The 81,934-nt window shown below is 72.6% G+C and carries 68 protein-coding genes and 1 tRNA gene (1 of these 69 running past the window's edge); 31 read left to right on the forward strand and 38 right to left on the reverse strand.

The window, feature by feature from the left end; genetic code table 11:
- Positions 1–42, reverse strand: the 5' portion of a protein-coding gene (locus ACFWRV_RS12165) for an amidohydrolase (RefSeq protein ID WP_384332228.1). Its footprint begins 1,260 nt before the window's first position; 42 of the gene's 1,302 nt are visible here — the first part of the coding sequence; the start codon lies at positions 40–42; its stop codon lies beyond the left edge, outside the window.
- Positions 43–544: 502 nt separating this feature from the next.
- On the opposite strand from ACFWRV_RS12165, the gene ACFWRV_RS12170 reads away from it, so the two are divergent.
- On the forward strand, positions 545–721 hold the full coding sequence (locus tag ACFWRV_RS12170; protein WP_003968635.1) for a thiazolylpeptide-type bacteriocin: 177 nt from the start codon (positions 545–547) through the stop codon (positions 719–721).
- Positions 722–807: 86 nt separating this feature from the next.
- Here the strand turns inward: ACFWRV_RS12170 and ACFWRV_RS12175 are convergent, their stop codons facing one another.
- The 13 genes from ACFWRV_RS12175 to ACFWRV_RS12235 all read right to left on the reverse strand — a co-directional run bounded on the left by ACFWRV_RS12175 (position 808) and on the right by ACFWRV_RS12235 (position 21,946).
- Positions 808–2,943: a TOMM precursor leader peptide-binding protein gene (locus tag ACFWRV_RS12175; protein WP_384332231.1), complete on the reverse strand. Its 2,136-nt coding sequence runs from the start codon at positions 2,941–2,943 to the stop codon at positions 808–810.
- The gene (locus ACFWRV_RS12180) at positions 2,940–3,695 is read right to left on the reverse strand and encodes an ABC transporter permease (RefSeq protein WP_384332234.1); all 756 of its coding nucleotides are present in this window, start codon (positions 3,693–3,695) and stop codon (positions 2,940–2,942) included. Before ACFWRV_RS12180 ends, ACFWRV_RS12175 begins: the two co-directional genes overlap by 4 nt.
- 240 nt (positions 3,696–3,935) lie before the next feature.
- On the reverse strand, positions 3,936–4,892 hold the full coding sequence (locus tag ACFWRV_RS12185; protein ID WP_384332237.1) for an ABC transporter ATP-binding protein: 957 nt from the start codon (positions 4,890–4,892) through the stop codon (positions 3,936–3,938).
- Positions 4,893–4,915: 23 nt separating this feature from the next.
- A complete protein-coding gene (locus ACFWRV_RS12190; protein WP_384332240.1) occupies positions 4,916–6,019 on the reverse strand; it encodes a peptidase M50 in 1,104 nt (367 codons plus the stop codon).
- Positions 6,016–7,110, reverse strand: a complete 1,095-nt coding sequence (locus tag ACFWRV_RS12195) for a lantibiotic dehydratase C-terminal domain-containing protein (protein WP_384332243.1) — start codon at positions 7,108–7,110, stop codon at positions 6,016–6,018. The genes ACFWRV_RS12190 and ACFWRV_RS12195 overlap by 4 nt, the downstream gene beginning before the upstream one ends.
- Complete coding sequence (locus tag ACFWRV_RS12200) at positions 7,107–9,845, reverse strand: lantibiotic dehydratase (RefSeq protein ID WP_384332246.1); 2,739 nt, start codon at positions 9,843–9,845, stop codon at positions 7,107–7,109. Before ACFWRV_RS12200 ends, ACFWRV_RS12195 begins: the two co-directional genes overlap by 4 nt.
- Before the next feature lie 12 nt (positions 9,846–9,857).
- Positions 9,858–11,444, reverse strand: coding sequence for a nitroreductase family protein (locus tag ACFWRV_RS12205; RefSeq protein WP_384332249.1), 1,587 nt, complete (start codon positions 11,442–11,444; stop codon positions 9,858–9,860).
- Positions 11,445–11,509: 65 nt separating this feature from the next.
- Positions 11,510–13,720, reverse strand: a complete 2,211-nt coding sequence (locus ACFWRV_RS12210) for a TOMM precursor leader peptide-binding protein (protein WP_384332252.1) — start codon at positions 13,718–13,720, stop codon at positions 11,510–11,512.
- Positions 13,710–15,950: a TOMM precursor leader peptide-binding protein gene (locus ACFWRV_RS12215; RefSeq protein ID WP_384332255.1), complete on the reverse strand. Its 2,241-nt coding sequence runs from the start codon at positions 15,948–15,950 to the stop codon at positions 13,710–13,712. The genes ACFWRV_RS12210 and ACFWRV_RS12215 overlap by 11 nt, the downstream gene beginning before the upstream one ends.
- A gap of 5 nt (positions 15,951–15,955) precedes the next feature.
- Complete coding sequence (locus ACFWRV_RS12220; RefSeq protein ID WP_384332258.1) at positions 15,956–17,974, reverse strand: BTAD domain-containing putative transcriptional regulator; 2,019 nt, start codon at positions 17,972–17,974, stop codon at positions 15,956–15,958.
- 80 nt (positions 17,975–18,054) lie between these two features.
- Positions 18,055–18,303: a hypothetical protein gene (locus ACFWRV_RS12225; RefSeq protein WP_384332261.1), complete on the reverse strand. Its 249-nt coding sequence runs from the start codon at positions 18,301–18,303 to the stop codon at positions 18,055–18,057.
- Between the two features lie 272 nt (positions 18,304–18,575).
- Positions 18,576–21,161 (reverse strand): ABC transporter permease, encoded by a 2,586-nt coding sequence (locus ACFWRV_RS12230; protein WP_384332265.1) that lies wholly within the window; start codon positions 21,159–21,161, stop codon positions 18,576–18,578.
- Positions 21,158–21,946 (reverse strand): ABC transporter ATP-binding protein, encoded by a 789-nt coding sequence (locus ACFWRV_RS12235; RefSeq protein ID WP_384332268.1) that lies wholly within the window; start codon positions 21,944–21,946, stop codon positions 21,158–21,160. The genes ACFWRV_RS12230 and ACFWRV_RS12235 overlap by 4 nt, the downstream gene beginning before the upstream one ends.
- 589 nt (positions 21,947–22,535) lie before the next feature.
- Here ACFWRV_RS12235 and ACFWRV_RS12240 point away from each other — a divergent pair.
- From ACFWRV_RS12240 to ACFWRV_RS12275, 8 genes are all read left to right on the forward strand, one after another.
- Positions 22,536–24,035: an MFS transporter gene (locus ACFWRV_RS12240; protein WP_384332408.1), complete on the forward strand. Its 1,500-nt coding sequence runs from the start codon at positions 22,536–22,538 to the stop codon at positions 24,033–24,035.
- Positions 24,036–24,067: 32 nt separating this feature from the next.
- Entirely contained in the window at positions 24,068–24,361 is a 294-nt protein-coding gene (locus ACFWRV_RS12245; RefSeq protein WP_384332271.1) for an ArsR/SmtB family transcription factor, read from the forward strand.
- Positions 24,358–24,747, forward strand: a complete 390-nt coding sequence (locus tag ACFWRV_RS12250) for a VOC family protein (RefSeq protein ID WP_384332274.1) — start codon at positions 24,358–24,360, stop codon at positions 24,745–24,747. Before ACFWRV_RS12245 ends, ACFWRV_RS12250 begins: the two co-directional genes overlap by 4 nt.
- Before the next feature lie 520 nt (positions 24,748–25,267).
- Positions 25,268–27,202 carry an ATP-binding protein gene (locus ACFWRV_RS12255; RefSeq protein ID WP_384332277.1) on the forward strand — a complete coding sequence of 645 codons (1,935 nt, stop codon included), beginning with the start codon at positions 25,268–25,270 and terminating at the stop codon, positions 27,200–27,202.
- A gap of 114 nt (positions 27,203–27,316) precedes the next feature.
- Positions 27,317–27,763: a roadblock/LC7 domain-containing protein gene (locus ACFWRV_RS12260; RefSeq protein WP_384332280.1), complete on the forward strand. Its 447-nt coding sequence runs from the start codon at positions 27,317–27,319 to the stop codon at positions 27,761–27,763.
- On the forward strand, positions 27,760–28,116 hold the full coding sequence (locus ACFWRV_RS12265; RefSeq protein ID WP_384332283.1) for a DUF742 domain-containing protein: 357 nt from the start codon (positions 27,760–27,762) through the stop codon (positions 28,114–28,116). The genes ACFWRV_RS12260 and ACFWRV_RS12265 overlap by 4 nt, the downstream gene beginning before the upstream one ends.
- The gene (locus ACFWRV_RS12270) at positions 28,097–28,714 is read left to right on the forward strand and encodes an ATP/GTP-binding protein (protein ID WP_384332286.1); all 618 of its coding nucleotides are present in this window, start codon (positions 28,097–28,099) and stop codon (positions 28,712–28,714) included. The genes ACFWRV_RS12265 and ACFWRV_RS12270 overlap by 20 nt, the downstream gene beginning before the upstream one ends.
- Positions 28,711–30,006 (forward strand): cytochrome P450, encoded by a 1,296-nt coding sequence (locus ACFWRV_RS12275; protein WP_384332289.1) that lies wholly within the window; start codon positions 28,711–28,713, stop codon positions 30,004–30,006. Before ACFWRV_RS12270 ends, ACFWRV_RS12275 begins: the two co-directional genes overlap by 4 nt.
- Before the next feature lie 143 nt (positions 30,007–30,149).
- Here the strand turns inward: ACFWRV_RS12275 and ACFWRV_RS12280 are convergent, their stop codons facing one another.
- The 4 genes from ACFWRV_RS12280 to ACFWRV_RS12295 all read right to left on the reverse strand — a co-directional run bounded on the left by ACFWRV_RS12280 (position 30,150) and on the right by ACFWRV_RS12295 (position 36,369).
- Entirely contained in the window at positions 30,150–31,301 is a 1,152-nt protein-coding gene (locus tag ACFWRV_RS12280; RefSeq protein WP_384332292.1) for a cytochrome P450, read from the reverse strand.
- Positions 31,302–31,638: 337 nt separating this feature from the next.
- Positions 31,639–32,580 carry a cellulose-binding protein gene (locus ACFWRV_RS12285; RefSeq protein ID WP_384332295.1) on the reverse strand — a complete coding sequence of 314 codons (942 nt, stop codon included), beginning with the start codon at positions 32,578–32,580 and terminating at the stop codon, positions 31,639–31,641.
- Between the two features lie 217 nt (positions 32,581–32,797).
- Positions 32,798–35,386: an SUKH-4 family immunity protein gene (locus tag ACFWRV_RS12290; RefSeq protein ID WP_384332296.1), complete on the reverse strand. Its 2,589-nt coding sequence runs from the start codon at positions 35,384–35,386 to the stop codon at positions 32,798–32,800.
- 5 nt (positions 35,387–35,391) lie between these two features.
- The gene (locus tag ACFWRV_RS12295; protein ID WP_384332299.1) at positions 35,392–36,369 is read right to left on the reverse strand and encodes an SMI1/KNR4 family protein; all 978 of its coding nucleotides are present in this window, start codon (positions 36,367–36,369) and stop codon (positions 35,392–35,394) included.
- A gap of 235 nt (positions 36,370–36,604) precedes the next feature.
- On the opposite strand from ACFWRV_RS12295, the gene ACFWRV_RS12300 reads away from it, so the two are divergent.
- Complete coding sequence (locus ACFWRV_RS12300; RefSeq protein ID WP_384332302.1) at positions 36,605–37,129, forward strand: YwqJ-related putative deaminase; 525 nt, start codon at positions 36,605–36,607, stop codon at positions 37,127–37,129.
- Positions 37,130–37,139: 10 nt separating this feature from the next.
- Positions 37,140–37,652, forward strand: coding sequence for an SUKH-3 domain-containing protein (locus ACFWRV_RS12305; protein WP_384332305.1), 513 nt, complete (start codon positions 37,140–37,142; stop codon positions 37,650–37,652).
- A 384-nt stretch (positions 37,653–38,036) separates the two neighbouring features.
- On the opposite strand, the gene ACFWRV_RS12310 is transcribed toward ACFWRV_RS12305, so the two are convergent.
- Complete coding sequence (locus tag ACFWRV_RS12310) at positions 38,037–39,362, reverse strand: sensor histidine kinase (protein ID WP_384332308.1); 1,326 nt, start codon at positions 39,360–39,362, stop codon at positions 38,037–38,039.
- A 394-nt stretch (positions 39,363–39,756) separates the two neighbouring features.
- On the opposite strand from ACFWRV_RS12310, the gene ACFWRV_RS12315 reads away from it, so the two are divergent.
- The 6 genes from ACFWRV_RS12315 (at position 39,757) to ACFWRV_RS12340 (ending at position 44,671) form a co-directional block, all read left to right on the forward strand.
- Positions 39,757–39,829: transfer RNA gene (locus tag ACFWRV_RS12315), tRNA-Gln, on the forward strand.
- A gap of 109 nt (positions 39,830–39,938) precedes the next feature.
- Positions 39,939–41,387: a bifunctional UDP-N-acetylglucosamine diphosphorylase/glucosamine-1-phosphate N-acetyltransferase GlmU gene (gene glmU, locus ACFWRV_RS12320; RefSeq protein ID WP_384332311.1), complete on the forward strand. Its 1,449-nt coding sequence runs from the start codon at positions 39,939–39,941 to the stop codon at positions 41,385–41,387.
- 120 nt (positions 41,388–41,507) lie between these two features.
- Positions 41,508–42,485 (forward strand): ribose-phosphate diphosphokinase, encoded by a 978-nt coding sequence (locus ACFWRV_RS12325; protein ID WP_015609053.1) that lies wholly within the window; start codon positions 41,508–41,510, stop codon positions 42,483–42,485.
- A gap of 219 nt (positions 42,486–42,704) precedes the next feature.
- Positions 42,705–43,295, forward strand: a complete 591-nt coding sequence (locus ACFWRV_RS12330; RefSeq protein ID WP_384332314.1) for a 50S ribosomal protein L25/general stress protein Ctc — start codon at positions 42,705–42,707, stop codon at positions 43,293–43,295.
- 139 nt (positions 43,296–43,434) lie between these two features.
- Entirely contained in the window at positions 43,435–44,028 is a 594-nt protein-coding gene (gene pth / locus ACFWRV_RS12335) for an aminoacyl-tRNA hydrolase (protein ID WP_384332317.1), read from the forward strand.
- A gap of 172 nt (positions 44,029–44,200) precedes the next feature.
- Positions 44,201–44,671, forward strand: a complete 471-nt coding sequence (locus tag ACFWRV_RS12340) for a hypothetical protein (RefSeq protein WP_384332320.1) — start codon at positions 44,201–44,203, stop codon at positions 44,669–44,671.
- 28 nt (positions 44,672–44,699) lie between these two features.
- Here ACFWRV_RS12340 and ppc read toward each other — a convergent pair whose 3' ends face one another.
- Positions 44,700–47,429, reverse strand: coding sequence for a phosphoenolpyruvate carboxylase (gene ppc / locus ACFWRV_RS12345; protein WP_384332323.1), 2,730 nt, complete (start codon positions 47,427–47,429; stop codon positions 44,700–44,702).
- Positions 47,430–47,828: 399 nt separating this feature from the next.
- Between ppc and ACFWRV_RS12350 the strand changes: the two genes are divergently transcribed.
- The 3 genes from ACFWRV_RS12350 to ACFWRV_RS12360 all read left to right on the forward strand — a co-directional run bounded on the left by ACFWRV_RS12350 (position 47,829) and on the right by ACFWRV_RS12360 (position 50,200).
- Complete coding sequence (locus ACFWRV_RS12350; RefSeq protein WP_384332326.1) at positions 47,829–48,812, forward strand: acyl-CoA desaturase; 984 nt, start codon at positions 47,829–47,831, stop codon at positions 48,810–48,812.
- On the forward strand, positions 48,809–49,495 hold the full coding sequence (locus ACFWRV_RS12355; RefSeq protein WP_024263574.1) for a TetR/AcrR family transcriptional regulator: 687 nt from the start codon (positions 48,809–48,811) through the stop codon (positions 49,493–49,495). The genes ACFWRV_RS12350 and ACFWRV_RS12355 overlap by 4 nt, the downstream gene beginning before the upstream one ends.
- Positions 49,496–49,597: 102 nt before the next feature.
- On the forward strand, positions 49,598–50,200 hold the full coding sequence (locus ACFWRV_RS12360) for a Uma2 family endonuclease (protein ID WP_384332411.1): 603 nt from the start codon (positions 49,598–49,600) through the stop codon (positions 50,198–50,200).
- Between the two features lie 3 nt (positions 50,201–50,203).
- On the opposite strand, the gene ACFWRV_RS12365 is transcribed toward ACFWRV_RS12360, so the two are convergent.
- Together ACFWRV_RS12365 and ACFWRV_RS12370 are read right to left on the reverse strand one after the other, a co-directional pair.
- The gene (locus ACFWRV_RS12365) at positions 50,204–50,584 is read right to left on the reverse strand and encodes a VOC family protein (protein WP_384332329.1); all 381 of its coding nucleotides are present in this window, start codon (positions 50,582–50,584) and stop codon (positions 50,204–50,206) included.
- Positions 50,584–51,393 (reverse strand): trans-aconitate 2-methyltransferase, encoded by an 810-nt coding sequence (locus ACFWRV_RS12370; RefSeq protein ID WP_384332332.1) that lies wholly within the window; start codon positions 51,391–51,393, stop codon positions 50,584–50,586. Before ACFWRV_RS12370 ends, ACFWRV_RS12365 begins: the two co-directional genes overlap by 1 nt.
- A gap of 88 nt (positions 51,394–51,481) precedes the next feature.
- Between ACFWRV_RS12370 and ACFWRV_RS12375 the strand changes: the two genes are divergently transcribed.
- Positions 51,482–51,979, forward strand: a complete 498-nt coding sequence (locus ACFWRV_RS12375; protein WP_047177062.1) for a MarR family winged helix-turn-helix transcriptional regulator — start codon at positions 51,482–51,484, stop codon at positions 51,977–51,979.
- Here ACFWRV_RS12375 and ACFWRV_RS12380 read toward each other — a convergent pair.
- Positions 51,935–52,720 (reverse strand): LuxR C-terminal-related transcriptional regulator, encoded by a 786-nt coding sequence (locus ACFWRV_RS12380; RefSeq protein ID WP_384332335.1) that lies wholly within the window; start codon positions 52,718–52,720, stop codon positions 51,935–51,937. The two genes, ACFWRV_RS12375 and ACFWRV_RS12380, sit on opposite strands and share 45 nt — an antisense overlap.
- A gap of 245 nt (positions 52,721–52,965) precedes the next feature.
- Here ACFWRV_RS12380 and ACFWRV_RS12385 point away from each other — a divergent pair, with 245 nt between their 5' ends.
- A complete protein-coding gene (locus ACFWRV_RS12385; protein WP_384332338.1) occupies positions 52,966–53,406 on the forward strand; it encodes a GNAT family N-acetyltransferase in 441 nt (146 codons plus the stop codon).
- Between the two features lie 33 nt (positions 53,407–53,439).
- Here the strand turns inward: ACFWRV_RS12385 and galK are convergent, their stop codons facing one another.
- Genes galK through galT form a run of 3 tightly spaced genes read right to left on the reverse strand, consistent with a single transcriptional unit; the run spans position 53,440 to position 56,716 of the window.
- Positions 53,440–54,681, reverse strand: a complete 1,242-nt coding sequence (gene galK / locus ACFWRV_RS12390) for a galactokinase (protein WP_384332341.1) — start codon at positions 54,679–54,681, stop codon at positions 53,440–53,442.
- The gene (gene galE, locus ACFWRV_RS12395; protein WP_384332344.1) at positions 54,678–55,676 is read right to left on the reverse strand and encodes a UDP-glucose 4-epimerase GalE; all 999 of its coding nucleotides are present in this window, start codon (positions 55,674–55,676) and stop codon (positions 54,678–54,680) included. The genes galK and galE overlap by 4 nt, the downstream gene beginning before the upstream one ends.
- Positions 55,673–56,716: a galactose-1-phosphate uridylyltransferase gene (gene galT / locus ACFWRV_RS12400; RefSeq protein ID WP_384332347.1), complete on the reverse strand. Its 1,044-nt coding sequence runs from the start codon at positions 56,714–56,716 to the stop codon at positions 55,673–55,675. The genes galE and galT overlap by 4 nt, the downstream gene beginning before the upstream one ends.
- A gap of 215 nt (positions 56,717–56,931) precedes the next feature.
- On the opposite strand from galT, the gene ACFWRV_RS12405 reads away from it, so the two are divergent.
- Both ACFWRV_RS12405 and ACFWRV_RS12410 read left to right on the forward strand, forming a co-directional pair.
- Positions 56,932–58,602 carry a sodium:solute symporter family protein gene (locus ACFWRV_RS12405; RefSeq protein WP_384332350.1) on the forward strand — a complete coding sequence of 557 codons (1,671 nt, stop codon included), beginning with the start codon at positions 56,932–56,934 and terminating at the stop codon, positions 58,600–58,602.
- 15 nt (positions 58,603–58,617) lie between these two features.
- Entirely contained in the window at positions 58,618–58,920 is a 303-nt protein-coding gene (locus tag ACFWRV_RS12410) for a hypothetical protein (protein ID WP_384332352.1), read from the forward strand.
- Positions 58,921–58,983: 63 nt separating this feature from the next.
- Here the strand turns inward: ACFWRV_RS12410 and ACFWRV_RS12415 are convergent, their stop codons facing one another.
- From ACFWRV_RS12415 to ACFWRV_RS12435, 5 genes are all read right to left on the reverse strand, one after another.
- Entirely contained in the window at positions 58,984–59,694 is a 711-nt protein-coding gene (locus ACFWRV_RS12415) for a response regulator transcription factor (protein ID WP_384332354.1), read from the reverse strand.
- A 253-nt stretch (positions 59,695–59,947) separates the two neighbouring features.
- Positions 59,948–61,858: a PQQ-binding-like beta-propeller repeat protein gene (locus tag ACFWRV_RS12420; protein ID WP_384332357.1), complete on the reverse strand. Its 1,911-nt coding sequence runs from the start codon at positions 61,856–61,858 to the stop codon at positions 59,948–59,950.
- A 97-nt stretch (positions 61,859–61,955) separates the two neighbouring features.
- Complete coding sequence (locus ACFWRV_RS12425) at positions 61,956–63,890, reverse strand: PQQ-binding-like beta-propeller repeat protein (RefSeq protein WP_384332360.1); 1,935 nt, start codon at positions 63,888–63,890, stop codon at positions 61,956–61,958.
- A gap of 235 nt (positions 63,891–64,125) precedes the next feature.
- Positions 64,126–65,796 (reverse strand): PQQ-binding-like beta-propeller repeat protein, encoded by a 1,671-nt coding sequence (locus ACFWRV_RS12430; RefSeq protein ID WP_384332363.1) that lies wholly within the window; start codon positions 65,794–65,796, stop codon positions 64,126–64,128.
- Positions 65,797–65,872: 76 nt separating this feature from the next.
- A complete protein-coding gene (locus tag ACFWRV_RS12435; RefSeq protein ID WP_384332366.1) occupies positions 65,873–67,687 on the reverse strand; it encodes an ABC-F family ATP-binding cassette domain-containing protein in 1,815 nt (604 codons plus the stop codon).
- A gap of 153 nt (positions 67,688–67,840) precedes the next feature.
- Between ACFWRV_RS12435 and ACFWRV_RS12440 the strand changes: the two genes are divergently transcribed.
- Entirely contained in the window at positions 67,841–68,572 is a 732-nt protein-coding gene (locus tag ACFWRV_RS12440; RefSeq protein ID WP_384332414.1) for a lipoprotein, read from the forward strand.
- A gap of 150 nt (positions 68,573–68,722) precedes the next feature.
- Here the strand turns inward: ACFWRV_RS12440 and ACFWRV_RS12445 are convergent, their stop codons facing one another.
- The 6 genes from ACFWRV_RS12445 to ACFWRV_RS12470 all read right to left on the reverse strand — a co-directional run bounded on the left by ACFWRV_RS12445 (position 68,723) and on the right by ACFWRV_RS12470 (position 74,702).
- On the reverse strand, positions 68,723–70,051 hold the full coding sequence (locus ACFWRV_RS12445; RefSeq protein WP_384332369.1) for an acyltransferase: 1,329 nt from the start codon (positions 70,049–70,051) through the stop codon (positions 68,723–68,725).
- Positions 70,052–70,140: 89 nt separating this feature from the next.
- Entirely contained in the window at positions 70,141–71,058 is a 918-nt protein-coding gene (locus ACFWRV_RS12450) for a 4-(cytidine 5'-diphospho)-2-C-methyl-D-erythritol kinase (protein WP_384332372.1), read from the reverse strand.
- Positions 71,055–71,927, reverse strand: a complete 873-nt coding sequence (gene rsmA / locus ACFWRV_RS12455) for a 16S rRNA (adenine(1518)-N(6)/adenine(1519)-N(6))-dimethyltransferase RsmA (protein WP_384332375.1) — start codon at positions 71,925–71,927, stop codon at positions 71,055–71,057. The genes ACFWRV_RS12450 and rsmA overlap by 4 nt, the downstream gene beginning before the upstream one ends.
- On the reverse strand, positions 71,924–73,288 hold the full coding sequence (locus ACFWRV_RS12460; RefSeq protein ID WP_384332378.1) for a ubiquitin-like domain-containing protein: 1,365 nt from the start codon (positions 73,286–73,288) through the stop codon (positions 71,924–71,926). The genes rsmA and ACFWRV_RS12460 overlap by 4 nt, the downstream gene beginning before the upstream one ends.
- Before the next feature lie 107 nt (positions 73,289–73,395).
- Positions 73,396–74,271, reverse strand: coding sequence for a TatD family hydrolase (locus tag ACFWRV_RS12465; RefSeq protein WP_384332381.1), 876 nt, complete (start codon positions 74,269–74,271; stop codon positions 73,396–73,398).
- A gap of 59 nt (positions 74,272–74,330) precedes the next feature.
- Positions 74,331–74,702: a hypothetical protein gene (locus ACFWRV_RS12470; protein WP_384332384.1), complete on the reverse strand. Its 372-nt coding sequence runs from the start codon at positions 74,700–74,702 to the stop codon at positions 74,331–74,333.
- Between the two features lie 451 nt (positions 74,703–75,153).
- Here ACFWRV_RS12470 and ACFWRV_RS12475 point away from each other — a divergent pair, with 451 nt between their 5' ends.
- Genes ACFWRV_RS12475 through ACFWRV_RS12495 form a run of 5 tightly spaced genes read left to right on the forward strand, consistent with a single transcriptional unit; the run spans position 75,154 to position 79,131 of the window.
- Complete coding sequence (locus ACFWRV_RS12475; protein WP_007455151.1) at positions 75,154–75,330, forward strand: hypothetical protein; 177 nt, start codon at positions 75,154–75,156, stop codon at positions 75,328–75,330.
- Between the two features lie 10 nt (positions 75,331–75,340).
- Positions 75,341–76,048, forward strand: coding sequence for a hypothetical protein (locus tag ACFWRV_RS12480; protein ID WP_384332387.1), 708 nt, complete (start codon positions 75,341–75,343; stop codon positions 76,046–76,048).
- Between the two features lie 7 nt (positions 76,049–76,055).
- The gene (locus ACFWRV_RS12485; RefSeq protein ID WP_384332390.1) at positions 76,056–77,147 is read left to right on the forward strand and encodes a DUF6895 family protein; all 1,092 of its coding nucleotides are present in this window, start codon (positions 76,056–76,058) and stop codon (positions 77,145–77,147) included.
- On the forward strand, positions 77,144–78,079 hold the full coding sequence (locus tag ACFWRV_RS12490) for a DUF6895 family protein (protein WP_384332393.1): 936 nt from the start codon (positions 77,144–77,146) through the stop codon (positions 78,077–78,079). The genes ACFWRV_RS12485 and ACFWRV_RS12490 overlap by 4 nt, the downstream gene beginning before the upstream one ends.
- Complete coding sequence (locus ACFWRV_RS12495) at positions 78,076–79,131, forward strand: serine hydrolase domain-containing protein (protein WP_384332396.1); 1,056 nt, start codon at positions 78,076–78,078, stop codon at positions 79,129–79,131. The genes ACFWRV_RS12490 and ACFWRV_RS12495 overlap by 4 nt, the downstream gene beginning before the upstream one ends.
- A gap of 23 nt (positions 79,132–79,154) precedes the next feature.
- Here ACFWRV_RS12495 and rsmI read toward each other — a convergent pair whose 3' ends face one another.
- Entirely contained in the window at positions 79,155–80,075 is a 921-nt protein-coding gene (rsmI, locus tag ACFWRV_RS12500; RefSeq protein WP_384332399.1) for a 16S rRNA (cytidine(1402)-2'-O)-methyltransferase, read from the reverse strand.
- 53 nt (positions 80,076–80,128) lie between these two features.
- Between rsmI and ACFWRV_RS12505 the strand changes: the two genes are divergently transcribed.
- Positions 80,129–81,898, forward strand: coding sequence for a dolichyl-phosphate-mannose--protein mannosyltransferase (locus tag ACFWRV_RS12505; protein WP_384332402.1), 1,770 nt, complete (start codon positions 80,129–80,131; stop codon positions 81,896–81,898).
- Positions 81,899–81,934: the final 36 nt, after the last annotated feature.

The following is an 81,934-nucleotide window of genomic DNA, read 5'->3' on the forward strand; positions in this document are numbered from 1 at the left end:
CGGCGGGGGCACGTGCCCGGGTGCCGCGTGCGTCGGAGCCACGCCTTCCGGTGTTCCGCCGTCGGCGGGCCGGCCACCCGCTCGGCCACCGTTGCCGGTCGCTCGGCCGCCGTCGGCCGGGTGTGCTGTGTCGGCCGTACCTCCCTGGTCGGGCGCGTGCCCGCCATCGGCCGCGTGCCCGCCGTCGGCCGCGTGCCCGCCATCGGTCGTGTGTGATGTGTCGGCCGTACGTCCGTCGTCGGCCGCGTGCCAGCCATCGGGCACGTGCCCGCCGTCGGCCGTGTGTCCGTCCTCGGCCCCGCGCCCGTCGTCGCCCGCGTTCTTCGTCGTCCTCGCCGCTGTGACCACCGCGCACCTCATCTCTGCTGAACGAGCCTGCTCCGTACGGCTGTCACGTGCCGCTCCGGCGCCCTGCCACCGGGTGCCAGCGATGTGACAGCGAAAACGCGGCCGATCTGACAGCGGCCACCCCTGCAATGGGTCCAGCACCCGGGCACCGGGCCGGAGCAGCCGGCCGGACCCCCACGAGACCAGGGAGATCACCATGGCCCCCAAGACCGAACTCGCCACCCTCGCCGACGAGATCCTGGAGCTGGAGTCGGAGACCTTCGAGATCTCGGACTACTCCGACGCGTCCGAGGTCGTCCTCGCCGGTTCCACGTCGTGTTCCTCGACGTCGACCTGCTCCAGCACCACCAGCACCACCTCCTGCAGCGCCTGACACCGCTGCTCGGCCCGCTCGCGCGCCGGCCCCCTCCGTCGGTCGGAGGGGGCTGTCGCACGTACCGGACGTGCCGCGCGGGCCGGTCACGGAAACGGGTGCGGAACGGCCTTGATCTCCGTCTCGGGCAGGTCGTCGGCCCGTCGGCCCGCCGCCCGCAGCGCGGTCCGCAGCCGGGGCATGCGCAGTGCCCGCTGTCTGCTCCAGCCGAAGTCCAGCGGCAGCAGTCCGGGGACGATCGTGGAGACGGTGTGCAGGCCCATCCGGTGCTGTTCCGGCGTCGTCTGGTCGACGGCGAGGACGTCGTACCCCGCTCCCGTCAACCGGTCCCGCAGCAGCCGCAGATCGTCCAGCAGGTCTCCGGTGCGGGGGCGCAGCGGCTGCCAGTCGGCGAACGCCTCCGCCGTCGGGAGGACGGCGGCCGGCTCCAGGTACTCGGCGGCGTGCCGGGCCATGGACGGCAGACCGTAGAGCTGGGCGTGGTCCTTGAGATGCAGGACCCTGCCGAAGTCCCGCTCCATCGACTCCAGTTCGGTCCGACGCTCGGCGACCTGGTAGGGCAGGTGCGGGATGTAGGTGAGGACTTCGGACAGGGCCGCCTCCACCGTCTCCGCCGGATCGAAGCCGGCCGCCGCGCTGAAGGAGAGCGTGCCGGGGCCGCCGTCCCGGCGCACCGCGAGGGCGGTGACGACGGGGACCGCCAGATCCATCCGCGTATCGAAGGCGTGCACGTCGTAGCCGTGCAGGGCCGCCCGGTCGAGCATCGAGCGGACGGCGGGGGCGGTCGCGGTGGTGAGGTCGAGCGCGGTGAGGCGGGCGCGGCCGTACCAGGCGAGGAGGAAGGCGTCCCGCTCGACGAGTTCGAGGAGCCCGAAGAGGATCGCCTCCTCCAGACTGCTCCCGGTGGCACAGCCGTTGGAGCATTCGAAGACGAAGTTGTCCGCGTCGACGCCCGCGCTGTAGTGGGCGAGCCGGGCCGGGATCAGGATCGGCGCGTCGTCGCGCAGGGAGTGACCCCAGACCCAGGGGATCGCCCGGTCCGGGTCGAAGGGGCTGACCAGGGGGTCGGTGGCGTACGTCTCGGGGGCGTAGAAGCCGCAGTCGGCGGGGTTCAGGGCCTGGCCGGCGAGGTTGCGGTAGCGGTCGACGACCGGGGTGGTGCCGCGTCGGCGGTGGGTGCCCGCGTACCGCTCCAGGCCTTCCAGGTGGGCGAGGGTGCGGCTGGTGGCGTAGCGGTTGGCCTGGCCGCTCCAGGTGACGTCGTTGAGACCGGCGTAGCCGCGGACGAAGTGGGTTCCGGCGACCGGGGCGGTGGTGGTGGACGTGGGGTTGATCCAGATGTCGGAGCCGAGCGCGCCGCAGACCGGGTTGGCGAGGGCGGCGGTCGGCAGCGGGTAGGAGTCCAGGGTGCGGAGGCGGTAGCCGTCGGGGTCCGGTTTGGGAGTGGGCCCCAGGTCCATACGGGCGGCCTCCGCCGTGTCCGGGACCTCGTGGACGCAGGCGGGGCACAGGGGTTCGGGCAGCAGCGGAAAGGTGGCCGTGGCGAGGGTGACCAGGTCGACCCGGGTGACCTGGGGCAGCGCCCGGTCGGCGGGGGTCGCGGCGGAGTCCGCAGGGGGCGCGGCGGAGTCCATCGGGGTGGCGGCGGAGTCCGCCCTGGGCGCGGCGGAGTCCGTCGGAGTGGCGGCGGAGTCCGCCGGGGGCGCGGCGGAGCTCACCGGCGCGGCGGCAGAGTCCGCAGGGGGCGCGGCGGAGTTCACCGGCTCGGTCTCCGGGGCGGCGGGGACCGGACCGGGGTGGTCCCGTTCGCCGGTCATCACCGCGCTGTACGTGGCCCAGACGGCGTCCACCGCGTACTCCGTGAGCACCGGCCAGTGCACGGCCCCTCGCGGCTCGTGCCCCAGCTCCAGCGCCTCCCGCTCCGACCGGCTGCGCAGCCGCTGCCAGCGCATCGCGAGGCACTGGCCGCAGGCGGTGGCATCGGGCCCGCCGCCCCAGGGGCCGATGAGGACGGCCCGCGAGGTCAGCTGCACGTCGGCGGCGGGCCGGGTGTGGGCGTACGGGTCGGGGTGGCCGAAGCCGAGGACGTCGGCGGCCCCGAGCGGGACCACGTACGGCACGGGCAGGCCGCCGCCGGAGACGGCCGCGTGGCGTGCCGACAACGCGGACTGGAGCCGGGCGCGCGCCGCGTCCAGCGGGGTCGAGGCGGTGGCCGTCGTCATGACTTGTCGCTCCAGCGGAAGGTCTTCAGCGCCACCGCGCCGAGGACGAGGGCGAATCCGGCGAGGACGGCGCAGGCGACGCCGATGTCCGTCAGGGAACCGCCGCCGGTGAGCGCGCCGGAGACCCCGTCGTTGAGGTAGCGCAGCGGCAGGATGCGGGAGAGGTTCTGCATCCAGCCGGGCATGGCGTCCAGCGGGAAGAACGAGCCGGACAGGAACGCCATCGGGATCATCAGGCAGTTGGCGACGGCGGCGACGGCCTCGGGGGTCTTGGCGTAACTGCCGACGATGACGCCGAGCGCGAGGAACGCGGTGATGCCGAGCACCAGCACCGGCAGGGCGAGCGGCCAGCGGCCGTCCAACTGGAGCCCGAAGGAGGGGAGCAGGGCCACGGCGACGAAGAGGACCGCCTGTACGGCTCCGATGCCGAGTGCCAGGACGTAACGGGAGGCGAGGACGGTGGAGACGGGCGTGGGCGTCATCCGGATCAGCCGGAGGATGTCGTCGCGCCGCCACTGCATGAGGACGAACCCGACGCCGAAGACGGCGGCGTTGGCGACGCCCCAGGACAGCACGCCGGGCGCGATGTAGTTGATGTAGGGCTTGCCGCTCTCCTCGACGGTCTGGCCGTGGAAGATCAGCCCGAAGACCACCAGGAAGATGAGCGGGAAGGCGAAGGTGAAGAAGAGGGTGGTGCGGTCGCGGGTGTAGGCCCGGTATCCGGCCTGGCTCAGCGCGGTGTAGGCGCTCATCGGGGTGTCTCCGTATCGCTGGTCGCTGCGGGTGGGGGCCGTTCGACGGGCCTGGGGCGGATCGGCCGGGGCGTGGCCGCGGATCGGCGGGGTGCCGGCCGCAGATCGGCTGGAGCGGCGGCCGCGGGTCGGCCGGGGTCACGGTCGCGGATCGGCCGAGGTCACGGTCGCGGATCGGCCGAGGTCACGGCCGGTGTCGGCCGCAGATCGGCCAGGGTCACGGCCGCGGGTCGGCCGGGGTCACGGCTGTGGGGCCCCGGTGCCGGTCAGGTCCAGGTAGACGTCCTCCAGGCTCACCGTCCTGGTCTGTACGCCCTGGAGCCCCGCGATCGCGTCGACGGCGGCCAGGACCCGGCCCGCCGCGAGGGTCTCCAGCACGAGCGAGCCGCCCTCCTCGGTCACCCGGTCCACGTCCGGGATGGCGCGGGCCTGTTCGGGGGTGAGGCGGTCGGCCGGGATCAGCAGCCGGGTGGTCGGGCTGGAGGCGGCGATCAGCCGGCCGGGGCTGTCCAGTGCGGCGACCCTGCCCGCGACCATGATCGCGACCCGGTCGCAGAGCGCCTCGGCCTCGTCGAGGTGGTGCGTGGTGTAGACGATGGTGCGGCCCTGGCCCTTGAGGTCGCGCAGGACCTGCCACAGCGAGCGGCGGGCCTGCGGGTCGAGGGCGGCGGTCGGCTCGTCCAGGAAGATCAGTTCGGGGTCGTGGACCAGGGCGGAGGCGATGGCGAGCCGCTGCCGCTGGCCGCCGGAGAGGTCGTCGACCCGGGTGTCGCCCTGCTCGGTGAGGCCGACGGAGGCGAGGGCGCGTGTCGCGGCGGCCGCGTCGCACCGGTAGAGGGCCGCCATGGTGGCCAGGTGTTCGCGGGCGGTCAGCCGGACGAAGAACGCGGAGGCCTGGGTCTGCACGCCGAGCCGGGGCAGCAGGGCGGTGTTGCGCGGCCAGGGGCTCGTGCCGAGGACCGCCACCGTTCCGGAGTCGGCCCGCCGCTGGCCCTCCATGATCTCGACGAGCGTCGTCTTGCCCGCCCCGTTGGGCCCGAGCAGCCCGAAGAACTCCCCGCGTTCGACGGTCAGCGAGACCCCGTCGACGGCCCGGGTCGCGCCGTACGCCTTGTGGACGTCGGCCAGGGCGACGGCGGGCCCGGCGGGCGGTCCGGCCGGGGGGTCCTGCGGGGTGCGGGGGGCGGTGGACGTCATGGAACTCTCCTTGGGATGGAACATCAGGCCGTCAGCAGATGATGGGCGCCCGCGACGACCGCCGCGACCAGCGCGGCGAGAACGAACACCGTGCCCAACACATAGGCGGGATAAGCGATTCGGGCGCGGCGGGGATACGCGGTCGCCTCCGGGGAGCGGCGCAGGGCGAGCCGCAGATAGCCGCCGGCGGAGGCGGCGAGACCGGTGGCCCCGGCGAGCTGGCTCGCGATCTTGTACCCGTCCAGCGGTGGCAGCGGCACGAGCATCGCGAACGCCTGCACGCTGCCGAGGAGGAGCAGCGCGGCGAGCGCCTCGTGCGTGGCGTCGTCCAGCGGGGCGAAGAGCCAGAGAGCACAGAAGGGGAGCAGGAAGAGGAGGTTCATCACCGCGCCCGCGACCGCCGTGGCGATGCGGTGCCGACGCCGCCCGAGGTAGGGATAGTTGTCGACCGTGCAGTACATGATGACGAAGGGCAGCCGCCACCGCAGCCCGATCTCGGCGACCTGCCCGCCGTAGTGCCGGGCCACCACGCCGTGGGCGAGTTCGTGGAGAGCGGTACTCAGCCAGAGCAGGATCGCCGTGCCGGTCAGCAGGACGGGGTTGGTGAACAACTCTCGGACAGCGAGGAGCAGTTCGCCGGCGCGGACGGTCACGACCACCTCCATCGCGACGAGCAGCGCCAGCAGGGGCGCCATCGCCCAGGGCGCCAGCAGGAAGCCGAAGAGCCGGTGGAGGCGGGCGGTGGTGGCGTCGGCGTCGGCCACCAGGGGGAGGGTGCCGCGCAGCAGGGTGCGGGGCGCGGCCGTGACGGCAGGGGCTTTCCGTACCGGGTTCCCGGACAGCAGCCCCTTCGCCCCGAGCATCGTGAGGATCTGCTGCCAGTGGGCGTCCCCCAGCCGCCGCCCGTACGCCCCCGCGTACTCCTCGCCGATCTCCGCGAGGCTCCGCTCTCCGTCCATACGGGCGATGAGGAAGTGTTCCTTGGCTCCGACCTTGAAGGAGTTGCCGGTCTCGGCGTCCTTGATCAGGTGGACGGTGGCGGCCCCGTCCAGCAGCGGATCGCTGATCAGGACGCTGGGCCGCAGCTCGGGCCGGTAGGCGGCGAGCGCCCCGGGGACGGCGCTCACGCGGGCCCCGCCCCGGACTCCGCCCCGGACTCCGAGGCGGTCCCCCGCTCGGACTCCTTGAGGACGCGGCCCAGGACATGGCTGAGGTAGGCCTCGTCGCGGATCGTGACGTGCAGCCGGTTGTTGGTCATATGCATGTACGGGGACAGCAGCAGCGGCAGCGCCACGGCGGGGTCGGTGACCCGCTCGTCCCGCTCGCCGTCCCAGGACCGGAAGACCAGGTCCCCGTCCACGGCCAGCTTCCGTGCCCGGTCGCGCAGTTCGGCGCAGTGACCGGCCCAGCCCGCCAGCGATCCGGGCAGCGAGCGGGCGCTCCCGGGCGGGGCCGTGGCGGCCCGGACGCGGGCGAACCGGTCCCGCAGCCCGTCCGCCGTGCGGGCGTAGTTGCGGTCGTACTCGTCGGTGCCGATGAAGCCGGTGCCGGGGAATGCCCGATGCCAGAACTCGTAGTAGCTGTCCAGGTATCCGGTCAGCTCCGCCCGGTCCGGCAGGAAGGTCGAGGACATCACCATCATCAACTGGGCGGCGGTGCCCAGCAGGACCGTGCGCAGGTGGAGGTTCTTGGTGGCCAGCGCGTCGATCACCAGGTCGCTGGAGTGCCGGAAGTGCCATTCGGCCAGTTCGATCCCGGCGGGCCCGCCGTACTTCCCGAACTCCGGCTCGTACCGCTCGCGGTGGCGGGAGTTGTTGGGGCGCAGGTTCATCCGGCCCTGCTCGTCGGTGTAGTGGCCGCGTTCGCTGCCGGGGAACTCGATCTCGAAGAGGGTGTTGTAGAAGTCGTTGAGGAACCCGGAGTCGACCTCGTACAGGGCGGGCCGTTGGGCCAGGAAGGCGTCCACGGCCTGTTCGGTGCGGCGGGCCACCTCGGGCTCGGCCGAGGGTGAGGACGGCTTCAGGCGCAGGCGTACGTGAGGGCCCTCCAGCCAGTAGTTGATGAAGAAGTACCCGGCGATCAGCCCGTCCTCCTCCAGCTCCGCGACCAGCGGGCGGACACAGTTCAGGAGGAAGGGGCGGGGGTTGGCCGCGTAGAAGACATGGGTGGCCTGCCAGGCACCGGAGAGGGTCGTCGGCCCGGTCACGAGCGGGGTCATGGGGTCCTCCTGCGGACGGGTGCGGCCGTCTCCACGGCCAGTTCGGCGACATGGCGGCCGGGGCCGCAGACGGTGGGCAGCGCGTCCTCGTCCGGCAGCATCTCCCGGAACACCACGCGGGCCTCCGGGGACTTGACGAGGGCCTCGAAGGCGGCCAGGGAGAGCGGGCTGTCGAAGTCGAGGTACTGCGGTTTGGCTCCGGTCGCACCCCGGGCCCCGGTGTCCGACACGGTCGCGAAGACCCGGTCGGGCAGGCCGTGGGTACGCCGGAAGGCGTGCCAGTCCAGGAACCAGCCGTCCTCCGGAGCTCCGGGGCGGTGCAGCGGGAGCACGGCGGCCGGGGCGCTCCAGCTGCGCCGGCTCAGGACGAGCGAGCCGTGCCGCACCCGGGGCCGCCCGGTGACCCCGCCGCGCGCCTCGCCCTCGGGGACGCCCGCCCACACGTTGAGCGGGGCCATCGAGGTCGGGGAGAGGAGGAGCAGCGTGCGGGGCAGCTCGGGCAGGGCGAGGGGGACGAGGTAGCCGAGGTAGACGGGGATCACCTCGCGGTCCAGGCGGACCGAGCGCAGGGCGAGCCGGTCGCCGTCGGGGTCGTGCACGAGGTACAGGTCGTCCAGGTCGATCCTGAACTCCGCCTCCAAGGTGCCGCGTTCGCCGGGGCAGACGATCTCGTACGGGGTCAGCCGGCCGTGCAGGTTGAGGTTGCTGGTGACCGGGCCGCCGGTGACCTCGGCGAGGACGGCGCCCTCGGGGACCATCGCGTCGGTCTCCGCCAGGAGCCGTTCGCCGAGGCCGTCGAAGAGCTGGGTGAACCGGCTGAACGGGAACGACACTCCGCCGTAGGACCGGTTGAGAACGACGAGGGGGTCGCCGGGCCGTTCGGCGATCTGGACGTGGTGGCTCATCGGCGCGAAGTCCGTCACCGGGAGGTCCAGTTCACCGGCGACCGCGTCCAGGAAGGCGTCGTCGAGGCGCACTTCGGCCGCCTCCGGCTCCGCCGCCTGCCACAGGGCGGTCATCCGGGCGGTGAAGGTGCGCCGCGCGGCGTCGAGGGCGCGCAGACGGGGCAGTCCCAGCCAGTTGACCTCGGGTACGTAGGTCCCGTCGGCGTCGTACGGGGTGCGGGAGGCGGTGAACGTCATGTACTGGTCGAAGAAGTCCTCGTGGAAGTCGTGGACCAGCTTCAGCAGGTCGTCGCAGCGGCCTCCGCGTCCGTAGCGCGCCAGGAAGAAGCCCTGGAAGGTGATCCGCTGCGGAAGGGTGAGATCGAAGGCGGGCAGCACCCGCTCCACGGCCGCCAGCGGTCCTGCGGCCAGCTCCCGCCAGGCGTCGGGGTCCAGCTCCGCCCGCGGGCCCGCAGCCGCGTCCTCGTACAGCAGCGTCTGCGGGACCTTCGCGCGTTCGGCCCCCAACTCCTCCTCCTGGACCGCCCGCAGCCCGGCCCGTACGGCTTCCAGCAGGGCGCGCCGCTCGTCCGGGGCGGCGTCGGCGAAGCGGGCGGCGTGGGCGGCGGGCTCCTCCAGCCGGTCCGCCAGTCGGTCGGCCCAGGGGCGGCCCAGGCCGCGCAGCGCGCCCTGGAAGGCGCGGAGCGGGTCGGTGTCGTGGACCTCGGTCCGCAGGCACGGCACCTGGACCATGCCGACGTCCAGGAGCGCCCCGAGGTACTGCTCGCACTCCTCGCGCGGCGCGCCCCGGTCCTGTTCCAGCCAGGCCGCCAGCTCGCCGTAGCGGATGGCGCCGCGCTCCTCGAACAGGCCGAGCAGCCGTTCCAGGGTGCCGCTGCGGCGCAGGAAGAACAACCGGTCCTTCACCGCGTCGAAGGTGACGGCGGTGTCGTCGTCCCCCGCCGTGACCCAGCGCCGGACGTAGCGGACCCGGTCGTCGTCGCGCCCCCAGCCCGAAGCGGGGGCGAGGGGCAGATCGGCCCGGCGGACCGGGTCGGCGAGGACCGCGTCGGCGAGCCGGCCCAGCGCCACGACATTGAGCCGCACCTGCGTCCGCCACTCCTCCCCGGCCCGTACGCGCAGCCCGTCGAAGCCGCCGAACACGCCGGGGGCGACGCCGGTGAAGGTCGAGAAGGGGCTGGTCTTGCAGGCGGTCCGGTAGACGTAGGAGAGCAGCGAGCGTTCGATCTTGCGCTGCTTGCGGTCCGGCCGCGCCCCGGGGCGGGACGCCTTCTCCCGGTAGGCGTCGAGCTGGGCGTCCAGGGTCGGCGAGGCGAGCAACAGCCCCTTGCGCAGGCGCTCGTGGCCGGCGAGCCGGGCCAGCTCGGCACGGCTGCGGCCGGTCTCGTCCGCCAGCAGACCGGCCCCCGCCTCCCGCTTCCCGGCGAGGGCGCGCCGGCCGGCCAGCCAGTCGGCGAGGGCCCGGGCGGCGCCCGGGTCGAGAACGCGGACCCGGGCGAGGGTGACCTCAGTGGCCGAGGGGTCCGGCAGCCGGTTGTTGAAGACGTCCCGGCGCAGTTTCAGCAGGGCGCGGCGCAGCGGTTCGTCGTCGCTTCCGCCGATCAGCCCGTGCAGGTGATCCGCGGCCTTCCCGGCCAGCAGCGCCAGTTGTTCGGTGGTGTCGAGGACGTCGTCGGCCCAGCGGCGGCTGTCCGGGCAGCGCAGGGCCCGGACCGCGTCGACCGGGAGCCCGGCGACACGCAGCATGAACGCGGGCCGGGGGGACGGGGGGTTCACCGCGTCCGTGGGGGTGCGGGCGCCGGTGTCGGCATCGGTGTGCGGGTGGGTCATCGTCGGCCCCCGTCAGGCGATCTCGTAGCGGAAGTCGGCGGGGGCGGGGCGCTCGTTGCCGATCATCATGATCAGCAGGGGCGCCTCGCCCGTCCCTTCGAGACCCAGCTCCTCGATGTAGGAGATGTTGTCGAAGCCGAGGGCGACCCCGCAGCCGAGGTCCACGGCCGCCGCGGCGGTGTAGACGGACTGGGCGACGGCCCCGATGGTGGCGTTGACCAGCCGGTATCCCCGGTCTCCGACCGCGTCGAGGACGGCGGTGGTGCGGACGGTCGGCACGAGGACGGCCCCGGCCTGCTCCAGGTTGTAGTTGGCGAGGAAGTAGTTGCGCTGGAGGAACTCCCCCGGCCGCCCCTCCTTCACCCGCCGCAGGTTCCGCCGCTCGGGGTCGTAGACGTACGAACCGGGCTCGACGCCCTCGACATGGCTCACGAACACGTACAGCCGCGCCAGCCGGGCGCCGCCGGTGTCGCCGCCGAGCCGCGACCCGGCCGAGGCGGCGGCCAGGCAGGCGGCCAGCTGGTCGGCGGTCACCGGCTTCTGGGCGTCGAACCGGCCGAAGCTGCTGCGGCGTGCGCGCAGCGCGGTGCGTACGTCGGCGTCCAGGGGCCGGGCGGCCGGCAGCGCCACCTCCGCGAGCGCCGGGTCGGCGGGATGCGCGGCGGCGGGCCCGAGGGCGTCCGGGGCGGGGCGGGCGGTGGCGTCGGCGGAGGTGGCCGCCTGCATGCGGAGCAGCGCGTCGAAAGCGAGGACGGTACGGGAGCGCTCACGGTCCCGGTGCCGGACGGAGACGGGAGCGGCGGCGTCGGGACGGCCCGAACCCGGCTTCGCACCGGCCCACTTGAGCGGCACGACGGCGAAGATCCCCTCCTGCTCCGGGTCCACGCCGAGGAGCGCGGCCAGGCGTTCCTCGTCGAACCAGAGGGCCGGCTCGACGGCCAGCCCCCGGGCGGCCGCCCACATCCGCCAGGTCTGGACGCAGGCTCCGAGGTCCATGGAGACGGCGTGGAAGGAGAAGCTGTTGTACTTGAAGGAGTTCTGCCAGTACTTGATGCCGAGCACCAGGTACTGATCGGTCCCGGGCCCCGGCGCGCCCTCGCCCAACGCGTCGCGCACCCGGCCGGAGACATCGCCCGTGAGCAGCCGTTGCATGGTGTGGTGCCGGGTGGAGTAGTAGTGCACCCCCGGCGGCACGGGGGCACTCGGCCCGGACACCCAGTGGATGCTGACCGGGTAGAGCCCGCCGCCGGAGGCGGAGCCGCGCGACCAGTTGGCCAGCGGGTAGAGGGGCAGCGCGTTCAGGTCCGTGTTGGCCTGGACGCCCAGGCGGCGGCCGGTCAGACCGTAGGAGTCGCGGAGCATGCCGGACAGCGAGACGAGATCGAACTCCCCCTGCGCCGAGCCGCCTTCGGGGAACAGGCCCCGGTCGAGCGTCGCCCCGGCCGGGTAGGGGGCGTCCGGCAGCGGGAAGCCGTCCGCGCCCGGGTGGAACTTGGCCTTGCGCGGCCCGTCCCGCCAGTTCGGTACGTAGTCCGCGGGGTCCATCGGGACCCGCCCGCGATGCATGATCGCGGCGGCGTATTCCTGGGCGTATCCCATGGCGGGCTCCTTGGTCACGGCAAGAGGGGGTGGGCTCCCCGGGACGGGGCGCGGGGCGGGCGCGCTCATGGGAACGGGTGCGGGGCCGGGTTGAGATCGGCGTCGGTGAGGTCCGTCGTCCGCAGCCCCGCCTCGCGCAGGGCGGTACGCAGCCGGGGCATGCCCAGGGCACGCTGGCGGGTCCAGCCGAAGTCGATCGGCAGCAGCCCGGGCACGATCACGCTCACCGTTCTCAGCCCCAGGTCGCGCTGTTCCGGCATGGTCTGGTCGACGACGACCACGTCGAACCCGGCGGCGGCCACGGTGTCCACGCACCGCAGCAGGTCCTCGCGCAGATCCTCGGAGACCGGCAGGGGCGGCCGGCCGCCGGGCCCGTCCCCGTACAGCTCGTCGAAGGAACGGGCCCGTGGGCGTGCGCTTCCCGGTGCGCCGAGCAGGAAGTCCGCGTGGTCGCCCATCTCCGGGATCCCGTACGCCAACGGGTGGTCGTGCAGCGCCTCGACCTTCGCGAAGTCGCCGGCCATGGCCCGCAGCCGCTCCTCGTCCCGCTCCGTGCGGCCCTGGAGGTTGACGGCGTCGGTGGCGATCTCGCAGAGCGCCCCGGCGAGCGCCGCCTCCGGGTCGAGCCCGGCGCCCGCGCCGAAGCACATCCGGCCGGGCCCGCCGTCGGGGCGGACGGCGACGCCGGTGACGACGGGGATCGGGAAGGTGATCCGGGTGTCGAAGAACCGCGCCTCGTAGCCGTACATCTCCAGCCGGTCCACCATGTGCCGCGTGGCGGGGCGGCGGCTGGTGCGCGGGTCGATCTCGGGCAGCGCGGCCCGCCCGTACCAGGAGAGCAGGAACGCGTCCCGCTCCACGACCTCCATCAGCCCGAAGTAGGCGGCCTCCTCCAACGCGCCGCCGGAGGCGCAGCCGTTGGAGCTCTCCTGCACGAACCGGTTCTCCAGGCCGGGCGCGTGGTAGTACGTGAGCACCTCGGGGACCAGGACGGTGTGTCCGTCGCGCAGCGACCAGCCGCGCACCCAGGGGATCTCCCGGTCCGGAGTGAAGGGGCGGACCCGAGGGTTGGCCCGGTGGAAGTCGTCGGAGTAGAGGCCGCAGACGCGCGGGTCCACGGCGGCCCGGCCCTCGCCGCGCAGGGTGTCGAGACTGGCGTGGACCTGGGGGCGTTTGGCGCGGGACCGCATGCCCGCGTACCGCTCCAGGCCCTCCAGCACCCCGATGCGCACGCTCTCGGCGAAGGTGTCGGCATGCCCGCCCCAGAACGTCTCGCGCAGATACGGTCCCGAGCGCAGGGAGAAGCAGCCGATGGTGGCGGAGGTGGACGTGGAGGAGACGTCCTGGACGACGGAGGGGCCCAGCGACCCGCAGACGGGGTTGGCGTACGGCTCGACGGGCAGCTCGTAGTCGCCGAGGTCCCGGACCCGGAAGCCGCCCGGCCGCAGCTTGGGCGCGGGCTTCAGGGTGATCGCGCAGGCCTCGTCGGTGTCGGGCTCGGACCGCCCGCAGGCGGGGCACTCGGGGTCGGGGACGAGCGGGTAGTGGCGGGCGGCCAGGGTCTGCAGGTCGACGAGGTGGACGGCGGGGAAGGCCCCCGTGGCCGGTCCGCCGCCGGTCAGCCGGGCGGCGATGACGCCGGCGAGGGCCTCGGCCGCGAACGGGGTGATGTACGGGGACGGGCCCGCCGCCCGGGTCCCGGAGCCGAGCTCCAGCGCCTCGCGCAGAGCGACGGACCGCACGGCCTGCCACCGGCGCTCCAGGCAGCGGGCGCAGGGGCGTTGCCCGGCCGGGTCCGGTGCCGGAAGGGGGCCGACGACGGCGTGCCGCCCGTAGTAGCGCACCGGCACGGCACCGGCCGGGTCCACCGGCCCGCCGCCCGCGAACGCGTCGCGTACGCCGAGGGGCCGGACGTCCAGCGGCAGGGCGACCGCCGCGCCGCCGCGCCGGGCGAGGCCCTCCCCCAGCAGCTCAGCGAGCAGCCGGGTGGAATCCTCCAGCACCTGCGCGTCCCGTACGTCCGGCGCGGCCGGTGCGACCGGTGCCCGCTGCTCGTCCTGCGCGGCCGGTCCACGCGGCGCGTCCGGTGCGTCCGGTGCCCGCGGCTCGTCCTGCGCGGCGGGTCCACGCGGCTCGTCCTGCACGGCGGGTCCACGCGGCTCGTCCTGCACGGCCGGTCCACGCGGCGCGTCCGGCGCGTCCGGTGGCCACGGATCGTCCCGCGCGGCCGGTCCACGCGGCTCGTCCCGCGCGTCCCGCGACGTCTCAGCGGGCATCGGTGCCGCCCTCGCCGTCCACCGTGAGCAGCACCCGGGCCGTGGCGATGGCCCCGGAGAGCAGGTCCGCCGGGGTCGTCGGCACATACAGGGCGTCGCGCCCGGCGGACCGCAGCGCCGCCAGCACCGTGTCGAACGTGCTCTCCGCCGCGTCCGCCACGACGGACTCGCCGCTCACCGCGATCGCCCCGGGGGCGAGGTCGGCCACCAGCGGGTCGCCGAGGTCGACCGCCGCTCCGGGGTCCTCGGCGGCGAGCTGCGCCTGACCGAGCAGGTCCCGCAGGGCGGACGCGGCCGCCGTACGCCGGGACAGCCCGGCCCCGACCGCCCAACGGTCCTCACCGCCAGGGCCGTTCGCCTCGCGGGCCAGCACCACGTGCGCGGAGGTGCGGTCCGCCTCGCCCAGGTCGAGGAGGTCCACGGAGAGGTCGAGGTTGGCGGCGGACTTCAGCAGGAACACCAGCTCCGGGTCGTCACCGCCGATCGCCGTCGGGCTGACCCGGGTGGCGCCGCGTACCGCGCGGAGCAGCGCGTCGTGGGCGAGCGCGGACAGCAGCCCCCGGCCCGCCGCCTCCGCCGCGCTGCCGCCCGCCCCGGCTCCGGCGGTGGTCGCCAGGTGCACCCGGTCGTGGTTGTGCGGCCCGAACGGGCGCAGTGCGGCGGCCGGGACCCGTACCGGGTCCTTGCCGATCAGGGACGTGGCGACCGCCCAGGCGGCGGGCGCGGCCCCGGTGCCGCCGCCGGTCGTCAGGGCGCCCGGCCCGAGCGTCCGCAGCGCCCGCGCACCGCCTTCCCGGTCATCGCCCTCCGCGCCCTCGACACCGGCCAGGGGGACCACGTGCTCCACGTACGCCTCGGCCGCCGCGTACAGCGCCCGGGTCCGGGCCCCGGCCAGGTGGTGCACGTCGAACGCGGCGATCCGGCGGCGCGCCCCGCCCCGGAGCGCCACTTCGACCCGGCTGAGCTTCAGCGGGGTCTGGGTCAGCTCCTCGTCGTCGTAGCGGCGGAAGATCCCGGTGTACGGGCGGACCAGCGCGGTGCTGACCCGGTTCAGCTCCTCGACCAGCTCCTCCGCGTCGCGGGCGGTCTCCACGGTCGCGGTGACGGGCAGGGCGAGCGTGCCGGGCAGGGCGGCGGCGGGTCCGTCGGCTCCCTCGGCGAGGAGCGCGGCGCAGCGGGCGCAGCGGGGGTGGGGCTGGACCGGTTCGGCCATCACGTCCAGCGATTCCAGGTCCTGGACGAGGACCTGGCCGGCCGTCTCGGCGGGGAGTGCGCCGGTGGTCAGGCGGAAGACCTCGTAGCCGACGAGGTTGCCGACCATCGCGGCGACCGGCCCGGACAGGGCGGCCCCGCCGGACGGTACGGACCCGGCCGCCTCGCCCCACAGCTCGGCCGCCGTGCCGGGGTCGACGTTGCCGCCCAGGCGCAGCAGGGCGCAGGACCAGCAGCCGGTGGAGCCGGCGGTGGCGAGCGGGCCGACGATCAGTCGGCGGCCGAACAGCCAGGCGGGGATGAGGGTCACGCCCTCCGGCACCCCGGCGGCCAGCAGCCGGTGCGTACGCGCCCCGGCTCCGGCGCCGGTGACGACGACGATGTCGTAGCCGTCCAGGTCGGCCCAGCCCGCGTCCGTCCCGGCGGCGAGCGCCTCGATGCGCGCCCCGTTGGCCGCGGCTTCGGCCGCGACGCCGTCCTCCGGCGTGAGTGTCCCGATGGCGGCGCACCCGTTGCGCACCAGGCTCAGCGCGCACCAGCGGGCCGTCTCGTCGTCGCCGAGGACGGCGACACGGGTGGCGCGGTAGCGGGCGAAGCGGGCGGGGGCGTCGTCGGTGTAGTGGTCGACGTACGCGATCTGCGCGGCGAACCGCTCGGCGGTCTCCTCGTCCACCGCGTCCCCGGCGGTGTCGGCCTCGGGGATGTCGCGGGCGAAGCCGCGCGCGTACAGCGTCTTGACCAGCTCGGCGGCCATCGCCCGCTGCGCGGGCCCGAACCCGGCGCACAGTTCGGCCATCCGGTGCTGCCCGGTGAGGTGCGGGACGACGAGGGAGGCGAAGCGGTAGGCGGTGCGGCCGGTGAGGTGGAACCCGCCGTCGGCGTTGTGGAACAGCACCCCGCCGGGGGTCTCGGTGAACAGCACGTCGCGCCGGATACGCGGCCGGGTCGCGGCGAGCCCGTCGAACGCGGGCGGCGAGGCGGCTGCGGGGGGTGCGGTGGGTGCGGCGCTCTCGGCCATGGGGATCACACCTTCTCTGTGCGGCGGTCGCGGATCCGGGCGGTTCTTCGTACGTGGGCGCGGAGCAGGTCGTGGATGCGGTACGGGCCCGGCGGGCCGTCCTCCAGCAGTCCGGCGTCGGCGAGTTGCTCCCGTACGGATTCGGGAACGGGTCCCTCGTCCTCGGGGCCCCGGTCGGCGAGCAGCTCCGGCGGGCCCTGGGCGAGGCGTTCGAACGCCTCCGACAGCCGGGGGTCGAGCCGGTCGAGCGCCCGGTCGAAGAGGCCGGTGACCGAGTGGTCCGGGGAGTCGGTCAGGGTGAGCCGGGCAAGCGGGTCCTCGCCCAGCCAGTCGACGGCGTCGGCCAGCCGCAGCCCCGGCCGGGTGAGCAGCCGGGCGGTGAGGATGCGCAGGGCGGCGGGGAAGTGGCCGCACACGGCGGCGAGCCGGTGGGCGGCGCGGGGTTCGGCCTCCACCCGCTCGGCCCCCAGGGCGGCCAGCAGCAGGGCGTGCGACTCGGCCTCGGTGAAGGCGGTCAGGCGCTGCACCCAGCCGCCGTGGGTCGCGATGAGCCCGCCGAGCCCCATCCGGCTGGTGACCACGACGGCGAGGTCCGGCCCGTCCCCGGCGTCCCCCTTCAGCGTGAGCAGGGGGCGCACCTGGTCGGCGTCGACCACGTCGTCGAGGATCAGCAGCGCGCGCCCCGCGCCCGCCGCCGCGAGCGCGGCGGCCACGTCGGCGGCGGCCTCCTCGGCGGTGCGGGGTTCGCCGTCCGCGCGGGTCATCCGGACGAGCAACTGCCCGGCGGGGAAGGCGTCCCGGACGATCAGGGCGACATGCCGGGCGAGTGCCGACTTGCCGATGCCGGGGGCTCCGGACACCAGGACGGTGAGGGGCCGGTGGTCCTCGGGGCCGGGAGGCGGGGGCTCCGTCAGGCGGGCGGCCATGGCGGCGGCCTCGGCGGCGCGCCCGGTGAAGTGCGGCACGGCGGGGACGGGCCCGACGCCGGAGGCGGCGGACGGGGCGAAGCCCCCGGCAGCGCCCGGGACCGCGGCCGGCGCGGAGCCCTGGACACCGACCGGCGCGGAGCCCGGGACCGCGGCCGGCGCGGCACCTTGGACCGCGACCTGCGTGGCGGCCGGAACCGCGACCGGCGCGGCGGTCGAGGGGGTGGACGAGGTGGCGGCCGGGGGTGTGGACGAGGTGGCGGCCGGGCCCACGGCGGAGGCCGCGTCCGGGGCGACCGCCGGGAGGGGGACGGTCTCGCCCCGGATGACCCGGGGGGCCGCCGAGCCCGCCGGGCCCAGGTCCTCGCCGCGCAGGATGGACAGCTCGAGCCGGCGCAGGGAGGGCGAGGGGTCCACGCCCAGCTCCTCCAGCAGGAAACCCTTGACCCTTCGGTACTCGGCAAGGGCCTGCGACTGGCGTCCGCAGCGGTAGAGGGCCTCGATGAGCTGCTCGTGGAAGCGTTCGTGCCCCGGGTGAACGCGCGTAGCGGTCCACAGGTCGACGAGCGCGTCACCGCAGCGCCCGAGCCCCAGCAGCAGGTCGCAGACCCGTTCGACCGCGCGCAGCCGTTCCTCCGCGAGCCGGGGCACCTCGTCGCGGTGCAGGACGACGGACCGTACGTTGGCGAGGAGCGAGCCCTGCCAGAGCGACAGGGCCTGCCTGAGCGCGCAGAGCTCCGCCTCCGGGTCCCGGTCCAGGGCGGCGGCCCGGCGCACCTGGTCGCGGAAGCCGAGGAGGTCCAGCGTCGGCGGTGCGGCGGTGATCCGGTAGCCGCCGGGCACCGCTTCGATGGAGGTGCCGGTGACCCCGTGCTTGGCGAACAGCCGGCGGAGCCGCAGGACGCAGGTCTGGAGGGCGGCGCGGGCGGTGGCGGGCTGTTCCTCGCCCCACACGGCGCGCTGCAAGTACTCCGCGGAGACTGTGGAGTTGGCGTGCAGGAGCAGCGCGGCGAGCAGATTGGCGGGCTTGGAGGGCTGGAGGACGACGGTGTCGGGACCGTCCGCGAGGGCCAGTGGCCCCAGAAGCTGGAACCGCATCAGGGACGGCGCCCCCAAGAGGCGACCCGACTGCCCTGCCCCTTCCGCGGGTTCCGCCGCGTCTGCCGGGCTCGCCACCTCTAGTCCCAGCCGTTGACCAGCTTGCACACCTGAACGGGTGTGGAGTCCGGGGGCAGTTGGCCGATGAGACCCGCCAGCTCCGTACAGATGAGCCGGGCGACGTGGTCGGCGGCGGGCGGCGGGCCGGCAGGGGTGGTGGCCGATGCGGTGCCGGTGGAGAGGGTGAGGGCGGCGAGGGCGATACCGGTGACGAGGGCGGCGGCTCTGGCCGGGCGGCGCTGCTTCTGCGCAAGCGGAGACCTTGACACGTGTTCCCCTTCGACAGTGGCGTCGGAGCCGGGGGGTCGTCCCGGCACGCACGACGATGCCAGCGCGGAACGCGCCACAAGAGAGGCCGCGGTGTCAGCTTGCTGCACGGGAGTGCGCCGCCCTGTGCAGCAAGCTGACACGGTCCGCCGTGACCGGCGGGCCGGGGCGGGGAACGGGCTCGGCCCCGGGACGTTTGGAGGAACGTCCCGGGGCCTGCCGGTCATCCTACGGTGACGCCCTCGGGCTCACCCCCCGCCGGGCGGGTGTGTGCTCAGCCGTCCGTCGCGATGGCGTTCAGGACGTTCATCCGGCCCGCCCGGAAGGCCGGGACGAGAGCGGCGAACAGTCCGACGAGAGCCGAGCAGGCGAAGACCGTGAGGATCGTCGGCCACGGGATCTCCAGGACCTCAAGTCCCTCCAGGGCCAGCAGCTTCTGGGCCGCGGTGCCCCAGCCCATCCCGAGTCCGAGTCCGAGCAGCGCCCCGAAGAGGGCGATGACGACGGACTCCAGCCGGATCATGCGGCGCAGTTGGCGGCGGGAGAGCCCGATGGCGCGCATGAGGCCGATCTCGCGGGTCCGCTCGACGACGGACAGGGCGAGGGTGTTCACCACCCCGAGCACCGCGACGATGATCGCCAGGGCGAGCAGGCCGTACACGATGTTCAGCAACTGGCCGATCTGGTCCTTCAGTTGCTCCTTGAAGTCGGCCTGGTTCTGCACCTTGTAGACCGGATACTCGGCGATGGCGCTCTTGAGGGCCGCGTACGCCTCCTTCTCCTTGCCCTCCTCCGCCTTGGCGAACATGACCACGTTCTGCGGCATCCGCTCGGCCGGGACGTAGGACGTCGCGGTCGTGAGGTTGGTGTACATCGCGCCGCGGTCGATGTTGGTGTCGTCGGAGGTGATGGCCGCGACCTTGAGCTTCGCGGTCTCCCCCGCCTTGAACGCGACGGTGATCGTGTCGCCGACCTTGATCCCGTGCCGCTCGGCGTAGGCGTCGCCGACGGACATGGCGTCCTTGCCGTACGCCTTCGCGAGGTCACCGGAGATGACCGTGCGGCGGACGTCCTGCTGGTACGTCGGGTCGGCGGCGGTGATCCCCTCGTCCTCGGTCTTGCCGTTCGGGGCGGTGACCTTCGCCGTGACGAAGGTGTAGTCGGTCATGTGCTCCAGGCCGGGGACGGCACGTACGGCGTCGGCGGCCTGGGGCACGATCGGGCGGCCGGTGCTGCTGTCCTGGACGATGAAGTCCGCGCCGACGGACTTGTCGAGCTCCTCGGTGGCCGAGGCCACCATGGAGGACCCGACGACGGACAGGCAGGCCACCAGGGCGAGCCCGATCATCAGGGCCGCGCCGGTCGCTCCCGTACGCCGCGGGTTGCGCAGGGCGTTGCGCTCGGCCAGCCGGCCGACCGGGCCGAAGAGCCTCAGGACGACGACGCTCAGTCCGCGCACCACGACGCCGGCCAGGAGCGGGCCGATCACGATGAAGCCGATGAGGGTCAGCAGCACGCCGAGGGCGAGGAACATGGAGCCTTCGGTGGCCTTGTCGGCCTGGGTCGTCGCCCACAGGGCCGCACCGCCCGCGGCCGTCAGGAACAGGCCGATACCGGCCCTGATCCACCCGGACCGGCCGTCGGCGGGGGTCCCGGCGTCGCGCAGCGCGGCCATCGGGGAGACCTTGCCGGCCCGGCGGGCAGGGACGTACGCGGCGAGGACGGTGACGACGACACCGAGCACGAGGCCGATCGTCGGGGTGGTCCAGGCGACGGTGAGGTCGTCGGTGGACAGCTCCATGCCCACGGCGCCCATCAGTTTCATCAGCCCGACGGCGAGGCCGACGCCGGCCGCGACGCCGAGCACGGAGCCGACGATGCCGAGGAGGACGGCCTCCAGGAGGACGGACCGGTTGACCTGCTTGCGGCTGGAGCCGATGGCCCGCATCAGGCCGATCTCGCGGGTGCGCTGGGCGACCAGCATCGAGAACGTGTTGACGATGAGGAAGATGCCGACGAGGAAGGCGATCCCGGCGAAGCCGAGCATCGCGTACTTCATGACGTCCAGGAAGGCGCCCATGGAGTCCTTGTTGGCGTCGGCGGCCTCCTGCTGGGTCTGGAGCTTGTACGCGGTCGAGCCGTCGAGGGCGGCGGCCACGTTCTTCTTGAGCTGGGTGTCGCCGACGCCGCTCTCGGCCGTCACCAGGACCTGGGTGAAGACGTCGGGGCCGCCCAGCAGGAGCTTCTGCGCGGTGGCGGTGTCGAGGTAGACGACGGCCGCGCCCGGGTTGGTGACGGTGAAGGACGCGATTCCGCTGATCTTCACCTTGAGGTCACCGGTGGCGGCGATGGTGCGCAGCTCGTCGCCGATCTCGAGCTTGTGCTTCTTCGCGGTGTCGGCGTCGATCATCGCCTCGGTGGGACCGCGGGGTGCGTTCCCGGAGGTGATCTCCATCGAACGCAGGTCGTTCTTGGTCCAGTTGCTCGCGATGGTGGGGGCACCGGTCTCGGAGCCCATGTTCTTGTTCTCGCTGTTGACGACCGTGACCGCCATGGACATCACGGCACCCTCGGCCCGCTCCACCCCCTCGGCCTTCTCGACCTGCTGGACGGCGGAGGCGGGCAGCGAGGCCGGCTTGCCACTGTCGGGCTGCTCTTCGCTCGCGTCCGCGTCCTTCGGGCTGACGGTGACGTCGGGCGAGGAGACGGTGAAGAGCTTGTCGAAGGTGGTGTTCATCGTGTCGGTGAACACGAGCGTGCCGCAGACGAACGCCACGGACAGCAGCACCGCGACGGCGGAGAGGGCCATCCGGCCCTTGTGCGCGAGGAAGTTGCGCACGGAGGTCTTCCAGACAGTCATGACGTCCGCCCACGTGCGTCGAAGTGCTTCATGCGGTCGAGGACCTGGTCCGCGGTCGGGTTGTACATCTCGTCGACGATGGAGCCGTCGGCGAGATACAGCACCCGGTCCGCGTAGGAGGCGGCGACGGGGTCGTGGGTGACCATGACGATGGTCTGGCCCAGCTCGTCGACCGACTTGCGGAGGAAGGACAGGACTTCGGCCCCGGCGCGGGAGTCCAGGTTCCCGGTGGGCTCGTCACCGAAGATGATCTCCGGCCGGGCGGCGAGCGCCCTGGCGACGGCGACGCGCTGCTGCTGACCGCCGGAGAGCTGGGTGGGGCGGTGCTTGAGACGCTCGGCGAGCCCGACCGTCTCCACCACCTGCTGGAGCCAGGCGGCGTCGGGCTTGCGGCCCGCGATGTCCATCGGCAGCGTGATGTTCTCGATCGCGTTGAGCGTCGGGAGCAGGTTGAACGCCTGGAAGATGAACCCGATCCGGTCGCGCCGGAGCTGGGTGAGCTTCTTGTCCTTCAGCTTGGTGATCTCGGTCTCGTCGAGGAAGATCTCGCCCGAGGTCACCGTGTCGAGCCCGGCCAGGCAGTGCATCAGGGTCGACTTGCCGGAGCCGGACGGGCCCATGATGGCCGTGAACTGCCCGCGGGCGATGTCCACGTCGACATGGTCGAGCGCGACGACCCGGGTCTCCCCGCCGCCGTACGCCTTCACGACCTGCCGCGCTCGCGCCGCGACGGCCGTACGCCCTCCAGTGCCCCCGTGCCTGGGAATGGTCACAGCCGTTGTCACGGTATTTCTCCTATGTCGGTCGATGACTGGACGTCGTCGGCTACGTTCCGAGTCTGGGTTCCGGACCGGGTCCGGCGCGATGGTGCTCAGCGCAGTCTTCAGGTGGGGTTTTCCCCACCTGCCCCCCTGCGGTGAGCCGTAGCGGCGACGTAAGAAGAGGTTAAGGAGACGCCCCCCGCCGCCACGTCCTCCGCCGGGAGGAACGGGCCCTGGCCACCATGAGGGGGCGCCCCCTAGGGGACTCGTCCCTCGGGTGGAGACGGGGTCAGGGGCACCTTTCGGGACGGTGGGACGACGGACAGGCCGCCCCGCCAAACGGAGCGCAGGGGTCCACCAAAGCCCCCTCCCCATCCGGCGCCCCAGGATGAGACAGTGCCCCGGGAGATACGTGCATAGGGAAGGAACCCCGGTGAGCGGCACGGACGGCACGAGCGACCCGGACGAGGACGCCACGAGCGACACGGGCGGTACGAGCGACCCGGACGAGGACGGCACAAGCGACACGGGCGGTACGAGCGCGAGCGCGGGCGCACCGCCCTCCTCCGCCCTCGCCACCCCCCGAGGCCGTCGCCCCGTCGTGGCGGCGCTGATGCTCGGCATGGCGCTGGCCGCCATCGACGGCACCATCGTGTCCACAGCCGTCCCGCAGATCGTCGGCGACCTCGGCGGCTTCACCGTCTTCTCCTGGCTGTTCTCCGGCTATCTGCTGGCCGTCACGGTCACACTCCCCCTGTACGGGAAGCTCTCCGACACCTTCGGCCGCAAGCCGGTCCTGATCGCCGGGATCATCCTCTTCCTGATCGGCTCGGTCCTCTGCGCGGCCGCGTGGAACATGGCCGCGCTCATCGCCTTCCGTATCGTCCAGGGTCTGGGCGGCGGCGCGCTCCAGGGCACGGTCCAGACCATCGCGGCCGACCTCTACCCGCTCAAGGAACGCCCGCGCATCCAGGCGAAGCTGTCCACGGTGTGGGCCACCTCGGCGGTGGCCGGCCCGGTGGTCGGCGGACTGCTCGCCGGGTACGCCGACTGGCGGTGGATCTTCCTGATCAACCTTCCGGTCGGGGCCGTCGCCCTCTGGCTGGTCGTCCGCCACCTCCACGAGCCCTCCCGCCCCCGGCCCGCCACCCGCCCCCGGGTCGACTGGGCGGGCGCGCTGGCCGTCTTCGCGACCGGCACCCTGCTGCTCACGGCGCTCGTGCAGGGCGGGGTGGCCTGGCCCTGGCTCTCGGCGCCCTCGCTCGGCCTGTTCGGGGCGAGCGCGGCGCTGGCCGCGCTCACCGTCGTCATCGAACGGCGGGCCGCTGAGCCGATCATCCCGGGCTGGGTGTGGCGGCGGCGCACGATCGCCTCGGTCAACCTGGCGCTCGGCGCGATGGGGCTGCTGATGGTCGCGCCGACCGTCTTCCTGCCCACGTACGCGCAGTCGGTGCTGGGCCTCGGCCCGATCGCCGCCGGGTTCGTCCTGTCGGTGATGACGCTGAGCTGGCCGGTCTCGGCGGCGCTGTCCGACCGGGTCTACAACCGCATCGGCTTCCGGCGGACCGCGATGACCGGCATGGGCGCGGCACTGCTGATCCTGGTGGCCTTCCCCCTCCTCCCCTATCCCGGTGAGCCCTGGCACCCCGCCCTCCTCATGCTCCTGCTCGGCGCGGCCCTCGGCCTGTTCCAGCTCCCGCTGATCGTGGGCGTCCAGTCGACGGTCGGCTGGGCGGAACGCGGTACGACGACGGCGTCCGTCCTCTTCTGCCGCCAGGTCGGCCAGAGCATCGGCGCGGCGCTCTTCGGGGCCGTCGCCAACGGGGTCCTGGCCGCCCGCCTCCTCGACGCCCCGGTGACCGGCCTCCCCGACGACCTGGACGCGGTCGCCCGCACCCTGGAGAACCCGGGCGCGCTCTCCGCGGCGGCCACGGACCACCTGCGCCGGGCGGTCGACGCGGCGGTGGACCACGTCTACATCGGGGCCGCCGGAGCCGCGGCCCTGGCTCTGCTCGCGCTGATCACCCTCGCCCCGCGCCGCTTCCCGGTCATCACGGAGACGACGGAGACGCCCGAGAGGACGCCCGGCGGAAGACGCGAGCACTCCGCTTGATAGGCAAGTCGCTACTTGCCTATTGTGGAGCCATGGCGGACGATGTCTTCAAGGCCCTGGCCGACCCCACGCGACGGCGCATCCTCGACGAGCTGACCGACCGGAACGGCCAGACGCTGTTCGAGATATGCGGACGGCTGGTGACCGGACACGGCCTGAGCCTGTCCCGCCAGGCGGTCAGCCAGCACCTGGCCGTCCTGGAAACGGCGGGCCTGGTCATCACGCGCCGCGAGGGCCGCTACAAGTTCCACGACCTGAACACCGAACCCCTTGAGCACATCGTCAGCCGATGGCTCGGACCGAAAGCACCGGAGAGCACCCCATGAGGATCAACCTGACCAGCGTCTTCGTCGACGACCAGGAGAAGGCCCTGCGCTTCTACACGGACGTCCTCGGCTTCGAGAAGAAGCACGACGTCCCGCTCGGCGGCGAGGACCGCTGGCTGACCGTGGTCTCGCCGGAGGACCCCGCCGGCGTCGAACTCCTCCTGGAGCCGAACAAGCACCCCGCCGTGCAGCCGTACACGACGGCCCTGGTCGAGGACGGCATCCCGGCCACCGCCTTCGCCGTGGACGACGTACGGGCGGAGTTCGACCGGCTGACCGGTCTCGGCGTCAGGTTCACCCAGGAGCCGGTGGAGATGGGCCCCGTCACCACCGCGGTTCTGGACGACACCTGCGGCAACCTGATCCAGATCATGCAGAGCGCTTAGGGCGAGCGTCCTCACGCCACCCTGTTGACTGGTGTCACTGAGCACGTACCGGTGCCATCCCGGATGTACCGGTGCCACAACGTCGGCCGATATGATCCGGCAAGGCTTTCCAGATTGGCCGAAAAGAATTCATCGGCCCCCAGGAATCAGCGCTTCGCGACGTGCACCGAGGTCGGCCGACGGCGCACCGCATATGCCCCGATCATTCCCCGGGGGCCATTCCACGCCGACGGCCGCGCGCGCGGCCCCGCCGCCTCGCGAGTACCACAACAGCCTTAACGCGCTGGCCACTTCCCGACAAAATCACTCTGCCTACGGACTATGCCGCTCGCCGGATCATCCGCCGCACAAGCATGTCTACGATGTGGTCAACCCCTGACAGGAAAGGCTGCTTCCGCTTTCCTCCGAACCACCGAGGTGCAGTGCACCTTCTCGGAGCGGCCGCACACCTTCTGCTCGGTAGAACTGAGGGACCGCATCCATGCCAAAACCCGAACCAGCCAGTCAGCGGCGGAGGCCGATGAACGCGCCCAAGGCGGCGATGGCGCCGCTTGTGGCGGTGTTGTCCGTGACCGCCGTCGCCGGGGCGGTGGCCGTGGTCCTGGCGCCGTCCGTGGCACGCGGCTGGGCGGTGGTCGTGGTGCTCATCGCCTGGGCGGTCCTGGCCGTGACGCTCGCCGTCGCCCACACCGTCACCCGGCGGACGCGGCGCTCGGCCTCCGCGCAGGCCGCGGAGGCCGAGCGGCTGAGGGCCTCGCTCTCCGCACTGGAGATGGACACGGCGCACACCGCTGATGTGGCGCTGCCCTCGCTGATCCAGCTGATACGCGGCGGAGTGAAGGCCACCGACGCGCTCGGCCGGATCCCGTCGCCGGGCAGCCCGCGTCAGCGCAAGCTCCTGCACCTGCTCGCCACCACGGTCGAGGGGCAGGAGCAGCAGACCGCCGCGCTGCGGACCGAGAGCACCCGGGTCCACGACGAGATGGGAACGGAGAACGCCCGGCTCCGCGAGGAGCTGCACGCGCTCGCCTCCGAGGTGGAACGCTTCACCCGCGACACCTTGCCGAGCGTGGCGGCCCGGCTCCGCGAAGGCGAGTCCGGCGCCGCGGTGCAGGCCGAGGTGTATCTGCCCCAACAGCCGCTGCTGCGCGCGTCCATCGAGGCGGTGCTCCGGGAGCTCGCGCTCAGCGAGCGCCGCGCCCTCGCCGCGCAGACCGCGTCCGCCAAGGCGCTCAGCCGCGTCCAGGCGAAGTCCGTCAGCATGCTCGCCGATCTGCGCGGCATGCAGGAACGTCACGGCGAAGAGGTGTTCGGCGATCTGCTGAAGCTGGACCACAGCACCTCGCAGCTCGGCCTGATGACGGACCGCCTCGCGCTGCTGATGGGCGGCCGGCCCAGCCGCGCCTGGAACAGGCCGATCGTCATGGAGAGCATCCTGCGGGGCGCGGTCGGCCGGATCGCCGCCTACCAGCGCGTACGGCTGCACTGCTCGTCGAACGTCGCCATCTCCGGCTTCGCCGCCGAAGGCGTCATGCACCTGCTCGCCGAACTGATGGACAACGCCGCCAACTTCTCACCGCCCATCGACGAGGTGCACGTGTACGTCGAGGAGCGCGGCACCGGCATCGTCGTCACCATCGAGGACAGCGGCCTGAAGATGGCCGACGCGGCGATGCGCCGGGCCGCGGACTCCGTCGCCGGGCGGCTGACCGACCTCGCGGCCCTCCAGGGCACGCGCCTGGGCCTCGCCGTGGTGGGGCGGCTCGCGGTCAAGCACCGGATCAGCGTCAACTACCGGCCGTCCTCGCGCGGTGGCACCGGAGTGGTGGTCCTGCTGCCACGCCATCTGATCGCGCAGGAGCCCCGCGAGAACCACCCGGCTCCGGGCCTCCGGGAAGCCGCCGCGGCGGCCGTGTCGCCGTCACCGACGCCCGCACCCGCTTCCGCTTCCGCTTCCGCTTCCGCCGCACCGTCGCCCGGACCCGCCGCACCGTCGCCCGAGTCCGCACCCGCGACACCGATGGCCGCGCTCCCGGCCTCGACACCGCCTGCCGCGCCCGTGCCCGTGACGCCCTCCCTGCCGGAAGTCGTCGCACCCGCCGCCCCGGCACCCGGCCAGACGCCCGCCCCGGCTCCCGCCCCGGCGGCCGACCACCTCGTCGTCCGTCCGCGTGAGCCCGAGCGGCCGGCGGCCCGCCCCGCGCCGGCCTCCACCCCCGGCGGCCTGCCCGTACGCACGCCGGGCCGCACCATGGGCGAGGCGGAGCGCGGCCGCCACCGGGGCTCGCCCGCGCCCACCTCCGCGGCGAACCCGCGGGGCGACACGCCACGGGCCACCCCGCCCCGCAGCGCGGGCCAGCAGTTCGGCGCCTTCCAGCGCGGCCGACGGCCCCAGGGCAACGCCTCCGGGGAGCCGGACGCCGGGACCGTACCGCCGCCGCCCTCCGCGCCGTAGCCCGGAACGCCATCCACAGGGTGCCCGGGTTCACCGGACGCGCTCGCTCGAACATCCGAGATTGGAGGTACGGGCCGTCGGCCGGTCCCCGGCGCCACGGTCCCGTCACTCATCATGCAGACCACAGACAACAGCCTCACCTGGCTCCTGCAGAGGCTGCTTGAGCAGACCCCCGGAACGCGGCACGCCCTGGCCCTGTCCCGGGACGGGCTCAAGCTCTGCTGGAGCGAGCACCTCACGCTCGACCAGGCCGACCAGCTGGCGGCCATCTGCTCGGGCATGCAGGCGCTGGCGCAGGGCGCCTCCATCGAGTTCGGCGACGGCTCCGGAGGCGTACGGCACTCGATGACGGAGTTCCACGGCGGCCTGCTCTTCATCGTCGAGGCCGGTGAGGGCGCGCATCTGGCCGTCGTCGCCACGGAGGAGGCCGACCCCAGCATCGTGGGCAACCAGATGACGCAGCTGGTCGAGCAGATCGGCGAACACCTGCGTGCCGCGCCACGCGGCACCGTACCGGGGAGCGCGTCGCCGGGGAGTACCTCACCGGGGAACGCGTCGTGACCCGCCGCCCCGTCGACACCGGAGCCCCCGACCGGCTCTACACGGTCACCGGCGGACGCAGCCGCGCCGCGGACTCCTTCGACCTGGTGACCCTGGTGGTCAGCGAGTCCCGGCCGACCACCGGCATGCAGTCGGAGCACGCGCGGATCCTCGACCTGTGCACCCACCCGACCGCCGTCGTCGAGATCGCCGCCGAACTCTCCCTCCCGGTCACCGTGGTGCGCATCCTGCTCGACGACCTGCACGTCATGGGACGGATCACCGCCCGCCATCCACGCGTGGCCGCCTCACCGTCCGCGCTTCCCGACTCCGAACTGCTGAAGGAGGTGCTCCATGGTCTCCGAAAGCTGTGAGCTGCCGGCCCAGCGCACACCGCTGGCCGACGCCGCCGAAACCGGCCTGAAGATAGTCGTCGTCGGAGGATTCGGCGTCGGCAAGACCACGCTCGTCCGCTCGGTGAGCGAGATCCGGCCGCTGAACACCGAAGAGGTCATGACCCAGGCCGGCGTCGGCGTCGACGAGACGGACGGCGTCGACGCCAAGACGACCACCACGGTCGCCTTCGACTTCGGACGCATCAGCCTCAACGAGCGCATCGTGCTCTACCTGTTCGGCGCCCCGGGACAGGAGCGCTTCTGGTTCCTGTGGGACCGGCTGTTCTCCGGGACGCTCGGCGCCGTCGTCCTCGTGGACACCCGCAGGATGGACGACTCCTGGTACGCGATCGACCGGCTGGAACACCACGGCACACCGTTCGTGGTGGCGGTCAACCGCTTCGACGACGACCTCGCCCACTCCCTCGACGAGATCCGCCAGGCACTGGCGCTGCCCGAGCACATCCCGATGATCGACTGCGACGCCCGGGTCCGGCGGTCCAGCAAGAACGTCCTGATCACGCTCGTCGACCACCTGCGCACGATGGCCATCGCCCGGGAGACGACAACACCATGAGCACCTCCAGCCCTTCAAGCCCCTCCAGCCCGCCCAGCCCCTCCTTCGACCCGAACACCGCCGCCCCCTCCGGCTGCCCGGTCGCCTCCGGTGCGGTGCGCCTGTCCGGAACCTCCTACCAGCAGACGCCCACGGAGCTCTACCGCTCGCTGCGGCGGGAGCACGGCGCGGTGGCACCGGTCCTCCTGGACGGGGACGTTCCGGCCTGGCTGGTGCTCGGCTACGCCGAACTGTCCTACGTCACCACGCACGACGAGCTGTTCGCGAGGGACTCGCGCCGCTGGAACCAGTGGGAGACCATTCCGCCGGACTGGCCCCTGCTGCCGTTCGTCGGCTACCAGCCGTCGGTGCTCTTCACCGAGGGCGACGAGCACCGGCGCCGGGCGGGCGTCATCACCGAAGCGCTCGAAGGCGTCGACCAGTTCGAGCTGGCACGCGACTGCCGGCGCATCGCCGAACGGCTGATCGCGGACTTCGCCGGAACCGGCCGGACGGAGCTGATGAGCGGTTACGTCCACGCGCTGCCGATGCGGGCCGTGGTCCAGATGTGCGGCATGCCGGTGTCGGGCTCGGACACCCAGCAGTTGGTGGACGACCTGCGCATCTCACTCGACGCCGGCGAGGGGGACGACCCGGTCGCGGCCTACGGACGCGTCGGCGAGCGGCTGCGCCAACTGGTCAAGGACAAGCGGGCGGCTCCCGGACCCGACGTCACCTCCCGCATGGTGACGCACGAGGCGGGCCTCACGGACGAGGAGATCGTCCAGGACCTGATCTCGGTGATCGCCGCGGCCCAGCAGCCCACCGCCAACTGGATCTGCAACACGCTGCGACTGCTGCTGACGGACGAACGCTTCGCGGTGAACGTCTCCGGCGGCAGGCTCAGCGTCGGCGAGGCGCTCAACGAGGTGCTGTGGCTGGACACCCCGACGCAGAACTTCATCGGCCGCTGGGCCGTACGGGACACCCAGCTCGGCGGCCGGCACATCCGGGCCGGCGACTGCCTGGTCCTGGGAATCGCCGCGGCCAACACCGATCCCGAGATCTGGCCGGAGGCGTACGTCGGCGCCGAGAACTCCGCCCACCTGTCGTTCAGCGGCGGCGAACACCGCTGCCCCTATCCCGCACCGCTGCTGGCGGACGTGATGGCCCGTACGGCGGTGGAGACGCTGCTGGAACAGCTGCCGGACCTGATGCTGGCGGTCGAGCCGGCGGAGCTCACCTGGCGGCCTTCGATCTGGATGCGCGGACTGTCGGCGCTGCCGGTCCAGTTCAGTCCGATGGCGCAGTAGCGGGGCACCGGGGTGAGCGGCCGGAGCCGGGGCCGGAGCCCCGGCCCGGAGTACCGGTGCCGGAGCCCGCGGGATCCGGGACCGGCCCCGCCCCGGTCCCGGCCCCGCCCCGGCCGCTCGGGGGCGACGGCGTTCCGTTCCGGTCAGCCGGACACCGGTGTGAACCGGACCGGCAGGCTCTTCGGCCCCCGGGTGAAGACACCGTTCTCGACCGGATCGAAGCCGTCGGCCAGCCGCAGGTCCGGCATGGCGTCCAGCAACTGGCCGACACCGATCTCCACTTCGGACCTCGCCAGCAGCGCACCGACGCAGAAGTGCCGGCCGAGCGCGAAGGCGAGATGGTCGGCCGCCGCCGAGAAGGCGTTCGTGGCGGACAGGTCCTCGCGGAAGATGTCGAAGACATCGGGGTTCCGGTAGCGGTCCTCGTCCCGGTTGGCGGCCCCGATCAGGCAGGTCACCGTGGAGCCCGCCGGTACGGTGCCGCCGCTCAGCTCCACCTCCGCCGCCGACTGACGCATGATCATGTGCACCGGCGGTGTGTAGCGCAGCGTCTCGGCGAAGGCCCGCGGTATCAGGCTCCGGTCGGCGCGGACCGCCGCCAGCTGCTCGGGGTGGGTGAGCAGGTTGGCGAAGATCCCGGCGATGGCCTTGTCGGTGGTCTCCCCGCCGGCCGCCAGCAGCAGACTGCAGAACGCCTTGACGTCCTCGTCGCTCATCCGGACCCCGTCGACCTCCGCGGTGCACAGCGTCGACAGCAGGTCGTTGCCGGGCGCTTCACGCCGTTTGCGGATGATCGGCAGCATGTACTCGGCGAACTCGGCACGGGTACGTTCACCCGCCCGCGCCACGTCCTGGTCGCCGGAGAGATTTCCGAGAAAAGCGATGACGGCCGTATACCAGCCGTGAAAACGCTCATAGTCGGACTTGTCCAGACCGAGCATGTCCGCAATGACGTTCACGGGAAAACGGGTGGCGTAGTCGGTGACCAGATCGACGGAACCGGAGTGACGGAACCCGTCGATCAGTTCGCGCGAATTGCGCTCGATGACCGGTAAAAACTTGTCCCGCAGGTCGCTGCCCCGGAAGGCGGGCGCGACCAGAGCCCGGCGCACGGCGTGCTCGCGCCCGCTGAGCTGCAGAATCGTCCGCCCGTGCACGGGCTCGATCTGCCAGTCGTAGTTCTCGGTGGTGAATTCACCGGCTTTGTCCTTGAAGACGCGCTCCACGTCCTCATAACGCGAGACGATGTAACTCCTGGTGGCTTCGTGCCACAGGAGCGGCGAGTCATGACGCATCCGGCGATACGCCTGATAGGGGTCTCTCTCGAACTCGGGTGACAAAATGTCCGGCGCTGGGACCGACATGAACACTCCCTGGTGAACGGGGAACGGAAACGTGTGAACCGATCACTCCCATCACCTCCCGAGAACGCGCATTCGTCAAGGGTTGCCACCCGTTGCGACCTGCTCGGACCCACCCGGTCCGCCGCCCCGGCGAGGGAGCGGACGACCCGCCCGCCCCCGGCCGACGGGATGCGCTCAGCCCATGCCGCGGGCCGACGGGGAGCGCTCAGCCCTCCGGCCCGGGCAGGAGGGAGCGCTCAGCCCCCCACCCCGGGGCGACGGGGAGCACTCAGCGCTCCGACCCGTCCTCCGCTTCGTGCCCCGATCCGCCCTCCGGCCCATCCCCCGACGACGGTCCCCGCCCCGTCAGCGCCGCCAACGAGCTGCGTACGTGCGCCATATGGGCCTGGGCCTCCTCGCGGCCCTCCTCGTGCTCCCGCAGGATCCGCTCCGTCTCGCGGACCACCCGCTCCTCACGGACCCGGGCCTCGGCCAGCAGCTCCGCCGCCCGCGCCTCCGCGTCCTCCTGGCCGTGCCGAGCCGCCTCCTGCGTGGCGGCCAGACCCCGGCCCGCCTCCGCGAGCAGGGTCTCCGCCCGCTCGGTCAGCTCCGCGTACCGAGCCTCCAACGCCCCCTCCTCAGAAGCCCGTTCGGCCTCGGCCGCCTTGAGGCGCTCCGCGTGCTCCTGCTCCTGGTGGGCCAGCACATTCGCCGTACGGCTGCGGGTCTCCTCCATCGCCGAAGCCGCCGCCGACCGCATCTCCTCGGCGTCCTGACGGGCCACCGCCAGCAGACCCTCCGCCTCGCGGACCGCCCCGGCCACCCTCTCCTCGGCCGCCTGCTCCGCCGTTGCGCGCACCGCGTCGGCCGCCTCGCGGGCCGCGTCCCCGGCCGCCCGGCCCGCCGCCTCCGCCTCGTCCCGGAGCGCCTGGCCCGCCGCCACCGCTTCGGCGTCCAGCGCCTCCGCCTCGCCCTCGGCCAGGGCCAGAATCCGCTGCGCCCGCTCCCCCAGCTCCGCGTAGTCCTGCACGGGCAGCGTCGCGACGGTCTCCGCCAGCCGGGCCGCCTCGGCGAGAAGCTCCTCCACCCGGGCCGTCAGCCGCGCGCGCTCGGCGAGCGCTGCCTCCCGCTCGGCCGTCAGCGCGGCCATCGCCCGGTCCACCTGCTCCGGGCGGTAACCACGGCCCCGCACGCCGACGACGTCGAACGCGGACACCGGTCCAGCACTCATCCCCGAAACCCCTCTCCGACCCGCCGACACGCGCCGCCACACCACGGCATCCCGTGATACGTCAAGGATGCGGCAATTGGTGCCGGAAGTCGGAATCGATCAACGGCATTCAGGCCGGAAGCGACCGGCATCACAGACCCGGGCGAACCACCGCACAGCGAGGCGCCCGGACCCTTCCCGGGTCCGGGCGCCTCGATCAGACCGTCGGATCAGGCCGTCAGATCAGGCCGTCCCACATCTGCTCCAGCAGCACCGACCACCAGCTCTCCGGCGACGCCAACGCCGCCGGGTCCAGGGCCACCAGCTGTGCCTGGAAATCGACGGTCCACCGGCCCGCCTGCTCCGGGTTCAGCCCGAACCGCAGCCGCCACATCCGGCCCAGCAGCGCCATCGACCGCACGAACTCCGGCAGCCCCGTGTTCACGAACTGCGGCGGCACCGGCTGCCCGCCGGGCCCCGCCTCCACCGGAACGGCCACGATGTTCGCCGTCCCGTACTGCACACAGATCGCCCGGCCGAAGTCCGTACCCATCACCAGGTACGACCCCGCGTCCGGCGCGGGCTGCACCTGCCGCTGCGCCGCCAGCTCGCCCAGCGTCGGCACCACCGGCTGCCCCGGCTGCGCCCAGAAGAACGGCCCGAAATCGGCGGGCAGCCCCGCCCAGACCAGGGTCCGCGCGACGACCTCGGGCACCCCCTGACGGGACACCGCCCGCTGGTCGAACCGGAGAATGCCCTGCGGACCGAACGCCTGCGCCAGCTCCTCGGCCACCGCCTCCGGCGGCAGCGCCGGCGCGGGCGGCATCTGCGGCAGCGGCGCCCGCACCGGCGCGGGCCGCGCCGGGCCGTCCGCGACCTGGTGCAGCTCGCCCTGGTGCGTGAGCAGATGCTGCATGCCCTGCTGACGGCTGGCGTGATCCGTACCGTACGGAGCGACACTGGTGATCCGCACCTGCGGCCAGGTCTCCCGGATCATCCGGGCGCAGTACCCGCCCGGCAGCTCACAGGACTCCAGCTCCGTGTGCAGCTCGATGACCTGCTGCGGCGGCACGTTCATCGCCCGCAGCTCGTGCAGCATCTGCCACTCGGGGTGCGGGGTGCCCGGCGCCGAGCGGCGGATCAGCTGCTGCTCGCTGCCGTCCGGAGCCCGGAACCGCAGCACGGCCTGATAGCCGGGGCCCACGGTCGGCTGACCGGTGGGCTGCTGCGGATAGCCGTACGCCGGGGGCGGCGGGGTGTGCGCACCGGGAGGCGGACCGGGCGGGCCGGGCGGCTGCGGTACGGGACCGGGGGCCCCGGGCGGACCGGGAGGCCCGACCGGCCCCGGGCCCGCGAACATCGTCTCCGCGTGGTGCACCCCACCGCCCGGAGGCGGCGTGGAGCCCGGCGGCGGCCCGGGCGGACCGGGAGGCTGCGGCGCCCGCGGAGCACCCGGGGCGCCGGGCGGGCCAGGAGGCTGCGGGGCCCCCGGGGCACCGGGCGGACCCGGCGGCCTGGGCGCACCCGGAACGCCCGCACCGATGCTGCTCCCGTCGGCGAGCATCGTCGCGGCATGGTGCACCCCGCCACCCGGAGGCGGCGTGGAGCCGGGAGGCGCGGGCGGACCGGGAGGAGCCGGGGGCCCGGGGGGCGGCGTGGAACCCTGCGGCGGACCGGGCGGGCCCGGAGGCGGGGTGGCGCCGGGCGGGCCGAGCTGGGAGACGAGCTGCGTCGGGACGTACCCGCCCGCCGGAGCACCGGGCGCACCCGGCCCCAGCGGCGGCGGCGTCGCACCGGGCGGCATTCCGGGAATCCCCGGCGCACCGGGCGGCGGCGGCGTCGACGGACCGCCCCCACGCGCCCCGCGCGGCGGCACCACGGCCTTGCTGGTGGCCGCGTCGGCGATGTCACCGGCCCCGCCCGGGGCCCCCGGCTGCGGCCGGAGCGAGGGCGCGACCTGCGTACGCGGCAGCTGGCTGCCCCCCGACATCAACGCGGTGGGCGCCTCCGCCGGAACGACCGGCGGCGGGGCCTCCTCGTCGTCCGTGCCCGACAGCGGCGGCGCGAACACCGTCGCGGGCAGCGGGACGGCCGCGTCGTCGGAGCCGGAGTTGGTGTCCGTACCGGCCCACGGGGTCGCCCCGGCGGGCACCCCGTCGGAGGCCGTGGGCTCGTAGGCCGCGCCACCGCCGGCGGCGGGCCACGACGCGGCGGATCCCCCAGCGGAAGGCGGCGGCGTCCTGTCCGCGGCGGACGGTGCGGCCCCCCGCGCGGACGCGGCGAGAGGACTGGCACCGGGGGTCTCACCCGACGCTGCCGGAGACGGAGCCGAAGAAGAGGGAGAGGGAAGAGAGGGAGAAGAGGGAGAGGGAGAGGGAGACGGGGACGGGGACGGGGACTGCGTCGACGGCTCAGCCGCCTCCGCCTCTCGCCGCTCCGCCCGATGATCCGGAATCCCCAGCTTGTCCGCCGCTTCCTGAAGCCACTCCGGCGGCGTCAACAGGAACGACGTCTGGTTCAGGTCCACCCGCTGCGGCGGCTCGGGAGCCGCCGCCGGCGCGCCCGCCGGAGCCCCGTACTCCTCCTCGTACCGGCGGATCACCTCACCCACCGGCAGTCCCGGCCACAGCGTCGCCTCGCCGCTGTCCCGGGCGATCACCAGCCGCTGACGGCCGCCGTCCGAGACGGGACCCTCCGGCCGGTCCTCGGCCCACACCACGAAACCCAGCTCGAACTCACGGACCCGCACCTCACGGTGCTGATACGCGGGCACGTCACCGTTGACCCACTCGTCCGCCCGCTCCTGCGCCTGCGCGAAAGTCACCACCGCGCTCACCCCTCCACCGGGACGGCGCGCGCGAAGCCGCCGTCCACCATCAGGTTCGCCACGGTCTCCAGCTCCGGCGGGTTGCCCGCCAGCCGCTGGAGGAAGGCGTCGAAGTCCGTACCGCAGGGCAGCAGCAGCCGCTCCACACGCTCCTGGACACTCCAGCCGTCCTGGTCCCGGGCATCGTCGTACGGGCAGAACCACACCGAACCGGGGTCCTGACCGCGCACCTTCACGGCGAGAATCCCGCCCTGGACGAACGCGACGCCCAGGAAGTCCTTGGTGAAGTGGTCCCGCAGGCACTTGTTCACGTACACCAGGTCGTTCATCGCGGCCTCGTCACGCACCGTGAAGAACGGCTGGTCCACCAACAGCCCCAGCTCCGCGTCGAGCGCGGCGCCCACCGGGGCCGAACCGCCCGCCGCCTTCAGGAACGAGCGGTACGCGCCGGGCAGCCGGTAGCCGAGGTCCTCCTCGACCCCCTGAACCTGCTGCTCGCTCACCGCACCCGCGCCCTTCGGCAACCGGAAGTGCGCCGGACGGGTCTCCTGCAACGGGCGCGTACCGCGCCGGTCCTGGTCCACGTCGGTGCCCGCCAGACCACCGTGATGACGCAGCAGCGCCTTCACCTCGACCGGCACCAGCTCCATCCGCCGGCCGCCCGGCACGTGGTGCCAGGTCCAGCCGTGCGGGGTCGCCACCGCGGGAATCGTGTCCCACAGGTCGTGACCGCTCGCCGCCATCGCCGCGTTCGCCGACACGTAATCGGTCAGGCGCAGCTCGTCGATGCCGAAGCCCGGAGGCGGATCGGCGATCTCGGCCGCGGCGCGCGCGTACGGCGAGAGAACCGGGTGGCCGTTCCCGTCCATCCGGACCCCGCCGGGATGCCGGGACGCCCGGACCGGATCCGGGAAATTCACGACCTGCCCGGCGTAGGCGGCGTTCGGTGGCGCGGCTTGCTGCCCGAGCCGACCTGTCGTCATGGCTGATGCCCCCTGCTGCGTCCGGTGTTCCGCACAGCCTAAGCGGTGGGGCAACAGGGAACCCCGTCCCGCCGGTTCCGTCACGAACGGTCACATTCGCGTGACGGTGCGGCGACGGTCTCGCACCGTCCGGCGACACGCAGACACGTTTCCCCCACCCAGCTTCCCCACCATGCGGCACATTTGACAGGCTGTCCCCGCAACTCGGGGGATTGCAGGGAGGGACGTCAGCACGATGCATTCCACACAAACCGTCACATCAGGGGATCCGCGCCTCAGCTGGAGCAGCACCGAGACCAGCCGTACGCCCCGACTGATCCACCGCCGCGACGGGATCCTCCCCGCCGTGGCCGCCGCGCTGTCCGTCCGCGGCGAGACGCTGACCTGCACCGCGGGCAAGGGGGACCAGCCACCGGTGCTGCACCCGCTCGTCCAGGACTTCCTCGACACCCTCACCAGCGGCCAGCGTGAACGCTTCACCGGCCGCTGCCCCGAAGCCATACTCGTCTCCCGCCAGCTCACCGCCGCCGAGGGCGGGCGCTCCAAACGCGCCCAGCGAAAACCCCTGACCAACGGGGAAGCGCGCCGCGCGCTCAAGCACGCGCGGCTGACCGCCCGCCGCATCCGCGAGGACGGCGACCCGCTCCACGGCAGCTACGCACCACCGTGCCGGTCCTGTTCGGCGCTCCTGTCCCACTTCGGCGTACGCCCCGTCGACCTGACCTCCACCGGCGCCGCGACCACCGCCGAGAAGGGCTGACCGCCCACCGATGCACGACCGCCAGCAGCACACCTCCACCACCCGCTTCCCCGTCGCCGTCGACGCCGCCCTGCGCGAAGCGGGCTGGCAGCCCGGGCGCTGGGACATCCGCCAGGCGGAGGAATGGGCCGACGCGCTGCGCTCCCACGCCTCCCCGGCCGGCCACCGGCACGCCGTCTTCCCCGCCGCGGTCGAGGCCTGGGCGGAGTTCGGCGGCCTCCGCATCACCGCGTCCGCGCCCGGCCGCCACATCGCGCCCGCCGCGGTACGGGTCGACCCCCTGCACGGACTCCACCTGGCCCGGACGCTCGGGGACCTCGGCCGGGCCCTGGAGACGGAGGTCAGTCCGCTGGGGGCGGAGGGGGAGGAGCAGGCGGTTCTCGCGATCGACACGGAGGGCCGGGTGTACAGCATCGACCACACGGGGGACTGGTTCCTGGGCCAGGACATCGACGAGGCGCTGGCGACCCTGGTCACCGGCACGCAACCGGCGCGCCTGTCCTCCAGCCCGCCCGACGCCTGACCCCAGGCCGGGCCATCCCCAGCCCGGCCGCCCCCAGCCCGTCCGGCGTTTGAGCCCAAGCCCGGCATCCCCAGCCCCCTCCGACGCTTGAGGGCAAGCCCGTCCATACTCAGCCCGTCCGGCGTTTGAGGACGGAACCGTCGCTGCGGACGAACGGGCACCTTCACTTCCCGGACACGGAGGGGTCGCCGCTCCCCACGCCCAGGGTTCCGTCCTCAATCGCCGGACGGGCTGAAATTACTGCCGGCCTCACGCGTCGGACGGGCTGAAATTACCGCCGTCCCCACGCGCCGGGCGGACTGACATGGCTGCCGGCCTCACGCGTCGGACGGGCTGACATGGCTGCCGGCCTCACGCGCCGGACGGGCTGAGGTACGGCCGGCCTCACGCGGCGCCCGAGCCGGCCGGGAGGACCGCCGAGACCCGGAAGCCCCCCGCGTCCGTGGGGCCGGACACGAACACACCCCCCAGCCCCAGCACCCGCTCCCGCATCCCCACCAACCCGTTCCCCCCGCTCGGCAGCCCCGCGTCCGCCGCCGCCGAGTCCGACGGCCCGTTCTCCACCTGCATCGCGACCTCCGCCTCCCGATGCGCGAGCCGCACCCACGTCTTCGCGCCCGCCGCATGCTTGTGCACGTTCGTCAGCGCCTCCTGCACCACCCGGAACGCGGTCTGCTCGACCTCCGGCGGATACGCCCGCAGCTCGCCGTCGACCGACAGCTCCACCACCATCCCCGCCTGCCGCGACTGCGCCACCAACGCCTCCAGCTCGTGCAGCCGGGGCCCGTCCTCCGACGCGGCGATCGAGGCGGCAGCGGCGGCCGCCTGCCGCACCGACGCCAACGGAACCGCCCCCGCGGCGGCGGGCGCCGTCAGCGCGTCCCCGGTGCGCAGCACCCCGAGCATCTCGCGCAGCTCCGTGAGCGCCTGCCGGCCCATGTCCCCAACCAGCGCCGCGTTGCGCACCGCCTTCGCCGGGTCCTTCGGCGCGACGGCCTGGAGGGCGGCGGCGTGGACCACCATCAGGCTCACCCGGTGGGCGACCACGTCGTGCATCTCCCGGGCGATCCGGGTCCGCTCCTCCGTACGCGCCCACTCGGCCCGCTCCTCGGCCCGGTCAGCGAGCAGCGACAGCTCCCGCTCCAGCGAATCGGCCCGCTCCCGCAGGCTCTCCATCAGCCGGCGCCTGGCCCCTATGTAGAGGCCGAACAGCACGGACGGGGCCGTGAGCCCCACCGCCATGAAGACGGACATCAGAGGGACGTACCAGTCCCCCGGCCCGAAGTCCGCCTGCTCGGCGACGGTCTGCCGCAGCCGTACGTACGTGATGATGAACGTCCCCACCAGCGCCATCCCCGCCAGCACGACGGTGATCCGGCGCGGCACCTCCGACGCGGCCAGCGTGTACAGGCCGATCAGCAGCATCAGGAAGCCCATCTCGGCGGGCGTCAGCGCGATCGTCACCAGCACCACGGCGATCGGCCACCGCCGCCGGATCAGCAGCACCGAACCGGCAAGAAGCCCGAACACCACGCCCACCGGCACCGGAATCCCGGTGTTCCGGGCGAACTCCACCCCCTCCAGGCCACACTCCAGCGCCGATACCAGCGCAAGTCCCACGTCCAGGGCGACACTGCGTCGCCGCTCCCACCACCAGTAGCCGCGGGTGGTCGATCCCGCCGCCTCCCGGTCTGCCCCCGTTGCGGTCATGGCATCCAGCCTACGGGCGGACGCATCTCATTTTCGGGTGACCGGCAACAGCACGTTCCGCATTCGAACATGCACGAAACGCACGCCGATCGCCTGAAATGGCGAATCGACCGCACTTTCGATCCGGACGTTCGCCTTTCGGACGACGATCACCGCATGACGGAAACCACAAGCAAGTACGCCGCCTTCGAGGGCTTACGCACCCGTGCGGTGGCGCTGCGCCGGGCGGGCCTCAGCGTCCGGCAGATCAGGGACCGAGACCTGTCGCGGCCGCCTTGTCATCCAGGTGACCAAGAGCGCCGAGCTCTGTCGTCGCGTAGAAGGTGCTTGGTACGGCATAGTGTTGGGTGCCGATCCGGTGAACCGACACGATGTCCGGTTTAGTCGGAATTAGTCCCCCATGGTGTAATCAGGCAGCACTGCGGTTTTTGGTACCGTCTGTTCAGGTTCAAATCCTGATGGGGGAGCTTCGGCATGCGGGCCCCGACCACACCGGTCGGGGCCCGCCCCCATTCCCCGCCGAAACACCCCCGGTATCCTGCGGATGACCACCACCCGAAGCCGAAGGGCACATCCGTGAGCGCAACCAGCCCGGCAGCCGTCGTCGTCCTCGCAGCGGGTGAGGGCACCCGTATGAAGTCGAAGACCCCCAAGGTTCTGCACGAGATCTCCGGGCGCTCGCTCGTCGGACATGTCGTCGCCGCCGCCCGTGAGCTGGACCCCCAGCACCTCGTCGTGGTCGTCGGACACGCCAGTGAGCAGGTCACCGCGCACCTGAACGCCGGCGACGCCCCCGTGCGCACCGCCTTCCAGGCCGAGCAGAACGGCACCGGGCACGCCGTCCGCATGGGGCTCGAAGAGCTCGGCGGGGCCGTCGAGGGCACCGTGATCGTCGTCTGCGGCGACACCCCGCTGCTGTCCGGCGAGACGCTCGGCGCGCTCGCCGCCACCCACGCCGCCGACGCCAACGCGGTCACCGTCCTGAGCGCCGAGGTCCCGGACTCCACCGGTTACGGGCGCATCGTGCGTGACCCCGCCACCGGCGCGGTCACCGAGATCGTCGAGCACAAGGACGCCACCGACGAGCAGCGGGCGATCCAGGAGATCAACTCCGGGGTGTTCGCGTTCGACGGGCGGCTGCTGGGCGACGCGCTGGGCAAGGTGCGCACCGACAACAGCCAGGGCGAGGAGTACCTCACCGATGTGCTGTCGATCCTGCGTGAGGCAGGGCACCGGGTCGGGGCGTCCGTGGCGGGCGACCACCGCGAGATCCTCGGCATCAACAACCGGCTGCAGCTGGCCGAGGCGCGCCGGCTGCTGAACGAGCGGCTGCTGGAGCGGGCGATGCTCGCGGGCGTGACCGTGGTGGACCCGGCGTCCACGCTGATCGACGCGACCGTGACGTACGAGCGGGACGCCGTCGTGCATCCGGGGACGCAGCTGCTCGGTACCACCCATCTCGCGGAGGACAGCGAAGTGGGGCCGAACGCGCGGATCGAGGACACCGTCGTCGGCGCGGGCGCCCGGGTCGACAACTCCGTGACGCTCTCGGCCGAGGTCGGGGCGGGGGCGTCGGTGGGCCCGTACGCCTACCTGCGGCCGGGGACCCGGCTGGGGACGAAGGCCAAGGCCGGTACGTACGTGGAGATGAAGAACGCGACGATCGGGGAAGGGACCAAGGTCCCGCATCTCAGTTACGTCGGTGACGCGACGATCGGCGATCACACCAACATCGGTGCGGCGAGCGTCTTCGTGAACTACGACGGCGTCGCCAAGCACCACACGACGATCGGTTCTCACTGCCGTACCGGTTCGGACAATATGTTTGTGGCACCGGTCACGGTCGGGGACGGGGTCTACACCGCCGCCGGGTCGGTCATCACGAAGGATGTGCCCGCCGGTTCGCTGGCCGTGGCGCGGGGCCAGCAGCGGAATATCGAGGGTTGGGTGGCCCGGAAGCGTCCGGGCAGTGCCGCCGCGCAGGCCGCTCAGGCGTCGTCGCAGGAGCGCGACGGGCAAAGCTGACCGGAAACAGGTGCGCCGGTGACGGCGTACCGTGATAGATGCTCACCCCATTTCGGCTGGCTCGTTGCACATCGGGACCTATGCGTGCAGCGCCAGATACACGTCTGAGGAGACTGTGCTGTGACCGGGATCAAGACGACCGGCGAGAAGAAACTGATGCTCTTCTCCGGCCGCGCCCACCCCGAGCTGGCCGAGGAGGTCGCCCATCAGCTGGGAGTCGGTCTCGTGCCGACGAAGGCGTTCGATTTCGCCAACGGTGAGATCTATGTGCGGTTCCAGGAGTCGGCACGTGGCGCGGACTGCTTCCTGATCCAGAGCCACACGGCTCCGATCAACAAGTGGATCATGGAGCAGCTGATCATGCTGGACGCGCTGAAGCGCGCGTCGGCCCGTTCCATCACGGTGATCGTGCCGTTCTACGGGTACGCCCGTCAGGACAAGAAGCACCGTGGTCGTGAGCCGATCTCGGCCCGCATGGTGGCGGACCTGATGGCGACGGCGGGTGCGGACCGGATCCTCACCGTCGATCTGCACACGGACCAGATCCAGGGCTTCTTCGACGGCCCGGTGGACCACCTGTTCGCGCTGCCGATCCTGGCGGACTACGTGGGTGCGAAGGTCGACCGCTCCAAGCTGACGATCGTGTCGCCGGACGCGGGCCGCGTGCGGGTCGCCGACCGCTGGTGCGACCGGCTGGACGCGCCGCTGGCGATCGTGCACAAGCGCCGCGACAAGGACGTGCCCAACCAGGTCTCCGTCCACGAGGTCGTGGGCAACGTCGAGGGCCGGGTCTGTGTGCTGGTCGACGACATGATCGACACCGGTGGGACGATCTGCGCCGCCGCGGACGCGCTGTTCGCGCACGGTGCGGAGGACGTCATCGTGACGGCGACGCACGGGGTGCTGTCGGGTCCGGCGGCCGACCGGCTGAAGAACTCGAAGGTGAGCGAGTTCGTGTTCACGGACACGCTGCCGACGCCGGGTGAGCTGGAGCTGGACAAGATCACGGTGCTCTCGATCGCGCCGACGATCGCGCGTGCGGTGCGTGAGGTGTTCGAGGACGGTTCGGTGACGAGCCTCTTCGAGGAGCAGGGCTGACAGCAGGGCTCACAGGGGCGCCGACCGCCCTCTGGTGATCCACTTTGGGGTGCGGCCTCCCCGCCGGGTAGACTCAGCGAGTTGCTCGGCGAGGGAGGCCGTACCTGTGTGTACGGCGGTCCGTTATCGACGCGCTCTTCGTAGCAGGCCTGTCGTGGGCCGGGTGACCGTTCGTGTTCCGTCTCCCGACGGCTCACCCACCTGACGAGGAGTGCAACCATGGCTGAGATCAAGCTCGCCACCGAGGTCCGTACCGAGTTCGGCAAGGGCGCTGCCCGCCGTGTCCGTCGTGCCAACCAGGTTCCCGGTGTCGTTTACGGCCACGGCGCCGAGCCGGTCCACATCACCCTGCCCGGCCACGAGCTGCTGCTCGCGCTGCGTACGGCCAACGTGCTGATCGGTCTGAAGCTCGACGGCAAGGACGCGCTGGTCATCCCGAAGGCTGTGCAGCGTCACCCCCTCAAGGGCACCATCGAGCACGTCGACCTGCTGACCGTGAAGCGCGGCGAGAAGGTCGAGGTCGAGATCGCGGTGCACGCCGAGGGCGACCTGGCGCCGGGCGCCAACCTGCTGGAGTTCGTCCAGAACACGCTGCTCGTCGAGGCCGAGGCCACCCACATCCCCGAGTCCGTGACGGTCTCCGTCGCGGGCCTGGACGCCGGTGACTCGATCGTCGCCAAGGACATCGCGCTGCCCAAGGGCTCCACGCTGGCCGGTGACGAGGACGCCATCGTGATCCAGGTCGTCGCTGCGCAGGCCGAGGAGCCCGCCGCGGGCGAGGACGCCGAAGCCGAGACCGCCGAGGCCTGAGCCTCACCGCTCTCCGTCGCTCCGGCTCCGGCCGCGTGACGTGTTCCACCTGCTTGACTGACGGGGTGGTGGTTCCCTTCCGGGAGCCACCGCCCCGTTTGCCTGTGCCGTAAGCCGTATGTGAGGAGACCGAGCGCTGATGTCCGACGCCACCGACCCCTGGCTCATCGTGGGCCTGGGCAATCCCGGTCCCGACTACGCGGCGAACCGGCACAACGTCGGGTTCATGGTGGCCGATCTGCTGGCGACGCGGATCGGCGGGAAGTTCAAGCGGGCGCAGAAGGCGCAGGCGCAGGTCCTGGAGGGCCGGGTCGGTCCGCCGGGTCCGGCGAGCCGGCGGGTGGTCCTGGTGAAGCCGATGTCGTACATGAATCTGTCGGGCGGCCCGGTGACGGCGCTGCGGGACTTCTACAAGGTGCCGATGGATCATGTCGTGGCGGTCCATGACGAGTTGGACGTCGACTACGGGGCGCTGCGGCTGAAGCTGGGCGGCGGGGACAACGGGCACAACGGCCTGAAGTCGATGACGAAGGCGATGGGGCCGGAATATCACCGGGTGCGGTTCGGGATCGGGCGGCCGCCGGGGCGGATGCAGGTCGCGGATTTCGTGCTGAAGGACTTCTCGTCGACGGAGCGCAAGGAGTTGGCGTTCCTGGTGGACCGGTCGGCGGACGCGGTGGAGTGTCTGCTGGCGGAGGGGCTGGAGCGGGCGCAGAGCGCGTACAACTCCTGAGCGACGGGCAGCGACGGGCAGCGGCGGGCAGCTCCCCCTTCCCGCGCACACCTCCTGAGCGACGGGCGGCTCCCTCCTTCCCGCGCACAACTCCTGACATTCCCATCCCTGGTGGGGCGTTTTTCGGCCATAGGTTGACCGGGGGTGCGGGTCTGGCCAAGGATCTGCCCCCATGAAGCGGAGCTCTTCCCACCGTGCGGCGGTGGCCGGGCGGCAGGTGGCCATGGGCCTGGTCGTCCTGGTGCTGCTGGTCGCGGGTGTGTGGTCGTCGTGGGACGCCGCGCACCACATCGTTCTGGCCAAGGGCCGTGAGCACGGCACGGTGACGGTGACGGGGTGCGGCGACGCCACGTGCACCGCCTCGTTCGAGCCGGACGCGGTGTCGCGGGACCTCGGGCGGGTGACCGTGGACCGGTCGGTCGCGGCGCGGGAGGGGGATCGTTTCCCCGTGGTGGTGAAGCCCGGTTCCGATGCGGTGGTCCGCACGGGGATGCCGGGCTTTCTGCATGCCTGGGTGCCGCTGGGCGGGGCGATGCTGCTGGCCGCGTTCGTGATCGGCGGCGGGCTGCGGATGGGGCGCACGGCGTGGGGTGTCGGAACGGCGGGGGCGGCCCTGCTGGTGGCGACGTTCGTCGCGCTGTAGCAGGACCGCCCGTTTCCTTACGCGGTACTCAGCCGGTGTTGCGCAGGCCCGCCGCGACGCCGTTGACGGTGAGCAGCAGGGCGCGGGCGAGGAGCGGGTCGGGCTCGTCGCCCCGCTCGGCGGCCTGGCGCTGGCGGGCGAGCAGGGATACCTGGAGGTAGGAGATCGGGTCCAGGTAGGCGTCGCGGATTCCGAAGGTCTGCTGGAGCACCGGGCTGGTGCCGAGCAGTTCGGTGGAGCCGGTGACCTTGAGGACTTCCCGGACGGTCAGCGCGTGCTCGGCCTCGATGGCGTCGAAGACGTGCTTCAGCTCGTCGGGGACGAGCGTGTCGACGTAGTGCCGGGCGATGCGCAGGTCGGTCTTGGCGAGCGTCATCTCGACGTTGGAGATGAAGTTCCGGAAGAAGTGCCAGTGCTCGTGCATCTCGTCGAGGACGGTGTCGAGTCCGGCCTCGCGCAGGGCCTTGAGGCCGGAGCCGACGCCGAACCAGCCCGGAACGATCTGGCGGGACTGGGTCCAGCCGAAGACCCACGGGATGGCGCGGAGGCCGTCGAGCGAGACGCCCGAGCCCGGGCGGCGGGAGGGCCGCGAACCCAGGTGCAGGTCGGCGAGCTGGTCCACCGGGGTGGAGGCGAGGAAGTACGCGGGCAGGTCGGGGTCCTCGACGAGCTTGCGGTAGGCGCCGTGGGCGGCGTCGGAGACCGTGTCCATGGCCGCGTCCCAGCGGGCGAGGGCCTCGTCGGACTGGCGGGGCGCGGTGTGCAGCGCGGAGGCCTGGAGGGTGGCCGCGACCGTCAGTTCCAGGTTCTCGCGGGCGAGGGCGGGGATGAGGTACTTGTCGGAGATGACCTCGCCCTGCTCGGTCACCTTGATCTCGCCCTCCAGCGTGCCCCAGGGCTGGGCGAGGATCGCGTCGTGGGAGGGGCCGCCGCCGCGGCCGACGGTGCCGCCGCGGCCGTGGAAGAGGCGCAGGCGGACCCCGTAGCGGTGGGCGACGTCGCGCAGACGGCGCTGGGCGCGGTGGATCTCCCACTGGGAGGTGGTGATGCCGCCGAACTTGGAAGAGTCGCTGTAGCCGAGCATGACCTCCTGGACGTCGCCGCGCAGGGAGACGAGGCGTCGGTAGGAGGGGTCGGCGAGCATCGCGTCGAGGATGACGTCGGCGGCCTTGAGCTCGTCGGTGGTCTCCAGGAGCGGGACGATGCCGATCTTGGCCCAGCCGGCGTGCAGGTCGATCAGTCCGGCCTCGCGGGCGAGGACGGCGGCGGCGAAGACGTCGTCGGCGCCCTGGCACATGGAGATGATGTAGGACTCGATGACTTCGGGGCCGAAGCGTTCGAAGGCCTGCTTGATGGTGTGGAAGACGCCGAGGGTCTTCTCGCCGGCCGCGTCGAGCGGGGCGGGGGTGGGGGCCAGCGGCCGGCGGGAGCGCAGTTCCTTGGCGAGGAGCTTCTGCCGGTAGTCGCGGGGCATGTCGGCGTAGCGCCAGGACTCCTCGCCGAGCCGGTCGAAGAGCTGGCCGAGGGCGTGGTGGTGGGCGTCGGCGTGCTCGCGTACGTCCATGGTGGCGAGCTGGAGGCCGAAGGCGGCCAGGGTGCGGATGGTGCGGTCCATCCGGCCGTCGGCGAAGAGGCCGCCCTTGTGCTCGCGCAGGGAGGTCTGGATGAGCTCCAGGTCGGCGAGGAGCTCGGCGGTGCCGAGGTAGTCGCAGCCGGGGCGGTGGGGGGTGCCCTCGGCGAGGCGCTCGCGGGTGTTGACGAGCTTCTGCCGGATGCAGGTGGCCTTGAGGCGGTAGGGCTCTTCGGCGTTCAGCCGCTTGTAGCGGGGGCTGATGCCGGGGAGGCGTTCCAGGTCGGCCTGGAGGGAGGTGAGGAGTTCCTCGGTGGCTCCGGCGTAGCGGATGGAGTTGGAGAGGAGGCCGCGGAGGTGGTCGATCATCTCCAGGGCGTCGGTGATGCCGTGCTCGTGCTGGAGGATCAGGACGTCCCAGGTGACGGACGGCGTGACGTTGGGGTTGCCGTCGCGGTCGCCGCCGATCCAGGTGCCGAAGGTGAGGGGGCGGGTGCCGGCGGGCAGTTCGACGCCGACGCGGTCCAGCTCGGCGGCGAGGTCCTCCAGGACGTCTCCGACGGCGCCTGTGTGGAGTTCGTCGAGGTAGTAGATGGCGTTGCGGGCCTCGTCGGCGGGCTCCGGGCGGACTACACGGAGTTCGTCGGTCTGCCAGATGAGGTCGATGTTCTCGGCGAGGCGGAGGTCCAGGCGACGGCGGTCGGCCTCGATGGCCGGGGTCTCCAGGAGGGCCGCGATGCGGCGGAGCTTGTTGAGGACCGAGCGGCGGGCGGCCTCGGTGGGGTGAGCGGTGAAGACGGGGCGGACGTTGAGGTTCTTGACCGTCTCGCGCAGGTGCTCGGGGTCGGCGTCCTTGAGGCGGTCGGCGGTGCGGGCCAGGAGGCCGCCCTCGGCCGAGCGGCGGTCGCGCATCTCGTGGGCGCGGTGGACCTGCTCGGTGACGTTGGCGAGGTGGAAGTAGGTGGAGAAGGCGCGCACGAGCTGCGCCGCGGTCTCCAGGTCCGTGTCGCCGAGGAGCTCGGCGGCGGCCTCGCCGTCGGTGCGGGTCAGGGCGCGGACCCGCTCGACGAGGTCGAGGAGCTCCTGGCCCTCCTGGCGTACGAGGGTCTCGCCGAGGAGGTCGCCGAGGCGGCGGATGTCGGCGCGCAGCGCGGGGCTGGCGGCAGGGGTCTGGTCGGCACTGCTCACAGTGTGCGGCTCCTTGCAGTGAATGAGGAGGTGCGTTCGCTTCGCCGTCCCCCGTTGCGTGGTGGTGGGGACGGGTGGCGGGGTCCGGGGCCCTGCGGCTGGCAGCGGTGCTGTCGCCACGCCCCGACGAGCGGGTGCGGACCGCGCTGTCCGACGCTCCCAGGATAGGTGTCGTCGCAGGCGGCGTGTCCGTTGCCCCGACGGGGATCGCGGTCGCCGCCCGGGACACCCGGGCCACTGTCCCCTTACCCAGAGGGCGGGCGGGGTACCGCGCGGGACGGGCTGGAGCGGCCTCTCGTGTTGTGGGGCCCGTCACTGCCATACTTACCAAGCCGTAGGTTACGGAACCGTAGCCACGGCCGTCCGCGTCTCCTCCCTCACCCTCAGAGGTATCCCCCCATGCCGAGCACTCCCCCCGTGATCGACGAGACCGAGCCTCCCGGGGCGGCCGGGGCGTCGCCCGCCGCCACGCTGGGCGGCGACAAGAAGCGGTCGATCGAGCAGTTCGCGCTGCTGGCGTTCATCGTGGTGCCGTTCGTGGCCCTGGTCGCGGCGGTGCCGCTGGCGTGGGGGTGGGGCGTCAGCTGGCTGGACGTGGGGCTGCTCGTGGCGATGTACTTCATCGGCTGCCACGGGATCACGATCGGCTTCCACCGGTACTTCACGCACGGTTCGTTCAAGGCGAAGCGCCCGTTGCGGATCGCGCTGGCCGTGATGGGTTCGCTGGCGGTGGAGGGGCCCCTGGTGCGGTGGGTGGCCGATCACCGCAAGCACCACCGGTTCTCGGACGCGGAGGGGGACCCGCATTCGCCGTGGCGGTTCGGGGAGAGCCTGCCGGCCCTGATGAAGGGGCTGTGGTGGGCGCACATCGCGTGGATGTTCGACGAGGAGCAGACGCCGCAGCAGAAGTACGCCCCCGACCTGGTCAAGGACCCGGCGATCCGGGCGGTCTCGCGTCACTTCCTGACCTTCACGATCGTCTCGCTGGCGATTCCGCCGCTGGTGGGCGGTCTGGTGACGATGTCGTGGTGGGGCGCGGCGACGGCGTTCTTCTGGGGTTCGCTGGTCCGCGTGGCACTGCTGCACCACGTGACCTGGTCGATCAACTCGATCTGCCACGCGGTGGGCAAGCGCCCCTTCAAGTCGCGTGACCGGTCGGGGAACGTGTGGTGGCTGGCGGTCCTGTCGTGCGGCGAGTCGTGGCACAACCTGCACCACGCGGAACCGACGAGCGCCCGGCACGGGGTGATGCGGGGGCAGATCGACTCCAGCGCCCGGCTGATCCGCTGGTTCGAGAAGCTGGGCTGGGCCACGGACGTACGGTGGCCGGATGCGGCGCGTATCGACTCCCGGCGCACGTCCGCACCGGCCGACGCGGCATGATTGACGACGTGGCGACCGACTCCAGCACGAGCAGCGAGAAGAACAGGACTCCCCCCTCCCGCCGGGCCCGGCGGGTCCGGATGACGGGGAAGGAGCGCCGCGAGCAGCTGCTGGACATCGGGCGCGCCCTGTTCGCCGACAAGGGTTTCGAGGGCACGTCGGTGGAGGAGATCGCGGCGCGCGCCGGGGTGTCCAAGCCGGTGGTGTACGAGCACTTCGGCGGCAAGGAGGGCCTGTACGCGGTGGTGGTCGACCGCGAGATGCGCCAGTTGCTGGACATGGTGACCGGGGCGCTCACGGCGGGGCACCCGCGCGAGCTGCTGGAGCAGGCGGCGTTCGCGCTGCTGGACTACATCGAGTCGTACACGGACGGTTTCCGGATCCTGGTGCGGGATTCGCCGGTGGCGCAGTCGACGGGCACGTTCGCCTCGCTGATCAGCGATATCGCCACGCAGGTGGAGGACATCCTGGGCCTGGAGTTCAAGGCCCGCGGCTTCGACCCGAAGCTGGCTCCGCTGTACGCGCAGGCGCTGGTGGGGATGGTGGCGCTGACGGGCCAGTGGTGGCTGGACGTGCGCAAGCCCAAGAAGGCGGAGGTCGCCGCCCACCTGGTGAACCTGTGCTGGCACGGGCTGGAGAACCTGGAGTCGAAGCCGCGGCTGATAGGGCACCGGAAGAGCTGATCGCGTAACCCTTCCGCACGTCGTCACCCGTTGTGATGACGGGTGCGGATTTCCCGCCGTAGTGTGGTCGGCAGGGCAGAGGATTCGTCCATGGGAGGAACCATGACCGCCGAGCCGACCACCGCGCACAGCTCCCGCTGGCCGGTGCCCCCGCAGGACGGATACACCGTGGACGATCTGTTCACGCTGCCCGATCTCCCGCCGCACACAGAGCTGATCGACGGGAGCCTGGTTTTCGTGAGTCCGCAGCGAGACTTTCACAGCACGATGATCGATCTGCTGGTGACGGGACTCCGCAGTACGGCACCGCCTGAGGTGAAGGTCCGCCGCGAGATGACCGTGGTGCTGGACCGGCGGAACGGGCCGGAGCCCGACGTCTCCGTCGTACGAACCGAGGCGGTCACCGGGCCGGACGTGACCCGGTACCAGGCCGCCGACGTCCTCCTCGCCGTGGAGGTCGTCTCCCCCGACTCCGAGGCCCGCGACCGTGAGGCCAAGCCGCACAAGTACGCCACCGCAGGCATCCCGCACTTCTGGCTGGTCGAGATGACCGGCACCGACCAGCACCCCGTCGTGCGGGTCTACGAGCTGGACCCGGTGACGAAGGCGTACGCGCTGACCGGGATCCATCACGACCGGCTGAAGACGGGTGTGCCGTTCCCGGTGGACCTCGACATCTCGGCGGAAGCGCTCAAGGAGCTGTAGGTCTCACAGGGCGTCCGGCTCCAGGAACTCCAGCCGGTTGCCGACCGGATCCTGGGCGTAGAAGCGGCGGTGGCCTGGGAGGTTGTCGTCCCATTCCGTGGTGACGCCGCGGCCCTCCAGGCGTGCCGCGTACGCCTCGATTCCGGTGACGCGCAGGCCCGGGTGGGCCTTCTTCGCGGGGCGGAAGTCCTCCTCGATGCCCAGGTGGAGCTGGACCGGTCCGGCGGCGAACCAGCAGCCGCCGCGGGCGGCGAGCAGCGGGGGTTTCGGGATCTCCGTCATGCCCAGGGCGTCGGCGTAGAAGGTGCGCAGGGCGTCCTCGGACCCGGCCGGGGCGGCGAGCTGTACGTGGTCGACGGCGGTGAGGCCCACGCGGGCGGTCATCACTTCTCCTTGCGGGCGATGGCGAAGATGCGGCGGAACGGGAAGACCGTGCCGTACGGGCCGGGTGGGTATGCGTCGCGGAGCAGGTCGCGGTATTCGGTGAGGAACGCGTCGCGGGCCGCCGGATCGTCGGCCAGTGCGGTGAGGACGGGGCGCAGGGCGGTGCCCTTGACCCAGTCGAGGACCGCGTCGTCGCCGTGCAGGGTCTGGAGGTAGGTGGTCTCCCAGACGTCCGCCGTGCAGCCGAGGTCCCGCAGGCGGGTGAGGTAGTCGGTCGGTTCCAGGACCGAGGCGGTGCGGTCGCCGACGCCGTGGAGCAGGGGACGCCAGTGGTCGGCTTCGCGGAGGCCGGCCAGGAGGGTGTGGCTGGGGGCGGTGAAGTTGTTGGGTACCTGGAAGGCGAGGGTGCCGCCGGGGGCGAGGGCGTCGAGCCAGCGGGGGAAGTGTTCGGCGTGGCCGGGGATCCACTGGAGTGCGGAGGTGGAGACGATCAGGCCGTACGTCTCGGTGGGCTCCCAAGTCGCGGCGTCGGCCTCGGCGAAGTCGAGCAGGGGCGGCCGGGCGTGGACGGCGGCCTCGGCGAGCATCTCGCGCGAGGTGTCGTAGCCGGTGATCCGGGCGTTCGGCCAGCGGTCGGCGAGGAGCGTGGTGACGTTGCCCGCGCCGCAGCCGAGGTCGGCGATGCGGGGTGCGGGGTGGCCGGGGAGGTCGCCGATGCGGGCCAGGAGGTCGTGGAAGGGGCGGGTCCGGTGGTCCGCGTGACGCAGGTACTGCTGCGGATCCCAGGCGGGCTGGTCGGGTGAGGTCATGAGAACAGGATCACGTCGCGAATCTCTTGATGTCAAGACACTTGAATTCAAGAGACTTCATGTCGAGGGACCCTCTACACTGATCGACATGGAGGACGAGGTCGACCGACTGGTCGCTGCATGGCGCCGCGAGCGCCCCGACCTCGACGTGGAACCACTCGAGGTGCTCAGCCGCGTCTCCCGTCTGGCACGCCACCTCGACCGGGCCCGCCGCATAGCCTTCTCCGAGCACAACCTGGAGCCGTGGGAGTTCGACGTACTCACCTCGCTGCGCCGGGCCGGCGCCCCGTATCAGCTCTCCCCCGGGCAGCTCCTCACCCAGACGCTGGTCACCTCGGGCACGATGACCAACCGCATCGACCGGCTCACCAAGAAGAACCTCGTCGAGCGGCTGCCCGACCCCAGCGACCGGCGCGGCGTCCTCGTCCGCCTGACGGCCGAAGGGCGGGACAAGGCCGACCAGTCGCTGGCCGGACTCCTCGACCAGGAGCGCGCCATCCTCGGCGAGCTCTCCCGCCAGCAGCGCGGCGAACTGGCCGGTCTACTGCGCCAGTTGACCGCCCCGTTCGACAACATCCCGACCTAGCGGACCCGTCGCCGGATCGGCGGGTCCGACGCCCGCCCGGCGGGCCAGCGCCACCGCCGCCAGCGTCGAGTGCACCCCCAGCTTGCCCAGCACGTTCTGCATATGGGTGCGCACCGTGTGCGGGGACAGGAACAGCCGCTCGGCGACCGCCTTGCGGCCGAGCCCGGCCACCATGCAGCGCAGCACCTCGCGCTCCCGGGGCGTCAGCGACTCCACCAGCCGCTCGCTCTCGGTGCGGTGCTTGCGGGCCGCGGTCAACTCCCGCAGTACGCCGGTGAGCAGGGCGGGCGGCAGATGCGTCTCGTCGCGCAGCACACCCCGGATCACCGACAGCAGCCGTTGCAGCGAGCAGTCCTTGGCCACCCAGCCCGAGGCCCCCGCCTGGAGCGCCCGGGCGGCGGCCCGCGGGTCGTCCTTCTCGGCGAGCACCACCGACCGCACGGCGGGCCGGCCGGCGCGGACCCCGGCGACCAGCGAGATGCCGTCGACGACGCCCGCGCCTTCCTCCCGGGGCGCGGGGACGGCGGGCGTCCCACCGCTTGTCAGGGCGCCCAACTCGGCGTCCACCAGGAGCACGTCGTAACCACGCCCCTCGGCCACCGCACGCTCCAGCGCACGCAGCGCGGCCGGGCCACTGCCCGCCGCGGAGACGTCGACGTCCGGTTCGGCCGCGAGGGCCGCCGCGAGCGACTCGGCGAAGATGCGGTGGTCGTCGACCACGAGAACCCTGATACGCGCCACAGAACCCCCATCGGTGGGGGCGGACAGCTGCGGGTACGGCGTCCGGGGCGTCGCTGCGGCCTGCCGTGCCGACGGCCGCCGCCGCCGAACCGCCTGCCGCCCTGCCCCGGGCGCCGTACCCGGCTCTCTCGCTCCCCTGAATCGGCACCGGCCCCCACCGGTGCTGAGCATCAGCGTACGGGCGGGGGCCGCAGGGGGAAGGCGATTCGATGAACTGGTTGCCTGAAGTGTTTAGGGTGTGCTTCATGTTCCGTCTTGAGACAGAAGTAGACAGAGAACGTCGCATTCTGCTGAGCGGGCGTCTGCACGGGGACAACGTCGCGGCTTCGGCCGGCCTGCGTGCGCTGCTCTCCACCTCCGCCGAGCACGAAGTGCCTCTGGAGGTGTGGGCGTCGGACGAGCACGGGGCCCTGGTCGGCGGGCTGACCGGGCGGACCTGGGCGTACTGGCTGCACGTCGACCTGCTCTGGGTCGACGCCCCGCACCGGGGCTCCGGCCTCGGCGCGCGTCTGCTCGCCGAGGCCGAACGGACCGCCCGCACCGAGCGCGCCTGCACCCGCTCGCGGCTGGAGACCTGGGACTTCCAGGCCCCCGGCTTCTACCGCGGGCAGGGGTACGAGGAGATCGGCCGGGTCACGGACTACCCGCCCGGTGTCACCGAGTTCATCCTGGTCAAGGACCTGTGAGCGCGGGACACCGGAACGGGCTCGGGACCGGGCTCAGCGCAGGCGGCGCGCCCCGGCCGACGGGATGGCGTCGAAGATCCCCGGGGCCGCGTGTCCGGCCGCCGCGAACGCCTCGCTGACGGCCTTGGCGACGGCGTGGGCCGCCGCCTCCTCCACCAGGACGACCGCCGAGCCGCCGAAACCGCCGCCGGTCATCCGCGCACCGAGCGCCCCGGCCGCGTTCGCCGCCTCGACCACCAGGTCCAGCTCGGGGCAGGAGACCCGCAGATCGTCGCGGAGCGAGACATGGCCCGCGTTCAGGACGGGTCCCGCGGCGCGGACGTCGCCCGCGTCGAGCAGCGCGATGACCTGCTCGACCCGGTGGTTGTCGCCGACGACATGGCGCACGTAGCGCACGACGGACTCGTCCGCACCGGCGTCGGCGAGGGTGGTGAGCGCCGTGGCGAGGTTCTCGTACGGGAGGTCGCGGAGCATCGGTATGCCGAGCAGCCGGGCGCCCTCCTCGCAGCCGGCCCGGCGCTCCGCGTACGCCCCGTCGCCCAGCGCGTGCTTCACGCGGGTGTCGACGACCAGGAGCGTCAGGCCCTGGGAGGCGAGGTCGAAGGGGACCTGGCGCAGGGAGAGGTCGCGGGTGTCCAGATGGAGGGCGTGGCCCTCGGTGCAGCAGGCCGAGGCCATCTGGTCCATGATCCCGCAGGGCACGCCGACGAAGTCGTTCTCGGCGCGGCGGCCGACGACGGCGAGTTCGGCGCCGCTCAGGCCCAGTTCGAAGAGGTCGTCGAGGGCCAGCGCGGTGACGATTTCGAGCGCGGCGGAGGAGGAGAGCCCGGCGCCCGTGGGCACGGTGGAGGTCAGCGCGATGTCCGCGCCGGTGACCGGGTGGCCGGCCTCGCGCAGCGCCCAGACCACCCCGGCGGGGTAGGCGGCCCAGCCGTGGCCGGAGTGCGGGACGAGTTCGTCGACGCGCAGCGAGACGACGCCGCCGGGGACGTCCGTGGAGTAGAGGCGCAGCACGCCGTCGTCGCGGCGGGAGACGGCGGCGACGGCGGTGTGCGGGAGGGCGAGCGGCATGACGAAGCCGTCGTTGAAGTCGGTGTACTCGCCGATCAGGTTCACCCGACCGGGTGCCGCCCAGATGCCGTCGGGCTCGCTTCCGTACAGCTCGGCGAAGGTGACGGCGGGGTCGGCCCCGGGCGGCCGAACGGCGGTCCCGTACGGCTCGGTGGTCCCGGACGGCTCCGCGGCGGACGCGGTCGGCTCGGTGGTCTGGGTCATGGGGTGGTCGTGTCCTCTCGGCGGGCGAACTGCCAGGCGTCGGCGATGATTCCGGCCAGATCGGCGCGGGAGGGCTGCCAGCCGAGGCGCTCGATCGCGGTGGCGGCGGAGGCGACGAGGACGGCCGGGTCGCCGCCGCGGCGGGGGGCGGCGGTCTCGGGGACCGGGTGGCCGGTGACCTTGCGGACGGTCTCGATGACCTCGCGGACCGAGAAGCCGTTGCCGTTGCCGAGGTTGCAGATCAGATGCTCGCCGGGGGCGGCGGCGGTGAGGGCCAGCAGATGGGCGTCGGCGAGGTCGGCGACGTGGATGTAGTCGCGGACGCAGGTGCCGTCCGGGGTGGGGTAGTCGTCGCCGTAGACGTTGATCGACTCGCGCTGCCCCAGGGCCACTTGGAGGACCAGCGGGATCAGGTGGGACTCGGGACTGTGGCGTTCGCCGCAACTGCCGTAGGCCCCGGCCACGTTGAAGTAGCGCAGCGAGACGGCGGCCAGTCCGTGGGCGGTGGCCTCGCCGCTGATCATGTGGTCGACGGCGAGCTTGGACGCGCCGTAGGGGCTGGTGGGAGCGGTCGGGTCGGTCTCGGTGATGGGGCTGGAGACCGGTTCGCCGTAGGTGGCGGCGGTGGAGGAGAAGACGAGGGTGCGCACGCCGTGCTCGCGCATCGCGGCGAGCAGGGCGGTGGTGCCGCCGACGTTGTTGACCCAGTACTTCTCCGGGTCGACGACGGACTCGCCGACCTGGGAGAACGCGGCGAAGTGCAGGACGCCGTCGTAGGAGGGGTCCAGGTGGCGGGCGGCGTCCTGGATGCGGCCCTCGACGAAGGCGGCGCCGGCCGGGACGCCCGCACGGAAGCCGGTGGAGAGGTCGTCGAGGACGGTCACCGTGTGCCCGGCCTCCAGCAGGTGCTGGGCGACGACGCTGCCGACGTATCCGGCACCGCCGGTGACCAGGTACTTCTTGCGGTCGTTACGGACGTTCTGGGGGGTGCTCACTGGCTCGCTACCTCTCGCAGTCGCTCGGCCGCGGCCTCCGGCGGCACGTCGTTGACGAACACGCTCATGCCGGACTCGGAGCCCGCGAGGAACTTCAGCTTGCCGGAGGTCCGGCGAATGGTGAAAAGCTCCAGGTGCACGGCGAAGTCCTCCCGGCCGTCGATCCCGAACGGCGCCTGGTGCCAGGCGGAGATGTACGGGGTCGGCGGCTCGCCGGATCCGAAGATCCGGTCGAAGCGCCTCAAGAGTTCCAGATAGACCTGTGGGAACTCCGTCCGCGCGTCCTCGTCCAGCCCTCGCAGGTCGGGGACGCGGCGGCGGGGGTGGAGGTGGACCTCGTAGGGCCAGTGCGCCGCGTACGGGACGAAGGCGATCCAGTGGTCGGTGGCGAGGACGACGCGCGATCCGTCCTTCTCCTCGCGGGCGACCACGTCGTCGAAGAGGTTGCCACCCGTCTCCTCACGGTGGCGGGCGGCCGAGCGGAGCATCAGTTCGGTGCGCGGGGTGACGAAGGGGTAGCCGTAGATCTGGCCGTGCGGGTGGCCGAGGGTGACGCCGATCTCGGCGCCGCGGTTCTCGAAGCAGAAGACCTGGGTGACCTGGTCGAGTGCGGCGAGGGCGGCGGTCCGGTCGGTCCAGGCGGCGAGAACGAGCGCGGCCTGCTCCTCGGTGAGGTCGGCGAAGGACGCGTCGTGGTCGGAGGTGAAGCAGACGACCTCGCAGCGGCCGGAGTCGCCGGCGAGGGAGGGGAAGCGGTTCTCGAAGACCGCGACGTCGTAGTGGTCGTCGGGGATCTCGCTGTGCCGCCCCTCCCGGGTGGGGCACAGCGGGCAGGCGTCGGCCGGCGGGTGATAGGTGCGGGCCTGGCGGTGCGAGGCGATGGCGACCGCGTCGCCGAGCAGCGGATCGCGGCGGATCTCGGACGAGGTCGAGACGGGGTCCAGGGGGCGCCGGTCGACGGCGTCGCGGACGGTGTCGTCCGCGGCGTCGTAGTAGATCAGCTCACGGCCGTCGGCGAGGGTCGTAACCGTCTTCTTCACCAGGGTCCTCCACCAGATCCTCCCAACATAATCGCACATAACAAATCACAAGCAAACACCTGCGTCAACGCCCGAGGCCCCGGGGCCGCATACCCGGACAATCACCCGCACTCGATCACGATCGAACAAAGAACCCCAACGAGACTGTTCATTTCTCGAACATGACGGCGTAAGTTCCGTCGGGTTAAGTTCGCGATACGAAGCGAGTACCCCCCATGCAGACACTGGCCGAAGGGCTTCGGCTCCCCACGAACGGGCTCGACTACGCCATCCTGGCGATCTACTTCGTCGTCGTACTCGGCATCGGCTTCGCGGCCCGTGCCAGCGTGAAGACGAGCCTCGACTTCTTCCTCTCCGGACGGTCCCTGCCCGCCTGGGTGACCGGGCTCGCCTTCGTCGCGGCGAACCTCGGCGCCACCGAGATCCTCGGCATGGCGGCCACCGGCGCGCAGTACGGCGTCGCGGTGGTGCACTGGTACTGGATCGGCGCGATCCCCGCCATGGTCTTCCTCGGCCTGGTGATGATGCCGTTCTACTACCGCTCCAAGGTGCGCTCCGTGCCGGAGTTCCTGCTCCAGCGGTTCGACAAGTCCGCCCACCTGCTGAGCTCCGTGCTCTTCGCCTTCGCGGCGATCCTCATCGCGGGCGTCAACCTCTACGCCCTGTCGATCGTCGTGGAGGCGCTCCTCGGCTGGCCGCAGTGGGTCGCGATCGTCGTCGCGGGCCTGTTCGTGCTGGTCTACATCACGATCGGCGGGCTCTCCTCGGCGATCTACAACGAGGTGCTCCAGTTCTTCGTCATCCTCGCCGCGCTGATCCCCCTCACCGTCCTCGGCCTGAAGCGGGTCGGCGGCTGGGACGCCATGAGCGACTCGCTGACGAAGCAGCACGGCGGGGACTTCATGACCGCCTGGGGCGGCACCGGCATCGGTGACGCCAACCCGCTGGGCGCCAACTGGCTGACGATCATCCTCGGCCTCGGCTTCGTGCTGTCCTTCGGCTACTGGACGACGAACTTCGCCGAGGTGCAGCGCGCGCTGTCCGCGAAGAACCTCTCCGCCGCCAAGCGCACCCCGCTGATCGCCGCCTTCCCGAAGATCTTCATCGTCTTCGCGGTGATGATCCCGGGCCTGGTCGCCGCCGTCATCGTGCCCAAGATCGGCACCCCGGACTCCGACATCACCTACAACGACGCGATACCCCTGCTCATGCAGGAACTGCTGCCCAACGGTGTGCTCGGCATCGCGGTGACCGGTCTGCTCGCCGCGTTCATGGCGGGCATGGCGGCCAACGTGTCCTCGTTCAACACGGTGTTCACCACCGACATCTGGCAGCGGTACGTGGTGAAGGACAAGCCGGACACGTACTACCTGCGCTTCGGGCGGCTGATCACGGCGATCGGCGTACTGGCCTCGATCGGCACGGCGTTCATCGCCGCCAGCTTCTCGAACATCATGAGCTACCTCCAGACGCTGTTCTCGTTCTTCAACGTCCCGATGTTCGTCGTCTTCATCATCGGCATGTTCTGGAAGCGCGCCTCGATGAAGTCCGGCGTCTGGGGCCTGGTCGCGGGCACCGCCGCCGCGATGATCAACTACTTCTGGATCTACAAGGGCGGGATCATCGACATCCCGTCCGACCAGGGCGCCAACTTCGTCTCCGCGATCGTCGGATTCGTCGCCGGAGCCGTCGTCATGGTCGTCGTCACCCTCTTCACCGCGCCGAAGCCCGAAGCGGAACTGGCCGGCCTGGTGTACGGGACCGAGTCGCCGGACGCCGACGAGGCACCGGACGAGGCGGACAGCGCCTGGTACCGCAAGCCGGCCCTGCTCGGCTGGGGCGCGATCGTGCTCGCCGCCGCGTGCTACATCCCCTACTCGTTCTGATCGGAGGAACTCACCATGTCCGACCTGCACAAGGAAGTCTCCGAACTGGAGCGCAAGTCCGCGACCGCGGCCCGTCTCTTCGACATCCGGCGGATCATCGGCGGCCTGTTCGTGGTCTACGGAGTGATCGTCACCATCGCCGGCATCAGTCCGTCCGACGCCGACCTGAAGAAGGCGGAGGGCGTCCACATCAACCTGTGGACGGGCCTCGCCATGCTGGCGCTCGGCCTGTTCTTCCTGGCCTGGATGAAGCTGCGCCCGGCCCAGGCCCCGGCGGCCCCGGAGCCGGAACCGGAGCCGGGGCCCGACGCGGGCTGACCCGTCGGCCGCCCGCCGCCGGTCCGCCCGCCACCCGCCGCCACGTCCCGCAGGGGCCGTCCGTCACCCGCTCTGCCCGGGGACGTACGGCCCCTGCGGCGTGCTGCCGTTCCCCGCGGCCCGCTCCAGCAGTCCCGTACGGGCGGCGAGGGCGGCCGCCTCCAGCCGGGAGCCGACCCCGAGCTTCATCAGGACCCGCTGGACATGGGTGCGGGCGGTGCTCGGGGCGATGTCCATCCCGGCCGCGATGAGCCGGGTGCCCTCGCCCTCGGCGACCCGCACCAGCACCTCCGCCTCGCGCGGGGTGAGCATCCGCAGCAGCCGCCGGCCCTCGTCGTCGGGCTGGGCGGCCGGGTTGAGCAGCTCGGCGAAGGCCCCCCGCAGCAGCTGCGGGGCGATGGCGCTCTCCCCCGCCCGCGCCTTGAGCATGGCCCGCTCGACGCCCTCGATGCGCTCGTCGTGCCGGACGTACCCGGCGGCCCCGGCGGCGAACGCCGCGGCGATCCCGCGCGGGCTGGGCACCGGCCCGAGGACCACCACCGCCACCTGCGGGCGCTCCTGGCCGATGCGCGTGATCGGGTCGAAGACCCCGGGGGCGGCGGGCGATGCCGTGCCGAACAGGCAGACCTCCGGGGCCCTGCTGACCACCAGTTCCGCGGCCCCGGACGTCGGCGCGGCCGCCGCGAGCACCCGGTGCCCGCGGAGTTTCAGCGCCGAGGCGAGTGCCTCGGCGAGCAGACGGTGATCATCGACCACCATGAGCCGCACGCCCATCGGTCCTCAGCCCCCAAAGCCCTGTCCGCCCGGCCCCCCGGACTCCTGCCCCGGCAAGGTACACGCTTGGTCGACGCCGCGCGGCGCTTACGTCGGAGAAGCCCCCCGAAGTGCCGAATTCTGCACCATTCGGGGCTCGTTGACTGCTGCCCGGTGATCACTTCACCGGCGGAAAACGACCGGCCCTGCCGGTCGGTGATCGACCGGCAGGGCCTGGCGGGTGTCCCTCGCTGCTCGTGGCGGCGAGCGGCGGTCAGTCGGCGCGGTAGCCGACGACGAGGTAGAGCTTGTCGTCGCCGTCGACGGTGCTGCGCTTGCTGATCAGGGTCTTCGACTTGAAGAAGTGACCCTCGGAGTAGAGGAGTTCGGAGTGGTCGGTGGTGAACCGACCCTCCGCCTCACGGACCGCCTCGTCGCTCGGGTTCTCCATCAGCAGGGTCTGCTTGAAGGTCTCGCCGTCGATGGAGACGATCTGGCCGCCCTTGTCGTAGGGGGGCTCCTTGTACGCGATGATGTTGGTGCCGTCCATGCGGAGCGGGACCAGGCTGTAGCGGTCACCGGCGTCGGCCCGGCTGCCGAGGAGTTTCCCGGTGGTCAGGTCGAAGGCGACGACCTCGTTGGTCTCGCCGTACTCACTGGTGCCGTCGTGGTTCTCGGTCGGCAGGTAGAGCCGGTTGTTGCCGACGGTCATGCTCCGGCAGCCCTCGACCTCGGTGGAGGCGCAACGGCCCGCGTACTGCTCGGCGTCGGCGGGGATGCGCACGATCAGCTTGCCGGTCGCCGCGTCGATCGAGAAGAAGTCGGAGATGCCGCTGCCGTCGCCGGCGGTGTCGCCGACATCGGCCGCGACCACCAGCGGCTTGGCGGAGACGATGGCGGCGTAGTCGATGCCCGCGGGCATCTTGTACGAGGACAGCGGGGCGCCGTCCTTCGGGTTCAGTGCCTCCACGGCGAGCTGCGGGCTGTCCATCTCGCCGCACCTGCGGACCACGGCCAGGGCCTCGCCGCCCGCGTAGCCGAGGTCGTAGCAGCCGTCCGCGCCGACCTTCGGCTTCCAGAGCTCGGCGCCGTCGGCCAGGTTGAAGCCCGCGCCGCCCGAGGTGCCGCCCGCGGCGACGGTGGTCCCGCTGAGCGTGACCTCGTCGAAGCGGACCTGCTGGTCACCGCCGGTGGAGGAGGTGACGCCCTTGCTCCACAGGAGCTTGCCGGCGGCCATGTCGATCACGCCGACCTGGTTGCACGACGGGTACTTGTCCTCCTTGGTCGCCTTCTTCTCCTCGAAGACGACGGCGGTCCTGTAGTCCTTGCTCATGTGCCGGGAGGCGGAGCAGACCTCGCCGGGCAGCGGGACGGACCAGAGCTCGGTGCCCTTGTCGCGGTCGTAGGCGGTGATCTCGGCGACGCCGGACTTCACGTACGCCTTGTCGGTGAGCCAGGAGCCCTCGACCGTGGTGATGTCGCCGACCTCCGGCTCCGGAAGCTGGAAGGCGACCGCGGACTTGGTGCTGGCGGGCGCCTTCTCCTTGCCGCCGGCCAGGCCGCCGTCCTCGCCGCCCTTGGCCTCGCCGCCGTTGGAGCCGGACGAGGAGGCCTCGTTGCCGCCCTTGTCGTCACCGGCGGTGGTGGAGTAGATGACCCCGGCGCCGATGATCAGCACCACGGCGACGGCCGCGGCGACGATGATCTGCATCTGGGTGGAGAACTTCTTGCCGCCGTCGGCGCCCGGCTGCGGGGCCCCGTACTGCGGGTGCATCGGCTGGGTCGGGTAGCCGTAACCCTGCTGCGGCATCCCCGGGTGGCCGTGCTGTCCGCCGGGCCCCTGCGGGTAGCCGTAACCCTGCTGCGGGGCCTGCGGGTAGCCGTACCCGTTGGGCTGCGGCGCGGGCGGGGTGGGGTAGCCGCCGACGGGCGGGGGCGGCGGGGCGCCGTACCCCCCGGCGGGCGGGTCCTGCGGCGCGGCGGGCGGCTGCTGGGGCTGCTTGCCGAAGGGGTCCGCGGGCGGCGGAGTCGGCTGGCCGAACCCTCCCGGCGGCGGGTCCTGCGGCGCGCCGAACCCGCCCGAGGGCGGCCCGGACGGCGGACCGGCGGGCGGCGGCGGGGGCGTGTTCGGTGCTCCCGGGGGCGTGTCCGACGGCTCGTTGGGCGGCTGGGGCGGCTGGGTCATGGCGTGCGTACCTCTGGGGACGAGTGGGGGTGGGGGCGCGTGGGGCCGGGAGGGACCGGCCGGGGTCGGATGCCGGGGCCGGGGACCGTCGGCGCGGTCACTTCTCGAACACCAGCAGCGTCGACTGCTCCAGCTCTTCCTTGTCGCTGGACGCGCTCACGCGCTCGCTGAAGATGAAGGAACGGCCGCCCTCGTAGAAGACCTTGGACGAGAAGAAGCCGTTCTCGATCCGGCCGGTCGACTCCGGGTGCTGGACCAGCGTCTTGGGGGTGCCGCCGGTCGGCGCGAGCGTCACGACGGCCCCGGCCGCGTCGTACTTCGGCCTCATGTAGAGCAGCACGTCGCCGCCCTCCATGCCCAGCGGCTTCAGGACGCGCTCGGCCGGGGCGGGTGCCTCCCACTTGGGCTTTCCGGTGTTCAGGTCGAAGGCGATGACCTTGTTCGTCCGGGCGGTCCCGCTGGTGTCGTCCTCGGTCGCCATGTAGAAGGTGTTGGCGTCGGCGGCGACACCGCTGCACCCTTCGAGCTTCTCACCGAAGATCGCGAAGCTGCTCCCGCAGTCGGCGGTGAGCTTGTCGCCCTTGCCGGGCGAGAGCTGGGAGCGGAGCTTGCCGCTCTCGGTGAGCGCGGCGATGGCGTACTGCTTCTTCTTCTCGTGCTCCAGCCGGACGACGAGAGGGGTGACCGAGTAGACCTTGCTGACCTCCCAGCCGCGCGGCGGCTGGTACGTCCACTTGGGCTTGCCGGTGACCGGGTTCAGCTCCTGGACCTGCTGCTGCGGGTTCTCCACGTCGTCGGTGCGGCAGCTGACCGCGGCGATGAGCTTCGCACCGCCGGCGAAGGCGAAGGGCTTGCAGTTGCCCTCGGGGTTGCCGAACAGCTCCTTGCCGTCGCTGACCCGGTAGGCGTTGGAGTTGCCAGTGCGCCCCACGGTGACGGTGTCTCCGCTGATCGCCACACCGATGTCCGACAGGAAGTCCCAGGTGCCGTTCTCCTTGACCGTCTTCTTCCAGCCGGGCTTGCCGGTGTTGAGGTCGATCATCTGGAGGACGGAGCACTTGGCCTTGTCCGTGGTGCCGTCCTTCACCCCGATGACGATCTTGCCGTCGGCGGTCGGGGTGCTGGGCGCGGCGCACACGTCGGCGGGGAGCGGCAGGGTCCACTTCTGCTTGCCGTCGGCGACGGCGTAGCCGGACACGCCCCGGTACATGGCCTTGGCGATCACGTCGCCGGCGAACCAGGGTCCTTCGACGGACGCGCCGCTGCGGGGCAGGTCGACGTCGTTCTTCTGGAGCCAGGCGACCTTCGCCTCGCCCGGCTTGCGCCCGGCGTTGAAGTCGTCGTCGCTCTCGCGGCCGTCGCCGTTGCCGTCGCCCTCGTCGACCGTGGGCGACTCGCTGGGGGGCTTGGGATCGTTGCTGGTGTTGGCGACGGGCTTCTTCGGGTCGTCGTCGCCGTCGCTCACCAGGAACCAGGTGCCCGTACCGGCGACCAGCACCACGGCGACCGCCGCCGCGACGATGATGCCGGTCCTGCCCTTGAGGAACCCGCCCCCGCCGGAACCCGGTCCGCCGGGGGCGGGGGTGCCGGAGTACTGCTGCTGCGGGTAGCCGTAACCGGGCTGGGGCTGCTGACCGTACGGGCCGGAAGCCTGCTGACCGTACGGGCCCGGGGCCTGCTGACCGTAGGGGCCGGGCTGCTGACCGTACGGACCGGGCGCCTGGCCGTACGGACCGGGGGCCTGTCCGGGCTGCTGCGGATAGCCGTAACCGGGCCCCGCCGGGGGCTGCTGCGGGTAGCCGTACGAAGGGGCGCCCGGCGGGGGCGTCTGCGGCGGGGCGGCCGGGGGCGCCGGCGGCTGCGCGGGGGGCGGGCCCTGGGGCGGCTGACCGGGCGGCGTCTGCGGCGGCTTGGCCAGGTCCGGCTGGTCCTGGGGCGGCTGGTCCCGAGGCGGCTGAGGAGCTCCGTTCGGCGGCTCCTGCGGAGCCCCGAAGCCTCCCTGCGGCGGTTGCTGGCTGGGCGGCTGGCTCATCAGCACGTCCCCCTTCGTGCGGTCCGGTGCCCGATTCGGTCTCCCCCGCGATTCCGAGAAGTGTCAATTACCCTCGGAAAGGAGCGAATCGGGCATGGCTTCCGCGGTGTCACGACAGTCGGGCGGGGCTTCTTTGTACCACCCGGCCGACATCGGACACCGGATCGGTCCAGCCCCTGTTCCCAAGGGAGAACCGCCTTGTGATGCCGTCGTTACGCCCGGACGAAGGTGATGGTCAGTCACCGAAGGCGATGATCGTCCGTACGTCCATCTCTTCCTCGTCGTTCTCCCCGCCGACGCGGCCGATGGCGATCAGCGAGCGTCCGTCGGCATAGCGGATCGCGGGCTCGAACACGTGCTCGGCTGTTGCTGCCGACGCCGGATGCCGCAGGACCGTCTGCAGAGCGCCGCCCTGCGGTCCGAGCGTCATGATGCCGCCGCCGGTCTTCGCCTCGGCGTCCGGCGGACTCAGGTACAGCAGCACCTTGCCGTCCTCGACCCTCATCGGCTGCAGCGTCTGCGCGGCCGGCGCCGGCACCTTCCACTTCATCTTGCCGGTGTTCACGTCGAACGCGACGACGGAATTGGTGAACTCGCCGTCCACGAAGGCGGGTTTGGTGGCGAGGTAGAGCGTGTCGCCGCCGGCGGCCGCACCGATGCAGTCGTCGAGGTTCTCGTCCGGCTCGCCGCACCGGACCTCGAAGTCCTCCTTGCCGGGGTCGGGCTGGGCGCGGAGGGTGCCGTCGGCGCCCAGGAGAGCGATGGCCCACTTCGCCTCCATCCCGCCCTGCCGCAGCGAGACGACCGGCGGGTCGACGGAGTAGAACCGGTCGATCTTCCAGCCCTTCTTGACCTTGTACGTCCACACGGTCTTACCGGTGGCCGGGTCCATGCGCCGCACTTCCTCGTCAGGCGTGTCGTCGTCGCCCGGAGCCTTGCGGCAGTCGACCGCGGCGAGCGGGATGTCGCCGCTGGTGAAGCCGTACGGCTGGCAGAAGCCCGGCAGCCGGTCCCACAGATGCTTGCCGTCGCCGATCCGGTAGGCGTCGGTGCGGCTCGTCCGTCCGACCGTCAGGACGTCGCCGTTGACCGCCATGACGATGTCCGACAGCCCGTCCGACATCGAGGAACGGTCGAGGGTGGCGGTCCACCCCGCCTTGCCGGTGACCAGGTCGATCATCTGGAGCTTCTCGCAGGCCGCGCCTTCGATGGTGCTCTCCCGGACGGCGATGACGATCTTGCCGTCCGCGCTCGGCAGCGTCGGCGCGGCGCAGACGTCGGCCGGCAGGCGCAGGCTCCACTTCTGCGAGCCGTCGTCGAGGGAATAGCCGGACGCCGTGCGGTACATGGCCTTGGCCACGATGCCGCCCGTGGTCCACGGACCGCGCACGGCGACGCCGTCCGCCGGCACGTCCACGTCGTTCTTCCGGATCCAGCGGACCTTGGCCTCGCCGTCCTTGCGGCCCTTGTTGAGCTCCGCGGCGCCCGGGGCGGGCGTCGTCCTCGGGCTCGGCCCGCCGCTGGGCTTCTTGGGGACGGCGCTCTCCCGCGCGACGGGCTTCTTGTCGTCGGCGCCGTCATCACCGCCCACCGCGAACCAGACGCCCGTCCCGATGACGAGGACCCCGGCGACCACGCCGGCGACGAGACCCGCGACCCGGCCCCGTGAACGCCCGCCGCCTCCGGGCCCGCCGGAGGGCTGGTGCTGGGGTACCGGGTTGCCGTACGGCACGGTGGTCGGCTGCTGCGGCTGGGGGTAGCCGTACGGCACCGTGGGCGGCTGACCGTACGGGCCGGGCTGCGGCTGCTGCCCCGGCTCTCCGTACACACCGGGCTGCGGTTCGTACGGAGCGCCGAAGCCTTCCTGCTCCCCCGGGCTGCCCTGCGGCGGCTGCGGCTGCGGCATCAGTGTTGGTCCCCCTCGAACGTACGGTCCCTGCCGCCCCGTTCTACCACCCGCCGCGGCAGCCCCGTCGGGCCGGTCAGGCGTCCTCGGCCAGCTCCAGCCAGCGCATCTCCAACTCGTCCCGCTCGGTGACGAGTTCGCGCAGTTCGGCGTCGAGCCCCGCGACCTTCCCGAAGTCGGTGGCGTTGTCCGCGATCTGCTTGTGCAGTGCGGTCTCCCTGGTGGAGAGCTTGTCGAGCTGCCGCTCGACCTTCTGCAGCTCCTTCTTCGCGGCGCGGGCCTCCTGCGCCGAGACGGCGGGAGCGGCGGGGGCGGCGGACGTACGGGGCGCGGCGGCGGAGGGGGTGGACTCCTCCTCCATCCGCTGCCTGCGCTCCAGGTACTCGTCGATCCCGCGCGGCAGCATCCGCAGGGCGCGGTCGCCGAGGAGAGCCATGACCTTGTCCGTGGTCCGCTCGATGAAGAACCGGTCGTGGGAGATCACGATCATCGACCCGGGCCAGCCGTCGAGGAGGTCCTCCAGCTGGGTCAGGGTCTCGATGTCGAGGTCGTTGGTGGGCTCGTCGAGGAAGAGGACGTTGGGCTCGTCCATCAGCAGCCGCAGGATCTGGAGCCTGCGGCGCTCACCGCCGGAGAGGTCGCCGACGGGCGTCCACTGCTTCTCCTTGGTGAAGCCGAACTGCTCGCAGAGCTGGCCCGCGGTCATCTCGCGGCCCTTGCCGAGGTCGACCCGGTCGCGCACCTGCTGGACGGCCTCCAGCACACGCAGGTTCGGGTTCAGCTCGGAGACCTCCTGGGAGAGGTAGGCGAGCTTGACGGTCTTGCCGACGACGACCTTCCCGGCGGCGGGCTGCTCGTCGCCCTGCGTACGGGCGGCCTCGCCGAGGGCACGCAGCAGCGAGGTCTTGCCCGCGCCGTTGACGCCGACGAGGCCGACGCGGTCGCCGGGGCCGAGCTGCCAGGTGAGGTGGGTGAGGAGGGTCTTGGGCCCGGTTTGGACGGTCACGTCCTCCAGGTCGAACACGGTCTTGCCGAGGCGGGCGTTGGCGAACTTCATCAGCTCGCTGGTGTCGCGCGGGGGCGGCACGTCGGCGATGAGCTCGTTGGCGGCCTCGATGCGGTAGCGCGGCTTGGAGGTACGGGCGGGGGCGCCGCGGCGCAGCCAGGCCAGCTCCTTGCGCATCAGGTTCTGCCGCTTGGACTCCTCGGTGGCGGCGATGCGTTCGCGCTCGGCGCGGGCGAACACGTAGTCGCTGTAGCCGCCCTCGTACTCGTGGACGGTGCCGCGCTGGACGTCCCACATGCGGGTGCAGACCTGGTCGAGGAACCACCGGTCGTGGGTGACGCAGACGAGGGCGGAGCGCCGGGTCCGCAGGTGGCCGGCCAGCCAGGAGATGCCCTCGACGTCGAGGTGGTTGGTGGGCTCGTCGAGGACGATCAGGTCCTGCTCGTCGATGAGGAGCTTGGCCAGCGCGATCCGGCGGCGCTCGCCACCGGAGAGCGGGGCGATGACGGTGTCGAGCCCGTGCTCGAAGCCGGGGAGGGCCAGCCCGCCGAAGAGCCCGGTGAGCACGTCCCGGATCTTGGCGCTGCCCGCCCACTCGTGGTCGGCGAGATCCCCGATGACCTCCTGCCGGATGGTCTTCTTCGGGTCCAGGGAGTCGTGCTGGGTGAGGACGCCGAGGCGCAGCCCGCCGTTGTGGGTGACGCGGCCGGTGTCCGCGTCCTCCAGCTTGGCGAGCATCCGGATGAGAGTGGTCTTGCCGTCCCCGTTGCGGCCCACGACACCGATCCGGTCGCCCTCGGACACCCCGAGGGATACGCCGTCGAGCAGGGCACGGGTGCCGTACACCTTGCTGACCTGCTCGACATTGACCAGATTGACGGCCATTTCACTCCTGTCCCGGGGGTCCCTGCGGTGAGGACCGCTCGACGTACCAGAGTAGTCGCCGCGCGGGGTGCGCTAGCGTGCCGCGATCGATCATGGGGAATAGCCCCAGGTCGCAGGGGTGCGGAAGACATCCGGGGTGGGGACTTCATGACGATGACGCGTGGGACGGGCCGTCGGGGCAGCCGGGTTCCGGTGGCGCTGGCGGCGACGGCGGCAGTGGCGGCGATGACGCTGGCGGGCTGTTCGTCGCCGGCCGGTGCGGGGGGCGACGACGAGGGCCCGGCCGGACCGGCGCCCGCCGGCAGCACGCCCGCGAAGGCGGCGGAGAAGGTGGGAAAGGGCAAGGGTGAGGCGGACGCGGACAAGGCGGCGGCCGCCGGAGTCGCGGCCAGGGGCGGGCGGCTCGGGGGCGCCGGCTCGGCGTGCGAGCTGCCGGTGACCTTCGACCTCGCCGCCGGCTGGAAGCCGAAGGCGGTCGACGTGGATCCGGACTCCGTCCTGGCCGAACTGGCCGAGCAGGGCACCGTGACGATGGTCTGCGAGATCGACGCCAAGCCGACGGGGAACATCGGCTTCCTGCGGGTGTGGCGGGGCGCCCCTGCCGACAAGGACGACCCCCGCGCGGTGCTGAAGGCCTTCGTGGCGGACGATCCGCAAGCGGGCAAGGCCACCTACACGCAGGTGAGGGCGGGTGCGCTCGCGGCCGCCGAGGTCGGATACACGGGGCACAGCGAGCTGCTGGACGAGTCGAAGAAGGAGCGCGCCTTCGCCGTCTCGACGCCCGGCGGCCCGGTGGTGCTGCACCTGGGCGGGATGGACACCGAGGAGCACACCGCGATGCTGCCGGCGTTCGAGCTGGCGAAGAAGTCCCTGAAGCTCCGCTGACCGCCCCGTCGCCGCCCCCCGTGCCCGCCGCGGGCCCGGCTCGGGGCACGCGATACCGTGCCCCGACCGATCAAGGGCCGGGGGGCGACGTGGTGGCAGCGGCGTGGGAACGGTTCACCGGGCACCGGTGGCTGCCGAAAGCCGCTATCACTACGGCCGCTGAAGCCCGCCGCGCCCCCGTCCCGCCCGCTCCACCAGCAGCCAGCCCCCGAGCGTCATCGCGACCGCTCCCGGGGCGCTGACCGGGAGCGCGATCAGCACGGCCGTGTGGCCGTCCAGCAAGCCGGCGAAGCCGACCATGGACAGGCCCAGCACGCCGAGCAGGCAGAGCGTCGCGCCCAGGGCCGCGAGGGGGCCGTGGCCCTCGGCGGGGGCGGTGGGGGCCGGGCGTTCGAAGGTGCGGAAGGCGGCGACGAGTCCGGCGGTGAGGCCCGCCGCGAGGGCGATCCGCAGCGGGACCTGGGCCCACCAGGCGGCCGACGCGGGCGCGGGCAGCTCGACGTCGAGGGCGAGCAGCGCCCCGTACACCCCGAACATCGCCGTGAGGTGCCAGAGGAACGCGGTCATCGCCACCCCGTTGGCCGCCACCACCGTGCGCCAGACGCGGGGGCGTTCCAGCAGGCGGGCGGCCGGGGCGCGGAGCAGTTCGACCGCGCCGAGCAGCCAGAGGCCGTGGGCCAGCAGGGCGAGCGTGGGCGGGGCCATGTTGCTGACCTTCTCGCCGGGCATCCCGACCATGGACAGCGGGTACGGGCCGAAGGCCACCAGCGCGATCGCGGCGACCAGGCCCGCCCCGGCGAGGAGCGCGGGGCGGCGGATGCGGCCGTCGGCACGCAGGAAGCCGAGCTGGTGGACGGCCAGCCAGACGAACGCGAAGTTCAGGAACTCGACGTACGGGACCCCGGCCGCGAACCGGAGGACGTCCACCGCGACCGCCGCGACCGCCAGTCCGGCGAAGGCCCCCCAGCCGTACCGCTCGTGCAGCCTCAGCAGCGGCGGGGTGAAGGCGACCATCGCCAGGTAGATCCCGATGAACCACAGCGGCTGGGTCACCATGCGCAGGGTCACGCCGGTCAGCCCGCCGCCCCCGCCGAGGAGCTGGACCAGCAGCGCCGCCGCGCCCCAGACGAGGACGAAGACCATGGTGGGGCGCAGCAGCCGCTGGAGCCGGGCGCGGAGGAAGGCCGAGTAGACGGAGTCCTCGGACCCCTCGGGGCGCTTGCGGAGGAGCGAGCGGTAGGACAGCGCGTGGGAGAAGCCGCCGACGAAGAAGAACACCGGCATGACCTGGAGCAGCCAGGTCAGCGGCTGGAGCGCCGGGACGACGGCGAGCAGGTTGCCGACCCCGTCCGGGGTGACGGCGGCCATCAGCCAGTGGCCGAGCACGACCGCGCCCAGCGAGGCGACCCGCAGGAGGTCGACGTAACGGTCCCGGGTGGCGGGCGTCGCCCCGGCCAGTTCACGAACACTTGATCCCATGGCCGTACGGTCGCGCGAACCGGGCGGGGCGCGGCAGCGCGGCCGTACTCAGATCCGGGATGAGTACCCGCGTGCGGAGCTCGGGTGACTCAGGCCGGGTCAGTGGCTCGGACGACGTGGGCGCCGGGCGCGGGCGAGGCCGCGACGCGTGCGTTGCGGCAGGTCCCGGACGCCTTCAGGGCGGCCGCCACCTTCTCGGCCGTCTCCTCGTCCGCCACCAGGAACGCCGTCGTCGGCCCGGATCCGGAGACCAGCGCGGCCAGCGCCCCCGCCTCCGTGCCCGCGGCCAGGGTGTCGGCGAGGGAGGGGCGCAGGGAGAGCGCGGCGGGCTGGAGGTCGTTGCTCAGGGCTTCCGCGAGTGCGCCGGAGTCGCCGGAGCGCAGGGCGGCCAGCAGCGCGGGGGACGCGGTGGGCTCGGGGACCTCCGCCTCCGCGGTGAGGCGGTCGAACTCGCCGTAGACGGCGGGCGTGGAGAGGCCCCCGTCCGCCACCGCGAAGACCCAGTGGAAGGCGCCGCCGACGTCGATCGGGGTGAGCTTCTCGCCGCGTCCGGTGCCGAGCGCGGCCCCGCCCACCAGGCTGAACGGCACGTCGCTGCCCAGCTCCGCGCAGATCGCGAGGAGTTCGTCGCGGCTCGCGCCGGTCCCCCACAGGGCGTCGCAGGCGACCAGGGCGGCGGCCCCGTCGGCGCTGCCGCCCGCCATGCCGCCGGCGACCGGGATGTCCTTGGCGATGTGGAGGTGGACGGCGGGTGCGACGCCGTACCGCTCGGCCAGGGCGAGGGCGGCGCGGGCGGCGAGGTTGGTGGCGTCCAGCGGGACCTGGCCGGCGTCCGGGCCCGAGCAGGTGATCCGCAGCTCGTCCGCGGGGGTAGCGGTCACCTCGTCGTACAGGCCGACGGCGAGGAAGACGTTGGCCAGGTCGTGGAAGCCGTCGGGGCGGGCGGCGCCCACGGCGAGCTGGACGTTGACCTTGGCGGGGACGCGGACGGTGACAGCGGCGCTCATTCCGACACCTCCGGCTTGTTCTCCGCGATCGCCGCGAACTCCTCCACCGTCAGCGCCTCGCCCCGCGCCTGCGGGGAGATCCCGGCGGCGACGAGCGCGGCCTCGGCGGCGGGAGCGGAGCCGGCCCAGCCGGAGAGGGCGGCGCGCAGCGTCTTGCGGCGCTGGGCGAAGGCGGCGTCCACGACCGCGAAGACCTCGGCGCGGGACGCGGTGGTGGCGATCGGTTCCGTGCGCCGGACCAGCGAGACGAGGCCGGAGTCGACGTTCGGGGCGGGCCAGAACACGGTGCGGCCGATGGACCCGGCGCGCTTCACCTCCGCGTACCAGTTGGCCTTCACCGACGGCACGCCGTAGACCTTGTTGCCGGGGCGGGCGGCGAGCCGGTCGGCGACCTCGGCCTGGACCATGACGAGGGTCCGCTCGATGCTGGGGAAGCGCTCCAGCATGGTGAGCAGGACGGGCACGGCCACGTTGTACGGGAGGTTCGCGACGAGCGCCGTGGGCGCGGGGCCGGGCAGCTCGGTGACCAGCATCGCGTCGGAGTGGACCAGGGCGAAGCGGTCGGCGCGCTCCGGCATCCGGGCCTGGACCGTGGCGGGCAGCGCGGCCGCGAGCACGTCGTCGATCTCGACCGCGATCACCCGGTCCGCCGCCTCCAGCAGTGCCAGGGTCAGCGAGCCGAGCCCGGGGCCGACCTCGACGACGGTGTCGTCCGGGCGGACCTCGGCCGTGCGCACGATGCGGCGGACGGTGTTGGCGTCGATGACGAAGTTCTGACCGCGCTGCTTGGTGGGGCGTACGCCCAGCTTCGCGGCCAGGTCGCGGATGTCTGCGGGGCCCAGGAGGGCGTCGGGCTCTGTGCTGCTCACCCGGTAAGCCTACGGCCGCAGTGCGGCCACGGACTCGCCCCCCGCTGCACGTACAGCTTCTTCGCCCGGTACGTCTGCTCGGCGGCGGTTGCGTCCTGGGGGCGCCCGGCACCGCCGAGGGACTGCCAGGTCCGGGTGTCGAACTGGTACAGCCCGCCGTACGTCCCGCTCGGGTCGACCGCTCCCGGCCGGCCGCCGGACTCGCAGGCGGCGAGCGCGGACCAGTTGAGCCCGTCCGCTCCGGAGACCGGGTCGGGGCGCTGCCGGGTGCCGGTGCGCACGACGCGGCTCACCGGCTGGTGGACCAGCTCCTCGGCGGCCCTGCGCGGCTTCTGCCGGACGCCGTTGACGGTCCGGACGGCGTACGTGACCCGGCGCACGCCGTTGCGGCCCGCCCGCTCCACGACCTCGGAGCCCCGGAACAGCTCGGGGTCCTCGCTGCGTTCGACGGCGTACGGGACGCTCTCCTCGTGCACCTCGCGGGTGTCGGTGATCCGCATGACGGAGATCGTCTGCCCGTCGCGCGGGAAGCTCGCGGGGTCGACGGAGGTGGTGTCCTGACCGTGCAGGGTGATGCCCGCCTCGGCGAGGGCCTCGCGGACGGTCGCGGCGTTGGTGCGCAGGGTGCGTTCCTGGCCGTCGGCCATGAAGGTCAGGGCGCGTTCGGTGCGGACGGTGAGAGTCAGGCCGGTGCGGGCGATCCGGGTGGAGCGGGCGGCGGAGAGGTGCGCCCCCTCGGCGCGGATCCCGAACTCGCGCAGGGCTCCGGCCACGGTGTCGGCGGTCGTCCAGACCCGGTGGCGGGCGCCGTCGAGGGTGAGGGTGACGGGCCGGCCGTAGTGGACCACGACCTCGTCGCCGTGGTCGAGGCCGGTGCCCGGGCCCGGGGAGACGCGGTCGTGCGCGCCGACGGTGACGCCCTCCTCCGCCAGCAGTTCGGTGACGTCGTCGGCGAAGGTGTGCAGGGTCCGGGGCGTGCCGTCGACATCCAGCCGGACCGCCTTGTCGTGGGCGACGAACGCGGTGGTGCCGCCGGCCAGGAAGGCGACGACGAGGGCCTTCGGGACGAGGCGCTTCAGGTTCTCCGGAGCCGCCGCGAACGGGTTCCCCCTCCCCGGGAGCGTCCGGCGGCGCTTGGCGGCCCGCCGGGCGTCGGCGCGGGTGGGGCCCTGCCGGGGCAGGGCGGGCGGTGGCCCGGTGACCGGGGTGTCGACGACGGTCGGGGCGTGGGCGACGGCCGGGGTGTCGACGACGGTCGGGGCGTGGGCGGCCGGGCCCGCCGTCCACGCCCCGTCAGCCAGGGTCAGCTGCTCGTGGAACGCGCCGAGACGCCTGTCCTGCGAAGTGTTCACGCCGTTCACGCCGCTCCCGAAGATCTGCCTGCTGCCGCCCCGTCGTGCGCGGGGACGATAGCGGAGGTCCGGTGACTCTCCAAAGCGACACGGCTACGCAGAGTGCCCGTACGGGATCAGAAGTCGAACGCCCGCGCCGTGTTGTCGTAGATCGCGGCGGCCAGCACGTCCTCGTCCAGGCCCTTCACCTCGGCCATGGCGCGGAGTGTGACGGGGATGAGGTAGGGCGCGTTGGGCCGTCCGCGATAAGGGGCCGGGGTGAGGAAGGGCGCGTCCGTCTCGACGAGGACCAGCTCGGTCGGGGCGACGGCCAGGGCGTCCCGCAGCGGCTGGGCGTTCTTGAAGGTCACGTTGCCCGCGAAGGACATGAAGTACCCGGCGCGCGCGCAGATCCCGGCCATCTCGGCGTCGCCGGAGTAGCAGTGGAACACCGTCCGCTCGGGCGCGCCCGCCTCCAGCAGGACCCGCAGCACGTCCGCGTGCGCGTCGCGGTCGTGGATGACCAGGGCCTTGCCGTGCCGCTTGGCGATCTCGATGTGGGCCCGGAAGGACTCCTCCTGTGCGGCGATGCCCTCGGGGCCCGTACGGAAGAAGTCCAGGCCCGTCTCGCCGACCCCGCGGACGTGGTCGAGGGCGGCCAGCGCGTCGATCTCCGCCAGCGCCTCGTCCAGCGCCGCCTTGCCGCCGGGCTCCCGCGCGCCCTGCCGCGCGGTGCCGGCGGTGCCCTCGACGTATCCGTGGACGATGCGCGGGGCCTCGTTGGGGTGCAGGGCGACCGAGGCGTGCACGGCGGGGTGGGCGGCTGCGGTGTCGGCGGCCCAGCGGGAGCCGGCGACGTCGCAGCCCACCTGGACGACGGTCGTCACGTTCACCGCGGCGGCCCGGGCGAGGGCCTCCTCGACGGTGGCGTCCTGCATGTCCAGGTGGGTGTGGGAGTCGGCGACCGGAACCCGCAGGGGTTCGGGCAGCGGCGGGGCTTCGGTACGGCTCATGCCGACGACTCTACGAGGCCCCGCTCCCCAGCCTCACCTGCGGTGGAACCTCTCATGCGTCACCTGCGCTGGAAGGGGTGCAGCAGGTCCGACAGCCGCCAGTGGCGGTCCGGGGCCGCGGCGGTCGACACCGCCTCGTCCTTCACCGCGGCCTCCGCGGCGCGGGGCATCTGCTGCTTCCGCAGCAGCTCCTGGACACCGGCGACCCGCCCCGCCCGCATGATGCGCACCACGTGTCCGCCGCAGTTGGTGCAGGTGGGCGTGGAGAGCGGGGACGGCACGCGCTCGCCGTCCGCCGTGTAGACGACGAACGCGTGGCCGTGGACGTCGACGTGGTGCTCTATCTCGTAGGACTGCTCCCAGCCGTACCCACACTTCATGCAGGCGAATGCATACGCCTCATGGACAGTGGTCGCTGCGATCTCGCTCATGCCTGCTCCTCTTGTCCGCCGGTCACACGCTCCGGGGACGGCCGGCCCGCCCGAGGGTTCGAACAGGTGGCCCGTCCCTTCCAGTGGACACCTGCACCCGGATGGACGCACCAGCTCAGAGGCATTGTTGGTGCGTTCTTGGCCTCCTTTGGCCGCGCTTTGCCGACGCATGGCGCGGGCGAGGACCGAGGCAGGACAGCGCGTGACCGGCGGGCCACCGAGCGCCCCCGAGCGCGCCGTGCACCGGTCGTGAACGCGCCCGCGCACCACCCCCCGCCCGCCCCGCCTCATTCCTTGAATTCCCGGGCTTTCGCCCCACCCGCACCTCATGAATTCACCATTCAATTGAATACGCGATTTCCCCGGATGTCCCATCCCGATTTGCGGAGCTCCCCTTCCTCCTTTTCACTCATTACGTCCACCCCATTTCCCACAGGACGGGGAACAACCCATGTTCACCACGGACACCACTGCCACCGACATCGAGCTCGACCTCGACGCCGCTCTCAACCCGGGCGAGGTCGAAGGTCTGTACCGCGACTCCCGCGAGTGCGCCTACCTCGCGCTTCTCGCAGGCGGCGGCGCCCTGCTGCTTTCGCCTCCGACCCCCCGCCCGAAGAAGGGCTGAACGTCGGAACATGGACCAGACACATGCGTCGTCCCCGCTAGCGGGTGCCGTGCATGACCTGGCAACAGAGGTGGTCCTCGCTCTTCGGAGCGGGGACCACCTCGCCACGGTGTGCGGCGCGGCGGGAATCGACGAGGAGAATCGGACCGGAATCGCGGCGGCACGGGTCATAGGGGCGGACCTGCTGCTGCCGAGTGTTCTGTACGGACGTCATCCGCACCCGGGCGACGTCGCCGTACTCGACCGGGCGGTGCGGGAGTTCCCGCCCAAGCCCGACGCTCCGGCCGCCACGGCCTGGAGCCACTGGCACATGATCTCCACGCTCCAGCGGATGGCGCAGCCCTCGCCGGGAACGGCTGCCCCCGGGACCTACGCGGAGCCCGACGCCGCGTGGCTGGAGGAGGCCCCCTGGCAGGCGTTCACGCATCAGCTCTCGGTCCTCGCCCCGCTCGCCGTCCCGGCCGCCCCCTCGGCCGTGCAGCGGGCCGCGGCGAACCGGGCGGTCGACCTGTCGCGCGGCTTCGTCCGCGCGGTGCGGCGGCTCGACTGGCTCCAGGCGGCGGGCGCGGGCCGCTGGCTCGCGGCGATCGGCGGCGAACCGGCGACGCTGGGCCTCGAACGCGGCCTGGACTTCGTCGAGCTGATGGGCGGCGACGACCCCCGGGTCACCCTGCACGTGCGGGCCGCCCGCCTGATGGCCGAGGCGAGAGCCCGGTGAGCGCCCGGTGACGACGACCGCGACACAGGACCCGCAGGGCCGTCCGGGGCCGGGGCGCGGGGGCCGCCCGGAAGCGGGCCCCGGGCCCCGCCGGACCCGGGCCCCCCGGGAGCACCCCTCCCCCGGAGCCGCGCTCACGGTCCTTCCCGCCGTCCTGCGCGCCGCCCTCGCCTGGACCGACGCCCACCGGATGCACTTCACGCTCCCCGACGACGTCCTGGAGCCCCACACCCAGGTCAACGGCACGCTCAAGCCGCTGGGCGAGCTGGCCCAGCTCGGCTCCACCATCCGCCGCACCACCGCCCCCGGCACCCCGGAACACGAGCTGGCCGGGGACCTCGTCGCGTACGCCTGGGAGCAGGTGCGGGAGGGCGCACTCCTCCTGGAGCTGCTGCGCGCCGAGCCGTTCGCCGCGTACCCGTACGAGATCTACGCCGCCTTCGCCGGGTACGGGCTGCGCCACGAGGGCTTCGAGGCGTTGGCCCGCCCGCTCACCGCCACCCGCGCCTGGGCCCACACCGAGCAGCACGCCAACCGCCAGTTGGGCCTGGTCAACTCCGAGCGGCGGGTGGGGGTGGTGACCCACACGGACGCCGGCGGAGTACTCGCCCGGACCTGGCTGGGCGGTCTGTCGGAGCCGTGGATGTTCGAGGGCCCCTCCGGCTACGCGCTGACCCACACCGTCTTCCACCTCACGGACTGGGGCCGGATGCCCGACCGGGTGCCGGAGAAGACCGACGGCTATCTGCGGACCTGGCTGCCCGCGTGGGCCGACGGCTGTCTGGAGAGCGGCCAGTGGGACCTGACCGGCGAGCTGCTCGCGGTGGCGGCGACGCTGCCGGGCCCGGCGCCCGCGGAACTGCTGGACGAGGTCTGGCCGGTGCTTGCCGACGCCCAGCATCCGACCGGCTGCGTCCCGGAGACCGGCCCGCCGGCGCAGGACACGACGGCGCCGGACCCGTACCCCTTCATCGACTGCTACCACTCCACGCTCGTCACGGCCTTCGCCGCGGCCCTGTCCCTGAGGTCGCTGCGCGGGAACGGCGGGCGGGGCGAGACCGGCGGGGCCGTGCCCGGCCGGGAAAGGCGCACCGCATGACCAGCAGCAGCGGTATCCAGCAGATCCACGACGTCGGGGCGAAGGCCCTGGGCTGGCTGTACGAACACCGCGAGGGCTTCCGGCTGGAGGCGGACCCGGCCCCGGAGGCGGGGATGCTGGACCGGTTCAAGCCGCTGGGCGAGCTGGCGCTGATCGGGAAGGTCATCTTCCGCGAGGGCGTGGCTGGCTCGCAGCAGTCCTCCCTCGCCCACAAGCTGCTGGACCACGCCTGGCACGAGCTGCTGGGTTCCGGGACGCGGCTGCTGGAGGGCCAGCGCCGCGAACCGCTCTCGCCGGTGCCGCTGGAGGTCTACGTACCGTTCCGGGAGCTGGGCTACCGGCAGCCGGACCTGGAGTCGGCGATCCGGCTCAACCACCGGCTCGCCAGTTGGACGGCGCTGGAGGTGCTGCCGGTGCGGCGGCTCGGTCTGAGCGCGATCGAGCGGCGCTTCGGGGTGGAGCCGAGCGTTCCGGAGACGGCGGCGCTGGCCCACACCTGGCTGGCGCGGCGGCCCGAGCCGTGGACCGTCGAGGGCCACATCGGCTACGACATCACGCACACGGTCTTCCACCTCACCGACTGGGGCGAGAAGCCGGCCGGTCTCCCCGCCGACATCACGGACTACCTCGCGCTGTGGCTGCCGGTCTGGCTGGACGACTGGCTGGACCTGAAGCGCTGGGACCTGCTGGGCGAGCTGCTGGTGGTCGACGCCTGCCTGCCGGAACCGACGCTGGACCCGGCGGCCTGGCAGGGCTTCGCGCAGGCCCAGCAGCCGGACGGGGCGATGCCGGTGGTCGGCGGGATGCCGGAGGGGGACGAGGAGTCGGTGTTCGACCTCGTCTACCACCCGACGCTGGTCGCCGCGTTCGCCTCGGCGCTGGCGATGTCCCGCGCCCTGTCGGACCTCAGCACCGCACCGGCCCCGGCATGACGGACGTGGCGGCGGTCCGCGTGGACACCCCCGGCTCCCCGGCCACCGCACGCCTGCTCGCCGAGGCCGCGCGGGCGATCGACGCGCCCGACCTGGTGCTCGCGGTCAGCCGGAGCGGCGTCCGCACGGTCCACACCGGCGGGAGCGCGGAGCCGGGCCCGGTCCCCCGCGAGCTGATGGCCTACGAGCTGGGCTCGGCGTCGAAGCCGTACGCGGGGCTCCTGCTGGCCCGGCTGGTGGCGCAGGGCCGGGTGCGGTACGCGGACCGGGCGGCGGACCTGCTGGCCCCGGGCTTCCCGGTGCACCCGGCGGTGCGCCGGATCACCCTGCGCCATCTGCTCACCCACACCTCGGGGCTGCCGGGCCTGCCCGCGGACTTCTACCCGCAGGCGGTGCCCCGCTGGTCGACCGACCCGTACGGCGGCTACCCGGCCGACCGGGTGGTCCGGGCGTTCCTGCGGGCCCGGCCGCGCCACCGGCCCGGGACCCGCTGGCACTACTCGAACTTCGCCGTCTCGGTCCTCGGCCACACCCTCGCGGCTGCCACCGGGACCCCGTGGGAGGTGCTGCTGCACCAGCAGGTGCTGGCCCCGCTGGGCCTGGCGGCGACCCGGGTGCGTCCGGGCCCGGAGGGGACCGAAGCCGTGGGCCACCGCCGCGACGGGACGCCGGTGCCCGCGCTGGACACCGGGGGCTTCACCGCGGCGGGCGCGGTCCGGGCGACCCCGCTGGACCTGCTGACGTTCCTGGAGGCGCACGTGGCCGGGCCGGAGCCGACGGACCCCGCGCTGGCCACGGCGCTGACGGAGGTCCGGAGTCCGGTGCTGCGACGCGGCTGGCGGCACGCGCACACGCACACGCTCACGTGGTTCCACCACCCGTCCCCGTACGGTCCGGTCCTCTTCCACGCCGGAGCGACCCTCGGCCAGCAGGCGTTCCTGGGGTTCCGCCCGGACACGGGTCTCGCGGTGGTGGCGACGGCGACGCGGCGGGTGCACCGGGCGGACACGTTCGTGGCGACGGCGTACGGCCTGCTGACGGAAACCCCGTAGGTCCGGCGGCCCGGGCGGGGCGGCTACTGGGGCTTCCCCGCGCCGTCCCCCGCGTTCTTCTCCGCGTTCTTCTCCGCGCCCTTCTCCGCGTTCTTGGCGGCGACCACCGCGTCGAACACCTCCCGCTTCGGCAGCCCGGCCGCGGCGGCGACGGCGGCGATGGCTTCCTTGCGCCGCTCCCCCGCCTCCTCCCGCACCCGCACCCGCCGCACCAGCTCCTCGGCGTCAAGACCCTCGTCGCCGGAGTCGGTGGCGCCTTCGACCACAACGGTGATCTCGCCGCGCACTCCGTCGGCGGCCCACACGGCCAGCTCACCGAGCGGACCGCGCTTGACCTCCTCGTACGTCTTGGTCAGCTCCCGGCACACGGCGGCGCGGCGCTCGGCGCCGAAGACCTCGGCCATCGCGGCAAGGGTGTCGTCCAGCCGGTGCGGGGCCTCGAAGAAGACCATGGTGCGCCGCTCGTCGGCGTTCTCGCGGAGCTTGGAGAGCCGTTCACCGGCCTTGCGGGGCAGAAACCCCTCGAAGCAGAACCGGTCCACGGGCAGCCCGGACAGGGCGAGGGCGGTGAGCACCGCGCTCGGGCCGGGGACGGCGGTGACGCGGATGTCCTTCTCCACGGCGGCGGCGACGAGCCGGTAGCCGGGGTCGGAGACGGACGGCATTCCCGCGTCCGTCACCAGCAGAACCCGGGCGCCCCCGACCAGGGCTTCGACCAGCTCCGGCGTACGGGCGGACTCGTTCCCCTCGAAGTAGGAGACGACACGCCCCGAGGTGTGGATGCCGAGCGCCTGGGTGAGCCGGCGCAGCCGCCGGGTGTCCTCGGCGGCGACGACGTCGGCCCGCTCCAGTTCGGCGGCGAGGCGCGGCGGGGCGTCCGCCACGTCACCGATGGGGGTCCCTGCGAGCACGAGCGTTCCAGTCGTTCCAGTCACATCAGCCATCCTCGCAGCACGGGCAGCGCCCTTCGCACAGATGCGTTCCCTACGATGGCGCGGTGACGAGTACCGCACCCGAGACCCAGCGGGGCCAAGACGCCGGGGACCCGCTCGGCGAACAGCCGACCTCCTGGCAACGGCGGCTTCGCCGCTTCGGCCACGTCCCCCGCCGGGAGATCTCCCTCCGCGACCGGCTGGACCCGCCGTACACGCGGCCGGGACGGCAGGTGTGGTCGGTGCTCGCGATCCCCCCGCACGTGGCGGACAGCCTGGTGCGGTGGTCGGCCTGGGGCGGCCCGCTGCTGGTGACACTCGTCGCGGGCCTGCTGCGGTTCTGGAAGCTGGACCAGCCGCACGCGGTGATATTCGACGAGACGTACTACGCGAAGGACGCGTGGGCGCTGATCAACCAGGGGTACGAGGGGTCCTGGCCCAAGGACGTCGACAAGCAGATCCTGAACGACCCCTCCTCCGTGCCGATCCCGACCGACCCGGGCTATGTGGTGCACCCGCCGGTCGGCAAGTGGATCATCGGCCTGGGCGAGCAGATGTTCGGCTTCACGCCGTTCGGCTGGCGCTTCATGGTGGCGGTGCTCGGGACGATCTCCGTCCTCCTGCTCTGCCGTATCGGCCGGCGGCTGTTCCGCTCCACGTTCCTGGGCTGTCTGGCGGGCCTGCTGCTCGCGGTGGACGGCCTGCACTTCGTGATGAGCCGGACCGCGCTGCTCGACCTGATCGTCATGTTCTTCGTGCTGGCCGCGTTCGGCTGCCTGGTGGTGGACCGGGACCACGCCCGGCGCAGGCTCTCCGACGCACTGCCGGTGGACGAGGAGGGGGTGCTGCGCCCGGACGCCCGGGTCGCGGAAACCTTGCGCCTGGGGTGGCGGCCGTGGCGGCTGGCGGCGGGCGTGATGCTGGGCCTGGCCTTCGCCACGAAGTGGAACGGCCTCTACGTCCTGGCCGCGTTCGGCCTGATGACGGTCCTGTGGGACGTCGGGGCCCGGCGCACGGCGGGCGCGGTGCACCCGTACCGGGCGGTACCGCGCCGCGACCTGATCCCCGCCTTCGTCTCCACGGTCCCGGTAGCGATCGTCACGTACATCGTGTCCTGGACCGGCTGGATCGTCACGGACAAGGGCTACTACCGCAACTGGGCGGCCACCGAGGGCAAGGACTCCTCCTGGAGCTGGCTGTTCCCGGACTGGCTGCGCAGCCTGTGGCACTACGAGAACCAGGTGTACGACTTCCACGTCGGCCTGACCTCGGGCCACACGTACGAGTCGAACCCCTGGAGCTGGCTGGTCCTGGGCCGCCCCGTCTCGTACTTCTACGAGGAGCAGACCGGCTGCAAGGAGTCGGCGACCGGCAAGTGCGCCAGCGAGGTCCTCGCCATCGGCACCCCGCTGCTGTGGTGGCTGGCCTGCTTCGCCCTGGCGTACGTGGTGTGGCGCTGGTTCTTCCGCCGCGACTGGCGGGCCGGCGCGATCGCCTGCGGTGTGGTGGCGGGCTGGCTGCCCTGGTTCTTCTACCAGGAGCGCACGATCTTCCTGTTCTACGCGGTGGTGTTCGTCCCGTTCCTGTGTCTGGCCGTGACGATGATGCTGGGCGCGATCATCGGCCCGGCGGCGGGCACGGGCGCCCGGGCCGAGCTGGGCCTCACCCACCGGGACCCCACCGGCGAACGCCGCCGCACGCTGGGGACGATCGCGGTGGGCGTACTGGTGCTCCTGATCATCTGGAACTTCATCTACTTCTGGCCGCTGTACACCGGGACGTCGATCCCGGAGGACCTGTGGCGGGACCGGATGTGGCTGGACACGTGGGTCTAGGCGCCACGGTGTGACGGGAACGGGGACAGAAAATGC

Origin of the sequence: Streptomyces sp. NPDC058576, assembly GCF_042718715.1 — a bacterium.
Classification (GTDB): Bacteria; Actinomycetota; Actinomycetes; order Streptomycetales; family Streptomycetaceae; genus Streptomyces.

Excerpts from the sequence above, each read along its gene's own strand:
- ACFWRV_RS12170 (WP_003968635.1), top strand. The coding sequence starts at position 545 with ATGGCCCCCAAGACCGAACTCGCCACCCTCGCCGACGAGATCCTGGAG.
- ACFWRV_RS12175 (WP_384332231.1), bottom strand. The coding sequence starts at position 2,943 with ATGACGACGGCCACCGCCTCGACCCCGCTGGACGCGGCGCGCGCCCGG.
- ACFWRV_RS12180 (WP_384332234.1), bottom strand. The coding sequence starts at position 3,695 with ATGAGCGCCTACACCGCGCTGAGCCAGGCCGGATACCGGGCCTACACC.
- ACFWRV_RS12185 (WP_384332237.1), bottom strand. The coding sequence starts at position 4,892 with ATGACGTCCACCGCCCCCCGCACCCCGCAGGACCCCCCGGCCGGACCG.
- ACFWRV_RS12195 (WP_384332243.1), bottom strand. The coding sequence starts at position 7,110 with ATGACCCCGCTCGTGACCGGGCCGACGACCCTCTCCGGTGCCTGGCAG.
- ACFWRV_RS12200 (WP_384332246.1), bottom strand. The coding sequence starts at position 9,845 with ATGACCCACCCGCACACCGATGCCGACACCGGCGCCCGCACCCCCACG.
- ACFWRV_RS12205 (WP_384332249.1), bottom strand. The coding sequence starts at position 11,444 with ATGGGATACGCCCAGGAATACGCCGCCGCGATCATGCATCGCGGGCGG.
- ACFWRV_RS12210 (WP_384332252.1), bottom strand. The coding sequence starts at position 13,720 with ATGCCCGCTGAGACGTCGCGGGACGCGCGGGACGAGCCGCGTGGACCG.
- ACFWRV_RS12215 (WP_384332255.1), bottom strand. The coding sequence starts at position 15,950 with ATGGCCGAGAGCGCCGCACCCACCGCACCCCCCGCAGCCGCCTCGCCG.
- ACFWRV_RS12220 (WP_384332258.1), bottom strand. The coding sequence starts at position 17,974 with ATGCGGTTCCAGCTTCTGGGGCCACTGGCCCTCGCGGACGGTCCCGAC.
- ACFWRV_RS12230 (WP_384332265.1), bottom strand. The coding sequence starts at position 21,161 with ATGACTGTCTGGAAGACCTCCGTGCGCAACTTCCTCGCGCACAAGGGC.
- ACFWRV_RS12240 (WP_384332408.1), top strand. The coding sequence starts at position 22,536 with ATGCTCGGCATGGCGCTGGCCGCCATCGACGGCACCATCGTGTCCACA.
- ACFWRV_RS12245 (WP_384332271.1), top strand. The coding sequence starts at position 24,068 with ATGGCGGACGATGTCTTCAAGGCCCTGGCCGACCCCACGCGACGGCGC.
- ACFWRV_RS12250 (WP_384332274.1), top strand. The coding sequence starts at position 24,358 with ATGAGGATCAACCTGACCAGCGTCTTCGTCGACGACCAGGAGAAGGCC.
- ACFWRV_RS12255 (WP_384332277.1), top strand. The coding sequence starts at position 25,268 with ATGAACGCGCCCAAGGCGGCGATGGCGCCGCTTGTGGCGGTGTTGTCC.
- ACFWRV_RS12260 (WP_384332280.1), top strand. The coding sequence starts at position 27,317 with ATGCAGACCACAGACAACAGCCTCACCTGGCTCCTGCAGAGGCTGCTT.
- ACFWRV_RS12270 (WP_384332286.1), top strand. The coding sequence starts at position 28,097 with ATGGTCTCCGAAAGCTGTGAGCTGCCGGCCCAGCGCACACCGCTGGCC.
- ACFWRV_RS12275 (WP_384332289.1), top strand. The coding sequence starts at position 28,711 with ATGAGCACCTCCAGCCCTTCAAGCCCCTCCAGCCCGCCCAGCCCCTCC.
- ACFWRV_RS12280 (WP_384332292.1), bottom strand. The coding sequence starts at position 31,301 with ATGCGTCATGACTCGCCGCTCCTGTGGCACGAAGCCACCAGGAGTTAC.
- ACFWRV_RS12285 (WP_384332295.1), bottom strand. The coding sequence starts at position 32,580 with ATGAGTGCTGGACCGGTGTCCGCGTTCGACGTCGTCGGCGTGCGGGGC.
- ACFWRV_RS12295 (WP_384332299.1), bottom strand. The coding sequence starts at position 36,369 with ATGACGACAGGTCGGCTCGGGCAGCAAGCCGCGCCACCGAACGCCGCC.
- ACFWRV_RS12300 (WP_384332302.1), top strand. The coding sequence starts at position 36,605 with ATGCATTCCACACAAACCGTCACATCAGGGGATCCGCGCCTCAGCTGG.
- ACFWRV_RS12305 (WP_384332305.1), top strand. The coding sequence starts at position 37,140 with ATGCACGACCGCCAGCAGCACACCTCCACCACCCGCTTCCCCGTCGCC.
- ACFWRV_RS12310 (WP_384332308.1), bottom strand. The coding sequence starts at position 39,362 with ATGACCGCAACGGGGGCAGACCGGGAGGCGGCGGGATCGACCACCCGC.
- ACFWRV_RS12330 (WP_384332314.1), top strand. The coding sequence starts at position 42,705 with ATGGCTGAGATCAAGCTCGCCACCGAGGTCCGTACCGAGTTCGGCAAG.
- pth (WP_384332317.1), top strand. The coding sequence starts at position 43,435 with ATGTCCGACGCCACCGACCCCTGGCTCATCGTGGGCCTGGGCAATCCC.
- ACFWRV_RS12340 (WP_384332320.1), top strand. The coding sequence starts at position 44,201 with ATGAAGCGGAGCTCTTCCCACCGTGCGGCGGTGGCCGGGCGGCAGGTG.
- ACFWRV_RS12350 (WP_384332326.1), top strand. The coding sequence starts at position 47,829 with ATGCCGAGCACTCCCCCCGTGATCGACGAGACCGAGCCTCCCGGGGCG.
- ACFWRV_RS12355 (WP_024263574.1), top strand. The coding sequence starts at position 48,809 with ATGATTGACGACGTGGCGACCGACTCCAGCACGAGCAGCGAGAAGAAC.
- ACFWRV_RS12360 (WP_384332411.1), top strand. The coding sequence starts at position 49,598 with ATGACCGCCGAGCCGACCACCGCGCACAGCTCCCGCTGGCCGGTGCCC.
- ACFWRV_RS12365 (WP_384332329.1), bottom strand. The coding sequence starts at position 50,584 with ATGACCGCCCGCGTGGGCCTCACCGCCGTCGACCACGTACAGCTCGCC.
- ACFWRV_RS12370 (WP_384332332.1), bottom strand. The coding sequence starts at position 51,393 with ATGACCTCACCCGACCAGCCCGCCTGGGATCCGCAGCAGTACCTGCGT.
- ACFWRV_RS12375 (WP_047177062.1), top strand. The coding sequence starts at position 51,482 with ATGGAGGACGAGGTCGACCGACTGGTCGCTGCATGGCGCCGCGAGCGC.
- ACFWRV_RS12385 (WP_384332338.1), top strand. The coding sequence starts at position 52,966 with ATGTTCCGTCTTGAGACAGAAGTAGACAGAGAACGTCGCATTCTGCTG.
- galK (WP_384332341.1), bottom strand. The coding sequence starts at position 54,681 with ATGACCCAGACCACCGAGCCGACCGCGTCCGCCGCGGAGCCGTCCGGG.
- ACFWRV_RS12405 (WP_384332350.1), top strand. The coding sequence starts at position 56,932 with ATGCAGACACTGGCCGAAGGGCTTCGGCTCCCCACGAACGGGCTCGAC.
- ACFWRV_RS12410 (WP_384332352.1), top strand. The coding sequence starts at position 58,618 with ATGTCCGACCTGCACAAGGAAGTCTCCGAACTGGAGCGCAAGTCCGCG.
- ACFWRV_RS12415 (WP_384332354.1), bottom strand. The coding sequence starts at position 59,694 with ATGGGCGTGCGGCTCATGGTGGTCGATGATCACCGTCTGCTCGCCGAG.
- ACFWRV_RS12420 (WP_384332357.1), bottom strand. The coding sequence starts at position 61,858 with ATGACCCAGCCGCCCCAGCCGCCCAACGAGCCGTCGGACACGCCCCCG.
- ACFWRV_RS12425 (WP_384332360.1), bottom strand. The coding sequence starts at position 63,890 with ATGAGCCAGCCGCCCAGCCAGCAACCGCCGCAGGGAGGCTTCGGGGCT.
- ACFWRV_RS12430 (WP_384332363.1), bottom strand. The coding sequence starts at position 65,796 with ATGCCGCAGCCGCAGCCGCCGCAGGGCAGCCCGGGGGAGCAGGAAGGC.
- ACFWRV_RS12435 (WP_384332366.1), bottom strand. The coding sequence starts at position 67,687 with ATGGCCGTCAATCTGGTCAATGTCGAGCAGGTCAGCAAGGTGTACGGC.
- ACFWRV_RS12440 (WP_384332414.1), top strand. The coding sequence starts at position 67,841 with ATGACGCGTGGGACGGGCCGTCGGGGCAGCCGGGTTCCGGTGGCGCTG.
- ACFWRV_RS12445 (WP_384332369.1), bottom strand. The coding sequence starts at position 70,051 with ATGGGATCAAGTGTTCGTGAACTGGCCGGGGCGACGCCCGCCACCCGG.
- ACFWRV_RS12450 (WP_384332372.1), bottom strand. The coding sequence starts at position 71,058 with ATGAGCGCCGCTGTCACCGTCCGCGTCCCCGCCAAGGTCAACGTCCAG.
- ACFWRV_RS12465 (WP_384332381.1), bottom strand. The coding sequence starts at position 74,271 with ATGAGCCGTACCGAAGCCCCGCCGCTGCCCGAACCCCTGCGGGTTCCG.
- ACFWRV_RS12470 (WP_384332384.1), bottom strand. The coding sequence starts at position 74,702 with ATGAGCGAGATCGCAGCGACCACTGTCCATGAGGCGTATGCATTCGCC.
- ACFWRV_RS12475 (WP_007455151.1), top strand. The coding sequence starts at position 75,154 with ATGTTCACCACGGACACCACTGCCACCGACATCGAGCTCGACCTCGAC.
- ACFWRV_RS12480 (WP_384332387.1), top strand. The coding sequence starts at position 75,341 with ATGGACCAGACACATGCGTCGTCCCCGCTAGCGGGTGCCGTGCATGAC.
- ACFWRV_RS12490 (WP_384332393.1), top strand. The coding sequence starts at position 77,144 with ATGACCAGCAGCAGCGGTATCCAGCAGATCCACGACGTCGGGGCGAAG.
- ACFWRV_RS12495 (WP_384332396.1), top strand. The coding sequence starts at position 78,076 with ATGACGGACGTGGCGGCGGTCCGCGTGGACACCCCCGGCTCCCCGGCC.
- rsmI (WP_384332399.1), bottom strand. The coding sequence starts at position 80,075 with ATGGCTGATGTGACTGGAACGACTGGAACGCTCGTGCTCGCAGGGACC.